The organism is Streptomyces sp. NPDC042259, from assembly GCF_055582085.1.
The window spans coordinates 403,199-495,538 of record NZ_JBVJDW010000005.1; the positions used below are offsets into that span (position 1 = coordinate 403,199).

The following is a 92,340-nucleotide window of genomic DNA, read 5'->3' on the forward strand; positions in this document are numbered from 1 at the left end:
TGCGCAGCAGCCGGGCGATCGAGCGCTCCAGGGTGCGCACGCCCGCCTCCCGGGTGTACTCGCCCGCGAGCTTGCGCAGGGCGTCGTCCGCCAGCACGACCTCGTCCGGCTCCAGGCCCGCGCGCTCCAGCTGCCGGGGCAGCAGGTGGTCGCGGGCGATGGTGACCTTCTCGTCCTCGGTGTAACCGTCCAGCCGCACCAGTTCCATGCGGTCGAGCAGCGCCTCCGGGATCGACTCCAGGACGTTGGCCGTGGCCAGGAAGACCACGTCCGACAGGTCGAGTTCGACCTCCAGGTAGTGGTCCCGGAAGGTGTGGTTCTGTGCCGGGTCCAGGACCTCCAGGAGGGCGGCGGCCGGGTCGCCCCGGTAGTCGGAGCCGACCTTGTCGATCTCGTCGAGCAGGACGACCGGGTTCATCGAACCGGCCTCCTTGACCGCCCGTACGATCCGGCCGGGCAGGGCGCCCACGTAGGTGCGGCGGTGGCCGCGGATCTCCGCCTCGTCCCGCACGCCGCCCAGGGCGACGCGCACGAACTTCCGGCCCATGGCGCGGGCGACCGATTCGCCCAACGACGTCTTTCCGACACCGGGCGGGCCGACGAGCGCCAGCACCGCGCCCCCGCGCCGCCCGCCGACCACGCCCAGCCCCCGGTCGGCGCGCCGCTTTCGCACCGCCAGGTATTCGGTGATCCGTTCCTTGACGTCCGCGAGGCCCGCGTGGTCGGCGTCGAGCACGGCCTTGGCGCCGGTGATGTCGTAGGCGTCCTCGGTGCGCTCGTTCCACGGCAGTTCCAGCACCGTGTCGAGCCAGGTGCGGATCCAGCCGCCCTCCGGGCTCTGGTCGGAGGCGCGCTCCAGCTTGTCGACCTCCTTCAGGGCCGCCTCGCGGACCTTGTCCGGCAGGTCGGCGGCCTCGACGCGGTCGCGGTAGTCGTCGGACTCGTTCTTCGGGTCGCCGTTGAGTTCGGCCAGTTCCTTGCGGACGGCGTCGAGCTGGCGGCGGAGCAGGAACTCGCGCTGCTGCTTGTCGACGCCCTCCTGGACGTCCTTGGCGATGGACTCGGCGACGTCCTGCTCGGCGAGGTGGTCGCTCAGCCGGACGACGGCGAGCTTGAGCCGGGCCACCGGGTCGGCGGTCTCCAGCAGCTCGACGCGCTGGGCGACGGTGAGGAAGGGGGAGTAGCCGGAGTTGTCGGCGAGCTGGGCGACGTCGTCGATCTGCTGGACCCGGTCCACGACCTGCCAGGCACCGCGCTTGCGGAGCCAGCTGGTGGCCAGCGCCTTGTACTCCTTCATCAGCTCGGTGACCGAGCCGGGCAGCGGGTCGGGGGTGATCTCCTCGATCAGAGTGCCCTCGACCCACAGCGCGGCCCCGGGCCCGGTGGTGCCGGCCCCGATGCGGACGCGGCGGACGCCGCGGATGAGTGCGCCGGGGTCGCCGTCGGAGAGCCGGCCGACCTGCTCGACGGTGCCGAGGGTGCCGACGCCCGCGTACGTCCCCTCGATCCGGGGCACAAGCAGCACCCTTGGCTTGTTGTCGCCGGTGGCGGCGGCCTGGGCGGCCTCCACCGCGGCCCGTACCTCGGTATCGGTCAGATCGAGCGGCACCACCATGCCGGGCAGCACCACCTCGTCGTCGAGCGGCAGCACGGGCAGGGTGAGCGGTGTGGACGTCGAAGCCATGATCTCCCCTTCGGCAGGCAAGTTGAGTTATACCGACTCAATGCTTCTGACGCCGAGGGTGTTCCCGGGAGCAGGGGCGAGGGTGTTCGCTCTGAGCGATCATGGCTGAGTGATCATGTCGGGGTCGCCGCCGGGAAGGCCCGTCGGTATTCCGTCGGCGTGACGCCGAAGTGCAGGGTGAAGTGGCGGCGCAGATTGGCCCCGGTGCCCAGCCCGCTCAGTTCGCTGATCTTCTCGACCGGCAGTGCGGTCGACTCCAGCAGCGACTGGGCCCGGGCGAGCCGCTGGGTGAGCAGCCACCGCAGCGGGGTGGTGCCGGTGGCCGCCTGGAGGCGGCGGAAGAAGGTACGAGGGCTCATCCCGGCGCGCCGGGCCAGGTCGTCGACGGTCAGCGGCCGGTCCAGGTGCCCGGTGGCCCACTGGAGTACCGGCCCGAGGCCCTCGTCGTCGGCGGCGGGTACGGACGCCTCGACGTACTGCGCCTGCCCGCCGGGCCGGTGCGCGGGGACGACCAGGCGGCGGGCCAGCTGGTTGGCGACGTGCGCGCCGAGGTCGCGGCGGACCAGGTGCAGACACAGGTCGAGCCCGGCGGTGACCCCGGCGCTGGTGAGGACGTCGCCGTCGTCCACGTAGAGGACCGAGTCGTCGACGTCGACCTTCGGGTACCGCCGCGCGAGTTCCTCGGTGTGCAGCCAGTGGGCGGTGGCGCGGCGGCCGTCGAGGATCCCGGCGGCGGCGAGCGCGAAGGCACCGGCGCACAGGGACACCATGCGGGCACCGCCGTCGGCGGCCCGGCGCAGCGCGGTGAGGAGTTCCGGGGGGAGTTCGCGGCCGCCGTCGACACAGGCTTCCGGCACCGAGGGGACGATCACGGTGTCCGCGCCGGCCAGCGCGTCCAGCCCGTGCGGGGTGCGCAGCGCGAAGCCGCCCGCACCGGCCGCGGCCTGCGCCGAGTCTCCTCCGGCGGAGCAGAGCCGCAGGTCGTACCAGGGGTCGGCCAGGTCGTGGTGCGGGATGCCGAAGACCGTGCAGACCACCCCCAGCTCGTACAGGTCCCAGAACGGGACATCGTCGTCGATCACGGCTACGGCCACGGAACCAGCGCTCATGCCCGGCAGCGTATGGCAGGAATTTTTCGACGGCCGTCAGTTCTGCCACTGTCCGGGTCCGGCGGGCGGTGCGAGCGTGGTCCTGCTTGATCGTCTTCCGCGGCACCTGCCGCGACACCTTCTGCGGCACATGGGGAGAAACATCATGAGTGTGACCGTTCTCGGCCTGGGTTCGATGGGCACGGCACTGGCCGACGCCTTCCTCAAGGCCGGTCATCCGACCACCGTCTGGAACCGCTCGGCCGCCCGGGCCGACGCGCTCGCCGGGCGGGGGGCCGTCCGCGCGGGCTCGGTGCGCGACGCGGTCACCGCGAGCGAGCTGGTCGTGATCTGCGTGACGACCTACGACGACGTCCACGCGGTCCTCGGCCCCGTCGGGGGCGACCTCGCGGGCCGCACCCTCGTCAACCTCACCTCCGGCACGCCCGAGCAGGCCAGGGCCGCCGCCGCGTGGGCCGCCGGGCACGGCGCCGGTTATCTCGACGGGGCGGTCATGACGACCCCGCCGGGCATCGGGAGCGCGGAGTTCATGCTGCTCTACAGCGGCTCCCCGGCCGCGTTCGCCGCGCACCGGACGACGCTGGCGAGCCTGGGCGACCCCGTGGACCTGGGCGCGGACCCGGGCCTCGCCGCGCTCTACGACACGGCCCTGCTCGGCCTGATGTGGTCGGCGCTCGGCGGCTGGCTGCACGGCGCCGCGCTGACCGGCTCCGAGGGGGTGCCGGCGGGGGACTTCACGCCGGTGGCGATCCGCTGGCTGACCACCGTCTCCGGGTTCATGGCCACGTACGCGCCCCAGGTCGACGCCGGTCACTACCCGGGGGACGACGCCACCTTGGACATCCACCTCGCGTCGATGGACCACCTCGTCCACGCGAGCGAGGCGGGCGGCCTGGACGTCGGGCTGCCGCTGCTGTTCAAGGCGTTCGTCGCCCGGGCCGTCGCCGCGGGCCACGGCGGCGACAGCTACGCGCGCCTGATCGAGGTCGTCCGCGCCGGGGGCCGGGCATGAGCGCACCACGGACCACCGCGGCGTGGGCCCGTCTCGTCGTCGAAGCGGCCGAGGAGTGCACCGCCGTCCTGGAGCGGGGCGCGGCGCAGGACTGGTCCGTGCCCGCCGGGGACCTCGACTGGACCTGTCACGCGACGCTCGACCACCTGGCGCTCGGCCTCGTCGGCTACGCGGGGCTGCTCACCGCGAAGCCGGCCGACCGCTACATCACGCTCTTCGCCTCACTGGACCCCAAGGCCCCGGTCTCAGCCCGGCTGGAGGGCATCCGCATCGCCGCGTCGCTGCTCGCGGGCACCGTCCGGGGTGCGGGGCCTCGGGACCGCGCCTGGCATCCGTGGGGCCACTCCGACGGGGCCGGCTTCGCCGCCATGAGCGTGGTGGAGACCGTCGTCCACACCCATGACGTGGCGCGGGGCCTCGGGCTCGGCTGGAGCCCGCCCGACGGGCTCTGCGCGCCCGCCCTCGAACGGCTCTTCCCCGGCGCCCCGCGGGGCCATGCCCCCGGGCGCACCCTCCTGTGGTGCACGGGCCGGGGCGTACTGCCGGGGCAGCCACGGCGGGAACAGTGGCAATGGGACGGCTCGGTCCGCTGAGAGGGCGTCCTTCCCGACGGCTCGGTCCGCTGAGAGCGCGGCCTCGCGGACGGCATCGGCGCTCCTTCGGCCGGCCGCGTCGCGGACCAGCGGCAGACAGGCCAGCCCGGTCAGCAGCGCGATGGGGTGGCCCCAGCTGGCGAGGGGGTCGGCGAACTCGATCAGGTCCTGGGCGCACATCGCGCCCGCCACGCCGAGCAGGGCCCACCGCCCGCCGGGCCGCAGCAGTCCGGACAGCGCGCCGACGCAGGCCATCAGCCCGAAGCTGATGCCGTAGTCGAGGCGGTGCAGCGAGGCCGCCGGCAGCCGGCCGGCGGCGACGGCGCCCGCCACCGGAAGCTCGGTCGCGAGCGTGGCCAGCACATGGCCGAGCAGGAAGACCCCGGCGGCGCGGCCCCCGCCGACGCGGCGCTCCAGCGCGGTGACGACGAGGAGGAAGGCCACGCCGTAGAGGGAGTAGAGCCCGCCCGCGATCCACAGGGCGCTGGCCACGAGGACGAACAGCGGACGCTCGGCGAGGTGTGCCGCGTCGGTGCTGGAGTCGCGCAGGAGCCGGCCGACGGTCGCCTGGTCGCCGAAGTCCGCGTAGAGGGCGGTGCCGAGCAGGACCAGGGCGTAGCAGAACGTGAACGGCGTGCCGGTGGGGGTGGGCAGCGCCCGGGCGAGGCGGCGGAGGCGGGACGGCGCACCGGGCGCGGTCGCGCCGCTTGCGGTCCGCGTGGCGGTGGCCGAAACGTCGGCGGCGTCCACCTCGGTCACTCGGCCGAGCCCCTTTCCAGCCCCTTTCCGCGGGGCCCTTCCGGGTATGCGCGGCGGCCGTGCGGCGGGCCCTCGGAAAAAGGCCGCGCACCGGTCGCCCCAAGAACACTAAGGTGCGCCGTGGCCTGCCGGATCCCGTCCGGCAGTGACCCCTGTCACCTCTGTCAACCGCACACCCGCCCCTTGCGTCCGCCGAGCATCATCACCCTCCCGGAGGCCCGCATGACCGCCCCGTACGTCCGCTACGACCACGACACCGAGGCCGCGCCCGTCATCGTCGAGCGCCGGGAGGGTCCGTACGGCGAGGTGGTGCTCAGACGGCGCGGGGCCGGGGCGCGCGCGGTGTACGAGATCATCGCCAACGGCTGTTTCCTGATGGACACCTCCGACGGCCGTTCCGAGCGGCTGCTGGTCGACGCCGCGCTCGCCGCGCTGCCCGCCGGGCGCCCCGGTCCCACCGTCCTGATCGGCGGGCTCGGGGTGGGCTTCTCGCTCGCGCACGCGGCCGCCGAGCCACGCTGGGGGCGCGTCACGGTCGTCGAGCGGGAGGCGGCGGTCATCGACTGGCACCGCACCGGGCCGCTGGCCGCGATCTCCGCCGAGGCGCTCGCCGACCCGCGTACGGAGATCCTCCACACCGATCTCGTCGCCCACGTCCGCACCCCGGGAACCGTCTACGACGCGCTGTGCCTCGACATCGACAACGGGCCCGGCTGGATGGTCACGGAGGACAACGGGGGGCTCTACTCCCCCACCGGTCTCGCGGCCTGCCGGGCCCGGCTGACGCCCGGCGGGGTGCTCGCCGTGTGGTCCGCGCAGCCCTCTGCGGAGTTCGAGGACGCCCTCCGTAATGCCGGGTTCGACGGGGTAAGGACCGAAGAGATCACCGTTGCCCGGGGCGTCCCGGACGTGGTCCACCTCGCGGTCAAGGCCGCGTAGCCGTCCCCCGCCACCTGCCCGTACCCTGCTTGCCACAGTCGCAGGACGAGGCACGGAAAGACGCTAGGGGCGGGGCGCATGGAGCACACACACATCGGCCCGAGCGGCACCACGGCCTCCACGGGGACACAGCGACGGGTGCTGGTCGTCGAGGACGACCGGACGATCGTCGACGCCATCGCCGCCCGGCTGCGGGCCGAGGGCTTCCAGGTGCGGACCGCCGGCGACGGCCCGGCGGCGGTCGACGCCGCCGAGGCCTGGCAGCCGGACCTGCTGGTGCTGGACGTGATGCTGCCGGGCTTCGACGGCCTGGAGGTCTGCCGCCGGGTGCAGGCCCAGAGGCCGGTGCCGGTGCTGATGCTCACGGCCCGTGACGACGAGACCGACATGCTGGTCGGGCTGGGCGTGGGCGCCGACGACTACATGACGAAGCCGTTCTCGATGCGGGAGCTGGCGGCGCGGGTGCACGTCCTGCTGCGGCGGGTGGAGCGGGCCACGCTCGCCGCGCACACACCGCGCAGCGGCATCCTGCGCCTGGGCGAGCTGGAGATCGACCACGCGCAGCGCCGGGTGCGGGTGCGGGGCACGGACGTGCATCTGACCCCCACGGAGTTCGATCTGCTGGTCTGTCTGGCGAACACCCCCCGCGCGGTCCTCTCCCGCGAGCAGCTGCTCGCCGAAGTGTGGGACTGGGCGGACGCCTCCGGCACCCGCACCGTGGACAGTCACATCAAGGCGCTGCGCCGGAAGATCGGCGCCGAGCGGATCCGTACCGTCCACGGCGTCGGATACGCGCTGGAGACCCCGGCGGCATGACCGGCGGCCCCCTCCCCGGCGACGGCCCCCGGCAGCCGGGCCCGTGGAGCCGGCTCTGGGCGGCGCTGCGCCCGCTGGACCCCTACCGGTCGGTGAAGGCGGCGCTGGGCGCCCTCGTCATCGGCTCGGTGGTCATCACGACCTTCCTGGTCTTCGTCGCGATCCACTCGGCCACCGAGCTGCGGGTCATCACGATCTTCTCGATCATCGCCTCGCTGCTGATCACCCAGTTCGTGGCGCACGGGCTGACCGCGCCGCTGGACGAGATGACCGACGTCACCCGGTCGATGGCGCACGGGGACTACACCCGGCGGGTCGGCGGCGGCCGGCGGGACGAGTTCGGGGACCTGGCCGAGGCCTTCAACCGGATGGCGGCGGACCTGGAGGCGGTCGACACCCACCGCAAGGAGCTGGTCGCCAACGTCTCGCACGAGCTGCGCACCCCCATCGCGGGGCTGCGGGCGGTGCTGGAGAACGTGGTGGACGGGGTCTCGGAGGCCGACCCGGAGACGATGCGCACCGCGCTGCGCCAGACGGAGCGGCTGGGGCGGCTGGTGGAACAGCTGCTGGATCTGTCCCGGCTGGACAACGGGGTGGTGCCGCTGCACGCGCGGCGCTTCGAGGTCTGGCCCTATCTGGCGGGGGTGCTCAAGGAGGCCAGCATGGCGGCCGGCTCCGGCTCCTCCCCGCGCGCCCGCAAGGACGTGCATCTGCACCTGGACGTCCAGCCGCCGGAGCTGACCGCGCACGCGGACGCCGAGCGGCTGCACCAGGTGGTGGCCAATCTGGTGGACAACGCCGTCAAGCACAGCCCCCGGCACGGCCGGGTCACGGTCCGCGCCCGCCGGGGCGAGGGGCCGCAGTCGCTGGACCTGGAGGTCGTGGACGAGGGTCCGGGCATCCCCGAATCCGAGCGGCACCGGGTCTTCGAGCGCTTCAACCGGGGCAGCTCGGGACAGCAGGGGCCGGACACCGACGGGGGCACCGGACTGGGCCTGGCCATCGCGCGCTGGGCGGTCGATCTGCACGGCGGCAGCATCGGTGTGGCCGAATCCCCACGCGGGTGCCGCATCCGGGTCACTCTTCCGGGCGGACCTTGAGAAGCGACTTGACGTAGGGTCGGTGGTGGAAGCACACATTCAGCGGGATGTGGGCAGGAGTCGACGAACCCGGAAGCCAACGGGAGAAGCGGAACCCCGTCTGCTTCCCGCCACGTCATGCCCCGAAACCCGTCGATGAATGTGACTTAGGCGACGACTGGCCGGGGTGGCCTGCATACAGTGCCTCGACAGGCGTAGCCTTTATTCCCGCTGTCCATCACCTTGTGAAGCGGAAGAGGGCGGTTGCCGCCGTGTCGCCACAGTCCCCCAACACCTCGAGCGTCTCGACCAACCAAGACGGGCAGGGCAAGAGCCCTGCCGACGTCTTCGGTTCCAATGAGTGGCTCGTCGACGAGATCTACCAGCAGTACCTCCAGGACCCGAACTCGGTCGACCGAGCCTGGTGGGACTTCTTCGCCGACTACAAGCCCGGGAAGGACACGGGGTCGGCCGCCGCCACCCCGCCCGCCCCCCCGGGCACCGCGCCGGCCTCCCCGCCGACCGCGCCGTCCGCGCCGTCTGCGCCGGCTCAGCCCGCCGCCGCTCCGGCCGCGCCCGCGCAGCCCGCCGCGGCCAAGCCCGCCCAGGCCCCCGCGGCCCCGGCGGCGCAGCCGGCCGCGGCGAAGCCCGCCGCGAAGGCTCCCGCCAAGGCCCCCGCGCAGCCGGCCCCCGCGGCCGAGGCTCCGCAGGGCCCCGAGTACGTGACGCTGCGCGGCCCGTCCGCCGCGGTCGCCAAGAACATGAACGCCTCGCTGGAGCTGCCGACGGCCACGTCCGTCCGCGCCGTCCCGGTGAAGCTGCTGTTCGACAACCGCATCGTCATCAACAACCACCTCAAGCGGGCCCGGGGCGGGAAGGTCTCCTTCACCCACCTCATCGGCTTCGCGATGGTGCAGGCCCTCAAGGCCATGCCGTCGATGAACCACTCCTTCGCGGAGAAGGACGGCAAGCCGACGCTGGTCAAGCCCGAGCACGTCAACCTCGGCCTGGCCATCGACCTGGTCAAGCCGAACGGTGACCGCCAGCTCGTCGTCGCGGCCATCAAGAAGGCCGAGACGCTGAACTTCTTCGAGTTCTGGCAGGCCTACGAGGACATCGTCCGCCGCGCCCGCGTCGGCAAGCTGACGATGGACGACTTCACCGGGGTCACCGCCTCGCTGACGAACCCCGGCGGCATCGGCACCGTGCACTCCGTGCCGCGTCTGATGCCCGGCCAGGGCCTCATCGTCGGCGTCGGCGCGATGGACTACCCGGCCGAGTTCCAGGGCACCTCCCAGGACGCCCTGAACAAGCTGGGCATCTCCAAGGTCATGACCCTGACCTCGACGTACGACCACCGTGTGATCCAGGGCGCCGCCTCCGGCGAGTTCCTGCGCGTCATGAGCCAGCTGCTGCTCGGCGAGGGTGACTTCTACGACCAGGTCTTCGAGGCCCTGCGGATCCCCTACGAGCCGATCCGCTGGCTGCGCGACATCGACGTCTCCCACGACGACGACGTCACCAAGGCCGCCCGGGTCTTCGAGCTGATCCACTCCTACCGGGTCCGCGGCCACGTCATGGCCGACACCGACCCGCTGGAGTACCGCCAGCGCAAGCACCCCGACCTCGACATCACCGAGCACGGGCTCACCCTGTGGGACCTGGAGCGCGAGTTCGCGGTCGGCGGCTTCGCCGGCAAGGCGATGATGAAGCTGCGCGACATCCTCGGCGTGCTGCGCGACTCGTACTGCCGCACCACCGGCATCGAGTTCATGCACATCCAGGACCCCAAGCAGCGCAAGTGGATCCAGGACCGGGTCGAGCGCGGCCACTCCAAGCCCGAGCGCGAGGAGCAGCTGCGCATCCTGCGCCGGCTGAACGCGGCGGAGGCCTTCGAGACCTTCCTGCAGACGAAGTACGTCGGCCAGAAGCGCTTCTCGCTGGAGGGCGGCGAGTCCGTCATCCCGCTGCTCGACGCCGTGCTGGACTCGGCCGCCGAGTCGCGTCTGGACGAGGTCGTCATCGGCATGGCCCACCGTGGCCGGCTGAACGTGCTGGCCAACATCGTCGGCAAGTCGTACGCGCAGATCTTCCGCGAGTTCGAGGGCAACCTGGACCCGAAGTCGATGCACGGCTCCGGCGACGTGAAGTACCACCTGGGCGCCGAGGGCACCTTCACGGGTCTCGACGGCGAGCAGATCCAGGTCTCGCTGGCCGCCAACCCGTCCCACCTGGAGACGGTCGACCCGGTCGTCGAGGGCATCGCCCGCGCCAAGCAGGACATCATCAACAAGGGCGGCACGGACTTCACCGTCCTGCCCGTCCAGCTGCACGGTGACGCGGCCTTCGCGGGCCAGGGCGTCGTGGCCGAGACGCTGAACATGTCCCAGCTGCGCGGCTACCGCACCGGCGGCACCGTGCACATCGTGATCAACAACCAGGTCGGCTTCACCGCCGCCCCGGAGTCCTCGCGCTCGTCGATGTACTGCACCGACGTCGCCCGGATGATCGAAGCGCCGATCTTCCACGTGAACGGTGACGACCCGGAGGCCGTGGTCCGCGTCGCGCGGCTCGCCTTCGAGTTCCGCCAGGCGTTCAACAAGGACGTCGTCATCGATCTGATCTGCTACCGCCGCCGGGGCCACAACGAGGCCGACAACCCCTCGTTCACCCAGCCGCTGATGTACGACCTGATCGACAAGAAGCGCTCGGTGCGCAAGCTCTACACCGAGTCCCTCATCGGTCGCGGCGACATCACGCTGGAAGAGGCCGAGCAGGCCCTGCAGGACTACCAGGGCCAGCTGGAGAAGGTTTTCACCGAGGTCCGCGAGGCGACGGCCGCGCCGACCGCGGCCGAGGTCCCGGCCCCGCAGGCCGAGTTCCCGGTCCCGGTGAACACCGCGATCTCCCAGGAGGTCGTCAAGCGGATCGCCGAGTCGCAGGTCAACCTGCCCGAGCACGTCACGGTGCACCCGCGGCTGCTGCCGCAGCTGCAGCGCCGCGCGGCCAGCGTCGAGGACGGCACGATCGACTGGGCGATGGGCGAGACCCTCGCCTTCGGCTCGCTGCTGATGGAGGGCACCCCGGTCCGGCTCGCCGGCCAGGACTCCCGCCGCGGCACGTTCGGCCAGCGCCACGCGGTGCTCGTCGACCGGGAGACCGGCGAGGACTACACCCCGCTGATGTACCTCTCCGAGGACCAGGCCCGTTACAACGTCTACGACTCGCTGCTCAGCGAGTACGCGGCGATGGGCTTCGAGTACGGCTACTCGCTGGCCCGCCCGGAGTCGCTGGTGCTGTGGGAGGCCCAGTTCGGTGACTTCGTCAACGGCGCCCAGAGCATCGTCGACGAGTTCATCTCCTCCTCCGAGCAGAAGTGGGGCCAGACCTCCGGCGTCACGCTGCTGCTGCCGCACGGCTACGAGGGCCAGGGCCCGGACCACTCCTCGGCCCGTGTCGAGCGTTTCCTCCAGCTCTGCGCGCAGAACAACATGACGGTCGCGATGCCGACCCTGCCGTCGAACTACTTCCACCTGCTGCGCTGGCAGGTCCACAACCCGCACCACAAGCCGCTGATCGTCTTCACCCCGAAGTCGATGCTGCGTCTGAAGGCCGCGGCGTCGTCGGCGGAGGAGTTCACCACCGGCAGCTTCCGCCCGGTCATCGGTGACGACACGGTCGCCACCGATGACGTCCGCAAGGTCGTCTTCTGCTCCGGCAAGGTCTACTACGACCTCGTCGCCGAGCGGACCAAGCGCGGTGCGAACGACACGGCCATCATCCGCATCGAGCGGCTGTACCCGCTGGCGGGTGCGGAGCTCCAGGCGGAGATCGCCAAGTACGCCGGCGCGGAGAAGTTCGTGTGGGCCCAGGAGGAGCCGGCGAACCAGGGTGCCTGGCCGTTCATCGCGCTCAACCTGATCGACCACCTGGACCTGGCCGTCGGCGCCGACATCCCGGCCCGGGAGCGGCTGCGGCGGGTCTCCCGCTCGCACTCCTCCTCCCCGGCGGTCGGCTCGGCCAAGCGCCACCAGGCGGAGCAGGCGGCACTGGTCGCCGAGGTCTTCGACATCTGACCTCGACCGGCCTTTCGGTAACGGACACGGGCCCCCACCGCTACGGCGGTGGGGGCCCGGTGTTTTTGGCCGCGTGGCCGGACCACGGGCGTGCCCTGACGCCCGTGCGTATCGTTGTACTGCGCGGCTGCTGAAAGGCCAGCGGCAGCGGGGAGGAGCGTCACGGTGACCATCGCAATGACCGACAGGACCGAGATGGCCGAGAACGACGAGCCGGGCTCGGAAGACATGTTCGAGCTGCTCTACGAGATCGTCCCCGAGGGGTACAAGGGCGAGATCGTCGGGGGAGCTATCTGCATGGCACCGCAGCGGGGTACGCACTGGGAAATCATCGGCGAGGTGTTCCTGCAGCTGAAGCAGCATTTCGGGCGCCGGAGCAGGGTCATGTCCGATGTCCGCCTCGACCTCCCGGGTGACCGCAACGCCTTCGCCCCCGACCTCTTCAAGCTGTCGGACGACGCCGAGCCGGACGCGAAGGGCCGTTGGCGCCATCAGGACGTCGAGTTCGTCCTTGAGGTGATCTCACAGGCGACCGCCGACAACGACTACGGCAAGAAGAAGGACGCCTACGCTGACGGAGGCATCCCGGTGTACGTCATCGTGGATCCCTACACCGGCCAGTGCCATGTGCACACGGAGCCGAAGGACGGTGAGTACCGCGCCAACCGCACCCTCGACTTCGGTGACCCGGTCGACCTGACGGACACGGTTCTGGGTTTGTCCCTGACGACCCGGTCGTTCCCCCGGGACTGACCCTGGGGTGGTCCCCACCGGGCGGCCGGACCCGCACGCGGGCGTGGAAATACGGAACGTACGGGCACTGTGAGGTCCTGGCCAGGACCTCACAGTGCGCGCCGCCTATCCTGGGCGGGACCGTTCGACCACCCTGACATTCCCCACGGAGAGCACGTTGTACTTCACCGACCGCGGTATCGAGGAGCTGGAGAACCGGCGGGGCGAGGAGGAGGTCTCCCTCGGGTGGGTGGCCGAGCGCCTGCGTGAGTTCGTCGACCTCAACCCGGACTTCGAGGTGCCGGTGGAGCGGCTGGCGACGTGGCTGGCCCGTCTGGACGACGAGGACGACGACGACCTGTAGGGAAATCAGCCCGTCCGGCGATTGAGGACGCGCCCGCAGGGCGCTCGCCGCCGCAGGCGGCAAAACCGGCCCGCAGCCGAAGACCGCCGGCCAGGCGGGCCGCGGGCCCCTACATCCGTCCCCGCCACCGGTCGTACGCCAGCGTCAGTACCCCGTCCGCCGCCAGCGCCCACCCCGCCGCCGCCCAGCCCCGGCGCCCGGCGCGGCGGGCACAGAAGGCCAGCGAGACACCCGCCGCTATTTCCGCCACGCCCCGGGCCTGCGCCCTCGGGCCGCGCGTCCATGCGCCCAGCGCACCCCGCTCGGACTCGTCGAGCCCGGTGCGCAGGGCCTCCCGCCAGCCCGGCCATTCGACGGTCTCGGTGGCCGGCAGCGCCGCGGCCGCCTCGCGCAGTTCGTCCGCGTCCGCGCCCGGCACGAGGCCCGTCCCGAGGTGCAGGCCCGCGCGGGCGAGCACCGCCACCAGGCCCAGCGCCCGGGCGGGCGCGTCGAGGTCCGCGTCCGGCGCGGTGAGCCGGTCGAGCGCCGCCCCGTCGAGCACGGGGTCGAGGCCGAGCCGGGCACGCAGGGCCGTCATGGCCTCCTCCGCACCGGGCTGCGGCGTGCCGTCCGCGCGCCACGTGTGCGAGACCGTGCGGCGGAAAGCCGCCGCCACCACGAAGCCCGCTTCGGCGCCGTCCCACCACAGGCCGACGACCGGCCACGACTCCCCGCCGGTCAGCACGTGCGCCCAGTCGGTCGTCAGGATGGACAACTCCTCGCCCTCGTCCCGCCAGGAGTCCGCGCCGGGGACGAGCACGCTCCATTCCTCGCCCGCCGGGGCGAGGAGCACAGGCATGCCGAGGAACCGGGCGGAGGAGCGGACGCGGTCGGGCTCGGCCCGGCAGAGCAGCAGGGCCCCTGCCGCCGGACGGTGATCGGTAGCTGGCATGCGTCAACGCTATGCCACCCGGGTGACACTTGACTTACCCCGACCGCGATATATCGTGTTTGACAAGAGACGCGATATGTTGCGAGGAGGCCCGGCATGTCCGACCGGTCAGAGCGAACGGATCAGCGCCACTGGTCACTGTCCGCGCCACGGACGCTCACCTTCGAGGAGCCGGTCACGGCCTTGAACGTGCGGCTCGTGGGCGGCACGGTCAACGTCGTGGGCGCGAGTGCCGGGCCCGCCCGGCTGGAGTTGTCCGAGATCGAGGGCCCGCCGCTCGTCGTCACGCTCCACGACGGCACGCTCGTCGTCGGGTACGAGGACCTGCCCTGGCAGAACTTCCTCAAGTGGTTCGGCCGCCGCGAGTGGAAGCGCGCGGCCACCGTCACCCTGACCGTCCCGGCCGCCACCCGGGTCGAGGTCGGCGTCGTCACCGCGAGCGCCGTTCTCTCCGGGATCTCCGGCCGTACGGACGTCCGTGGCGTGGGCGGGGAGATCACGCTCGTCGGGCTGACCGGGGCCGTGCGGGCCGAGACCGTCACCGGGCGGCTGGAGGCCCAGTCCCTCGGCGGCGATCTGCGCTTCCAGTCCGTCTCCGGCGACCTCACGCTCGTCGACGGCTCCGCCGGCACCGTCAGGGCCGAATCGGTCAGCGGCGACGTGGTGGTGGACCTCTCCCCCACCGCGACCTGCCCCGACCTCGACATCACGAGCGTCTCCGGCGAGGTCGCCGTCCGGCTGCCGCACCCCACCGACGCGGAGGTGGACGCGGGCACCGCGAGCGGCACGGTCTCCTGCGCCTTCGAGGACCTGCGCGTCAGCGGCCCGTGGGGCGGCCGGAAGATCACCGGCCGGCTCGGCGCCGGACACGGCAAACTCAAGGTCACCACCGTCTCGGGCGCGGTCACGCTGTTGCGCAGGCCCCCGGAGCCGGACCCGGGCGGCGGCCCGGCCGACGCCCCCGCGCAGGGAAAGGTCCTCTGATGCCCCCCGTCTTCGCCCACGGCCGACTGCGTCTGTACCTCCTCAAGCTGCTGGACGAGGCGCCCCGCCACGGTTACGAGGTCATCCGGCAGCTGGAGGAGCGCTTCCAGGGGCTGTACGCGCCGTCCGCCGGCACGGTCTATCCCCGGCTGGCCAAGCTGGAGGCCGAGGGCCTCGTCACCCACACCACCGAGGGCGGCCGGAAGGTCTACTCCCTCACCGACGCCGGCCGCGTCGAACTGGCCGGCCGCCGGGGCGAGCTGGCCGAGCTGGAGCTGGAGATCCGCGAGTCCGTCTCCGCGCTCGCCGCCGACATCCGCGAGGACGTCCGTGGTGCCGCCGGTGACCTGCGGCGCGAGATGCGCGAGGCCGCGCTCCGGGCCCGTACGGACGGCGCCGGGGCGGCCGGCGGGCAGCCCGGCGACGCCTTCCCCGGTGACTACTTCGCCGGGGCGAAGGAGGAGTTGCGGCGCGCCAAGGAGGAGTGGCGGGAGCAGGCCCGCCGGGCGAAGGAGGAGAGCCGCCGCGCCCGCGAGGACGCGCAGCGGGCCCGCCGCCAGGCCCGGCGGACCGAGGACCGCACCCGTGAGGAGGTGCGGCGCGTCAAGGAGCGCGTGGAGGAGCAGGTCCGCGAGCACCTGCGGCACGGCGACTGGCCGGCGGGCCTGGTCGAGGGCGTCAGCGCCCTCGCCAGGGAACTCGGCGCCCTCGCCGGCCAGGGCCGCGCCCACCGCGAGCCGGACGCCGCGCCCGACGACACGGTGGAGCGGGAGGACGGGCCCGGCCGACAGGAGCGGCCCGCGTGGGCCTCGGCCGACGACACGCTCTCCGAGGACCCGGCCCGCGACCTCGACCGGCTGCTCGACCGCTTCCGCGACGACGTCCGCGACACGGCCCGCGACCACGGGGTGACCCCCGGGCAGCTGGCCGCGGCCCGCCGCCACCTGGCGGCGGCGGCCGCCCGTATCGACGCGGTGCTGAGGCCGATGCCCTAGGCCGTGTCCGGCGGATCATGTGGGCGGGCGCTGCGGCCCGTGGAGTCCGCACCACCGCTGCGCGGCGCTTGAGGACGCGCCCGCCGGGCGCTCAGCCGCCGCAGGCAGCAAAGACGGCCGGTAGCCGAAGATCCACCGGACACGCCCTAGGCATGTCCGGCGGATCGTCGGCTGCGGGCCGGTTGTGCCGCCTACGGCGGCGGGCGCGCCTCGCCTGTCCGGCGAATCGTCGGACAGGCGAGAGGCCCTACTCGTCCCGCGGACAGGCGAACGCGCCGCCCGGCCCCCAGGTCGTCCGCTCGTCCTGGCTGGCCCGGAACCCGCACTCCAGTGCCACTTCCGGGCCCGACTCGGTGTCGTGCAGCATCAGCAGCCGTTTGTTCACCGGGACTTTGCCGTTGCGGTCGAAGGCCAGCACCCCCGTGGCACCGCGCTTGCCGTCCGGCCCGCCGACGCCCCGCACCAGGGACTGCTGCACCGTGCCCAGCCCGAACGGCGCCGCACCCGCGTCCTGCCGGGCGGTGTTGACGGCGGCGCCCAGCAGCCGCAGCGCGTCCCAGGCGAGCGGGGCGTGGCCGTCGTTGCCCCACAGGTCGTCCGCGCCGTAGGCCTTGCGGTACTGGTCACGGAAGCGGTCGCCCATGACGTTGGGCGAGTGGCTCCTGGGCAGCGCGTGCGCCGCGTAGTACAGCCGCACCCGGGGGTGCAGGGCGCTGGGGTGCTGCGCGTCGACGACCGCGTTGGTGATGTCGTTGCCGCCGACCACCGTCAACCGCCCGTCGCACCGGGTGCCACTGGCGAACTCCTCCAGGAACGCGCTGAATTCGACCGGCCGGGCCGCCCAGTACAGGACCGTGCGCGGATCCTCCCGGACGCGCTCGCAGACCCTGATGGCCACCTCGGCCAGGGTGCTCGCCGTCTCGACCCGGTCGCCCGACGCGGGCGGGACGGGCTCCCGGCCGGGCTCCGCGGTGTAGCGGATCGTCCGCGCGCCCTTGAACTCCGACGTGAACAGCTCGCTCAGGTCGGCGCTGTAGGTGTCCGTGGGGTCCGCGACCACGACCGCCGCGCGGGCCGGGGCGCACACCCCGGCCGCGGTCTCCACGATGTTGCCGCGCCGGGCGAAGTCGGCGGCGATCCGGGCCTCGCGCCGGTTGTCGGGCGCCACCTGCCGGTACATGCCGTGCCACTGCATCTCCAGCGCGGTCGCGGTGGTGCCGATGACGGGCAGCCCCGCGTCGCCGAGGATGTCCCGGGCGGCCAGGGAGTCGGCGCGGCTCTGTCCGAGGCCGACCACGCCCATGATCTGCTGCTCGCCCTTGTGTTCCGCCATTTCCCGTACGAGTTCCCCGGCCACTTCCGGGGCGTTGGAGAAGCGCGGGCCCCCGTCGAGGACCCGCACCCGCAGCCACACCTTGTGGTGCACGTCCTTGGCTGCCTCGCTGTTGAGTTCCTGCTGGGCGAGGGCGATGCCGCGCAGCTCGGGGACGGCGCCGCTGTACAGGCCGTCGTTCCAGTTGTCGACGGTCACCGGGACGCCGAGGTAGACGACCGTGCGGATGACCGTGTCGGCCCGCTTGGCGGCCGCTTCGGCCTGCTTGTTCTGCGTGTCGATGGCCGCCCGTGCCCGCGCGTACAGCTCCTTGGGGCTCTCCTGGGGGATCCGGCCCGGCACGGCCGGTTCCGTCATGGTCACCGTGGCGCCGAGGCACCGGTCGCTGCTGGGGTCGACGAGCCGCAGCACGCCCTGGTAGCCCAGCAGGGACAGCACCGTGACCCCCGCCACCGCCATCGCGAACGCCTCGGCCCGCGGGGCCAGGTCGGAGGAGACCCGGCCGGGCTGGATCTCCGGGTAGCCGCGCAGCCGGCTCTCCGCCTCCTCGTCGTGCCGCCCGGCCAGCGGCTCCACGCCGACGACGACCGAGCGGCCCCGCCCCCGGCCGGGGCTCCGCGCCCAGGAGTCGATCGTGGTCGTCGCCATGGCGAGGCTCTGCGGGGTGTCCGCGGCGGCCGGGTCCACCGCCAGCAGGACGACGGCGGTGCTGCCGGTCTGCTCGACCGCCTGCGGAAAGCCGCGCACCACGCTCTCGGTGACCGAGGCGGGGGCGCCGCCGCGCGGGAAGACGAGGACGAACCGGGCCCGGCGCCGCCGCACCCACGGGGAGAGGCGGCGGCCGCGCACCGCCGCCTCCAGGTCGCCGAGCAGCGCGCACAGCAGCGCGCCCTCCCGGTCGCGGGTGACCACCTCGTGCTGGCGGAAGAAGTCGCCACGGCCCGAGGGCACCCGCGCCCAGCTCCGGAACCAGCCGCCTTTGCCCATCATGCGGCGCCCCGCGCGGAGGCCGTACAGCCAGCGCGGCAGCACCTCGAACACGGGGTGGCGGAACCAGTGCCACATCCAGGCCGCCACGTTCGCGGGCGGTGTATCCGCACCGCTGATCGCGTGCAGTGCCTTCAGGGCGCGGGAGTCCTTGCGGCGCTCGGCGTAGCACTGGTCGCGCAGGTCCCGGGCGCGCACCGCGGGTTGGTCCTCCGTCGAGGAGGCGGCGGCGAAGGCGCGCAGGAGCCGGTAGCGGGGCAGCCGCAGCCGGCCGAAGCCGGCGGGGGTGTTCTCCCGCAGACCGTTCTCGATCTGTTCGAAGACGTCCGGCGTCCGCCGGCCGTCGCCGCGCGGCCGGGGTTCCTGGACCCGGGCGTACGGGACGAGCGCGCGGCCGCGCACCCGCAGCCGCAGGCACTCTCCCTCCGCGATCCGCTCGGCCTCGTCGCCCGGGCCCCGCTGGACGAGGACGATCCTGGCGGAGGGCCCGCGGCGCCCCGGTGGCACGAGCACGAGTTCTTCGAGCGCGGTGACGAAATCCCCTACGGCGGGGAGTGGTGGAATCGATGAGGACATGGCTTCACCCCCGAACGGCCCGTCGCCGGGCCGCCACAGTCCTTGCGCACCGATGTACTTCGACGTAGGCGATGACGTCGGTATGACTACGTCGATTGGCGGGGCGCTCGCCCCGAGCCCTCCATCATCCTCAGGCCCCGGGTGTGGCGCCACCGCACCGGCTCACTCCGTTTCGCGCCCTGGCGTGACCACCACGGAGACCGGCGCGGCGGCGTGCGGCGCGCCGTGCAGAAGGACCGTTCCGCGCTCCCCCGGCGGTATGTCCCGGGTCCTGGTCCGGGCGGGTCCGGTCACGGCGATGTGCCAGCCGCGCGGGGCGGGCGGCAGGGAGAGTTCGCTGGTGCCCGCCGGGTGCGGCCGGTAGGCCAGGCGGTAGGTGAGGGCGGCCGGTTCGTAGGACTCGGTCGTGACCGCGCCGGCGACGGCGGGGGCGTACGGGCGTGCCGTGCGCTCCTTGTTGGTCCGGAAGCGGCCCTCGGCGTCCAGGGCGCAGTAGCCGCCGCCGTAGCACCAGGTGTAGCCGGCCCAGCCGGAGGTGTAGCGGGCGAGGGAGGCGAGGGCGTCGTCGTAGAAACGGCCCATGTTCGGCAGGGAGCTGTTGAGCGGGCCCCATTCGCCGACGACGACGGGGACGTGCGTCTCACGGGGGTAGCGGGTGACGGCCGCCTCGTAGTTCTCGATCCACCGCGCGGCCGGGTCGTAGTCCCGTCCGGCCTCCATGGCGGCGTTGTAGAAGTGCGGGGCGTAGACCACCTTGGGGTCGGCCACGCGGCCGAGGCCGGTCGGCACGCCCTCGCCGACGATGGGGGTCGGTTCGACGAACAGCCAGTGCCGGCGGTCGACGCGCCGGATGGCGGCGGCGAGCCGGCGGTACATGGGGGTGATCTGCTCGGCCTCGATCCGGCGGGCGGCGGTGGGGAGGTCCTCGCCGGGGCGGAGCCGGCCCATCGGCTCGTTGATGAGGTCGTAGCCGAGCACGGCCGGGTGGTGGGCGAGCCGCCCGGCGAGCACCTGCCACATCCGGGCCTGGGCGCGCCGCAGGTCCGCGTCCTGGTAGAGGTGTTCGAAGGCGGCCTGTACGGCGGGTTCGTAGTACTCGGCGAACCAGTCGTCGGGGTGCGGGGTGTAGGGCAGGCCGTCGGTGCGGGTGGCCCACTCGGGGATGCCGCGGTGGCTGCCGAAGGCGGGGCCGTAGACGTCCTGGTGGGCGTCGATCACGACGCGGACGCGATGGGTGTGCGCCCAGTCGAGGATCCGCTCGATCCTGTCGAGGTAGCGCTCGCTGTAGTGGCCGCGCCGGGGTTCGAGGTCGTCCCAGAAGACCAGCAGCCGCGCGGTGTCGAAGCCCCGCGCGGCCAGGTCGCGGAAGTGCCGTTCGGTGATGTCGGACAGGGCGGAGGCGCCCCGGTGGTTCTTGTCCTCGACGTTCCAGCCGCGCAGCGTGAGGACCCGGCCGCGCTCGTCGGTCAGCCTCGGGATCCCGCCGGGGCGGTCCGGTGGGCGGGCGGCGGCGGTGCCGGGCGCGAGCAGCGCCGGCACCGCGGCGAGCACGGTGAGCAGTGCCGCGAGGAGCGCGGTGCGAGGTACCCCGGGCTTGCGCATGACCCTCCGGAGGACTCCGGACGGCCCGGCAGCAGCCCTAGACCGTCAGCACGATCTTTCCGAACACGTCTCCGTCGGCCATCTTCTCGAACCCTTCCCGGGCCCGGTCAAGGGGCAGGACGGAGTCGATGACGGGCCGTACGCCCGTCGCGGCGCAGAAGGCCAGCAGATCGGCCAGCTCGTCCTTGGAGCCCATCGTCGAGCCGACGACCTTCAGTTCCAGGAAGAAGATGCGGTTGAGTTCGGCGGCCTTGGGGTTGGGTCCGCTGGTCGCGCCGGAGATGACGAGGGTGCCGCCGGGCTTGAGGGACTTCACCGAGTGCGACCAGGTGGCGGCGCCGACGGTCTCGATGACGGCGTCGACGCGGTGCGGCAGCCGCGCCCCCGGCTCGAACGCGTCCTCGGCGCCCAGTTCCACCGCCCGCTCGCGCTTGGCCGCGTCACGGCTGGTGGCGAAGACGCGCAGCCCGGCCGCCGCGCCCAGCACGATCGCGGCGGTGGCCACGCCGCCCCCGGCGCCCTGCACCAGGACGCTCTGCCCGGGGCGCACGCCCGCGTTGGTGAACAGCATCCGGTACGCGGTCAGCCAGGCGGTGGGCAGGCAGGCGGCCTCCTCGAAGGACAGCTCCTTCGGCTTGCGCAGCACGTTCCACGTGGGCACGGCGACCCGCTCGGCGAAGGTGCCCTGGTAGCGCTCGGTGAGGATGGACCGCGGCTCGTCGGGCCCCACACCGTGGCCGCTCTGGCCGATGACGGAGTGGACGACGACCTCGTTGCCGTCCTCGTCGGTCCCGGCGGCGTCACAGCCGAGGATCATCGGCAGCGCCTCCTCACCGAGCCCCACCCCGCGCAGCGACCACAGATCGTGGTGGTTGAGCGAGGCGGCCTTGACGTTGACGGTCGTCCAGCCGGGCCGCGGCCCGGGCTCGGGGCGCTCCCCCAACTCCAGGCCGCTGAGCGGCTGGTCACGGTCGATGCGTGCGGCGTAGGCGGCGAACATGATCCGAACCTAGCCCCGGGGACGCCCGGGGCGGAACCACACGGCGGTGTGACGCGCGCCGCGTCCCGCGCGCACCGTCCACGGGTCCCTCACCCAACGACCGTATCCGCGGCGGAGTGCGGCCGTTCCGCGTTGACCCCGGGGCGGGTGGGGCGATTGGCTTCGCAGGTCCGTACATATGCCGTACGGGCTTTCCCGAGGGGGGATCATGCGTCATCTCAGACGTACCGCCGTACTGGCGGCGATATTAGGCATCTGCGCCACGGCTCTGCCCGTGGCGCACGCCGCGTCCGCCGGGGAGGGGCGGCGGGCTCCGGGCGTCGAGCGGGTGAACCTGACTACGGCCGGCGAGCAGGCGGACGGCGAGTCGAACCGGCCCGTGATCAGCGGCGACGGGCGCTCGGTCGCCTTCGAGTCCGTGGCGGCCAACCTGGCGCCCGGCGGCAGGGCCGAGCCCCAGATCTATGTGCGGAACCGGTCGACCGGCACGCTCCGGCAGGTCAGCGTGGCCACGGACGGCACCCCGGCGGACGCCGGATCGCTCGCCCCGTCGATCAGCGCCACCGGGCGGTACGTCGCCTTCGAGTCGTTCGCGAAGAACCTGGCCCCCGGCCGGAATCCGGACGGGTCCGATGTCTACGTCCGGGACCTGTGGACCGGCCGCACCGAGCTGGTGATCAACGACAAGCCGTCGACGCGGGGGTCGTCCGGCGCGCCGGCCATGAGCGCCGACGGCCGTTACGTCGCCTTCGTCTCCACCCGTGACGACCTCGTCCCCGGCGACACCAACCGGCGCACGGACGTCTTCGTCCGGGACCGCTGGAAGGGCACCACCCGGCGGGTCAGTGTCCGGGCCGACGGCACCCAGGTCGGCCGCCCCGCCGTCCAGCCGGTGATCAGCGCCGACGGCAGCAAGGTCGGCTTCCGCGGCTGGGACCTGACGGACGCCCCCGAGCCGCCGTCCGAGCCGGCGGGGGCGGGCATGCGGCCGCCGACGTCCAACCAGTTCTACGTCCACGACCTGCGCACCGGGCGGCTCGAACTGGCGGCCCACGAACGCGACGGCCGGCCCGCGCCGGTCGGCGGCGGCTACAGCCTCAGCCCCGACGGGCGGTACGCGCTCTTCACCAGCCGCTCGGCGGCGGTGGTGGAGGGCGACACCAACCACCGCGCCGATGCCTTCGTCAAGGATCTGCGCACCGGCGTCATCCGGCGCGTCAGCCTGGCCCACGACGGCGCGCAGCCCGACGGCCATGTCTACGACCCGGTCATGGGCGCCGACGGCCGACGGGTGTTCTTCGTCTCCAGTGCCACCAACCTGGTCCCCGGTGACGCGGGTGCCCAGATCGCCGACGTCTTCGTCCGCGATCTGCGCACCGGTGGCGTGGAGCGGCTCAACGTGGCGTCCGACGGCTCCCGGGACAACGGCGTCGCGGGCGGCGTCGCCGTCGACCTCCTGGGCCGGACGGCCGTCTTCGAGAGTTCCGGCGACAACCTCGTCCCCGGCGACACCAACAAGACGACCGACATCTTCCTGCGGCGCGTGCGGTGACGCCGTCCGCAGCGCCCCGGAAGGAAGCACCCCGGAAGGAGCGGACCATGACGACCCGTCTCAAACGCGCCACCGTGCTGGCGGCGGTCGTGGGGGCCTGGGCCACGGCCGTGCCCCTCGCCCCGGCGGCGGCCACCGGCTCGGCGCACCGGCCGCACACCGAGCGGGTGAGCGTCGCCGCCGACGGCACCCAGGCGGACGAGGAGTCGCTCACCGGTCACGTCAGCGCCGACGGCCGCTTCGCCGTCTTCGAGTCCCGGGCGAGCACCCTGGTACCGGGCACGACACCGGGCAGCCGCCATGTGTACGTCAAGGACCTGCGCCGGGGCGGGATCGAGCTGGTGGACGTCGCCACCGACGGCACCCCGGCCGCGGCCCCGTCCTACAACGCCTCGATCAGCGGGAACGGGCGGTACGTCGTCTTCTCGTCGGAGGCCGCGAACCTCGCCCCGGGCCAGAACCCCCCGGGCGGGCTCGACGTCTTCGTCCGTGACCGCGCGACCGGCCGCACCGAGGTCCTGATCAGGAACGACGCGCGGGCGCGCGCCACCACCTACGACCCGGCCGTGAGCGCCGACGGCCGCTACGTCGCCTTCGCCTCCAGCCGCGCCGACCTGGTCCCCGGCGACACCAACGAGGTGACGGACATCTTCGTCAAGGACCGCCGGAAGAACACCGTCAGGCGGGTCAGCGTCGCCACCGACGGCACCCAGGCGGACGCGTTCTCCACCCAGCCGGTGATCAGCGCGGACGGCAGCCGCGTCGGCTTCAAGAGCGCCGCCCACAACCTGTACCCCGCGCCGGAGCCTCCCGGGCTGCGCCGGCCGCATCCGCGGGCCCGCGCCTTCTACACGCACGACCTGCGGTCGGGGCGCACCCACCTGGCCGCCCACGCGGCGGACGGCGGGACCGTGGCGGTCATCGGTGGCATCGGGCTCAGTCCCGACGGGCGGTACGCGCTGTACTCGTCGGTCTCCTCCGCCATCGTCCCGGGCGACACCAACGGGGCCACGGACGCGTTCCTCAAGGACCTGCGGACGGGCGCCACACGGCGGATCAGTCTCGCCCCCGGCGGCGCCCAGGCCGACGGCGGCTCCCACGACGGCGCGGTCATGAGCGCCGACAACCGGCGGGTGTACTTCATCTCGGCGGCCGGCAATCTGGTCCCGGGGGACACGGGCGGCCAGGACGACCTGTTCGTCCGCGACCTGCTCACCGGCACCGTCGAACGCCTCAATGTGGCCCCCGACGGGGCCGAGGACACCGGGGGCGCGAGCGGCGTCTCGGTCGACCGCACCGGCCGGGCGGTGCTCTTCGGCAGCCGCGGCGACAATCTCGTCCCCGGCGACACGAATCGTCTCCACGACGTGTTCGTACGCCGGTTGAAGTGACCCACCCGCGGGCCGTCTGTACCGCCCGCGGCGGCGGGCGCCCTGCGGGCGCGTCCTCAATCGCCGGACAGGCTGCGTTTGCAGCCCGTCCGGCGATTGAGGACACCGCCGCGCAGCGGAGGTGCGTCCCCGCCAAGCCGCCGGACAGGCACTAGCGGCGGGCTACGCCCTCCGCGCGGGCGGCGGCCGCGACGGCGGCGGTCACGGCGGGGGCGACCCGCTCGTCGAACGGCGACGGGATGACGCAGTCGGCGCTCAGCTCGTCGGCGACCACCGCGGCCAGCGCCTCGGCGGCCGCGAGCTTCATGCCCTCAGTGATCCGCGAGGCGCGGACCTGGAGGGCGCCCGCGAAGATGCCGGGGAAGGCGAGCACGTTGTTGATCTGGTTCGGGTAGTCGCTGCGGCCGGTCGCGACGACGGCCGCGTACTTGTGCGCGACGTCCGGGTGGATCTCCGGGGTCGGGTTGGCCATGGCGAAGACCAGCGCGTTCGGCGCCATCTTCGCGACCGCCTCCTCCGGGACCGTGCCGCCGGAGACGCCGATGAAGACGTCCGCGCCGTCCAGTGCGGACGCGAGCGTCCCGGAGCGGCCCGCCTTGTTGGTGAAGCCCGCGAGTTCCCGCTTGACGTCGGTGAGGTCCGCGCGGTCCTGCGAGACGATGCCCTTGCGGTCGCAGACGGCGACGTCGCCGATGCCCGCCTCCACCAGGATCCTGGCGATGGCGACCCCGGCCGCGCCCGCGCCCGAGATGACGGCGCGCAGCTGGCCGAGCGTACGGTCGGTGACCCGCGCGGCGTTGCGCAGGGCGGCGAGCGTGACGACGGCGGTGCCGTGCTGGTCGTCGTGGAAGACCGGGATGTCCAGCCGCTCCTGGAGCTTGCGCTCGACCTCGAAGCAGCGCGGCGCGGAGATGTCCTCCAGGTTCACGCCGCCGAAGGAGGGCGCGAACCGGACGACGGTCTCGACGATCTCGTCCACCTCCCGGCAGTCGAGCGCGATCGGCACCGCGTCCACGCCGCCGAACTGCTTGAAGAGGATCGCCTTGCCCTCCATCACGGGCAGGGACGCCTCGGGCCCGATGTCACCGAGGCCGAGCACCGCGCTTCCGTCGGTCACGACGGCGACGACCTGGGACTTCCACGTGTAGTCGTGGACGAGTTCGGGACGCTCCGCGATGGCGCTGCACACCTTGGCGACGCCCGGTGTGTAGGCCAGGGACAGATCGTCCTTGTCCCGCACCGGGACGGTCGCCAGAACCGCCATCTTGCCGCCTCGGTGCAGCGCGAAGGCCGGATCGAAGAACTCGTCCTGAGTTCCGTCCGTGCTCTTGTCGCTGCGAGGATTCACGATCTCCGCTGCCACTTTCTTGACCCCTTTGTCGAATTGCAGTCGAGGGTAGCCGCCCCTGGTCGGAGGCGGGTCGGGCATCCCGTCCGTACCGGTCCGGCGGGTGGGCCGCACGGGAGGTCGCGCGGGGGGTGGCCGCGCGGGGGGATACGGACGCCGGGCGTACACACCGTGCACACGCCCTGAGCCCCGGGTGAGGGGTCTGGCTGGCCTTTCTATCAAATGAGCGCTACGGCCGACGAGTGAGATCGGCCGCTGTGTGCCACGGCACGCACATCTCTCGGCGAAAACCGTGTCAACTGGTGCCGGAAGTCCACGGAGTGAGACAAGCGGTGCGTGATGTCCGTCTCACACCGGTCTCCGATCAAAGGGGAACACGGTCATCCACTCGTACGAACGGCCCGGTACCGCACGTCGATCACCCGTTATCCGATTTTGACCTGGCTAGCCCCCCGAACGGTGCAGTCCAGATGGCAAGATGCCCCAACCGCACGAGGTCGCGACACCCGCTGTCGTGTGCTTGTCGATCTCGGCGTCGATCCCTTGTGACCAGCGAGAACATTCGGCTATCCCCTCACCCGCAGGAGGAACCAGCAATGACCGCAAGCTCCATCCATCGCCCGGCTGCCGCCAGGAGTCGTTTGGCCGCCGCCGGCGCGATCGCGGTCGCCGGCGCCCTCCTGCTGACCGGCTGCGGCGATCAGCGGAACAAGACGACCGCCGGTTCCGACCAGAGCGTCAAGGGCTCCGCCGCCCCCCTCTTCTCGAAGCTGCCGAAGAGCATCCAGGACGCCGGGGTCGTGAAGGTCGGCTCGGACATCGCCTATCCGCCGGTCGAATTCAAGAAGGACGGCAAGGTCGTGGGTCTCGACCCCGACATCGCCGCCGCCCTGGGCAAGGAACTCGGGGTGAAGTTCCAGTTCAACAACGGCACCTTCGACTCGCTGCTGATCGGTATGCGCTCCAAGCGCTACGACATCGCGATGTCCGCGATGACCGACTCCAAGGACCGGCAGAACGGTGTCGACTCCAAGACCGGCAAGAAGATCAGTGAGGGCGTCGACTTCGTCGACTACTTCACCGCCGGCGTCTCGATCTACACCAAGAAGGGCGACACCAAGGGCATCGGCTCCTGGGACGACCTCTGCGGCAAGAAGGTCGCGGTCCAGCGCGGCACCGTCTCGGACGACCTGGCCAAGTCCGAGTCCGAGAAGTGCGAGAAGGACGACAAGGACGCCATCAAGATCGAGGCGTTCGACACCGACCTGGAGGCCCAGACCCGGTTGAAGGCCGGTGGCGTCGACGCCGTCTCCAGCGACTTCCCCGTCGCGGCGTACGCGGTGAAGACCTCCGGCGGCGGCAAGGACTTCGAGACGGTCGGTGACCAGGTCGAGGCCGCCCCGTACGGCATCGCCATCTCCAAGGACAACGCGCAGCTGCGGGACGCCATCAAGGCGGCCCTCGAAGCGATCATCAAGAACGGTGCGTACGAGAAGGTCATCAAGACCTGGGGCGTCGAAGCCGGCGCCGTCAAGGAAGCCAAGATCAACGGCGGTTCCTGACCCCTTGCCCTCCCCTCGTACGGCACGTTGAAAGGCCATACCGTGACTGCTTCCTCCGATAAGCCAGAGCCCGACAAGCCGGCTCCGGACACCGCCGCCGCCGAGAGCGGTGCGGACCAGCCCGCCGACAAGGCGGCCGACACGACCGCCGAGAAGGCCGAGAAGGCCAAGGCCGACGGCAAGACGGCCGACAAGCCCGCCGTCGAGGAGCCCGCCGACAAGGCTCCCGAGGAGAAGGACGCCGAGAAGGCTTCCGCCTCCGAGAGCGAGGACGCCGCCGAGAAGCCGTCGCTCGACAAGAAGAGCGGCGACGGCGCGAAGGCCTCGTCCGGCAAGCGGACCGCCGCCGGCACCCCGCCACCCGGCAAGGGCACGGGCACGGCCAAGACGGCCGCCGCCGCGCAGCCGGAGGCCATCAAGGCCATCCCCGTCCGGCACTACGGCCGCTGGGTCTCCGCCGTCCTCGTGCTCGGCCTGCTGGGCCTGCTGATCAACGCCTTCGCCACGGCGAATGTGAACTACAGCGCGATCCCCGACTACCTCTTCGATTCGACGGTCGTCGAGGGCCTCGGCAAGACGGTTCTGATCTCGGTGCTCGCGATGGTGCTCGGCCTCGTGCTCGGCATCCTGCTGGCCGTGATGCGGCTGTCGAAGAACCCGGTGACCTCGTCGGTCTCCTGGGCCTACATCTGGTTCTTCCGGGGCACCCCGGTCTATGTCCAGCTGCTGCTGTGGTTCAACCTCGCGCTGATCTTCCCGTACATCAATCTCGGTTTCATCTACCGGGACGAGATGAGCGACTTCATGACGCCGTTCATGGCGGCGCTGCTCGGCCTGGGGCTCAATGAGGCCGCGTACATGTCGGAGATCGTCCGCGCCGGCATCCAGTCGGTCGACGAGGGCCAGACCGAGGCCTCGCACGCCCTGGGCATGAACCAGGGCAAGACGCTGCGCCGGATCGTGCTGCCGCAGGCGATGCGCGTGATCGTGCCGCCGACCGGCAACGAGTTCATCAACATGCTCAAGACCTCGTCGCTGGCGGCGAGCGCGGCCCAGTACCTGGAACTGCTGCGGTCCACCTCGGACATCGGCCAGACCACCGGTGCCACCGTGGAGATGCTGTTCCTCGCGGCCACCTGGTACCTGATCCTGACCAGCGTCTTCAGCGTCGGCCAGTACTACCTGGAGCGGCATTACGCCCGAGGCTCGCTGCGCACCCTGCCGCTCACCCCGTGGCAGAAGGTCAAGAAGAACCTGTCCACCCTCAGCCACCGCTCCAAGGGAGGCGTCACCGCATGAACGCGATGGTGAAGGCCGAGGGCGTCCACAAGTCCTTCGGCGCCGCGCACATCCTCAAGGGCATCGACCTCGAGGTCGCCCCGCGCGAGGTGTTCTGTCTGATCGGCCCGTCCGGTTCCGGCAAGTCCACCTTCCTGCGGTGCATCAATCACCTGGAGAAGATCAACGCCGGTCGGCTGTCCGTCGACGGCGAGCTGGTCGGCTACCGCCAGAAGGGCGACAAGCTCTACGAGCTCAAGGACAGCGAGGTCGCCCTGAAGCGACGGGACATCGGCATGGTGTTCCAGCGCTTCAACCTCTTCCCCCACATGACCGCGCTGGCCAACGTCATGGAAGCGCCCATGCAGGTCAAGGGCGTGAGCAAGTCGGTGGCCCGCGAGCGGGCGCTGAAGCTGCTGGACCGAGTGGGTCTCGCCGACAAGGCGGGCAACTACCCCTCCCAGCTCTCCGGCGGTCAGCAGCAGCGGGTGGCGATCGCCCGCGCGCTGGCCATGGAGCCGAAGCTGATGCTCTTCGACGAGCCGACCTCCGCGCTCGACCCGGAGCTGGTCGGTGACGTCCTGGACGTCATGCGGGGCCTGGCCGAGGACGGCATGACGATGATCGTCGTGACGCACGAGATGGGCTTCGCCCGCGAGGTCGGCGACGCGCTGGTCTTCATGGACGACGGCGTGGTGGTCGAATCGGGCCACCCGCGTGACGTCCTGACCAATCCGCAGCACGACCGGACGAAGTCGTTCCTGTCGAAGGTCCTCTGACGGGTCCCGGCAGCACACACCAGCGCGGGGGTACGGTCCGGAAAGGCCCGTACCCCCGCGCTGTTCTGCGTCGGGGCCGGAACTCAGTCGGTGTGGATGTGCACCACGGTCTTGCCCACGCCGAAGGACTTCCCCTTGGCGAAGGTGACCTTGGTGCCGTCCTCGAGGATCAGATAACCGGAGTGGTCACCGGCCCAGCCGAATATTGTCGAGGTCACGTCGACGTCCAGATCTCCCGAACCCTTGAAACAGGCCCGCGGCCACAACCCCCCGAATCCCTGGAACTGCAGCTGGCCGGCGCCCGAGGCACACTCGACCGCCGTGAGGGGCGTGGTGGCGGCGTTCGCCGGAGCGGATGCGAGCGCTGCACCCGAAGCTGCGGCGAGCGCCACGGCGGCGAGCTTGGCCGACCTGACGAAACGCATGGGGCCTCCTTCTCTCAATGGTTGGCCGGGCTCAGTCGGTGTGAATGTGCACCGCGTTCTTCGAGCCCGCTTCGGTGGGCCGGAAGTAGGTCCCCTTGGTGAACGACACCTTGCTGCCGTCCGCGAAGACCACGTAGCCGGAGTGGTCACCGGCCCGCATGTAGAACACGTAGTTGATGTTGATGTCCAGGTCTCCGGAGCCCTTGTAACAGCCATAGGGCCACGGCTGGATGAAGCCTTCGAACTGCAGCTGTGTGGTGTTCTCGCGGTCACACGTGACCGACGCCAGCGGCGTCGTGGCGGCGTTCGCGGGAGCGGATGCGAGGACCGCGCCCGAAGCCGCGGCCAGCGCCACGGCGGCGAGCTTGGCCGACCTGACGAAACGCATGGGGCCTCCTTCTCTCAATGGTTGGCCGGGCTCAGTTGGTGTGGATGTGCACGACGGTCTTCCAGTCCCCCGGCGGGGTGATGTGGCCGCCCTTGACGAACGGCACCTTGGTGCCGTCCTCGAGGACCACGTAACCGGAGTGATCGCCGGCTCGGCCGTACATCACATTGCTCACGTTGACGTCCAGGTCACCGGAGCCCTTATAACAACCCAGGGGCCAGGGCATGATGAAGGCTTCGAACTGCAGCTGGGTGGTGTCGGCACGGTTGCACGTGACGGCCTTCAGCGGCGTGGTGGCCGCGTTCGCCGGAGCGGACGCGAGGGCCGCGCCCGAGAGCGCGGCGAGCGCCACGGCGGCGCACTTGGCCGACTTGACGAGACGCACGGAATCTCCTTTTCGCAAAGGTCCCATTTCGCAAAGGCGAAGAACGCGTTCATCGTCTGCGGCCGTTCGCTCGCGCCACCACCCCGCTTGCAGCTAACTGCCATGCACGCGAAGGGGGTTGGCCTCTTCGGTCAGCGGCCTGCTTGAGCGCGAGCACCATCGCGTCGGACGGCGAGCACCACACGGCGCGGGCCTCCGCGACCCCGGCTTCACGCAGGGCCGTCGCGTGCCAGTCGGCGGAGGGCGTCTCGCCGTCGGGGTGCTCGCCATCGCCCGCGGCACCCTCGCCGACGAGCCGCGGCGTTCCAGTCGGTCTCGGGGGCTCAAGGGCTCAGCCATGGTGGTGCCGCCCACGCGCGCGGTCCTGTAATACCCTCGGGGGTCCTCGGGGTCCCGTAATACCCTCGATGGCAAACCGGCCATTACTGATCGACAGCAGCGACCTCAGATCGCCTCCGTAAGGACCACAAGTGGAACTGGCCTATTACTCGGACTACGCCGTGCGGCTGGTCAACAGCGAGGAGCCCACGCGCGGCACCGACGCGCTCACCTCCGTCGAGGCCGTGCGGGAGCTGTTCGGGGCGGGTGCCCAGGGCGCGCGGCGCGCGACCGACAGCGATGTGACCCGGCTGCGGTCGGTACGGGCCCGGCTGCGCGCGGTCTTCGAGGCCGCGTCCGAGGGCGACGAGGTACGGGCGGTGGACCTGCTCAACGCCCTGCTGATGGAGTTCCCGGTCAGTCCACAGGTCTCGGGCCACGAATACCGCGACGAGGACGGCCGCCCCAAGTGGCACATGCACATCGCCGAGCACGCGGTGAACGCCGGCGCGTCGTACACCGCGACCGCCTGCATGGGCCTCGCCGTGCACCTGACGGAATACGGGGTCGATCGTCTCGGCATCTGCCAGGCGAGCCCCTGCCGCAACGCCTACCTCGACACCTCCACCAACCGCTCGCGGCGCTACTGCTCCGACCGCTGCGCCACCCGCGCCAACGTCGCCGCCTACCGCGCCCGCAAGCGCCGTGAGAGCCAGGAGGCCGCGCGCCCGGAGGACGGCTCGGGCGCCAGCGGCCGCACGGCCGAGGCGGCCCAGGACAGCAGCGCGACCGCCGACCGCTGACCCGCCCCGGGCGGCCGCCGCAGCCGCAGCCGGGCCCGGGCCACCACGAAGTCGTCCGGCACGGTGCCGAACTCCCGGCTGTCGTTCTCCACCAGCGGGTTGTCCCCCACCACCCACCACCCGCCGGCCCGCCGCTCCACGGCGCGCTTGACGATCAGCAGGTCCTGCCGGAAGGGGTGCCGCAGCACCACCACGTCACCCGGCCGGACGGGCGCCCCGTACTGGACGAGGATCTGGTCGCCGGGGTTCAGCGTCGGCACCATCGACGGGTTGTAGACCTCGGCCAGCCCCATCCGCAGCAGTCCACGACGCTCGCGCTCCAGCTCCTGACCGCGCTCGTCCACCTGCTCCTGCACCACGGCACCTCCCGGTCCGTTCCGCCACCGGTCCCAGACTGTCACCGGTCTTTTGTCCTAAGCCCCCCGGGGCACCCGAGAAAAGCCTTCCCACACCGAGTAATCTCGCACCTGAGAAGACGATCACGAGGAAGGACAGCACATGCTTTCCCGCCTGTTCGCCCCCAAGGTGAAGGTCAGCGCCCACTGCGACCTCCCCTGCGGCGTGTACGACCCCGCCCAGGCCCGTATCGAGGCCGAGTCGGTCAAGGCAGTCCAGGAGAAGTACCTGGCCAACGAGGACGCGCACTTCCGTGCCCGTGCCACGGTCATCAAGGAGCAGCGCGCGGAGCTGGCCAAGCACCACGTCTCGGTGCTCTGGAGCGACTACTTCAAGCCCCCGCACTTCGAGAAGTACCCCCAGCTCCACCAGCTGGTCAACGACACCCTCAAGGCCCTGAGCACCGCCAAGGCCTCGACGGACCCGAAGACCGGTGAGAAGGCGCTGGAGCTCATCGCGGAGATCGACAGGATCTTCTGGGAGACCAAGAAGGCCTGACGCGGGCCCAGCCCCACCGCTCCGCCCGCACCCGGCCCGTAGGGCTCCCGCCAGGGGGTTCCTACGGGCCGGGTCGGTCGTTTTCAGGCGCGGCCCGACCGTCACGTGAGGGGGATCAGCGTGGCGAATCGGGCGTTGCTCGAGCGGGCGGCCGCAGGCCCGATCACCCGATGCCCTACCCCGGGGGGAAGCGGCTCGCTTGCGCCGCGTCCGCAGCCAGAAGGTTCAGCCGTTCGACCGAATTGGCGACCCGGATGGCACATGTCTTCCAGGTGTGTCCGTTCGGGTGCTCGACGCTGATCATTCCGTTGGGGGCCACGGTCCTCACCCTGCCCATGCCTCCCGTGACGGTGTCCACCACGATGGTTCCGAGCGCGATGTCGAACGTCTCGACTCCCGTGGCGGGCCGCACGGCGTCCGCACCGGCTTCCCGGTCCTTGCCGATTGGTTCGTCCACGGCGAAGGTGACCCTTCCGACTACCGTTCGGGGCGCAATGGGGGTACAGCGACAGCCTTCCGGGCGTTCGTCGTTCGTTTCCGCACCGGGAGCCTGGCGGAGGCGGATATCGATGCCGTGGGCCGTCACCCACGCGGTGGCTGTGCTACTGCCGCCGAGCGGCATATCGAGGCGATGCGAACCTGCCGCATCGAGGTTCCTCTCCGGCGGAACCGGTGCTGTGCGGCCGTGTCGGGGATCCACTTTCGGGGGCCTGGGTTTGAGGATCGCCCTCATCCGGCCGAACCAGCGGAAGATAGGGTCTCGCATGTCGACGCTCCTGTAAGCGTTGGCCACGCCCCGGGGCCGTTAGCGCGGTCGCCGGGGTCTGTCGTTGATTGCGGGAGGACTGGCGCCGGTGCCACGGACGAGCACCCCCGCCCACCTCCTGCCTCAGTCAACTGCGGTGAGCCCGAGTGAACTTGCACGCGGTTTGCACACGACTCCTGCGGAAACGCGAGCAGCCTGCAACCATGGACAGAAGCTGACCTTCACGGGGAAGACGGATCTCATGGGCAATACACAACTGGCCCCCGGTGCGAACGTCGCGGCTCTACGGAAGTCCCGGGGCTGGTCTCAGGCTTATCTGGCTCGAAAAGCCGCCGTTTCGGTCTCGCTGCTCAGCAAGGTCGAGGTGGGGGACCGAGCCCTGACACCCGCAGTGGCAGCGGCCCTGGGCAGGGCGCTGGGGCTGTCCATGGACGAAGTCCTCGGCCGGGCATCTGTGGCACAAGGAGATGAAGCCCGTCTGGCTGCCCTCCGGTCCGCTATCCGGGACTTTGACCTACCGGGTAAACAGCGGGTGGAAGCAGAAGCGATCACCGTGGGCCTCGCGGCAGTCGGCCAGTTCCGGAACGCGGTAGACGTCACACAACTGCTGAAGGTATTGCCCGGCCTGCTCCGGTCTGCCACGACACACGCCTACACGGCGAACACGCCGGAGAGCTGGACGGCGCTGGCTGAGGCGTACAGTGCCGTCTACTGGCTCGCGGCCCGCCATCGATGGATGGACTTGGCCGAGCTGGCCGTGGCGCGACAGCAGTGGGCCGCTGAGCAGAAGCCCAATCCACTCGCCGAGGCGATCGCCGTACGGGACCGGGCGGGAACCTACCTGAACTTCGGCGACTGCGAGACCGGGCTCGTCCTGATCGAAAGGGCGATCGCCAAGGCCCAAGCGTCACTGAGTGGGCAGGAACGGGACGTCGCGGTGGGCATTCTGAACCTCCGGGGCATGACCTTGGCAGGCAGGCTCGACGACAAGCGAGAGGCTGTCAAAGAAGCCGAACGGCATATCCATTCAGCCCAAGCCGCGTCGGAGTACTTCGACCGTGACCTTGGCGTGCACGGCCTCGTGTTCGGGCCCCAGAACACTTTGACGCACCAGCTCGCCACGACCGTCGACTTGGGCAAACCCCAAGAAGCCCTGGCTTTGACGGATAACCTGTCCGCCGCGTTGGACGGGCTTCCCCCGACGCGGGTGGCGCCGACATACATCAACACTGCCAGGGCACAGCTCGACGTGGGGGACAGGGACGGCGCACTGGAAAACCTGGGCATCGCCTGGGAAGCAGCGCCGCAGATGGCCCGTATCCACCCCATGGGGCAGGAAGTGTTCCGGGTACTGGTGTCCCTCCACAGGCGGAGCAACCCGCAGCTTCTCAGGCTGTCGAAGCTGTCAGGGATCACCCTCTAGACCGCGATGTCGTCTGAACGCCCACCCACTCCACGCGCTTACTTCGATCGCGACGATCGGGCCCTGGGGTGGGTGATCGACGTACTGGGCGTACTTCTCCTGAAGCCGCTTGATCGGTGCGCTGCGTTGCGCGGGGTCCGTCCAGATCTCGGCGCGGCCGTCGGCACGGGCCCACCACAGGGCGTCCCAGTCATCGGAGTAGTGGTCGACCAGGACGGAGACCTGGGGGTTCTGCCGGATGTTGCGCAGGCGGCGCAGGTTCTGCGTGCTCTTCGGCTTGTGATCGACGGCGAAGTACAGAACGCTCTGGCCCAACGCGAAGGTGATGGGTACGAGATGAGGCTTGCCCGCCTCGTCGGCGGTGGCCAAGCGGGCGACCTCCGATGTCTCGAAGCGTGCCCGAGCTTGAGCAGGTCCCAGCTTCATGGCCGCACCGTACCCGAGGCCCGGGTGCCGCAGCGGAACGCCGAAGCGGCCCCGGGGCACTCACGTTCGCGGCCCTGCTGCCGCTGGGAGTCGGGGCGGTGGTCACCGCCGTATCGGCACGCGTTTATCTGCTCCAGCAGGCCCATGCGTACGCGGGTAACCGCGATCCACGTCGTGACCTCGGTCAGGGCCAGGTCGGTCGCTCCCGGCGCGGTCCGACCGGCCGCGAGCAGGGGCGGATCTACCGATGAAGGCTTCGCCGTGCCGTTCGGCTCTGGCGACTGCCTCCGGTATCGAGCGTGTGCGGCAGCCCGCGCAGCCACCGGTCACGGTCCTGGACCTTCAGATCCGCGAATTCCGGTGCTTCATAGCCTCGGAAGGTCGGGACCGGCTGCTGGTCGAGGGCGCCCGCCGCGCCCAGCAGAGCGGTGGCGGCGCGCCGCGCGGCCTCGTTCGCGGTCTCCATCGAGGTGTTGTCGACATTGCTGTATGTGCGGACGTAATCGGCGGCGAGGAAGAGGTTGTCGACGGCGGTGGTGACCTCCGGGCGGTGGTCCCAGGAGCCGCTGGAGTTGACGAAGTACGCGTTGCCGTGGCGTGCTCCGTCGCGTGGCTCGCCGGCCATGACCCATGAGTGCACCATGTCGTCGTCCAGGTTTCGTTCGTCGCCCGCGTTCAGGTGGGCCTGCATCTGGGCCCATACCTCACGCTTCACCTCCTCCCGGCTGCAGTCGCGGGCGGGCTTGGCGAAGAGGAGGCCGGGGGTGTCCCATTCGGAGATCACCACGGACAGCGCCTCTTGTGCCCGGCCGTCGCCCCAGGTTCGGGCGAAGGGGGCGCGCCAGAGTTTGGACGGGCTGATGGAGAGCAGCCTCCAGGGGGAGTCGAGGTGCGCGATATGACCGGGGATGAGGGGGGCGGGGCGGCGCAGGTAGAACTGAACCCCGTTGATCCAGGTCTGCTGGAGACGGTCCATGGCGGCCAGGCGCGGATCGAGGGAGCGCAGCGTGGGGTTCCACAGCCGCACCGCGTCCGCGGCGGGGAGTGCGGTGACGAACCAGTCGGCGTCGATACGGACCGTGCTGCCGTCCCGGGCGCGGGCTTTGGCCGCCGTGATCCTCCGGTCGCGTACCTCCAGCTCTTCCACAGTCTGGTGGAAGTGGAAGCGGACGCCGAGGGAGCGCAGATGGGCGGCCCAGGGCTCGAGCCAGACTTCGCTGGTCGGGCCGTCGAAGATGCGGTTGGCGGGGCCGGCGCCGCCGCGGCCCATGACGCGGTAGAAGATCGCTTCGGTGCCCTGGCCGACGGTGCGGGCGCTGACGGTCGCGGGTTTGAACGCGGTGAGGAGCTGGCCTCCGCTGCCGAAGAGCCGCTGGTAGTCAGGGGACATCCGGCCGGCCTGGATGTAGTCCCACCAGTCCATGTGCTCCCACTGGCCGAATCGGCGTTCGGCGCAGCTGGTGAACATCATCGCCAGTCGTGTGGTGATGAAGCGTGCTTCCGCGCGGGGGAAGTGGCCGTGCTGTTCGAGGGCTCCAGCGACGGTGTCGATGAGCCGGGGGATGTCGGCGAGGCTGGTGCCCTGGCCGAGGGGCCCGGATTGGAAGGGCATGTCGGAGCGGTCGCCGGAGCGGGCGAGTTCCGACCAGGAGACGGGGACGAGGCTGTCGAAGACGGTTCCGCCGCCGGGCCGGGGGATGCGGCGCAGGGTGTCGGGCAGGTTGTGGTAAAAGCCGAAGACGCCCCGAGGCGCGTAGTCACAGGGGAGATCGCGACGGCCGTCGGTGCCACTGTGCGGGACGTGGAGGGAGCGGGCATTGCCTCCGGGTTCGGCGCGGCGCTCGTACACGGCCACCTCGAAGCCTCGCTCGGCGAGTTCGTGGGCGGCGGTCAGGCCGCCGACACCCGCGCCGAACACGGCGACCCGGCGGCCGGCCACGCGCGGCGCGCGGGTGGCCGGCCTCGTGGCACCGGCGATCGCGGCTGCGTAGCGAAGTACCCGCCGCCGCGGGATCGGCCGGGCTTCCGACTCTTCGGCCATGTGTACGTCCACTCTCACACCCCTTCCCACCCCGTCGTCTGCCTCAATGAGGAGTCGGCCTCACTGGGGAAAGCGTCATGACGTGTCGAGGCGGCTTCTGTCTCCTCAGGGGGCGGTGAACACCAGCACGGTGTTCTGGCCGCCGAAGCCGAAGGAGTCGGACACGGCCACGTCGAGGGCGGCAGCGCGTGGCCGCCCGGTGACGAGGTTGATTTCTTTGCCCGGCTCCTGCTGGCGGCAGTTGGCCGTCGGGGGAATGGACTGATTTTGCAGGGTGAGGACCGTCAGCGCGGCCTCGATCGCGGCGGAAGCCGCCAGTGCGTGGCCCAGGACGCCTTTCGGCGCGGTGACCGGCGGAAGGTGGTCACCGAACACCTTCAGCAGTGCGAGCGCTTCGGCGGCATCGCCTGCCGGTGTCGACGTGCCGTGGGCGTTGACGTGGCCCACGTCGCCCGGTGCGCAGCCGGCGTCGGCCAGAGCTGCCCGGATGGCGCGTTCGGCTCCGTCGCCCTCGGGATGCGGGGCCAGCGGATGGTGCGCGTCGCTGGTGGACGCACACCCGCGCAGCACGGCCCGGACTTCGGCGCCGCGCCGGAGCGCGTGATCGCGACGCTCCAGGACCAGGACGGCGGCACCCTCCGAAAGAACGAAACCGTCACGGTCACGGTCGAAGGGCCGCGAGGCGGAGCCCGGATCGTCCACCCGGTCGGAGAGGGCCCGGATCTGGGAGAAGCACGTCGCCGTCATCCGGCACCGCCCGCTCTCCGCGCTGCCCGCCAGGACGATGTCGCAAGCCCCTGACAGCAAGAGGTCGCGGGCCACACCGATCGAGGTGGCTCCGCCCGCGCAGGCGCTCGACACGGTGAAGCTCGGCCCGCGGGCCTGTAGATCGAGGGCGATCTCGGCGGCGATCATGTTCGGCAGGCTGCGGGGCATGGCCAGCGGCGAGACCGCTTCGGGCCGGCCCTGTTCCAGCAGAGTGAATTCCCTGCCGTAGGTCAAGAGGCTGTTCGATCCGGCGCCGAGCACGACACCGACCCGGTCCGACGGCCATGCGCCGGTGTCCAGCTTGGCGTCGGTGACGGCCTGACGGGCCGCGACCAGGGCCAAGTGGGCGTTTCTGTCCAGGCGTCGGGCGAGGGGACGGCCCAAGTGGGCGAACGGGTCGAACGCGTCGACGCGGCACGAGATGTCGATCGGCAGACCGGCCAGGCCCGGGTCCTTCTCGGCGAGGCTCTGCCCCGCGCACATGCTCTTCCAGGTGGACGCGTCGTCCGGACCGCCCGGGGTGATGAGGGCCAGCCCCGTGACGGCGACCTCACGCATGTCCCGCCCCGCTGTTCGCTTTGCTCCCGTGCCGGTGTCCCCACGTGCGCGCGTCTCCTCGCGTACGGGGGATGGCCGGGGGCGATGGGGTGCGCGAGACGAACGCGTCCGCCAGCTCCGCGAGGGTCCCCGTCGTGCTGACGGCCTGCAAGGAGGAACCGGTCCTCGTGGCGATGATCACGCCGAGCTCGGCGAGGACCAGCGAATCCAGCTCCAGATCCTGCAAGGTGGCGTCCGGGGAAACCTTGTCGGCGTCCAATCCGAATTCGCCGACCAACACATCGGCAAGCATCTCGTACACCATGCGCTCCTTAGCGAGGCGATCTTCGAAGTCGCCCTCCCGCGGTCGTCGGGAGGGCTGTGGGCCACAGCGAGGCCGGCTGGGAACTCGACGGGGGCGCTCAGTCGAGTACGGAGTTGGTGTCGGGCGTCAGCGCCTTGTCCGACACCACCAGGCTGGAGCCCACCACTTCGGCGGCGGAAAGCGGGGAGGCGGCGGAGCAGGTCCTGTGGGACGGCACGGCGCCCATGGAGACTCTGGCCCCTGCGAACAGGGAACTCTCCGGTGCGAAGGGGGAGCGTCTGACCCACTCACTGGGACCGGCGGTGAACGTGTCGTTCATGAGGGAACGTCCGAGTTCGCGCCCGTTCTGCTCGCTGCCGGAGTACCACGTATAGATCATGGTGCCCTTACCGCCCCCGCTGTTGCACGAGCCCCACCCGTGGCCCTCGATCGTGAGGCGACCCGACTTGATGTCTTTCTGCGACCCGTCCGGGGACGTGCAGTGATGGAGGGTGCCGGCGCCCTTGATACGGATGGCACGCGCCGTGGGGGTGAGGGCCGGGTCGGTGGTGACCTCGCCCTGCCCGCTGCAGACGAGGTGAATTTTCGGCGCGGCCTCCGCAGGGCGCGGACGCGACTTGTCCTGCTGGACCTCTTCCTGCCGCGAACCTTCCGCGGAGTGGGTTCTCGGAGCCGCTTCCCGCGCATCCCCAGGGGTGGTCCCGGTGACGGCCAGGGCGGTCAGAGCGCTGACGGCGATGACCGCACCGGTTCCCAGCGCGTATTTCATGACGAGCTTCCCCGACATGCCCTGCCTCCTCTTGCCGACCTGCGAATGGGCGTATTCCCATGCAGTCGGGGACGATTGGTGCACACAAGATCCCGGGAGGGAAGAGCGGTGCCAGCGTGTTCCGGCAGGAACACCCTATTGCGGGCGTTTAGGGATTATTGGTGCTATATATCGGTGGGCTCAGACCGCCGGACGTGTCCGCCGTCCGCTCGGCACGGAGGGCAGCCACCAGTTGGCTGGGCCGGCCATTGTCATCACCGCCGGGACGAGAATGCCGCGCACCACGGTCGCGTCCACCAGCACGGCCACCGCCAGGCCGATGCCGAACTGCTGCAACAACGCCACTCCGGAAGTGGCCATGGCCAGCATGGGCACCGCGATCGCGCACGCCGCGGCGCTGATCAGCCGGCCGGTGCGGGCGACGCCGGTCACGATCGCCTCCTGATTGGCCGCTCCGGCCAGGTGTTCCTCACGGATGCGGGAGATCAGGAATACCTCGTAGTCGACGCTGAGCGCGAACGCGATGCAGAACGTGACCAGGGGAATGGCGGGGTCCAGTGTTCCCGTGGCCGCGGCTCGCAGCACTCCGGAGAGATGGCCGTTCTGGAAACCGAGGATGAGCAGGCCGCAGGCGGCCCCCAGACTGAGCGCTCCCATCACGACGGCCTTCGCCGGCACCAGGAGGCTGCGGGTGCCGGCGGCGAGCGTCACCAGCGTGACGACGAGCAGCAACAGGCCCGCCGTCGGCAGACGCGCGGCAAGCGCGCCGGTCGTCTGCCGGAAGCGCACGGAATCCCCGGCGAGCCGGGCCGGGCCGTCACCCGGTACCGGGACCCGCTCGACGGCCGTGAGCAGCGCCTGTGCGGCGGCGCTCTCGGGAGCCGCTTCGCCCGTCACGACGACTACGGCGCCCTGGGACCGCTGCGGGGTGCCCGCCGCGCGGAAGGTGTCCGGCACGCCGGACACCTCGATGAGCATCTGATCCAGGTAGACGGAGGCCGGGCTGCGGACCATGACGGTGTTCGGCAACCGGGACAGCTTTCGCGCGTAGGCGTCGAGTGCTCTGGCGTCGCGCTCGCGGTTCAGCCGAGGCAGGACGATCTGGATGTCGCGCTCGGGGTGGAGGGGGAAGTCGCTTCTGACCCGGTCGGCGGTGACGTGGGTGACCGCGTCCGAGGGCAGCGCCCGGTCGTCGAACAGGGCGAAGCGAATACCGAGACACGGCAGGATCATCGCGGCCAGGACCACGCAGCTGGCCCCGCCGATCACCAGCGGATGCCGGGTGACCGCCTGGGCCACCCGTTTCCAGAACGCACTGTGCACACGGCGCCGGCGCCGTGCCGGATTCTCCCGCCCCAGCCGGGGCCCGATCACCGTCAGGAACGCGGGCACCAGCACATGCGCACAGCCCGCGGAGAGCACGGTGACCAGCATCCCGGCCACCGCCATGGACCGCAGGAAATCGAGAGGGAAGACGAACAGCACGCTCAGCGCCGCTGTCGTGGTCGCCGCCGACAGCCACATGGCCCGCCCCGCGGTGTCCAGCATGGTCGTACGCGCCTGGGCGGCGCCGACCCCGCGGCTCACCTGCTCGCGGTAGCGGGTCGTCAGGAAGAGGGCGTAGTCCACGGCGAGTCCGGTTCCCAAAGCGGCGGTGAGGTTGACCGCGAAGACCGACAGCGGCATGAGGTGGGCCAGGCCGTTGAGGACGGCCACGGTGGCCGTGATCGCGCCCGCCGCCACCGCCAGCGGGACGAGCGCGGCGAGTACGGAACCGAAGGCGAATACCAGGAGGGCGAAGACGGCCGGTGCGGCGAGGGCCTCCGCGCGGAAGATGTCGCGCCGTGCCAGCAGCGTTCCCTCGGCGTCGGCCATCGCCGGACCGGTCGCCGTGATCCGCAGCTCCCGCGGCGGCTGCTTCGCGTACCGCTCGACCAGCGCCGTCGCCTCCTTCGAGCGGATGGCGGCATCACCGGCCAGCGCCACGCTGATCAGAGCCGTCCGGCCGTCGCGTGCCCGCAGGAGCGGATTGGCCGCCGTGTCCCAGTAGCTGTGCACCGCCAGCACGGTGGGTTCGGCGCGCAGCCGGGCGGTCAGGGCGATCCCCGCCTCGGCCACGCCGGGCGCGTCGGCGCCACCGCGCCCGGCGACGAGGAAGGTCAGGTGCTGGGTCCCGCCGCCCAGTTCGACCGCCGCTCGGTCCACCTGCTCCGCCACCGAGCCCCGTACCTCGAAACCGCCTTGGATCAGCCGGTCCCACACCCCGGTGCAGGCCACCCCGAGAGCGAGAACGGTGACGGCCGACAAGAGCAGGACCCGGATCGCCCGGCGCCCGATGTCGTCAGCGTGCACGGTGACTGCGGTGATCCTCACGGACACGTAACCTAGCCGCGCCAGTTGACGGCCAGTCGGGTCGCGCTCGCCCGGAATGCGCCACCCGGGTGGTCCTGGGGGCGGGCGTCACCCGACGGCACCAAGCGAGTGCCGGGCCCACGACGCCGGCTGCCATAGTCCCGTGCCATGATCTTCGCCGAACGCCCGACAGCCCGTCCTCCCGGTCCGTCCCGTCGTGCCGCGACGCCGAAACACGTTGCCCGCCGATGATCGTGATGACGGGCGCGACGGGTTTCGTCGGCGCCCACCTGATGGCCGAACTTCTGCGCCACAGCGACGAGCCCGTCACCGTCCTCGTCGGCCACGACCCCGCCACCACCGCCGACCGGCTGGCCACCGCCGTCACCGCCACCGGCACTCAGGTGACCCCGCAGGAGATCGCCGCCCGTGTGCGGCCGGTCCTCATCCAGTTGGACGCCCCGCGCCTCGGCCTCGAACCCACGCTCTTCCAGGAGATCGCCGCGCGGGCCGACCAGATCTGGCACTGCGCGGCGAGCCTCGACGCATACGGTGATCGCACGCGTCTGCACGACATCAACGTCACCGGCACCGCACGCGTTCTCGAACTCGCCGCGCGGACACGGCCGCACACCACCGTCTGCCACATGAGCACCGCCTTCGTGGCCGGCTGCCGCAAGGAAGGCACCGTACGCGAGAACGAACTGAGCGACGCTGCCGGGTTCATGACACCGTACGAGGAGTCCAAGTACCTCGCCGAACGGCTCGTGCACGACTGGTCGGCGCGACAGGGGCGGGCCGTGACGGTCTTCCGGCCCAGCTTGCTCGTGACGGACCGGCCCCACCTGCGGGGCGCACCGGAGCACTGGCAGGCCGTGCTCGCCAAACGGGTGGCACTGCTCTCCCGGCTGGGCCCCCAGGCCATGCGGAGCATGGGGCTCACCTGGCCGGACCACACGACCCGCACCCTGGTCCTGCCCGGGGCGCCCGGGGTCCGCGTCAATGTCCTGCAGGCGGCGTGGGCGGCCCGCGCCATGTGGACCGCGTCATCCTCGCCGCACCGGGCAGGAGCGGTGCGCACCTTGCACGTGACCCACCCCGACGAGATCCCCGTGCGAGACCTGGCACAAGCGGCGGCGCGCGGTCTCGACTGGCTCGACGTGCGCATCGGCACCGAGGCCGGCGATGACGAAGTCATGGCGCCCGCCCAGTTCCTCACCACATTCCTCGGCTATCTGCTACCGCACCTGAACACCACCCGGTCCTATGACACCACCGGTCTGAGGCAGGCCATCGAATCCCTCGGGCCGCCCACCCCCGTGACCGCGGACTACCTGCACCGCGGCATCGGCCCCCTCACCGTGGGAGCCCGCTCATGACACCAGGCACACTGCCCGGTCACAGTGAGGTCGTCGTCATCGGCAGCGGATACTCCGGTATCGGCGCCGCCATCCAGCTGCTGCGCGCCGGCTTCGACGACCTTCTCATCCTCGAAAGTTCCGACCGGCCGGGCGGCGTCTGGCGGGACAACACCTACCCCGGCGCCGCCTGCGACGTACCCAGCCACCTGTACACCTTCTCCTTCGCGCCCAACCCGGAGTGGCGCACCAGCCCGCCGGCCCAGCACGAAGTGCTCGACTACCTCGAGGACTGCACCGACCGCTTCCGGCTCCGGCCGCGCATGCGCCTGGGCTGTGAGGTCACCGCCGCCACCTGGGATCCAGCACACGGCCGTTGGGAAATCGAGACCCGGCGGGGCCGCTGCACCGCGTCCTTTCTCGTGGTCGCCACCGGGTTGCTCGGCGCTCCCCGCGTCCCGGATCTCCCGGGCCTGGACCGGTTTGAAGGCACTGCCTTTCACACCGCCCGCTGGAACCACGAAGTCACCCTGACGGGCAAGCGGGTCGCGGTGATCGGCACCGGCGCGTCGGCGTCCCAGTGCGTTCCCCACCTCCAGCGCCGGGCCGCACACGTGGACATCTACCAGCGCACACCCCCGTGGGTTCTGCCGCGCCTGCAACGCCGAACCACCACCATCGAACGCAGCGTCCTGCGGCGGCTGCCGTTTCTTCAACGCCTGATGCGCTTCGGTCTGTTCTGGACCAGGGAGGCATGGGGCATCGGATTCCGCCCCGAGTTGCGGCGGATGACGGTCCTGCCGCGGAGCGTCGCCCGTCTCCACCGGCGGTTCCAGGTGAAGAACGCGGCGCTGCGCGACCGTACCCGTCCTCACTACGACATCGGCTGCAAGCGGATCGTGCTCGCGAACGACTACTATCCCGCCCTCGCGCAGCCGAACGTCGACGTCGTCACCCAGCCCATCCGGGAGATCACGGCCCATGGCATCACGACGTCGGACGGCACGGAGCACCCGGCCGACGTCATCGTCTTCGGAACCGGTTTCCGCGTCACCGATCCCCCCGTCTCGCACCTCGTCACCGGTGCGGACACGACCACCCTCGCCACGGCCTGGAGCGGCGGCATGGCGGCCTACAACAACGTCACCGTGCCGGGATTCCCCAACCTGTTCCTGCTGCTCGGACCCAACAGCGGCCTCGGGCACACCTCGCAGATCCCCCTCCTGGAGGCGCAGTTGGACTACGTGCTGGCTTGCCTGCGGCACACCAGGGACCACGCCGCGCGGGCCATCGAGGCCTCCCCCGCCGCGCTCGCCCGCTACCGGGACCACGTGCGCACCCACACCGAAGGGACGGTCTGGACCGCGGGATGCGGCAACTGGTACCTCGACGAGCGCACCGGCGAGAACACGGCCGTGTGGCCCCGGTCCGTCCACGCCTACCAGCGGCTGGTGCGCGACTTCCATCCCCGGGACCACGTACTGACGCCCGTCGCACCTCTTGCCCCCGTCCACCGACCCAGCACATCCCCCGTGAACGCCTGAGGACGGACCGAACCGATGCCCCGCCGCACCGTACTGATCACGGGGGCCAGCGGTGCCGTAGGCGCGGCCCTGCTGCCCCTCCTGCGCCGACACCACAACGTCATCGCTCTCACCCATCACACCCGGACCGCGGGCCCCACCGTCGACGGCGATGTCACCCGGCCGCACCTGGGCCTCGACCCGCACACCTACCGGGAACTCGCCGGCCGGGTCGATGCCGTGGTGCACAGTGCCGCCGCCACGGACTTCCGGTCCGACCCCGTCCGCACCAGCCGGGTCAACATCGCCGGCACCGCACACGTCGCCCGCTTCGCGGACCGGGCCCACGCCCGGCTGATCCACCTCTCCAGCGCCTTCACCGCCTGCGCGGCGGCCGCCCGCGACAACATCCGCGCCTATGCCGGTGAACAGGCACAGCCGGTCGCCCACTACATCGAGACCAAGATCGCCGCCGAGCGGTATCTCGCCGACAGCGGTCTCGATGCCGTCGTACTCAGGGCTTCACTCGTCATCGGCGACTCCCGCACCGGTGCGCTCCCCAAAGTGCAGGGACTCTGCGCGGGCTTTCTCTACACCCTCACCGGGCAGGTGCCTTTCGTCCCGCTGGCGGACGACACGGTCTTCGACGTCGTCGCCTCGGACCATGTGGCCGAGGCGGTGCTCGCCTCCATGGACCGTTCCACAACGCCCGGCACCTACTGGCTCACCAGCGGCACCGCGTCGATCACTTGCGGTGAGACCACCCGTCTCATCAACAGGCTGCGGCCCGCGCTCGGCATCACGGGGCTGCCCGCCGCACAGTGCCTCGACCCCGTCGAAGCCGTACGCCGGATCCGGCAGCTGGAAGCCCTGCCCGGCACGGCGAACACGCGCTTTCGACTGAACCACATGCTCCTGAGCGCCACCGCGATCCACGGCGCACCCGGATTCCCCGACGCCGACGTGCCGAACCTGCCCGCGCCCAGCCCGGCCCGGACCGAAGCGGTGCTGCGCGCGACACTCACCCACCTGGCCGCCAGAGCCACCCCCCGGCTCCCCCCAGCCCGCAACCGCCCTGCCCGCACGCTCACGGCCCAGGGGTGAGTCCGGCCGGTCCCGCCCGATCTCGGCGTAGGTCCCAGGGGTGCCCGTGCTTGTCGGACGCGCACTGCGGGCGACAGCGCCTAATAATTCGCACTGAAACGCGCCTCCCGGTTGGATGTGGCCATACATCCATACAACTGGGGGACTCATGTTCGATGTCTTCGCCCTGGCGCTGCCCAGTCTGCTGGCCGTCGGCGGTATCGCGGCGATGATCTGGGCAGTCGTCCGGTTAAGGCGGCTCAGATCCGCCTGGCGCAGCGGGCTCACCGCCGATGCCGTCTGTCTGCGTTCCTACGCGACCACGCGGACCCGGCGCAGCGGCCCGCACCGCAGCAGCTCGACCACGCTGACGCACCTCTACGAGTTCACGACCCCCGAAGGGCGGACGCTGCGCTTCGAGGAGTCGGGCGGGCCGTCGTCGGTCATTCCCGGGGACACCGTCCCCGTGCGCTACCCGGCGGGGCGACCCGACCGGGCGACCGCGATTCCGCCCGGTGACAGGAAGACCCTGGTGGGCACCGGAGTGCTGCTCGCCTCTCTCACCGTCTTCGTCACCGCCTGCGTGGGGTTCGGTGTCTTCTATCTGACCGTCTTCAGCGGTCTCATGGGCAAGGCGGAAGAGGTCATCGAACGTTCCAGGGACGGAGTGAACGCTCCCGCCGAGCCGTCCGGCACTCCCACGGGGCCCGGCGCTCCCTCCCGTCCCGCACCGCCGACCGTGCCCACCGGCCCGCCGGACGACTTCCCCACCGGTCCGCCGAAGGGCTTCCCGACGGGTCCTCCCGACGGCTTCCCCACCGACCTGCCGACCGGGTTCCCGAGCGGGTTCCCCGGCGGGCGGTAGCCGGCGGGAACCGGCCCGTTGTGGCCGGGCGGCCTGCCGGCCTCGGCGGGGTGGCGCGGCCGGTGCGGGCGTGACGTGCGACCGGCTTTCCCGCCCGCGCCCCCTCGCTCGACGGCTCGCGCCGGTGCGCGGTAATGAGCCGCTGATCGCTGGGTAAGCGTCGGAGTGGACCGAGAAGGAGCCGCCAGATGGTTGTCATCGAATCCCCGGAGGGGGACGCCGCAGGAGCCCGCCACGCGACGGCGGAGTTCCTGGCCCGGCACTGCCCGTGGGTCGACATCGACGCCGTCGTGCTCGTCGTCTCCGAGCTGGTCGCCAATGCGATCCGGCACACCGACGGCTGGTGGCGGCTGTGCGTGCGCGCTGCCAGGGGACTGCTCGTGGTGGAGATCGCCGACGCCAGCCCCCGGCCGCCGCAGCCGCGCGCGCCGAGCCTCGCCGGCGACGGCGGGTTCGGCTGGCACATGGTGGAGCGGCTGGCCACCCGGGTGGAGGTGGACGAGCACGCGGAGGGCAAGACGGTGCGGGCCACATGGCTGCGACCCGCACCGTCCATGCCGACGCCGACAGCTCCGTCGGCCACGGCGCTGTCGGCGGGCTCGGTCGGCTGAGCGTCGCGCCTGCCTCTGCCTGAGGGTGTCTGAGTGCTGAGGGCGTCTGTGGGCTTTGAGTCCGCTCCGAGTCCGAGGGTGCCGACCGGACTCCGGCCAGCACTCCGGTCGGCGTCGGCCCCACGTGGCGACACGGAGTGGGCCGGTGCCTGGGCCGGTCGCTCGGCGACCGGCCCGGGCCCTGCCCCGTCGGATCCCATCAACGTCCTCGGTGTTACACCCGCCCCATCAGGCCCGTCCGCAGCTTGGTCAGGATGCGGGCCAGCAGTCGCGATACGTGCATCTGCGAGATGCCCAGCGCGGCACCGATCTCCGACTGCGTCATCTCGCCGCCGAAGCGCATGCGCAGGATCTCCCGGTCGCGCTCGCTCAGTTCGGCGATCAGCGGCTTGAGGGCGTGGACGTTCTCGACGCCCTCCAGGGCGGGGTCCAGCTCGCCGAGCCGGTCGGCGTAGGTGGCGCCGGCCTGTTCGGACCCTTCGTCGACGGGCGCGTCGATCGAGCCGGCGGTGTAGCCGTTGCTGGCGACTATGCCCTCGATGACCTCTTCCTGGGTCAGCCCGAGGTACTCGGCCAGCTCGGCGGCGGTCGGCGCGTGGTCGAGGGTCTGCGAAAGCTCACCGGTGGCCTTGGCCAGGTCGACGCGCAGTTCCTGAAGGCGGCGCGGCACGTGCACGGACCAGCTCGTGTCCCGGAAGTGCCGCTTGATCTCGCCCACGATGTAGGGGACGGCGAAGGTGGTGAACTCCACCTCGCGCGAGAGGTCGAACCGGTCGATGGCCTTGATCAGCCCGATGGTGCCGACCTGGACGATGTCTTCCATCTGGTCGCCACGGCTGCGGAAGCGCGAGGCCGCGAAGCGCACGAGGGAAAGATTGATCTCGATCAGGGTGTTCCGCGCGTACTGGTATTCGTGCGTTCCCTCTTCGAGTTCCTGAAGCCGGTCGAAGAAGACCTTGGAAAGATCGCGGGCGTCGCGCGGGGCCACGGCGGTCGCGTCCTCGATGTACGGCAGCCCCCCGACCGCTTCGTCGGACCGCTGCGTGGCAGCCGTCGAAAGCTCTGTCGCAGATGCCGTGATGGTCACGTCGTCCTCCCCAGGTCCGTGTATTGACGAAGGTCCGCCTACCCGGGCACAACGCGACCATGCCTACTTGTTTCGCCGGAGGCAGAATTAGCGGAATGTGGTGATACCGGACGGAATTGAGGGGCCATCGGGGAGGGATGAGAGAGCGCCCAACTGTTACCCGTCGGTAAGTTCACCTTTCCCTTCCGGTCATCGCCGAACGTGAACATGCCACCCATGACCGCATCGATCCGGGCCCGCCGCGCCGCCGTCACCACCGCACTCGCCCTGGGCGCGACCCTCGCCCCCGCTCAGGCCGCCGTCGCGGCCGACGCCCCGCACGCGCGGACGTCCGGCACCGCCGGGCTCAAGGGCGTCGACTACGACACCTGGCAGCGCGACGTGCGGGCCGTCGTCGATGAGGCGCGCCCCTACCTCGCCGACCGCACGCGCGAGGTGCGCGGCCGGAAGCAGGCCATCGTCCTCGACATCGACAACAGTTCGCTGGAGACCGACTTCCACTGGACGACGTTCCCGACCCCCGCCATCACGTCTGTCCTGGAACTGACCCGCTACGCCCACGAACGTGGCGCGGCCGTCTTCTTCGTCACCGCGCGGCCCGGCATCCTCGAGTCCGCCACCGCCCACAACCTCCGTGCGGTGGGTTACCCGGTCAGTGGTGTGTACGTACGCCATCTTCCGGACCTCTTCCAGGGCGTGAGCACCTACAAGACCGCCAAGCGGGCGGAGATCGAGGCGAAGGGCTACACGATCATCGCCAACATCGGGAACAACACCACCGATCTGGTGGGCGGTCACGCGGAGCGGACCTTCAAGCTGCCGGACTACGACGGCAAACTGTCCTGAGCCCCGCCGGCGCCGGGCCCGGCGGGCGGGTGCGGCGGGCGGGGCCCAGGACGGCACGGGAAGCGCGCCGATCAGTCGGGGCCGGTCAGCGGGGGTCAGCCACGGCCCTTCGAACGGTCCAGGGCGTAGACACCCAGCGCGGCCAGGGCGATCTGGATGAGCCACTTGATCCAGTCCACGCCCTTGGTGTCGCCGACGCCCAGCAGATGGGCGAGGTAGGCGCCGATGAAGGCGGCGACGATACCGACGGCGATCGTCCACAGCACACCGATGTGCTGCCGTCCCGGGACCACCAGGCGGCCCAGGACACCGATGATGACGCCGATGACAATGGCACTGATAACGCCTGAGATTTCCACGACTTCCCCTTTACAACTGGTTTCCTCGTGTTAGGTCTGCCCAGCCTCGACGGACGCATGTCAGCCCGTTGTGCCCGTTCCGGGTGCCTAGACTGGTCCTTCCCGGGCGTAGGGATGCCCGAGAGGGACGGGAGATCAGACAGTGGCCGCAGGCGCCGGGAGCTTCGAGAGCTTCGAAGGGGGCTTCGACGATCCGTCGCCGGAGGTGCTGGCCGAGGCCGCCGCCGCGTTCGGGCTGCTCGCCTCGTCCGCCCGGCTGCACCTGGTCTGGGCGCTGGCCCAGGGCGAGAGCGATGTGAGCGGCCTCGCCGAGCGGGTGGGCGGCGCGCTGCCGGCGATCAGCCAGCATCTGGCGAAGCTGAAGCTGGCGGGGCTGGTGCGGTCGCGGCGCGAGGGGCGCCGCGTGGTGTATCTCGTGGACGACCCGGATGTGGTGACGATCGTCCGGCTCATGGTCGGCCAGCTCGCCGACCGCAGGGCCGAGGGCGCCGGTACGCACACCGGTGCCCGGGCCGGGCGCCTTCGTGGCCTGGGCGCCTGAGGCCCGTACGGCGGTCGTGCGCGGCGCGGACGGCACGACGCTCGAAGTGCTGCGCGCGCTGGAGAGCGGGCCGCGCGGGCTGGTCGAGGAACAGGCCGGGCAACGGCTCGTCCGCCACGGTGAGAACACGTTTCCCGGGCGCCGCCCGGACTCCTGGCCGCGTCGCTTCGCCCGCAGTCCGCGTGATCCCTTCACCGCCGTTCTCCTCGCGCTCGGGCTGATTTCGGCCGCCGTGGCCGCGTGGGGCACGGCGTGCGTCATCGCCGTCCTGGTCACGGTCAGCTGTGTCCTGCGCACCACGGGCGAACACCGCGCCGACCGCAGCGCGGCCGCGCTCCGCGACCTCCTCGCCACCACGGCGACGGTCCGCCGCCGCGCCACGGCCGGCTCGCCGCCGCTGACCCGCGAACTGCCCGTCGACCAGCTCGTACCGGGCGACGTCGTCCTCCTCGCCCCGGGCGACGTGGTCCCTGCCGACCTGCGCCTGTTGCGCACCACGGCCCTCACCGTGCACGAGGCGGCCCTGACGGGCGAGTCGACGCCGGTCCCCAAGCACGCCGACCGGCCCGTGGGGCCGATGGCACGCGACGGCGGACCCACCGCCCCGCCCGCCCCGGCGGCGGCACCCGCCGGGGCGGGCCGCCCCGCAGGGCCGACGGCGGCACCCGGCAGCCATCCCCACCTCTGTTATCAAGGCAGCAGCGTCGTCTCCGGCAGTGGCAGCGGTGTCGTCGTGGCCACCGGGGGTGACACCGTGCTGTCCGGTGCCCTGCCCCGTGCCGGCGGACGGCGGGCGGTGAGTCCGTTCGACCGGTCGGTGAACGGGATCGCCTGGACGCTCATCCGGTTCACGCTGCTCATCGCCCCACTCGTGCTGCTCGTGAGCGCTCTGTCGCGCGGGCGGGGGCTGGAGACGCTGCCGTTCGCCGTGGCGGTGGCGGTGGGGCTGACGCCCGAGATGCTGCCGGTCGTCGTGACGACCGCGCTGGCGCGCGGCGCCGCGCTGCTCGCGCGTGACGGGGAGGTGATCGTCAGACGGCTGCCCGCGTTGCACGACCTCGGCGCCGTCGACGTGCTGTGTGTCGACAAGACCGGCACCCTCACCGAGGACCGGCCCGTCCTCGCGCTCTGCGCGGGCCCGGACGGCCGCGAGGACCCCGACGTGCTGCGCTGGGCCGCCGTCAACGCCCTGTGGACGTTGCACCTGTCCGAGCTGCCCGTTCCCGACGCCTTGGACGAGGCGCTCCTCGACGCGGTCGAGGCGTGCCCCTCCGGCGCCGGTCTCTTCGAGGAGTTCGAAGGGATCGAGGCCCTGCCCTGCGGGCCCGGCCGGCGGCTGTCGACCGCCGTCGTGCGACGGCCCGGTGATCCCCGGTTCGCCCTGGCGGGCCGCCACACCCTCGTCGTCAAGGGCGCCCCCGAGGACGTCCTGAGCCGCTGCGCCCGGGCGGACGACGCGGAACTCGACGCCCCCGGCCGGGAGCGGCTCGTCCGCCGTGCCGGGGAGCTGGCCGCCGAGGGCCTGCGTGTGCTCGCCGTCGCCCGCGCCACGCGACCGGCGCGTCCCGGCCCGTACACCCCGGCCGACGAAGGCGATCTGGACTTCGTCGGTTTCGTGGCACTGAGCGACGCGCCCGCGCCCACCGCCGCCGAGGCGCTCGCCGTCCTCGCCCGCCACGGCGTGGGCGTGAAGGTCCTCACCGGTGATCACCCGGGCACCGCCGCCCGGGTCTGCCGTGAGCTGGGCCTCGCCCCGGGCGGGCCGGGCGAGGTGCTCACCGGCGACCGGATCGACGCCCTGTCCGACGCGGAACTCGCCCGCCTCGCCACGCGCACCACCGTCTTCGCGCGGTGCGCGCCCGAGCACAAGGCCCGGGTCGTCCGGGCGTTGCGGGCCGCCGGTCACACCACCGGTTTCCTCGGTGACGGGGTCAACGACCTGGCCGCCATGGACTGTGCCGATGTGGGGATCTGTCCGCGCGACGGGGTGGACGTGGTGCGGGAGGCCGCCGATGTGGTGCTGGCGTCGAAGGACCTCACCGCTTTGGACCGGGCGATCGTCGCCGGGCGGCGCAGCACCGGCAACATCGCCTCCTATCTGCGGATCGCCCTGTCGTCCAACGTCGGCAACGTCATCGCGATGCTGGTGGCGGGGCTGCTGCTGCCGTTCCTGCCGATGCTCCCGGCGCAGGTGCTGGTGCAGAACCTGTGTTTCGACGCCGCGCAGCTGGCGCTGGCCTTCGACCGCCCCGGGGCGGGTGTCCTGCGGCGGCCGGCGCTGCTGCGGCCGCGCGCGCTGCTGCGCTTCGTGACGGGCTTCGGGCTGCTCAACGCCGTCGCGGACCTGGCCACGTTCGGGGTGCTGGCGCTGGCCGTACGGTCGGTGGGCGAGGGTGAGGGGCAGTCGGCGTTCCACGCGGGCTGGTTCACGGAGAACCTGCTGACGCAGGCCCTGGTGATGGTGCTGCTGCGGTCGGGCCGGCACACGGCCGAGGGCCGGGTGCCCGGTCCGATCCGGCTGGCGACGTCGGCGCTGGCGGTGGTCGGCCTGCTCCTGCCGTTGTCCCCGCTGGGCCCCCCGCTGTCCATGTCACCGCTGCCGCCGGTCTATTACGGACTGCTGGCGCTCGTCCTGGTTCTGTACGGGCTGCTGTGCTGTGTCCTCAAGCGCCGGGCTGAGCGGCTGGGCTCAGCCGAAACCAGCCCGTCCGGCGATTGAGGACGCGCCCACAGGGCGCCCGCCGCCGCAGGCGGCAAAGACGGCCCGCAGCCGAAGAACGGCCGGACTTGGCCACGGTGCTCGACCAAAGGCGAAGCCAGAGGTCAGAAGTCTCCGCCGCCGCCCCCGAAGCCTCCCCCGTCGCCGAAGCCGCCCCCGTCACCGAAGCCGCCGCCGAAGTCGTCCGGGTTGTAGTCGGAGCCGGTGTAGTCGCCGCCTTCCGGCCCCCCGCCGCCGTCCGCCGGGGAGGCGTACGCGGGGCCGCTCATCATGCTGCCGAGCATCGTGCCCATGAGCAGGCCCGGCAGCAGTCCGCCGCCGAAGTACCCGCCCGCCCAGGGGGCGTAGGCGGGGCCCGCGTTCCAGTACGGCTGGGGGCCGTTCGCGGTCCGGACCGTGCGGGACACCGGTTCCTCGCCGTCGGCGAGCCGGGCCGCGTCGGCGGCGCAGGCCGGTACGGTCCGGGGCGCGCCGCCCGGGGGCGCCCACTCGACGTCGGAGACGGAGGGGCCGTGGCGGGGGTCGAAGAAGCAGGGCATGCGGCGCTCGGGCAGCGGGGCCCCGGTGCGGCGCGCGGCGAGGGTGGCCAGCGCGAAGCGGCCGTTGTCCAGCGACTCGGTCACGCCCTGGACGTCCTGCGGTTTGCCCGCCGCCGCCATCTTCGACTTGGCGTCCTCGTAGGCGTCGAGGGCCCGCTCGTAGTCGGCACGCATCGCGTCGTCCGCGCCGGCCTCGGCGGGTGAGAAGTCGAGCCGGTCCAGTTCCTCGCCGAAGGCGGTGATGTCCTCGTCGACCACGACGCGCAGGGCGTCGAGTTCCGCCCGCTCGCGGGCCTCCCGCCGCTTCTTGTTCCGCCGGTAGAGGGCGTAGGCGCCCGCGCCACCGGCGACGACGACCGCGCCGCCCGTGATCAGGCCGCCCGCGCCGACGCCGTCGGATCCGCCGCCCCAGGCATCGGGCGCGTGCCCCCGGGCCACCCGGTCGGCCTGGTCGACGAAGCTGTTCAGCATGGTCGCGGTGTCACCGCCGGACCGCCGGACGGATCCGACGAGATTGGTGATGGCGTTGCCGGACATCACCGAACGGTCGGCCTTGGCGCTGAACGCCCGGTCGCCGAGGTGGACGGCGTAGACGCCGGCGATGCCGACCTTGGTCCGCAGGTCCCGGATGACGGTGGCCCGGGGGAAGTCCGCGGTGTCCGGCAGGACCGCGACGAAGACCGGCTTGCCCGCGTCCTCGATCTTCTTCGCGAGTGCGTCGGCGTCGGACGCCGGTAGTTGCGCGGACACCCGGGGGTCGACGTAGACCGGGTTCTTCTTCAGCGCTTCCGCCACGGTGTCCACTCCCGTGGCGGCGTGCGCCGTCGGGGCGAAGAGCCCCGCACCGGCCAGCGCGAAGAGGGCGACGAGCAGGGCCAGCAGCGGCCTGGGCAGCGCCCGTGGGATGGCGGACATGGTGGTTCTCCTCGGCTCACGGCTCACGGCTCACGGGTACTCATCGGTGCTCGTCGGTTTCCCAGCGGTTTCTCTTCGGCTCGTCTCGCGCTCGTCGGCGCACTCTGCGTCTACCACCAAAACGGATCATTCAGGCACTCTGTTCCCCCGTCCCGGCCCCCGCCGTCAGCCGTCAGCCGTCAGCCGTCAGCCGTACGAGAGGTTGGCGCACGGATCGTCGTCGGCCGAGCGCGCGGTACCGGCGACCTGGGAGGGCACCGGGGCGGGCGTCGCCCGGGCGGGGGCCGGGGCGTCGGCGGGCGGCCGGGTGGGCGCCGCGGCGTAGTCGTGGCCGACGGTGACCGCGAGGCCCTTGACGGCCGTGCCCCGGACGAACGCGCCGGGGAACAGCCGGGCCAGGTCGCGGGCCCGCCCGGCCTCGCCGGGGCCGAACTCGATCACGGTGACGCGCTGGTCGCGGGCGTCGGCGTTGGTGGTGTCGGCGACGGTGAACCCGTGGTCCTTGAGCGAGGCGGCCGCGCGGGCGGCGAGTCCGGTGACGGTGGTGCCGTTGGCGACGGAGACGCTGACGCCCCCGCCCGAGACCGGCGCCGAGGGCGACGGGCCGGGTCGCGCGGCCTTCTCCCCCGCCTGCTTCTTCTCCGCGTTCCGGCCGTCGAGTGTGCGGTCGGCCCGCAGGGAGGCCCACAGCGCGTCGGCGTCGGGCTGGACGAGGGCGACGCGGTCGCCCTCGTAGCGCCAGGGCACGGTGATGAACTTGGTGTCGTGCAGGTCGATCTTCTTGAGCGACATCGCGAAGGAGAGCAGCTTGTCGGCCGAGCCGAGCCCGGGGTCCACGGTCATCGACTTGGTGGCGGCGTCCGCCAGCGGCAGCAGCGTGCCGGGGCTGAACCCCTGCGACCGCACCTTTTTGATCATGGCGGCGACGAACGCCTGCTGCCGCTGGATGCGCCCGATGTCGGAGCCGTCGCCGATGCCGTGCCGCACGCGCACGTAGTCCAGCGCCTTCTGCCCGGAGACGCTCTGCGAGCCCTTGTGGAAGAGCAGCTCGCCGCGGGAGCCGCGGTGCGGGTTGAGGTCGCCCTCGTAGACGTCCTTCGGCACACACACCTGGACGCCGCCCACCGCGGAGGTCATCGCGGAGAAGCCCTCGAAGTCGACGACGACCGTGTGGTCCACGCGCAGCCCGGTCAGCTTCTCGACGGTGTTCTGGGTGCAGGCGGGATTACCCTTGGCCGACTCCCCCACCGAGAAGGCGGAGTTGAACATCGACCGGCCGCGCGGTGCCGTCCAACTGCCGTCGGGCAGTTTGCACGGCGGGATGTCCACCAGGGTGTCGCGGGGGATGGAGACGGCGACGGCATGCTCGCGGTCGCCGTACACGTGCAGCAGGAACGCCGTGTCCGAGCGGCCCACGTCGCCCTCCCCGCCGCCGAGCCCGCTGTTGCCGCCGGAGCGCGAGTCCGAGCCGATGACGAGGACGTTCTGCCCGGACGCGCCGGCGCCGGGCCGGTCGCGCGAGAGGCCGTCGGCGTCGAACACGTCGATGTTGCCGTTCAGCCGGAGATACAGCCAGCCGGCGCCCGCCGCCAGCAGCACGAGGAACACCATCCCCATGGACGTGGCCTTCCGCGTCCGCGGTGCCGGCTTGCCTCGGGTGCCCGTCATGTCCGTGCCCTCATCCACTCCCCCGCTCCGTACCGGTACACCGACCTAGACGGCCGACCAGCCCGTTTGGTTGTCCAGTTGCGCAATCTAGCAAGTATGGTGAGGCGCAATCGTCACACCGACAACACGCATAAGGAAGGCGGGCGGCCAATGCTGCGCAACGCTCTGGAGCCCTGGCACATACTCGTCGTCGTCCTCGCGGTGGTGGTGCTGTTCGGCTCCAAGAAGCTGCCGGACACCGCCCGCGCGCTCGGCAAATCCCTGCGCATCCTCAAGAGCGAGGCCCGGGCGATGAAGACCGACGGCGCCGGTGAGACGGCCGCGACCCCGGGTTCCGCCGTTCCGGGGAGCCCCGCCGACAGCCGCCGGTGATCTCCACTTCACCTGGACGTCCCCCGCGGTACACCCACCCCTGGTGAGCTTCCTTCCGCCGGGCGGTCCCGCCCGGCGCAGCTAGGAGGAAAAAACCATGGGTTCTCGTCCGTACCGGCGCCGTCTCGCCTGGAGCGCCGCCGCACTGCTCGTCGCCGGTGTCGCGGTGCCGGCCACCGCCGCCGCGTCAGGGCCGGACGACACGTCGGACGCCCCGTCGCTGAGTGCCGCCCACGCCGGCCGGCAGAAGGCCAAGAACGTCATCCTGCTGATCGGTGACGGCATGGGCGATTCGGAGATCACCCTGGCCCGGGACTACACCGTGGGCGCGGCCGGCCGGCTGAACATGGACAAGTTCCCCATGACCGGCTCGTACACCACGTACTCCGTCGACAAGGACGGCAAGCCGGACTACGTCACCGACTCGGCGGCCAGCGGCACCGGCTGGGCGACCGGGCACAAGACCGTCAACGGGCGGATATCGAAGACGCCCGGCACGGACAAGCCCATGACGACGATCCTGGAGCTGGCCCAGCGCAACGGCCTTGCCACCGGCAGCGTCACCACCGCCGAGCTGACCGACGCCACCCCCGCGGTCCTCGCCTCGCACGCCACCGACCGCAGCTGCGCGGGCCCGGCCGACATGAAGGCGTGCCCGAACGACACGATCGCCAAGGGCGGCCCCGGCTCGATCGCCGAGCAGAGCGTGAACCACAAGGTGGACGTGCTGCTGGGCGGCGGCAAGGCCCGCTTCGACCAGAAGGTCACCGAGGGCCGGTACAAGGGCCTGACCGTCACCGAACAGGCCCGCAAGCTCGGCTACCAGGTCGTCACCGACGGCAAGGCCCTGCACGACGCCCGCGCCGGCAAGCCCGTCCTCGGTCTCTTCGCGCCGGGCAACGTCCCCGTCGAGTGGACCGGCAAGGCCGCCGCCCAGGGCGGCACCGAGGCGCAGCGCTGTGTGACGTCCAACCCGGAGCGCGCGGCCGGTACCCCGGCCCTGGAGGAGCAGACCCGCAAGGCGCTCCAGCTGCTGGAGGCCAAGCAGAGCGGCAAGGGCAAGAAGCCGGGCTTCTTCCTCCAGGTCGAGGGCGCCTCGATCGACAAGCGTGACCACGCCGCCGACCCGTGCGGCCAGATCGGCGAGACCGCCGCCCTCGACCGCGCGGTGAAGGTCGCCCGCGCGTACGCGGCGAAGCACCCCGACACCCTGGTCGTCACCACCGCCGACCACGGCCACACCAGCCAGATCGTGCCGCTGGAGGCCACCCCGCCCGGGCTGTCCTCCACCCTCGTCACCAACGAGGGCCGGCAGCTCAAGGTGAACTACTCCACCAACACCCCGGGCCAGGCGCAGGAGCACACCGGCACCCAGGTCCGCATCGCGGCCCAGGGCCCGCAGGCCCACCGCGTCCTCGGTGTCACCGACCAGACCCAGCTGTTCGGCACCATCCGCACGGCGCTCTCGCTGCGCTGACACCGCCCGGTAACGGTTCGCACCACACCTTCACCCCACACCGGGGCCCGGCCGCTTACCCGGCCGGGCCCTGCCGGTTGTGCCAGTTATCTCGCCCGAACATTGGCGGATCACACACCCGGGAGCAACGCTCCAGCGTCGAGACTGTGTCATCCGTACTACAGCCGCTCGCGCAGGAGGACCGATGACCGGGTCACGCGTACTCGCCCTCGGCCACTACCAGCCCGCCAGGGTGCTGACCAACGACGACCTGGCCGCCATGGTCGACACCAGCGACGAATGGATCCGCTCCCGCGTCGGCATCCGCACCCGCCGGATCGCCGGGCCGGAGGAGACGGTCGACTCGATGGCCGCCGAGGCCGCGGCCAAGGCCCTCGCGAACAGCGGTCTCGAAGCCTCGGACATCGACCTCGTGCTCGTCGCCACCTGCACCGCCGTGGACCGCAGCCCGAACACGGCCGCCCGCGTCGCCGCCCGGCTGGGGCTCACCTCGCCCGCCGTCATGGACATCAACGTCGTCTGCGCCGGCTTCCCGCACGCCCTGGCCACCGCCGATCACGCCATCCGTGCCGGGTCCTCGGTCAACGCCCTGGTCGTCGGCGTCGAGAAGTTCACCGATGTGGCGGACTGGACCGACCGCACCACGTGCGTCCTGGTCGGCGACGGCGCGGGCGCGGCCGTGGTGACCGCCGCCGCGGAGCCGGCCATCGGCCCGGTCGTCTGGGGCTCGGTGCCCGAGATGGGCCACGCCGTACGGATCGAGGGCACGCCCTCCCGGTTCGCCCAGGAGGGCCAGGCCGTCTACCGCTGGGCCACGACGCAGCTGCCGCCGATCGCCCGCCGGGTGTGCGAGCGCGCCGGGGTCGCGCCGGAGGAACTCGCGGCGGTCGTCCTGCACCAGGCCAATCTGCGGATCATCGAGCCGGTCGCACGGAAGATCGGCGCGGTCAACGCGGTGATCGCCACGGATGTGACGGAGTCCGGCAACACGTCGGCCGCGAGCATCCCGCTCGCCCTGTCCAAGCTCGTGGAACGCGGCGAGATCCCCAGCGGCGCGCCGGTGCTGCTGTTCGGCTTCGGCGGCAACCTGTCGTATGCGGGTCAGGTCATCCACTGCCCTTGACGGCTTCGCCGTCGGTTCTTGGCTACGTGCCGCCTGCGGCGGCCTCTCGCCTGGCCGGCGGATCCTCGGCTGCGGGCCCGTTTTGCCGCCTGCGGCGGCGAGCGCCTCTCGCCTGGCCGGCGGTCTCCTCGGCTGCGGGCCGTCTGTGCCGCCTGCGGCGGCGAGCGCCCTTCGGGCGCGTCCTCAATCGCCGGACGGGCTTGATTTCAAGCCCGTCCGGCGATTGAGGACACAGCACAGCAGCCCGTCCGGCGATTGAGGACACAGCACAGCAGCCCGCCCGGCTCGGTCTAAGGCGATTCCCGGAGATACAGCGCCCCACACGAATGGCACAGCGGCAGTGCCCCCGAGCCCCAGTCGTCGATCGTGCGGGTGGCCGCGCCGGGGGCGAGCTCGCGGCCGCACATCGCGGCCGTGCCGTCCTCCCGCACCACGTGCCAGACCTTGACCTCGGCATCCGGGTCCAGCGGCGTACCGCCGTCCCCGTATTCCGCACGCAGCTCGTGCTCCATGAGCACACCACCTCCGGGGACCAACGATGCGGTACCGGCCGGTACCGCGCCAGCCCGCCGGGCCGGGCCGCCGGTCAGAACACCGACCACCCGGTGAGCGTCGTGAAGTGGTCCAGCGCCGCCACGCCCGCGACCGAGTTGCCCCGGGTGTCGAGGCCGGGGCTCCAGACACACAGCGTGCAGCGTCCCGGTATCACCGCGATGATGCCGCCGCCGACGCCGCTCTTGCCGGGCAGGCCCACCCGGTAGGCGAAGTCGCCGGCGGCGTCGTACGTGCCGCAGGTGAGCATGACGGCGTTGACCTGCTTGGCCTCCCGGCGGGGCAGCAGCCGGCTGCCGTCGGCGCGCAGGCCGTGGCGGGCCAGGAAGCCGCCCGCGAGGGCGAGATCGCGGCAGCTCATCTCGATGGAGCACTGCCAGAAGTAGTGCTCCAGTACGGCCGGCACGGGGTTGTCGAGGTTGCCGTAGCTGGCCATGAAGTGCGCGAGGGCCGCGTTGCGGTCGCCGTGCTCGGATTCGGAGGAGGCGACGGCCGGGTCGAAGGAGACGGACGGGTTGCCGCTCTCCGCGCGCAGGAATTCCAGCAGGGTCGTACTGGCGTCGCCGGTCAGCGTCTGGAGCCGGTCGGTGACGACCAGCGCACCCGCGTTGATGAACGGATTACGCGGAATACCGTTCTCGTATTCGAGTTGCACCAAGGAGTTGAACGGGTTTCCGGACGGTTCCGTACCGACCCGCTCCCAGATCTTCTCGCCGCCCTCGGCCAGCACGAGCGCCAGGCCGAACGCCTTGGAGATGGACTGCACCGAGAACGGCCGCTCCCAGTCCCCCACCCCGTAGACACCGCCGTCGACGTCGGCGACCGCCATCCCGAAGTGGCCGGTGTCCACCCCGGCCAGGGCCGGAATGTAATCGGCCACCTGCCCACGGCCGACCAGCGGCCGCGCGAAGGCGGCGACCTCTTCGAGTACGGCCTGGTAGTCCACTGCTGCGCGCCTTCTGTTCCGGTCGTCCCCGGGCGGGCCTCTTTCCGTCCCGCTCCGTACCGACAACACGCTTTTCAGCCTGAGGCCGGATCGGCTCGCACGATATCCGAACGCCCGCCCCAGCTGCGAACTTTTGGGTACAAGGGGGTCATTCGTCGTGCGCGATCGGCGTACGTCACTCGAATGGCAAGGAGGCGGCCATGGCCTCACCCATGTCCGCGGGAACGTTTCTCGGCACCCTCAGGGCGGAAGGCGTGCACACCGTCGAGGTGGACGGCTGGCGCACCCACAACCGCGCGGGACACGGCCCCTGGGGCCCCGTCCACGGGGTGATGATCCACCACACGGCCACCACCGGCACCGCCAAGAGCGTACGCATGTGCTGGAACGGCTACGCGGAACTGCCCGGCCCGCTCTGCCACGGCGTCATCGCCGACGACGGCACGGTCCACCTCGTCGGCTACGGACGCACCAACCACGCCGGGCGGGGTGACGGCGACGTGTTGCGGTCCGTGATCGCCGAGAAGCGGCTGCCGCCGGTCCGCGTGGCCGACACCGACGGCAATGTCCACTTCTACGGCTTCGAGTGCGTGAACCTCGGTGACGGCCAGGACACCTGGCCCGAGGAGCAGCTGGACGCCATCGGGCGGGCGGCGGCCGCGATCTGCCGCCACCACGGGTGGACCGAGCGGTCCGTCATCGGCCACAAGGAGTGGCGGCTCGGCAAGATCGACCCCAGGGGCTTCACGATGGACTCGATGCGGGCCCGGATCCGCGACCGGCTCAAATAGCCCCCCGAGGTGACAATGGGGGGTGTGACCAGCGATCTCCCTTCCGGCCCCGCCGCGCTCGCCGCCCTGGAACCGCGGCTGCCGTCCCCCCTCGAAGAGCTGCGGGACGAGCGCTTCACCCGGCGGGGGCTGCGGCTGCTGCTCAAACGCGACGACCTGATACACCCCGAGCTGCCGGGCAACAAATGGCGGAAGCTGGAGCCGAACCTGGGTGCCGCCGCCGCGTCGGGGCGGCACACGCTGTGCACGTTCGGCGGCGCCTACTCCAATCATCTGCGGGCGACCGCCGCCGCCGGCCGCCTCCTGGGCCTGGCCACCGTCGGCGTCGTGCGCGGCGAGGAGCTGGCGGACCGCCCGCTGAACCCGTCCCTCGCCCGCTGCGCGGCGGACGGCATGCGCCTGCTGTTCGTCGACCGCGCCACCTACCGCCGCAAGACGGAGCCCGAGGTGCTGGCCCGGGTGACGGCGCTGGCGGGGCTGACCGCCGACGACTGCCTCGTCGTCCCCGAGGGCGGCAGCAACGCCGCGGCCGCGCGTGGCTGCGCCGGGCTCGGCCACGAGCTGCGGGGCGTCGCGGACGTCGTCGGGGTGGCCTGCGGCACGGGCGGCACCCTCGCCGGTCTCGCCGCCGGGCTGGCCGGGGGTCAGCGGGCCATCGGCTTCCCCGTGCTCAAGGGCGGTTTCCTCGAAGCGGAGGTCCGGCGCCTGCAGACCGAGGCCTTCGGCGGCCGGCGCGGCGACTGGCACCTGGACGACCGCTTCCACGGCGGCGGCTACGCGAGGACGCCCCCGGAGCTGACCGCCTTCGCCGACGACTTCACCACCCGCCACGGCCTGCCACTGGAACGGCTGTACGTGGCGAAGGCGCTGTACGGACTGACGACCCTGGCGGAGGAGGGAGCCTTCGCCCCGGGGACGACGGTGGCGGCGGTGGTGACGGGTCGGTAGGCACCCCGGCCCGTGGCGGCGGGGCGGAGCCCACCGGGCCGTCATTCCTCCTCCCGGTACGCCGCCGCCTCCTCCAGGTCCAACCGCCGCAACAACGTACGCAGCATCTCGTCGTCGATGCGCCGCTCGTCCCGCAACGTCACGAACACCTCCCGCTCCGCGTCGATCAGCTCCCGCGCCAGCCGGCGGTAGGTGTCGTCCGCCGACTCCCCCGTGGCCTCGTCGACCGCGCCGAGCCGTTCCCACACCGCGTTGCGGCGGCGTTCCATGACCGCGCGCAGACGGTCGGCGAGCGGGGACGGAAGCGCGTTGCCGCCCTCGGCGAGGAGTTCGTCGAGGCGGCGCTCGGCGGCCTGGGACGCCTCGCTCTGCGCCTGGGCCTCGGCGAGGGTCTCGGCGCTCGTGTCCCGGGCGGGCAGCCGCAGGCGGCGGATGAGCGGCGGCAGGGTGAGGCCCTGGACGACGAGGGTGCCGATGACGGTGGTGAAGGTGAGGAAGAGGACCAGGTTACGGGCCGGGAAGGGCTCCCCGCTGTACGTGGTCACCGGGATCGAGAAGGCGATGGCGAGGGAGACGACGCCGCGCATCCCCGCCCAGCCGACGACGACCACGCTCTTCCACGTGGTGTCGGTCTCCCGCTCGCGGATCCGCGCGGACACGGCGCGCGGCAGGAACGTGGCGGGGTAGACCCAGACGAAGCGGGCGGCCACGACCGTGGCGAAGACGACGGAGGCGTACCAGACGGCGGCCTCCTTGAAGCTGTACTCCCCGAGCCCGCGCAGCACCACGGGCAGCTGCAGTCCGATCAGCGCGAAGACCGCGGACTCCAGGACGAAGGCGACCATCCGCCACACGGCGGCCTCCTGGAGCCGGGTGGCGAAATCGACCTGCCAGGAGTGGTGCCCGAGATAGAGGGCGACGACCACGACGGCGAGCACCCCGGAGGCCTCGACCTCCTCGGCGGCGGCATAGGCGGCGAAGGGGATGAGCAGCGACAGGGTGTTCTGCAGGAGCGGCTCGCGCAACCGTCTGCGCAGCCAGTGCAGCGGCACCATGAGGACCAGTCCGACGCCGATCCCGCCGAGGGAGGCGACGGCGAACTCCCGGATGCCCTCGCCCCAGGTGGCGCCGGCGCCCACGGCGGCGGCGAGCGCCACCTTGTAGGCGGTGATGGCGGTGGCGTCGTTCACCAGCGACTCGCCCTGGAGGATCGTGGTGATCCGCGAGGGCAGCCCCAGCCGGCGGGCGATGGCGGTGGCGGCGACCGCGTCGGGCGGGGCGACGATCGCGCCGAGCACCAGGGCCGCGGGCAAGGGCAGGCCGGGCACCACCAGATACGCCACATAGCCGACGACGAGGGTCGCGAAGAGGACATAGCCGACGGAGAGCAGGGCGACGGGCCGCAGATTGGCGCGGAGGTCGAGATAGGAGCTTTCGAGCGCGGCCGTGTGCAGCAGGGGTGGCAGCAGCAGCGGCAGCACGATCTCCGGGTCGAGGGTGTAGTCCGGCACCCCGGGGACGTAGGAGGCGACGAGCCCGGCGGCGACCAGCAGCAGGGGCGCCGGCACGGGCGTGCGGCGGGCCGCGCCGGCGATGGCGGCCCCGCCCGCGACCAGCATCAGCAGCGGCATTACGTCCATCGGTCCCCGCCCGTCTCCATACGTGCCTCCCGCGCCGTGCGTCGCGTCGCCATCATCTGTCACCGTCCGTCAACAGCGGCCACGCTCCGACGACCGTTCGATGATCATCGGCAGGGCGCTCTAATCTGGCAATCATGAGCGAATGCCCGCACGTTCCCGAGCTGCCGCGCCCCGAGCCGGAGCCGCTGAACGCCACCTGCCCGGAGTGCGAGACGGCCGGCAGCCACCCCGTGCAGCTGCGGTTGTGCCTGGAGTGCGGGCACGTGGGCTGCTGCGACTCCTCGCCGTACCGGCACGCCACCGGGCACTTCACGGAGACCGGGCACGCGGTGATGCGGAGCTTCGAGCCCGGTCAGAGCTGGCGCTGGTGCTATGTGGACCTGCGGATCGTCTGATGACGGCCGTCAGTTGCACGCGACGCCGGGCTGTCACCGGGGCCCGCTAGCATGCACACATGATCCGACCCGCGACACCCGCCGACGTTCCCCTCATCCATGCGATGATCCGCGAACTCGCCGAGTACGAACGGGCGCTGGAGGACGCCAAGGCGACCGAGGAGCAGTTGCGCGAAGCCCTGTTCGGGGCGGACGCGGCGGTCTACGCCCTGATAGCGGAGAGTGACGAATCCTCGGCCGACGGCACGACGGCCGCCGGGGAGCCGGTCGGCTTCGCCCTCTGGTTCCGTAACTTCTCCACCTGGACGGGTACGCACGGTATCTATCTGGAAGACCTCTACGTCCGCCCGCGGGCGCGTGGCGGCGGGCACGGCAAGGCGCTTCTCGCGGCCCTCGCGCGGATCTGCGTCGACCGCGGCTACCAGCGTTTCGAATGGTCAGTGCTGGACTGGAACGAACCCTCGATCGCGTTCTACAAGTCGATCGGCGCGGAGCCGATGGACGAGTGGACGGTACGGCGCTTGTCGGGAGAACCGCTCCGCACCCTTGCGGGGTTCGCGCAGAGTGACGAAAATCCCAACAAGGCGACTTCTCTTTCGATTTGAGACCGCACGCCCCTACCCACTGTCCGTACTCATGGGCTTACCATGAGTGACAGTCGTGGGGCTGCGGCACGGATCCTCGGATCGCGATAGCGTCGCATCCGAACCATGTGCAGCGCCGGACCGCTCCCGCCCCTCGCCCGAGGGGCGCGCGCCCGGCGCTCGTAACAGCTCAAGAAGCTTGTGCCACCTTGGAGGTGAGGGTGTCCCCAATCGCAGGCGAGCCCGGGACCCAGGACTTCGTGGAAGTCCGGCTGCCCGCTGCGGGTGCCTACCTGTCGGTGCTGCGGACGGCGACAGCCGGCCTCGCAGCCCGCTTGGACTTCACCCTCGACGAGATCGAGGACTTGCGTATCGCGGTGGACGAGGCGTGCGCGATCCTTCTGCAACAGGCCGTTCCCGGCTCTGTTCTCAGCTGCGTCTTCCGCCTGGTCGGCGACGCGCTCCGGGTGACCGTCTCGGCACCCACCACCGACGGCCGTGCGCCCGAGCGCGACACCTTCGCCTGGACGGTGCTCTCCGCGCTGGCCGGCGAGGTCGACTCGACCGTCGCCGACGACCGAACGGTCAGCATCAGCCTGCACAAGAAGCGCGGCGCCGGCCCCGGACAGCCGTGACGGAAGAGGGGGCTCCGTGAGTACTGCATCGTCGCGGGGAGTGCGTACCCCGGCCATCCCGCAGCAACCCGCCCGGCCGCATCCCTCGGATGTGGAGCCGGAGCGGGCGAGCGACCCACCAGAGCGGGCGGACCACATGGACCAGCACCAGCAGTGGCACCAGCACCCCCATGCGCAGGATCGCAGCGGTGCCCGTGCCCTGTTCATCGAGTTGCGGGCGCTCCCGGACGGCTCACCCGAGCGGGCCGAGCTGCGCAATCACCTCGTGCGGATGCATCTGCCGCTGGTGGAGCACCTGGCGCGGCGGTTCCGCAACCGTGGTGAGCCGCTCGACGACCTGACCCAGGTCGCCACGATCGGTCTGATCAAGTCGGTGGACCGGTTCGACCCGGACCGTGGGGTGGAGTTCTCGACCTACGCGACCCCCACGGTCGTCGGGGAGATCAAGCGGCACTTCCGGGACAAGGGCTGGGCGGTCCGGGTGCCGCGCCGGCTCCAGGAACTGCGGCTGGCCCTGACCACCGCCACGGCCGAGCTGTCCCAGCGGCACGGCCGCGCGCCCACGGTCCACGAACTGGCCGAGCACCTGGGGATCTCCGAGGAGGAGGTGTTGGAGGGGCTGGAGTCCGCGAACGCCTACAGCACGCTCTCCCTGGACGTGCCCGACACGGACGACGAATCGCCGGCCGTGGCGGACACCCTGGGCGCCGAGGACGAGGCCCTGGAGGGCGTCGAGTACCGCGAGTCCCTCAAGCCGCTGCTGGAGGACCTGCCCCCGCGCGAGAAGAAGATCCTGCTGCTGCGCTTCTTCGGGAACATGACCCAGTCGCAGATCGCCCAGGAGGTCGGCATCTCCCAGATGCACGTCTCCCGGCTGCTGGCCCGTACGCTCGCGCAGCTCCGCGACCGGCTCCTCATCGAGGAGTAGCCGACGAGGGGCCGCGCCGGGCGGGGTCAGGCCGGGAAGCGGTCACCACGGCGGAGCAGCCGGCATCGGTTCACGTCTCGCGCGGGCCGATGCCGAGCGCCTCGGTCGCCGTCGGGTTCACCACCAGGCCCAGCGTGGCCACGGCGACGAGCGCCAGCAGCACGGCGCCCGCGATCAGCATGCCGCCGCCGTTGAACAGCGTCCACGCGACGGGCATCGCCATGATCTGCGTGATCATCGCGGGCCCGCGGCTCCAGCGCCGTCGCAGCCACAGGCCGCGTGCCGCCGCCAGCGGCAGTGCGGCCAGCGCGAGCACGGTCAGCCCGCCCGTCACCGCTTGCCGCATGCTGTCGGGCTTGTCCGTCAGCACCAGGACGAGCAGTGTCACCCCGCAGACGACCATCGCCGCCCCCTCCAGGGCCGTGAGCACCGCCGCGGCCGTCAGCCGGCGGGGCCGGGGCCCGGTGGGCTCGGGAGCCGCCTGGGACGGGCGGGACGACCGCCCGGCGGTCTGTGCCGTCGGCCGGCTCTCGCGGGTGCTCTTGCGGGCGCCCTTGGGCGCGGACTGCTTGCTGCTCACCCCTGCAGGGTAGCCCCGCCGTCCGGGAACGGGCGGCGGGCCGGGACCGTCCGGGACGGGGGCCGGGAGCGGGCCCGGGGCCGGGGCGGAGACCGGGGCTGGGACGGGGGTTGTACCGACAGGTAGGTAGGCTGGCGGTCATGCGTGCGCTTCTCGTGGTCAATCCGTCGGCCACCACCACCAGTGCCCGTACCCGTGATGTCCTGGTGCACGCCCTCGCCAGCGATCTCAAGCTGGAGGTCGCCACCACCGAGTACCGCGGGCACGCCCGCGATCTGGCGCGCCGGGCGGCCGAGGACGGCAACACCGGGCTGGTGGTGGCGCTCGGCGGCGACGGCACGGTCAACGAAGTGGTCAACGGTCTGCTGCACGCGGGCCCCGACCCGGAGCACCTGCCCAAGCTGGCCGTCGTCCCCGGCGGCTCCACCAATGTCTTCGCCCGCGCCCTGGGCCTGCCCAACGATGTCGTCGAGGCGACCGGGGCCCTGCTGGACGCGCTGCGGGAGGGGACGGAGCGGACGGTCGGGCTGGGCCTGGCGGCTGGTACGCCCGGTACCGAGGACGAATCCGTGCCGGCCCGCTGGTTCACCTTCTGCGCGGGCTTCGGTTTCGACGCGGGGGTCGTCGGCCGGGTGGAGCAACAGCGGGAACGCGGCAAGCGTTCGACGCACGCGTTGTATGTACGCCAAGTGATGAGGCAATTTCTCGGCGAATCGCACCGCAGACGGGGCACGATCACCCTCGAACGGCCGGGCGAGGAGCCACTCGCGAATCTCGTCATGTCGATAATCTGCAACACCGCGCCGTGGACCTATCTGGGCAACCGGCCGGTCTACGCGTCGCCGCAGGCATCCTTCGACACCGCCCTTGACGTGCTGGGATTCACCAAGCTGTCGACGGCGACGGCCGGCCGGTACGTCACTCAGCTGCTGACCTCGACTCCGGAGCGTGGCCCTCAGGGCAAACACGCTGTGTCATTGCATGACCAGACCGCGTTCACCTTGCATTCGCAGGCCCCACTGCCCTTCCAGATGGACGGTGACCACCTCGGGCTGCGTACAAGCGTGACGTTCACAGGCGTACGCCGTGCACTGCGTGTGATTGTGTGAGTGGTAGGGCCAAAAGTCCTTCCACTCGAACGTTTAGACTGGGTTCCACCCCCTGGAAGTACGGCTGTGACCTAGCCGACACCGAGGAATCAAAAAAAACTTTCCAGAAGGGGTTGTATCCGCAGCCGAGGTTTGCGAGTCTCTTCATGGCGATCGGGACGGCCGCTCATTCGGCCTCCTTCGAAAGCCCGAACCCCCTCCTCATTTACTTGGACCGCACCAGTCTTGCGACTGGAGGTCGGCCCTTCCCTTGCGGGGGGATTCGTGAAAGCGTTCACATTCACAAGCAACGTAGCCGCAATTACGAGGAGATGGAGCAGCCATGGACTGGCGTCACAACGCCGTTTGCCGCGAGGAAGACCCGGAGCTCTTCTTCCCCATCGGCAACACCGGTCCTGCGCTGCTGCAGATCGAGGAAGCCAAGGCCGTCTGCCGCCGCTGCCCCGTCATGGAGCAGTGCCTGCAGTGGGCGCTCGAGTCCGGCCAGGACTCCGGCGTCTGGGGTGGCCTCAGCGAGGATGAGCGCCGGGCGATGAAGCGCCGCGCCGCTCGCAACCGGGCGCGTAACGCTACCGCCTGACGATGCCCCTCGGCTCCCGAGCCGCAGCGCGCAGAAGCTTTGAGCCCCGGACCTGGTATCAGGTCCGGGGCTCAGTGCGTTTCGGCTCCGCCGGGGGTTGGTGGGCGCACCACCGCTGCGTGGCGGTGTCCTCAAGCGCCGGACGGGCTTGATGTGGCTGAGGCCGGCCACAGACGGCCCGCCGCCGCAGACGCTCGCGTTACTTCTCCGCGCGGACCGGGATGTCGAGGACTACGCGCGTGCCCTGCCCGGAAGCGGGCACCATGTCGAACGTTCCGCCCAACTCCCCCTCGACCAGGGTGCGTACGATCTGCAGGCCCAGGTTGCCCGCGCGTTGGGGGTCGAAGCCCTCGGGCAGACCCCGGCCGTCGTCCTGTACGGAGATCAACAGGCGGGCGTCGGTGCGGCCGCCGCCGCGCACGGCGGTGATCTCCACGGTGCCCTGCTCCCCCGGCCCGAAGCCGTGCTCCAGGGCGTTCTGCAGCAGCTCGGTCAGGACCATGGACAGCGGCGTGGCGACCTCGGCGTCGAGTATCCCGAAGCGGCCCGTGCGGCGGGCGGCGACCCGGCCCGGGGAGATCTCGGCGACCATCGCCAGCACCCGGTCCGCGATCTCGTCGAATTCGACCCGTTCGTCCAGATTCTGGGAGAGCGTCTCGTGCACGATCGCGATCGAGCCGACCCGCCGGACCGCCTCCTCCAGCGCCTCGCGCCCCTCGGCCGAGCCGATCCGGCGGGCCTGGAGGCGCAGCAGGGCGGCGACGGTCTGAAGGTTGTTCTTCACCCGGTGGTGGATCTCCCGGATGGTCGCGTCCTTCGTGATCAACTCGCGTTCGCGGCGACGCAGTTCCGTGACATCGCGCAGCAGCACGAGCGAACCGATGTGATTTCCCTTGGGTTTGAGGGGAATGGCCCGCAAGTGGATCACTCCGTCGTCGCCCTCGACCTCGAACTCGCGCGGCGCCCAGCCGCTGGCGAGCTTGGCCAGGCCCTCGTCGACCGGGCCGCGCGAGGGCGCCAACTGAGCGGTGGTGTCGCCCAGATGATGCCCCACGAGATCGGCGGCGAGGCCGAGGCGGTGGTAGGCGGAGAGGGCGTTGGGGCTGGCGTACTGAACGACTCCGTCGGCATCGAGCCTGATCAGGCCGTCGCCGGCGCGCGGTGAGGCATCCATGTCGACTTGTTGCCCCGGGAAGGGGAAGGCCCCGTTGGCAATCATCTGGGCGAGGTCGGAGGCGCTCTGGAGGTAGGTGAGCTCCAGCCGGCTCGGGGTCCGTACGGTCAGCAGGTTGGTGTTGCGGGCGATGACGCCGAGGACCCGGCCGTCCCGGCGGACGGGGATGGACTCGACGCGGACCGGGACCTCCTCCCGCCACTCGGGGTCGCCCTCGCGCACGATCCGGCCCTCGTCGAGAGCGGCGTCGAGCATGGGGCGGCGGCCGCGCGGCACGAGGTGGCCGACCATGTCGTCCTGGTAGGAGGTGGGGCCGGTGTTCGGCCGCATCTGGGCGACGGACACATAGCGGGTGCCGTCGAGGGTGGGGACCCACAGGACGAGGTCGGCGAAGGAGAGGTCGGAGAGCAGCTGCCACTCCGAGACCAGCAGATGCAGCCACTCGAGGTCGGAGTCGTCGAGGGCGGTGTGCTGGCGTACGAGGTCGTTCATGGAGGGCACGGTGTGAGCCTACCGGCGGCGACGTCCGGCCTCGCCGGCCGTGCGGATCCCTGCGCGGGCGCGTCCTCAATCGCCGGACGGGCTCATTCCAGCCCGTCCGGTGATTGAGGACGCGCCCGACCCTAGCCCTCCACCACCACGCCGAACGTCCGCCGCAACCCCTCGGCACCCGCATCCGTCGGATGCACCACACGCGGGCTCACGCCATACCGCAGCCAGCCCAGGGCGAACAGGCGGGCGGTGATCGCCGCGCCGAGCGCGCCCGCGAGATGGTGCCGGTGCTCGCTCCAGTCCACGCAGTAGCGGATGGCCGGCCGCCGCTTGGGCAGCCGGTCGGGGTCGACGCCGAAGGCGACGAGGTCGCCGCGCCCGGTGTCGGTCAGCCGGTAGTCGATGTCGCGCCCGTACGCCGAGGGCCGGTCGCGTACCGCCGCCTCGGGGCGGTGGGTGCCGTCGTGCCCGGTGATCACCTCACGGTCGAGCAGGGACCGCAGCAGGGCGACGCCGAGCCGGCCCGCGAGATGGTCGTAGCAGGTCCGGGAGCGGTACAGCGCGTTGGCGACGCCGCTCTCGCGCAGCGAGGTCACCGGCTGTGGCGGGGCGATGAGGGCGAGCGCCTCCAGTGCGGTGGCGATCTCGGGTCCCGCCAGCCGGTAGTAGCGGTGCCGGCCCTCGCGGACGGCGGTGATCAGACCGCCCGCCACGAGTCTGGCCAGGTGGGCGCTGACCGTCGGGGCGCCGACGCCGGCCTCGGCGGCCAGCGCGCCGGCGGGCAGCGCGCGCCCGTCGCAGAGGGCCTTGAGGATCCGCGCCCGGGAGGGGTCCGCGATCAGGGCGGCGGTACGGGCGATGTCCGGCTGACGGTTCAGCCGGCCGGCGGTCCGCTCGGCGCGCCGCCCGGCCGGCGGGGTGGTCTCGTCGCTCATGACCTCACCGTATGCCGACGACACTTCGCCGACCGGCGAAGTGTCCGGACCCGAGACTGGGCCCATGACCGTCAACTCCACAGCCGATCGGCGGCGCCCGGGACCTGTCCGGCGGATCTTCGCGCGCTCCCGACGCCCGGCACCCGCGCTCGCCGCGTGGCGGGAGTCGCCCGAGTACGCCCGGTACGAGGGCGATCCCCCGCCTTCCGCTCACACGCTCCACCCGCTACCGCCGGGAGGCGCCCCCAAGCCGCTCGCCGATCCACGAAGATCCGCCGGACAGGCCCTCGCCGATTCCGACGCGGCGCCCGCGCGCCCGGCCCTCGCCCCTTTGATCGCACTGAGCCTCGGCTACTTCCTGGTGATGCTGGACGTCACCGTCGTGACCGTGGCGGTGCCGGACATCCGGGGTTCCCTGCACGCCGGTCCGTCCGCCGTGCAGTGGATCGTCGACGGTTACAGCACCCTCTTCGCCGGACTGCTGCTGCTCGGCGGCGGTCTCGCCGACCGGCTCGGCCACCGCCGGATGTTCCTCACCGGGCTCACCGTCTTCACCGTCGCCTCGCTCGTCTGCGGTCTCGCCGGCACCACGGCCGTCCTGGTGGGCGGCCGGCTGGCGCAGGGCGCCGGAGCCGCCTTCCTCGTCCCGGCCTCGCTGGCCCTGCTCCAGGCCACCTACCCCGACCGGGCCGTGCGTGCCCGGGCGATCGCCGTGTGGGGGGCCGTCGCCTCGATCGCCTTCGGTGCCGGTCCCGTGGTCGGCGGTCTTCTGATCGCCGGGCTGGACTGGCGGGCGGTGTTCTGGCTGAACCTGCCCGTGGGCGCGCTCGCGGTCGTCCTGACCGTGCGTCACCTGCCCGCCGCGACCGGCGCGCCCGCGACCCACCGGATGGACCCGGCGGGCCAGGTCCTCGGCGTGGTGGGGCTGATCGCCCTGGCAGGCGCCATCAACGAGGCCGGTGCGAAGGGGTGGGCCTCTCCCCTGGTCCTCGGGCTCTTCGCCGTGGGCTTGGCGGCCCTGGCCCTGTTCCTCGCGGTCGAACGCCGTCTGGAGGCATCGGCGCGGACCCGGCCGAACGGCCGGGCCCCGCTGCTGCGCCTGTCTCTGTTCCGCACCGGCGCCTTCTCTGCCACCGCCGTGATCGGCCTGCTGATCAGCCTCGGCTACTACGGCATGCTGTTCCTCTCCACCCTCTACTTCCGGCAGGAACTCGGCTACGACGCGCTGACCACCGGCCTGGCGTTGCTGCCCTCGGTCTGCATGGGCCTGATCGCGGCCCCCGTCTTCAGCCGCATCGCCGCCCGCACCGGGCCGTACGTCCCCATGACCCTCGGGCTCTTCCTCGGCGCCGGCGGCTTCCTCGGCTGGCTGCTCGCCGGGCCCGGCACGGCCTATCCGGTGCTGCTGTTCGCCCTGATCGCCACGGGCCTCGGCCAGACCATGACGGCCCTGGCCTCCATGGCCGCGATCATCGAGTCGGCCCCGGCGGACGGTGCGGGGGTGGCCTCGGCGGTCTTCAACGTCTCCCGCCAGGTGGGCAGTGCGGTGGGGGTGGGCCTCTTCGGCACGGTGGCCTCCGGCGGTCTCACGGGTGGCCTCCACGTTTGCGCCGCATTGGCTTCCGGCGCGTTTCTGGCCGGGGGACTGCTGACGGTCGGCGTGCTGCGCCGGCCGGCTGCCGGGTAGCCGTGTCCGGCGGATCTTCGGCTGCGGGCCGTCTTGGCCGCCTGCGGCGGCGAGCGCCTCTCGCCTTGCCGGCGGATCTTCGGCTGCGGGCCGTCTTGGCCGCCTGCGGCGGCGAGCGCCCTGCGGGCGCGTCCTCAATCGCCGGACGGGCTTGAAATGGCTGGGCTCAGCCGCCATCCCGGGCAAATGGCGTGACCAGCATCAGCCAAAACCAGCCCGTCCGGCGTTTGAGGACACCGCCGCGCAGCGGCGAGGGGCGGCCCCCCGAACCGCCGGACTGGCCGCCGCACGGCGAACCCGCTAGATTGGTCTATACCACCAGCCCATTCTCCAGATCGGCAGGCCCAGCGTGGAAGTTGTCATCGTCCAGAACGCCAAGGCAGGCGGCGAACTCATCGCGGAGGCCATGGCCTCGCTGCTGAGCCGCAAGCCCGACGCTCTGCTCGGCGTGGCCACCGGCTCGACCCCGCTGCCCATCTACGAGGCGCTGGCCGCCAAGGTCCGTGCCGGGGCCGTGGACGCCTCGCGGGCCCGGATCTGCCAGCTCGACGAGTACGTCGGGCTGCCCGCCGACCACCCCGAGTCCTACCGGTCGGTCGTGCTGCGCCAGGTCGTGGAGCCGCTCGGGCTGACCGAGGCGTCGTTCATGGGTCCCGACGGCACCGCCGAGGACGTCCAGGCGGCCTGCGAGGCGTACGACCGCGCGCTGCCGGAGGCCGGCGGTGTGGATCTCCAGCTGCTCGGCATCGGCACCGACGGGCACATCGGCTTCAACGAGCCGTGCTCCTCGCTGGCCTCCCGCACCCGGATCAAGACGCTGACGGAGCAGACCCGCGTCGACAACGCGCGCTTCTTCGATGGCGACATCGACCAGGTGCCGCACCACGTCATCACCCAGGGCATCGGCACCATCCTGGAGGCCCGCCACCTGGTGCTGCTCGCCACGGGCGAGGGCAAGGCGGACGCCGTGGCCCAGACGGTCGAGGGCCCGGTCTCCGCACTGGTGCCCGCGTCGGCGCTCCAGCTGCACCCGCACGCCACGGTCGTCGTCGACGAGGCGGCCGCGTCCAAGCTGAAGCTGGCCGACTACTTCCGCCACACCTACGCGAACAAGCCGGTCTGGCAGGGGCTGTAAACGGGGCTCCGCCCCGGACCCCGGTCCTCAAACGCCGGACGGGCTGCTTTCGCAGCCCGTCCGGCGTTCGGCGTAAGCAGAGTCCTAAATTCCCGCGATGACCTCCGCGGCCGCCAGACCGCACACCCGTGCGGCTCCGTGCGTCGCGACGTGGAGCGCGCCCACCGGCGGTGCCTGGTTCAGGCCCATCTCCACCACGATCGTCTCCGGCCGCGCGGCGACCAGGCCGGTCAGGGCCTCGGCCATCCACGGGTGCCGGTGCGCGTCCCGCACCACGGCGACGATCCTGCGGTCACCCGCGGCCCGCAGTACCTCCTCGGTGCCGGCCGTGTCCCGCCCGTACGTGCCCGTCCGGGTGCCCGGAAGCAACCGGGTGAGTTCGGCGCCGATCCCCCAGGGGGTCTCGTCGCCGACGGCGAAGTTCGCCAGCGGGGTGAACGCCGCGACGTACACCGGCCCGGCGAGCGGGGCGTACCCCTCGGCCCCCTCGGACGAGGTCACGCGCAGGGCACGGCGGGCCGCGGTCAGTCCCACCCCGGGGGCGGGTCCGGTCCCCTCCTGCTCCGCACCCGCCCCCGAGGTCCAGCGCGCCAGGGCGCGCACCCGAGCGGCGGCGTCGGCGAGCCGCTCCTCGGGCAGTTCACCGGAACGGACGGCAGCCACCAGCGCGTCGCGCAGCCGCAGCACGGTGTCCTCGTCGGCCAGTCCGCCGCCGACGCAGATCGCGTCGGCGCCGGCCGTGACGGCCATGACGCTGCCGCGTTCGATGCCGTACGTACCGGAGATGGCCCGCATCTCCATGCCGTCGGTGACGATGAGCCCGTCGAAGCCGAGACCGCCCTCGGTGACCGGTCCCCGCAGCAGGCCGTGCAGGGCGGCCGGGCTGAGCGTGGCGGGCAGGGCGGCGTCGAGCGCGGGCAGCAGGATGTGCGCGCTCATCACGGCCTTGGTGCCGGCGGCGACCGCCGCCCGGAAGGGCACCAGTTCGCGGGCGTACAGCGTGGTGAGGTCCGCGTTGATGCGGGGCAGGTCGTGGTGGGAGTCGACGGCGGTGTCGCCGTGGCCGGGGAAGTGTTTGGCGCAGGCGGCGACCCCGGCCGCCTGCATGCCCTCGATGTAGGCGGCGGTGTGCCGGGCGACCAGGGCGGGGTCGGCGCCGAAGGACCGTACGCCGATGACGGGGTTGTCCGGGTCGGAGTTGACGTCCGCGGAGGGCGCCCAGTTGAGGTTGACCCCGCAGGCGGCGAGCCGGCGGCCCAGCTCGTGGGCGACGGCCCGGGTCAGGCCCGTGTCGTCGACGGTGCCGAGCGCGAGGTTGCCGGGGAAGGAGGAACCGGTGCGGACCTCCAGGCGGGTGACGTCGCCGCCCTCCTCGTCGATGGCGACGAGCACGTCCGCCCGCTCGGCGCGCAGGCGCGCGGTGAGTGCGGCGAGCTGCTCGGGCGAGGCGATGTTGCGGCCGAAGAGGCCGACGGAGGCGAGCCCTTCGCCGAGGCGGCGCAGCAGCCAGTCGGGGGCGGTGGTGCCGGTGAAGCCGGGCTGCAGGACCGTGAGGGCGTCACGGGTGAGCGTGTCCATGGAAGTAGTGCTAGCCCTTCACTGCGCCGGACGTGAGGCCGCCGACCGCCTTGCGCTGGAGGATGACGAAGAGGATCAGGATGGGGACGGCGAAGAGCGAGGAGGCGGCCATCGTGGCGCCCCAGTCGTCGCCGAAGGTGGTGCGGAAGCCGGTGAGCCAGACGGGCAGCGTCTGCGCTCCCGCGTCCTTGTTGAGGATCAGGACCATCGGGAACTCGTTCCAGACGGTGATGAAGCCGAACAGGGAGGTGGCCATCAGACCGGGTGCCAGCAGCGGGAAGATGATGCGCACGAAGGCCTGGGCGCGGGTGCACCCGTCGACCATCGCGGACTCCTCCAGCTCCTTGGGCACGGCGGCGACGTAGCCGCGCAGCGTCAGGACGGTGAAGGGCAGCACCATGACCGTGTAGATGGCGGTGAGCGGTACGAGGCTGTTCAGCATCTCCGCGTCGCGCACGATCATGTAGTAGGCGATGACCATGACCTCCCAGGGGGCCATCTGGGCCATCATCATCACCAGGATGAAGCTCTTGCGGCCCTTGAAGCGCATCCGGGCGACGGCGAACGACGCGAGCAGCGCGATCACCAGCGACAGTCCGACGGCGATCAGGGTGACGGCGAGGGAGTTGCCGACGAAGGTCCAGAAGCCGTCGGCGTGCACGGCCGTCTCGAAGTGTTCGAACGTGGGGCTGGTCGGGAACCAGACCGGGGTGTCGGCGACGATGTCCTTGTTGGCCTTGAAGGCCGTCGCGAACATCCAGTAGACGGGGAACACGAAGCCGATGAAGAGGACGACGGCCGTCGCCCCCGGCCAGACGCGGCCGAGCAGCGAGCCCGTGCCCGTCCGGCGGTCGAGGTCGGAACGCCTCACGCTTCCTCCTCCTCTTGCTTCAGGACCAGGCGCAGGTAGTACGCGGTGAGGCCCAGCAGGATCACGACGGTCAGGATGGAGATCGCGGCGCCCATCCCGAAGTGCTGGTTGCCCATGCCTTCGACGAAGGCGTAGACGGGCAGCGTCTCGGTCAGCCGGTCGGGGCCGCCCTCGTTCATCGCGAAGACCTGGGTGAAGGTCTTGAAGACCCAGATGACTTCGAGGAACGTCGTGGCGAGGAAGAACGGCTTGAGGAAGGGGAAGGTCACCGAGGTGAACCGCTTCCAGGGGCCGGCGCCGTCGAGCGAGGCCGCCTCGTACAGCTCCTTGGGGATGGTGGTCGTCGCCGCGTAGAGGTTGATCGCCACGAAGGGTATGGACTGCCAGACGATCAGCACGGTGATGACGAAGAAGGTGGAGAACTGGCCGCTGGTCCAGTTGAAGTCGGCCATGGCGTGCCAGCCCAGTGCGTCCAGGACGTGGTTGACGACGCCGAAGCGCTGGTCGAAGAGCCACTGGAAGACGGTGGTGGCGGCGACGACGGGCATCGCCCAGGCGAGGACGAGGCCGAGCAGGAGCAGCAGCCGCAGCTTGGAGCCCAGCCGGGCGAGCAGCAGCCCGGTCAGACAGCCCAGCGTCATGATCAGGACGACGTTGGCGCCGGTGAAGACGACCGAGCGGCCGGTGACCCGCCAGAACTCGGCGTTGCCGAGCGCCTCCTGGTAGTTCTCGACGCCGTTCCACTCGGTGACGTGCTGGATGAGCTGGCGCGGGTTGAGGTTCTGGAACGACAGCATGCCGTTCTTCACCAGGGTCCACCCGAGCAGCAGCACCGTGAGGGCGGCGGCGGGGAGGATCAGGAGGTACGGCACGCTCTTCGCGGCCCGCTCCCGGCCGCGGCGGGGCGGCGGGGCGCCGCCCTTGCCGATCCGGGGCGCGGGCTCGGCCGCCGCCTCTGTGATCTGCGCTGACATCGTCGTCCGCCTTCTCCCCTGTCGAACGGTCTTACCTAGGTGCGGTGGTGCGGTATTGCGTGGGTGCGCGCTCTCGGGTGAATGCGCGGGGGTGGCCGGGTGCGCGGCGGTACGGGGGCGCGGCGTCGGCGCCGCGGCCCCCGTCATCGCACGGACCGGTCGGGTCGGCCCGGGCCCGGTCGGACCGGATCCGGCCGGACCAGGTCCGGTCAGGTCACTGCTTCTGGCTGAGGCGCTTGTTCATGTCGGCCTCGACCTGCTTCGCGGCGTCCTCCGGCGACTTTCCGTTCAGGACGGCCGTCATATAGGCCTTGATCGGGTTCGGCGCGTTCTCCACCTGGGCCCACTCGGGGATCAGCGGGGTGGTGCCGCCGCCCTTGGCCGCGGGGGCGGCGGCCTCGGCGGCCGCGTTGCCCTTCACGTTCGAGAGCAGGGATTCCTTGTTGGGGATCGAGCCGACCTCCTTGGCCAGCGCGCCCTCGTTCTTGTCGGACAGCGCGATCTTGAGGAATTCCTTGGCGAGTTCCTGCTTCTTGCTGCCCGTGGCGATCGCGAGGTTGGAGCCGCCGAGGAAGACGCCCTCGGGCTTGTCGGCCTTCTCACCGGGGATGGTGAAGTAGCCGATCTCCTTCTCGATGGCCGGATTCGCCTTGACGGCGGTGGCGGCCTCCCAGCCCATTCCGATGAACGCGCCGGTCTTGCCCTTGGCGAAGACGTCGGCCTGCTGCGGAGTGGCCTCGTCCTTGTCCTTGGGGGCCTTGCTGAAGGCCTGGTACTGCTTGTAGATCTCCATGGCCTTGGCGACCTTGGGGTCGGCGAGGTTGGAGACGTACTTCTTGCCGTCCTTCTTCACCAGGTCCGCACCCGTACCGATGGTGAGGCCGTCGAAGAAGTACCAGTTCTGGCCGGGCAGGTAGAGCGGTTCGGCGTCGCCCTTCTTCTGGATGGCCTCCAGGGCCTTGAAGAAGTCGGCGCGCGTCTTGGGTACGTCCTTGATGCCCGCGTCGGCCCAGATCTTCTTGTTGTAGATCACGACACGGCTGGCGGCGTACCAGGGTGCCGCGTACTGCTTGCCCTCGAAGACGGACGGCTTGTTGAGGGAATCGGTCCAGTCCGCGCCGATCTCCTTCTTGAGATCGGCGAGGTCCTGCAGACCGCCGGTCTGTGCGTAGGAGGGGGTCTGGGTGTTGCCGATCTCCACGACGTCCGGGGGGCTGGACTCGGAGAGGGCCGTGGTCAGCTTCTGCTGGATGCCGTCCCACTTCTGGATCTTGACGTTGAGCTTGGCGCCGGTCTTCTGTTCGAACTCGGCCTGGACCGACTTCGTCCACGCAGGCGGATTCGAGCCATCCATGAACCAGACGGTCAGGCTCTTGCCCTGGGAACCGCCCGAGTCCTTGTCACCGTCGCTGGACCCACAGGCCGCAACACTCACCAACATGGCCGCGACACCCGTCGCCGCTATGAGCCCACGCTTCACAGCACTCTCCTCAAGGACCGAATGTGGTCTTTAATGGTTTAGACCAGTGCCCGCAGCTTGGCCTAGACCTTTTGGGGTGTCAAGGGTGTATAAGAGTCGCTGTCGGCTCCGTTACCGGACCGACACCTCGAGGTCGACCTGGGCGTCTCCGGGCTCCTCGGGCTCTGCCCGTGCCACGATGTGACCGCGATTTACGGAGGAGCCGGTGACGGCAGCAGGATCGGAGTCGGGAAGGCGCACCATGGTGACCGAGGGCGGTACGGCGGAGAGCGGCAACGCCGCGGGGAGCGGGCGGACGGCGCGCGTTCCCAAGTACTACCGCCTTAAACGGCATTTGCTGGAAATGACCGAAACCATGCCTCCCGGCACGCCGGTACCCCCGGAGCGGACGCTGGCGGCGGAGTTCGACACCTCGCGCACGACGGTGCGCCAGGCGCTCCAGGAGCTGGTCGTCGAGGGCCGGTTGGAGCGCATCCAGGGCAAGGGCACGTTCGTCGCGAAGCCCAAGGTCTCCCAGGCGCTGCAACTGACCTCCTACACGGAGGACATGCGCGCCCAGGGCCTGGAGCCCACCTCGCAGCTCCTCGACGTCGGTTACGTGACCGCCGACGACCGGCTCGCCGCCCTGCTCGACATCGCGGCGGGCGGCCGCGTCCTGCGCATCGAGCGGCTGCGGCTGGCCAGCGGTGAGCCGATGGCGATCGAGACGACGCATCTGTCGGCGAAGCGCTTCCCGGCGCTGCGCCGGAGCCTGGTGAAGTACACCTCCCTCTACACGGCTCTGGCCGAGGTCTACGACGTCCGCCTCGCCGAGGCGGAGGAGACCATCGAGACGTCCCTGGCCACCCCGCGCGAGGCGGGTCTGCTCGGGACGGACGTGGGCCTGCCGATGCTGATGCTCTCCCGGCACTCGCTGGACGCCCAGGGCGCGCCGGTGGAATGGGTCAGGTCGGTGTACCGGGGGGACCGCTACAAGTTCGTGGCGCGGCTGCGGCGGCCGACGGAGTAGAACGCCGGGGCGTGACGCGGCCGGGGCCCTCCCGGCGGCCTGATCAGACGAGCTGCCGCAGCCATGAGTCGAGAGCCGTGTAGTCGCCCTCGGTCAGGCCCTGACGAGGGTCGACGCGGTGGAGCAGGGCGTCCCCCGGGTGGTGGGCGGCGACCCAGGCCCGATCGGTGTCGGTGATCTCGTCGTCGACCCAGACGAACGGGCGCCCCGCAGCCCATGCGACGAGGGCACGGGTCTTCCAGTGCAGCCCGTTCCGCTCGTCCTGGTCGTCGGTGTCGGACGGCTCCGGCCAGGCCACCACCGCCAGCCGCGGCAGACCGATGCGGGGAGCGACGCACTCGTTCGCGTCGTCCATCCACGTCGTCGCCCAGACCACCTCGCACGGGAGGGCCGCCAGCCGGGGCCCGTGCTCGGGGTTGACCCTGGCCAGCAGCGGATTCGCGTCGCTGTCGAGCGGTTGCGAAGCGATCGCGTAGGTCGGATACGGGTGGGATGAGACGCCGAACGGGATGAGGGGGCCGTCGACGTCGAGGAAGAGCAGGGAACGCTGCGTGGAGCCGGTCACTGGAGAACGGTACGCCAGCGCGTGGGGGGCCTCTCGCCTGGCCGGCGGACCTTCGACTGACGGCCTGCCTTGCCGCCTGCGGCGGCGGGCCTCTCGCCTGGCCGGCGGACCTTCGGCTGACGGCCGTCCGTGCCGCCTGCGGCGGCGGGCGCCCTGCGGGCGCGTCCTCAATCGCCGGACGGGCTCGCTGCGCGGTAGAGGACGTTCGCGCGCAGCGGCCCTTCGGGGAAGTCCGGGTCGTCGAAGTCCCCGGCGGGGTCCCGGGTCATGCCGATCCGGGTCATCACCGCCTGGGAACGGACGTTGGTGGCGGTCGTCAGCGCGAGGATCTCTGAGAGCCCGAGGGTCTCGAAACCGAAGACCAGCACGGCCCGGCCGGCCTCGGTGGCATAGCCGTGCCCCCAGGCCGAACGGGCGAGCCGCCAGCCGATCTCCACGCCCGTGAAGGGCAGGCCGTCCTCCACGTCGTCCAGGCCCGCGAACCCGATGAACTCCCCGGTCTCGATCACCTCGACGGCCCACCACCCGTAGCCCCGCGCCGCGAAATCGGCCCGGAAGGCCGCGACGGAGGCATCGGCCTGCTGCCGCGTGAGCGGAGCCCCCAGGTGCTCCCGCACCTCGGGATCGGCGTTCATCTCCGCCCAGGGGGCGAGGTCGGCTTCCCGCCACCGGCGAAGCATGAGGCGATCGGTACGTAGCTCATACATACGGCCCAGTTAACGCGAACCGCCGTGGCGGGAGCGATCGGTTTTCCCCATGGCGGGCCGGGCCGGTCCCGGGACGGTGCGGGCGATAGCACGACCCACGGCTACGCGGGGCGCGGGACAAGCCACGAGGAGCCGTCACGGTGCCCGGCCCACAGGCGTTCCTCGGCGGCCCGGACGGTCAGGCCCAGGTCGGTCAGATCCGGCTCGTCGGCCTCGCGCCACGCGGTCACCGCGGCCTCCGCTTCGTCGAGGAGGCGGCGCGGCCCCCATTGCCGGCCGCGCCCGTCCGGCTTCCACGCGGCCCAGGAGGAGCCGTCACGGCTCTGGAACCACCAGGTCTCGCCGAACCGGATGTGCGCTCCGGGCACGAGGACGTGGAAGAGCAACTCGGCTCCGGACGCGGTCTCGAGAACCGACAGGTCCGTGGTGGTGCGGACTCGCTCGGCGCGGGGCATCGTGGCGTCGATGGCCGGGCGGACGTCCGCCACATCACGTTCGCGTTGTCCGCGCAGGGGCATGAACGCCATGGCGTCGGCGATCGCCCCGGACGCCGACTCGCCGTCGTCGGCGACGACCAGACGCACCAAGGCGAGCCCCCGGTAGGGGGTGACGACCACGCCACCGGGGGACGTCTGCTCGATCCAGGCCCACGGCACGCGCATGGCCGAGGCGGTGCTGAGGACCCAGGCGTACGGGGCGCCGTCGGGCCAGCCGGTTTCGCCGTCGCCGACGACCGTCCGCACCTCGTGGTACCCGGCCGTGTCGAGAGCGCGTCGGGCACCGGCGGCGAGCCGGTGGTCCACCTCGACCGTGACGACGTTGCGGGCGCCGACGCGCTCGGCGAGCAGAGCCGAGTCGTAGCCGCTTCCGGTGCCGATGTGCAGCCCCCGCCGGCCGGGCCGCGGATCGAGGTGGGAGAGCTGGCGCATGACGACCCGAGGTGAGGACAGAGACGAGGACAGGCGCCCTGTCGCGGCCCCGCCGGGTGTGTCGTCGTCATTGAGCTGTGTGATCAGCGCGCGGTCGTGGGCATAGACCGCGCGCGCCCAGCCGTCCGGATCCGTGGCCCGGCTGATGAACGGGTACGCACCGTCCTCGCCTCGGGCGGAGATCCATACCCGGGCAGGTGCGAACACCTCCCTGGGGACCGCTTCGAAGGCGTCCCGGACCCAGGGGGCACCGAATTGACGCTCCGCCGCGAGGGCCTCGGCGCAGTCGCGGCGCAGCGTCGCGTAGTCGCGGGTGGTGGTCATCGGCGGTGGGGAGCGTCGCCGTCGTCGATGGAGGGGTCGGTGGGGTCGCTGGGGCGGCCGAAGTCGTCGTCGGGGTTCCAGGCGCGGTCGTCGTCGTCCGGTTCCTGCTGCTGGTCGTGCTTGCGTCCCATGACGATCGTCTCCTTGGTGTTGGAGTGGGGTTCAGGTTTCCGTGGGACCACGGCCGGGCCTCCCTCAACAGCTCAACTGCGCCGTACATGCTCGACCCAGTCCCGGGTGACCTTCGCGCCCGGCGCTCTGGCGTGCAGTGCGGTGGTGAACGTTTTGAGTAGGTGAGGGACAACCCCAGTACCGGTCATGCCGCTCGGGCAGTTCACCTTGGCGGCCGTAGCGCACGCCTGGGGCAGGTCGCCTTGCCTGAGTTGAGCCAAGGCCAGGTGAATGTTGTAGAGGGCGCGATTGCGGTGCTGCTCAGGGCGCAGGCCCGTGAGACAACGGTGCAGGTGGTACTCGGCGGGAGCCAGATCACCCAAGCCGAGCAAGGCAATGCCCGTCACGCCGTCCAGCTCCGCCCGCGTGAAGAAGGCCATGGAAGCGGGCCGGAACCGGGTCGGGTCAGCGCGCTCGAAAGCGCTGGCGGCTCGACCCAGTGCACGGCGCGCACGAGCGTGATCTCTCGTATCGGCGGCGCACAGGGCCAGCCGGGCGTGGCCGAGCGAGGCATACAGCGGATCACTACGGTGGACGGGGGTGGCCATGGCGGCCTCGGCTGCGGAGCAAGCGTCGGTCCAACGGCCGCGTTGCCTGGTGAGTGCCGTGACGTACCGCCACACCTCGTGTTGAACCTGGCCGTCACCAGAGAGTCCGGCCAAGACGACAGCCGATTGCATGTGCTGTTGCGCGCGATCGAGATGCCGGGCGACCACAGCCGCCCACATCGCGGTCGCAGTAGACGCGGCCGCCAAACCGTACAGGCGACCGCGCACGCGCTGAGTCGCACTGCCGCCCTGCTGGAGGCTCATTACTCTTTGGCTGAGGGCCAAGGCGCGGTGTTCGAGCACGGGCCCGCCGCCCTCCCGATCGTCCAGAAGCCACAGAGCAGCCAGCTCACCGCGTAACCGTCGCACGTCGGCCGTCCCGACTGTCGAGCGGGCAGCGCCCGTCAGCGGACTGGTGGACAGAACAGCCCCGGTGGTCACCATGACGAAGGTGCGGCGGCGCACTGGCTTCATCTGCGGGTCCTGCGTGCATGGCGCAAGAGTTGATCCGCCCGGGGTCTTACTCGCCGGGGGCGTAAACCCCAACTCCACCGCCGTGGTCTCGAACACCGCCTCCAGGGCCACCCTTTGGCGGCCCTGCGGCCAGCGGGTTTCCCCGCTCAGATAGCGGCGGACGGTTCGATCCGAGACGTTCCCGCGTCGGCTCGTCAGGCCTTCCACAACATCGTTGATCTGTTCGGCCAGCTCGGCGTGAGACATCCCGCGCGCCTGCATCCGAGCCGCCAACCGGACGTTCGCTGGCATGCACTCACCGTAGAGGGATACTCCGGGGCAGTAACAGCGGCCGTGTAAAGCGCGGGCAATTTCGCCCGGTGCTCTGCAGGCTGCCCGGGGGGCATTTGCCCTACTGACCTGCCGCGAAGCTCGGTTATCTGGTCGTACGCGGGCGCCACGGTGCCCGGCTCTCGCAACGACTCCGAAGAGGACTCACGGATGAACCCCCACCGCGACCGGCAGCCCTTTCGACTCACGACCATGCTGACCGGCGAGATCCCGCCCCTCGATCTCGTCACCATCCGTGCCACGATCCGCCGCGCGCTACAGGAGCGCCCGGCACGGGCGCCACGCGCGGAGATCGAGGAGCTGACCGGAACGCTGCGCGAGCAACTGGGGCTGATGCTCATCCACGTGCAAGCGCGTGCCGACGAGCTGAACCGGGGCACCCTGGCGTGGGACCGCTGGCAGGCCCTCATCGACCAGGTCCGGGCCGATCTGCTCCACAGCGATACCTCGCCCGGCGTCGCCTACCTGGAGGTGCTCGGCCGAGGCGCCCGATTCCTCGCGGACTGCCTCGACGAGTAGGCCATTACCAGAGTGGGGGCAATCGCCCATACTTCGAGCCGGTACCTGCCGGTGCGGGCCCCGGCACGGGCCTCGGCGTCGAGCCGGCCGATGCCCTGGCCCGCGTCGCCCGGCTACGCCGGAGCCCCGGCCCCCGCGCTGGGGGCGAACCCGCTCCCCCGCTCGGCGAACACCTTGATCGCGGCGCCCAGGAACTCCACCAGCCCGGGGTGGTAGGAATCGTGGAACGCCCTCATGGCCTCGTCCTCGGCGTAGAAGAGCGACATGCCGACGTATGCCTCCCGGGAGGGGGTGTAGAACCGGCAGACGATGTCGAAGTGCCTGCGGACGAGTTCCTGGATCTGCTGGTCCCCGGGCAGGGAGCCGCCGTCCAGGAAAGGCGTGATCTCCCGAAACAGGATGTCCCAGTCCTGGTGGACCCGCTCCCTGTCCACATGTTCCCAGTTGTTGGTCTGGGCAAGGCTCTTCGCCTGCTCCTCGGCCAGCGAGCGGCGGCACTCGTCCTCGTAACTGTTCCCCACGGCACCGGTTCCCATCGTTTCGTCATCTCTCCGGTGGATCCCCGAGAGGCCGCCGGCATGTCGGCATCGACCGGCTGCGGATAATCAACTGCCGGTCCAGGCCGAACGGTGACACACAGGCACCGGGTCGGCAAACCATTTCCTGGACCCTCCGGCGCTCCGTCCCGGTCAGCCGACGGCGGAAAGGCGCGGCGCCGGACGGGCCGAGGTGGCCGGGCCAAAGGCCACGCGTCTCATCCGGTCGCGTTCGCGATCACTCGTACAGGCCCTGGCGCGCCGCCAACCGTTCCATCAGGGCCGCGCTGCGCGCGAGCAACTCCCGCTCTTCATCGGTGAGTTCGGTCTCGATGGCCAGGGCCAACCACCCGGCCCGGCGGCCGCGTTCCGCTTCCAGTGCGACCCGGCCGGCGTCCGACAGTTCGACCAGGGACTTGCGGCCGTCCGTGGGGTGGGCCCGGCGGGTGACCAGGCCCTGTTCGAGGAGGAGGCCGACCGCGCGGGCCATCGACTGCGGGCGTACGCGCTGATCGGTCGCGAGATCGCTGGTCGTCATGGCGCCGTCGCGGTCCAGCACGCCGAGCACGGCCACCTGCCCGTGCGGGATCCGGTCCTCGCGCTTCACGCGCCGGGTGAGCTTGCCCATCGCGATGCGCAGTTCGGCGGCGACGTGGGCGGCTTCCGGGTTGGGCATAGGGCACTTTACCCCGGAAACGCCGTTGTGCAGCAGACTGAACAGCCAAACTGATCAGCTGAACTGAACAGCGGAACTGTGCAGCTGTGCTGTACAGTTTCTTCGCACCCGGCCGAGCGCCAGCGTCGTCGCAGCCGCGGCCCGGGAGGCGACAACGGGAAGGAACTCCCATGCCCGCACACACCACCGAACCCACCGCCGTTCGCGACGTCACCGCCCGCGCCGTCCTCGACAGTCGCGGCAACCCCACCGTCGAGGTCGACGTCGTCCTCGCCGACGGATCCCTGGGCCGCGCCGCCGTCCCCTCCGGCGCCTCCACCGGCGCCCGCGAAGCGGTCGAACTGCGCGACGGCGAACCCCGGCGCTGGCACGGCAAGGGCGTCGACCGGGCCGTGGCCCATGTGAAAGGCGAGATCGCGGCCGCCGTCACCGGGCGCGACGCCGACGACCAGGCCGGCCTCGACGCCGCGCTGATCGCGCTCGACGGCACTCCCACCAAGGCGCGGCTCGGCGCCAACGCCCTGCTCGGGGTCTCCCTCGCCACCGCGAAGGCCGCCGCCGCCTCGCACCGGCAGCCGCTGTACCGCTACCTCGGCGGCGCCGACGCCCGCGTGCTTCCGGTGCCGATGATGAACATCGTCAACGGCGGCGCTCACGCCGACAATCCGCTGGACTTCCAGGAGTTCATGATCGCGCCGGTGGGTGCGGACACCTTCGCCGAAGCCGTCCGGATGGGCAGCGAGGTCTTCCACACCCTGCGCCGCGACCTGCTGGCCGCCGGGCACTCCACGGGCGTCGGCGACGAGGGCGGCTTCGCCCCCGCCCTGCGCACCGCCGAGGAGGCACTCGACTTCGTCATGGCCGCGATCGAGCGGACGGGGTACCGGCCCGGCGCGGACATCGGCCTGGTCATGGACCCCGCGTCGTCGGAGTTCTACCGGGACGGCGTGTACGCGTACGCGGGTGAGGGCGTCCGGCGCACGTCCGCCGAACAGGTCGACTACTTCGCCCGGTTGATCGACGCCTACCCGATCGTCTCGGTGGAGGACCCGATGGCCGAGGACGACCTCGACGGGTGGCGTGAGCTGACCGCGCGGGTCGGGGACAGGTGCCAGCTGACCGGGGACGACGTGTTCTGCACCAGCGAGGCACTGGTACGGGAAGGCATCCGTACGGGGGTGGGGAACGCGGTCCTGGTCAAGGTCAACCAGATCGGGACGCTCACCGAGGCGCTCGGCACGGTGGGCGCCGCGCGGCGGGCCGGATGGGCGGCGGTCATCTCGCACCGTTCCGGCGAGACGGAGGACACCACCATCGCGGATCTGGCCGTCGCCACGGGATGCGGGCAGATCAAGACCGGGTCCCTGTCCCGGTCGGACCGCACGGCCAAGTACAACCAACTCATCCGCATCGAGGAGGAGTTGGGGGCGTCCGCGCGGTACGGATACGCTGCCGCGCCCGCCGTGTAGGCCTCTCCGGCGGTGGGCCGGTCCGGCGGATCACTCCGGGCGGCCCACCCTCGCCGATTCGCCGCCGCGACACGCTCAACGCGACGCCGGCCGGGGGCGGATCGCGTACGTTGATAAATGCCTCGACACCGGTCGTGGTGATCGGGGACGCTTCGCGCGATGACCACAATCGACGACACCCCGCCCGCGTGGGACGAGCGCACCCAGCTCACCACGTTTCTCGACTACGCACGTGACACCGCCCGCGCCAAGTGCGAGGGCGTCTCCGCGGAGAACGCGCGCAAGGCGCCCCTGCCGAGTTCACCGCTGATGACCCTGAGCGGAGTGATCAACCACCTCCGCTGGGTCGAGTACTACTGGCTTCACGTGGTCTTCCTCGGGGAGGAGGACCGGGCCCCCTGGACCGAGGAGGACCCCGACCGCGAGATGCGTATCGCCGTCGACTTCCCGCTCGCGCAGCTGCTCGACGAGTACGCCGAACAGAGCGCGCGTCACCGCGAGTTGATCGCCGGGCACGGCCTGGACGAGCGGGCCCGGCGGGCCGTCCGCGACGGCCTCCACGTCGATCTGCGCTGGATCCTCCTCCACCTCACCGAGGAGACGGCCCGCCACAACGGCCACCTGGACATCCTGCGGGAACTGCTCGACGGCACGACCGGCGACTAGTTCCTGTCCGGCGGATCTTTGCCTGCCGGCCGTCTTCGCCGACCGCGGCGGCAGGGGCTCCCCGCGGACGCGTCCTCAAGCACCGGGCGGGCTCGCTATGGCTGGTCTCAGCCGCTAGGCCGTGTCCGGAAAGTAGCGCCGTACGCCCGCAGGGCGTGGCCCGGGGCGTCTGGTGCACATCGGTGATCTCCCCGAGTCGCTTGGCCCCCAACGGTAGGCCGGCCACGTCCCGGGCTTCAGCCCAGTGCCGGGGGCTGCCGGCGGAGACGAGGAGGACATCGAGGCTCGGGGTTGACGCGGCGACCAGCGGCTGCTGGAGGGCGACGAGGCGATGCCGGTCGCAGCCAGCGGCCTGCCCGGCGAGCCGCACCAGCACCGGGACGGTGCGCACATCGTGCTTGAGGCCGTCCCAGGTGGCGACGCCGTACCCGCCGACGTGGCCCGTGTCGGTCGGCTGGTCCGGTCTCACTTCCGCCAGAACAGGTGGTGCGTCACGCCGCTCGGGCTGGGCACGACGTCCTGGTGGAACCGGTCGAGCAGCTCGTCGGGGGACTCCCACAGCCGGGCCCCGGAGCCGAGCTTCGTCGGCGCGACCGCCACATGCAAGGTGTCGAGGAGGTCGGCCTCGAGGAACTGCCGGATGACCGCGGCCCCACCGCCAAGCCGGACGTCCCGCCCCCGAGCTGCCTCCTTCGCCTGGGCGAGCACCGCGGCCGGGTCGCCGCCGACGAAGTGGAACGTGGTGTCGGAGAGCGTGAACGACGGGCGCCTGTGGTGCGTCATGACGAACACCGGCGTGTGGAACGGGGGTTGGTCACCCCACCATCCCTGCCACTCGTGGTCCTGCCAGGGCCCGCGCTGCGGCCCGAACTTGTTGCGGCCCATGATCTCGGCGCCGATGTTACGGGCGTAGTCCCGCGTGAAGTAGTCGTCCAGACCTCGGCTGCCGGGTTCGGAGCGGCTGATGGGCGGGTGGTCGGTAGCAAAGGCCCAGGCGAGCAAGCTCCCCGGATCGGCATGGCCGAACGGCTTCTCGAGGCTCTGGCCCTCCCCCGCGCCGAACCCGTCGCTCGAGACGGTGAAGTTCTGGACCCGCAGCAATTGGCTCATATCGCTCCTCTTTGCTTCGCGCTTTCTGATCACCTGACGAACCCCGTAGACCGGCCGGGCCGGGAAAACTCATCGTCGCATCGTGCAGTTCCCATCGAACTCCCGCAACCGCGCACAGGGCGACGTCTCCCCCTGTGCCGGACACTGCCCGACCACGGTCTCCAGCCGAATCAGCGACCCGCGAAATACGGGACCAGTCGCCAGGCCGGACGCGCGCCTCAGCCGGGCGGCGCCGCTCCGGGCAGTTCTCTTGTGAAGTCGAGCCACTGCTCGATGGTCCCCGCAGCAGTCCAACGGCGCGTTGACCACCGTCACGCTCTCGCAGGAAGACGGGGTTGTACGCAATGCGCTCACTCAGCGCCACCTGGATGTGAAGAAGGAGTTCTACGACCAGGTCCGCTCCCGCGGGCTAATGCCGGGCAGCGAGAAGCGGATGCGGCAGCAGATCGTCAAGCTCAAGGAATTGCGGGCCGAGGATGCGAGGAACTGGCCTAACTCAGGGCTGACATCGGGGGGCTGGTCAGGGTGGTCCATCAGCTGACGGTGGAGAACAGGCAGCTGCGGACCGAGCTGACCGCACCGGACACCCGGGTCCGGGTCCTGCCGACTCAGCTCCGGCCCCGGAGAGTGGCTGGGAGCTGTCCGGCCGATCATGTGCGAAGCCGGATACGGTGTCCTGGTCGAGCGTCACGGGCGGCAGCGTGACGGGGCTGCTCACGCCGGGTCCGGCAGGTTCATCTGCGCGAGCTTGGCCGGGTCGACCACGGCCGTGATGGCGGTGATCCGGCCGTCGGTGACGGTGAACGCGAGGACCGAGAGCGGGGTGCCGTCCTGGCGCCAGGAGATGACTCCGGGAAGGCCGCCCACGAACGCTGCCCGGCCCAGGGTGGCCGCGCTGGCCGCCAGCTGCGCGCCGGCGGCGACCTTGGTGGCGCCGAGGGTGACGACCACGCCGCCGGGGGTGTCAACGGTGAGCCGCACCTCGGGGTCGAGCACGCGAAGCAGACCTTCGAAGTCGCCACCGCGAGCTGCTGCCAGGAAAGCAGAGACCACCTGGCGCTGTTTCCGGCCTGCGCCGGTCGGCCGCTCGGTTGCCTGGACCTTTCTACGGGCGCGGCTGGCGAGCATCTTGGTGGCGTCGGCAGACTTGCCGAGGATGTGGCCGATCTCGTCGAAGGGCACCGCGAACAGGTCGTGCAGTACGAACGCCAGCCGCTCGCTGGGCCGGAGCGAATCGAGGACGACGAGGAGCGCGAGCCCGACCGAGTCGGCGAGCACCGCGTCGTCGTCCGGGGCGGGAGCGTCATCGAGCGTCACCACGAGTTCGGGCAGACGGGCATCCAGGGATGCCTCGGGGCGGGCCTGGCGTGACCGCAGGACGTCGAGGCTGATCCGGCCGACCACGGTGGTGAGCCAGCCGGCAAGGTTCTCGATGACCGTCGCGTCCTGGCGGGAAAGCCGCAGCCAGGCTTCCTGGACCACGTCTTCGGCGTCGGCGTGCGATCCGAGCACGCGGTGGGCGACCGCACGCAGCCGGTCGCGCTGGGACTCGAACGCCTGGGCCACCGGGTCCGCTGAGCCGGTCTCGAGCATGTTGTTACCTTCCCTGAATCCGCTCCGTCATGAGTGATGACGTGCCCGGACGGGCTCAGGTAACCGCTGAAGGAGCACCATGCTGACAAACATCATGTACGTGACGCTCTATGTCACTGATCAGGAGCGCGCGCTGAGGTTCTACACGGAACAGCTCGGCTTGGAGAAGCGCGTCGACTACCCGGGTCCTGACGGACGCTTCCTCACTGTGGGCGTCCCCGGCAGCCCGCTCGAAATCATCCTCTGGCCGCACGCTGCGGCCTCGGGGAGGCCAGCCGAGCTGCAGCCGGGCACCACGCCCGGTCCGGTCTTCCTCGAATCGGACGACCTGCGCGCAGACTTCAAGCTGCTTCGTGACCGCGGTGTGACATTCGACCAGCCCGAACCGGAGGACTACGGTTACGGGGTTCGCATCGAGGCAGTGGATCCAGACGGCAACCGGATCTCGCTGCGCCAGCGCGCAGCCTGGCAGAGCCGCGGCGATGGCTGACCGTTCGCAGAGTCGGCGTGGCCGGCGCCGGACGGCGCCGGCCACGCCAGGCTCGGGACGATGACTGCGATAGGCACGACGGTGTTGAACACAGACCCTGACCCTGACGGACGAGGTGCTCCAGTATGCCAATGAAGATCAACTCGGTGATCGCACGACAGCGCGTTGACAACCTGGAAGCGGCCATCCCTTTCTACGAGCGGCTGACCGGCCAGGCGGCCGGCCGCTTCGACTTCGCCGGTGTGCATCTGGCGCATGTCGGGCCCTTCCTTCTGTTCTGCGGTCCGGACGAGGCAGTGCAGAGGGTCGCCGGAGTGAGTGCCACTCTGGCGGTCGCAGATCTGGCCGCTGCCGTCGAGGAAGGGATCGCAGCTGGTGCCACTGTGGTGATGCCGGCGCAACCCACCCCCAACGGCCACCGAGCGGTGCTGCGGCACCCTCACGGGGGCGTGTACGAATACGTCGGCCCCTGAGCTGAGAGTTGCTCGTCGGTCATGTGACAGCGTCGCGGCCGACATGGTTTACACCAACGGTCCCTGCCGCCGGTGCCTGTGAGGGCGGGGCGTCCGGCACACAATCTCTCCCCGGCCCGTCCACTGCCCTCGGACACCACGCCGGCGTGGGCCCACGAAGTTACTCAGCACCGAGGATCGGAAACACGTACAACCCGGGTCGGTTCGAACCGGTGCCCATTCACGCTATGAGCAGGCGGAGGCCGAGGTCTGCCGCGTCGAGGCCGGTGAGGTCGCTGTTGCGCTCGGCCCACCGGCCGGAGGCGAGGTCGTCGCGCAGGCTTCGCACCGCCCGCTGCTCGGCGTCCGGCCCGACCCTCGTCCACACCGACATCGCACGGCGCACGTGATCCTCCAGATACGCTTCCGGCCGGCGCCAGTACGCCTCGAACAGGCCGTCAGTACAGTCCCACGGGATGGGCACCGGCTCAGCGCGGGCGCCGATCGCGTCGGCCATCCCCGCAAGTGAGGGAAATTCCGCGAGGACGGAGGCGAACTCGGGCAGGTAGTC

At 71.3% G+C, this 92,340-nt stretch carries 87 protein-coding genes and 2 pseudogenes (1 of these 89 running past the window's edge); 45 read left to right on the forward strand and 44 right to left on the reverse strand.

Features of this window, described 5'->3' with window-relative positions:
• Together lon and ACZ6MA_RS17330 are read right to left on the reverse strand one after the other, a co-directional pair.
• Positions 1–1,684, reverse strand: the 5' portion of a protein-coding gene (gene lon / locus ACZ6MA_RS17325) for an endopeptidase La (protein ID WP_469434576.1). Its footprint begins 731 nt before the window's first position; the window shows 1,684 of its 2,415 coding nt (coding positions 1–1,684); the start codon lies at positions 1,682–1,684; the stop codon falls past the left edge of the window.
• A gap of 113 nt (positions 1,685–1,797) precedes the next feature.
• Positions 1,798–2,793 carry a helix-turn-helix domain-containing protein gene (locus ACZ6MA_RS17330; RefSeq protein WP_469434579.1) on the reverse strand — a complete coding sequence of 332 codons (996 nt, stop codon included), beginning with the start codon at positions 2,791–2,793 and terminating at the stop codon, positions 1,798–1,800.
• A 130-nt stretch (positions 2,794–2,923) separates the two neighbouring features.
• Here ACZ6MA_RS17330 and ACZ6MA_RS17335 point away from each other — a divergent pair, with 130 nt between their 5' ends.
• Positions 2,924–3,805: an NAD(P)-dependent oxidoreductase gene (locus tag ACZ6MA_RS17335; protein WP_469434580.1), complete on the forward strand. Its 882-nt coding sequence runs from the start codon at positions 2,924–2,926 to the stop codon at positions 3,803–3,805.
• Between the two features lie 245 nt (positions 3,806–4,050).
• Here ACZ6MA_RS17335 and ACZ6MA_RS17340 read toward each other — a convergent pair whose 3' ends face one another.
• Complete coding sequence (locus ACZ6MA_RS17340) at positions 4,051–5,157, reverse strand: rhomboid-like protein (RefSeq protein ID WP_469434581.1); 1,107 nt, start codon at positions 5,155–5,157, stop codon at positions 4,051–4,053.
• A 222-nt stretch (positions 5,158–5,379) separates the two neighbouring features.
• Between ACZ6MA_RS17340 and ACZ6MA_RS17345 the strand changes: the two genes are divergently transcribed.
• The 6 genes from ACZ6MA_RS17345 (at position 5,380) to ACZ6MA_RS17370 (ending at position 13,163) form a co-directional block, all read left to right on the forward strand.
• On the forward strand, positions 5,380–6,096 hold the full coding sequence (locus tag ACZ6MA_RS17345) for a spermidine synthase family protein (protein WP_469434583.1): 717 nt from the start codon (positions 5,380–5,382) through the stop codon (positions 6,094–6,096).
• Between the two features lie 78 nt (positions 6,097–6,174).
• Positions 6,175–6,912 carry a response regulator transcription factor gene (locus ACZ6MA_RS17350; RefSeq protein WP_469434585.1) on the forward strand — a complete coding sequence of 246 codons (738 nt, stop codon included), beginning with the start codon at positions 6,175–6,177 and terminating at the stop codon, positions 6,910–6,912.
• Positions 6,909–8,012: a sensor histidine kinase gene (locus tag ACZ6MA_RS17355; protein WP_469434586.1), complete on the forward strand. Its 1,104-nt coding sequence runs from the start codon at positions 6,909–6,911 to the stop codon at positions 8,010–8,012. The genes ACZ6MA_RS17350 and ACZ6MA_RS17355 overlap by 4 nt, the downstream gene beginning before the upstream one ends.
• Positions 8,013–8,263: 251 nt before the next feature.
• Positions 8,264–12,067, forward strand: a complete 3,804-nt coding sequence (locus ACZ6MA_RS17360; protein WP_469434587.1) for a multifunctional oxoglutarate decarboxylase/oxoglutarate dehydrogenase thiamine pyrophosphate-binding subunit/dihydrolipoyllysine-residue succinyltransferase subunit — start codon at positions 8,264–8,266, stop codon at positions 12,065–12,067.
• A 165-nt stretch (positions 12,068–12,232) separates the two neighbouring features.
• Positions 12,233–12,820 carry a Uma2 family endonuclease gene (locus tag ACZ6MA_RS17365; protein WP_469434589.1) on the forward strand — a complete coding sequence of 196 codons (588 nt, stop codon included), beginning with the start codon at positions 12,233–12,235 and terminating at the stop codon, positions 12,818–12,820.
• 157 nt (positions 12,821–12,977) lie between these two features.
• Positions 12,978–13,163 carry a DUF6104 family protein gene (locus tag ACZ6MA_RS17370; protein WP_301892376.1) on the forward strand — a complete coding sequence of 62 codons (186 nt, stop codon included), beginning with the start codon at positions 12,978–12,980 and terminating at the stop codon, positions 13,161–13,163.
• Between the two features lie 109 nt (positions 13,164–13,272).
• On the opposite strand, the gene ACZ6MA_RS17375 is transcribed toward ACZ6MA_RS17370, so the two are convergent.
• On the reverse strand, positions 13,273–14,094 hold the full coding sequence (locus ACZ6MA_RS17375; RefSeq protein WP_469434590.1) for a hypothetical protein: 822 nt from the start codon (positions 14,092–14,094) through the stop codon (positions 13,273–13,275).
• Positions 14,095–14,190: 96 nt separating this feature from the next.
• Between ACZ6MA_RS17375 and ACZ6MA_RS17380 the strand changes: the two genes are divergently transcribed.
• The gene (locus tag ACZ6MA_RS17380) at positions 14,191–15,078 is read left to right on the forward strand and encodes a DUF4097 family beta strand repeat-containing protein (RefSeq protein WP_469434592.1); all 888 of its coding nucleotides are present in this window, start codon (positions 14,191–14,193) and stop codon (positions 15,076–15,078) included.
• A complete protein-coding gene (locus ACZ6MA_RS17385) occupies positions 15,078–16,073 on the forward strand; it encodes a PadR family transcriptional regulator (RefSeq protein WP_469434593.1) in 996 nt (331 codons plus the stop codon). The genes ACZ6MA_RS17380 and ACZ6MA_RS17385 overlap by 1 nt, the downstream gene beginning before the upstream one ends.
• A gap of 247 nt (positions 16,074–16,320) precedes the next feature.
• Here the strand turns inward: ACZ6MA_RS17385 and ACZ6MA_RS17390 are convergent, their stop codons facing one another.
• The 3 genes from ACZ6MA_RS17390 to ACZ6MA_RS17400 all read right to left on the reverse strand — a co-directional run bounded on the left by ACZ6MA_RS17390 (position 16,321) and on the right by ACZ6MA_RS17400 (position 21,571).
• Positions 16,321–18,969 carry a type 1 periplasmic-binding domain-containing protein gene (locus tag ACZ6MA_RS17390; protein ID WP_469434595.1) on the reverse strand — a complete coding sequence of 883 codons (2,649 nt, stop codon included), beginning with the start codon at positions 18,967–18,969 and terminating at the stop codon, positions 16,321–16,323.
• A gap of 162 nt (positions 18,970–19,131) precedes the next feature.
• Entirely contained in the window at positions 19,132–20,571 is a 1,440-nt protein-coding gene (locus ACZ6MA_RS17395; protein ID WP_469434597.1) for a cellulase family glycosylhydrolase, read from the reverse strand.
• A 37-nt stretch (positions 20,572–20,608) separates the two neighbouring features.
• Positions 20,609–21,571 (reverse strand): zinc-binding dehydrogenase, encoded by a 963-nt coding sequence (locus ACZ6MA_RS17400; protein ID WP_469434599.1) that lies wholly within the window; start codon positions 21,569–21,571, stop codon positions 20,609–20,611.
• A 208-nt stretch (positions 21,572–21,779) separates the two neighbouring features.
• On the opposite strand from ACZ6MA_RS17400, the gene ACZ6MA_RS17405 reads away from it, so the two are divergent.
• Both ACZ6MA_RS17405 and ACZ6MA_RS17410 read left to right on the forward strand, forming a co-directional pair.
• Complete coding sequence (locus ACZ6MA_RS17405; RefSeq protein WP_469434601.1) at positions 21,780–23,123, forward strand: hypothetical protein; 1,344 nt, start codon at positions 21,780–21,782, stop codon at positions 23,121–23,123.
• 47 nt (positions 23,124–23,170) lie between these two features.
• The gene (locus tag ACZ6MA_RS17410) at positions 23,171–24,514 is read left to right on the forward strand and encodes a TolB family protein (protein ID WP_469434603.1); all 1,344 of its coding nucleotides are present in this window, start codon (positions 23,171–23,173) and stop codon (positions 24,512–24,514) included.
• A gap of 151 nt (positions 24,515–24,665) precedes the next feature.
• Here ACZ6MA_RS17410 and ACZ6MA_RS17415 read toward each other — a convergent pair whose 3' ends face one another.
• Positions 24,666–25,877 carry an NAD(P)-dependent malic enzyme gene (locus ACZ6MA_RS17415; RefSeq protein WP_469434604.1) on the reverse strand — a complete coding sequence of 404 codons (1,212 nt, stop codon included), beginning with the start codon at positions 25,875–25,877 and terminating at the stop codon, positions 24,666–24,668.
• A gap of 581 nt (positions 25,878–26,458) precedes the next feature.
• On the opposite strand from ACZ6MA_RS17415, the gene ACZ6MA_RS17420 reads away from it, so the two are divergent.
• The 3 genes from ACZ6MA_RS17420 to ACZ6MA_RS17430 all read left to right on the forward strand — a co-directional run bounded on the left by ACZ6MA_RS17420 (position 26,459) and on the right by ACZ6MA_RS17430 (position 29,481).
• Entirely contained in the window at positions 26,459–27,424 is a 966-nt protein-coding gene (locus tag ACZ6MA_RS17420; protein WP_469434606.1) for an ABC transporter substrate-binding protein, read from the forward strand.
• Between the two features lie 414 nt (positions 27,425–27,838).
• Positions 27,839–28,723 (forward strand): amino acid ABC transporter permease, encoded by an 885-nt coding sequence (locus ACZ6MA_RS17425; protein ID WP_469434711.1) that lies wholly within the window; start codon positions 27,839–27,841, stop codon positions 28,721–28,723.
• On the forward strand, positions 28,720–29,481 hold the full coding sequence (locus tag ACZ6MA_RS17430; RefSeq protein ID WP_362218095.1) for an amino acid ABC transporter ATP-binding protein: 762 nt from the start codon (positions 28,720–28,722) through the stop codon (positions 29,479–29,481). The genes ACZ6MA_RS17425 and ACZ6MA_RS17430 overlap by 4 nt, the downstream gene beginning before the upstream one ends.
• 83 nt (positions 29,482–29,564) lie before the next feature.
• Here ACZ6MA_RS17430 and ACZ6MA_RS17435 read toward each other — a convergent pair whose 3' ends face one another.
• The 4 genes and pseudogenes from ACZ6MA_RS17435 to ACZ6MA_RS17450 form a co-directional block, all read right to left on the reverse strand.
• Positions 29,565–29,906, reverse strand: a complete 342-nt coding sequence (locus tag ACZ6MA_RS17435; RefSeq protein WP_469434608.1) for a hypothetical protein — start codon at positions 29,904–29,906, stop codon at positions 29,565–29,567.
• 31 nt (positions 29,907–29,937) lie between these two features.
• Complete coding sequence (locus tag ACZ6MA_RS17440; protein ID WP_469434609.1) at positions 29,938–30,294, reverse strand: hypothetical protein; 357 nt, start codon at positions 30,292–30,294, stop codon at positions 29,938–29,940.
• Between the two features lie 31 nt (positions 30,295–30,325).
• The gene (locus tag ACZ6MA_RS17445) at positions 30,326–30,679 is read right to left on the reverse strand and encodes a hypothetical protein (RefSeq protein ID WP_469434610.1); all 354 of its coding nucleotides are present in this window, start codon (positions 30,677–30,679) and stop codon (positions 30,326–30,328) included.
• A gap of 142 nt (positions 30,680–30,821) precedes the next feature.
• A pseudogene (locus ACZ6MA_RS17450) lies at positions 30,822–30,947 on the reverse strand (SAM-dependent methyltransferase); the annotation flags it as partial.
• Between the two features lie 202 nt (positions 30,948–31,149).
• Here ACZ6MA_RS17450 and ACZ6MA_RS17455 point away from each other — a divergent pair.
• The gene (locus tag ACZ6MA_RS17455; protein ID WP_469434611.1) at positions 31,150–31,800 is read left to right on the forward strand and encodes a CGNR zinc finger domain-containing protein; all 651 of its coding nucleotides are present in this window, start codon (positions 31,150–31,152) and stop codon (positions 31,798–31,800) included.
• On the opposite strand, the gene sodX is transcribed toward ACZ6MA_RS17455, so the two are convergent.
• A complete protein-coding gene (sodX, locus tag ACZ6MA_RS17460) occupies positions 31,683–32,156 on the reverse strand; it encodes a nickel-type superoxide dismutase maturation protease (RefSeq protein WP_469434713.1) in 474 nt (157 codons plus the stop codon). The two genes, ACZ6MA_RS17455 and sodX, sit on opposite strands and share 118 nt — an antisense overlap.
• A gap of 142 nt (positions 32,157–32,298) precedes the next feature.
• Here sodX and sodN point away from each other — a divergent pair, with 142 nt between their 5' ends.
• Positions 32,299–32,694: a superoxide dismutase, Ni gene (gene sodN, locus ACZ6MA_RS17465; protein ID WP_469434613.1), complete on the forward strand. Its 396-nt coding sequence runs from the start codon at positions 32,299–32,301 to the stop codon at positions 32,692–32,694.
• Positions 32,695–32,869: 175 nt separating this feature from the next.
• On the opposite strand, the gene ACZ6MA_RS17470 is transcribed toward sodN, so the two are convergent.
• Positions 32,870–33,460 (reverse strand): hypothetical protein, encoded by a 591-nt coding sequence (locus ACZ6MA_RS17470; protein ID WP_469434614.1) that lies wholly within the window; start codon positions 33,458–33,460, stop codon positions 32,870–32,872.
• Between the two features lie 241 nt (positions 33,461–33,701).
• Here ACZ6MA_RS17470 and ACZ6MA_RS17475 point away from each other — a divergent pair, with 241 nt between their 5' ends.
• Entirely contained in the window at positions 33,702–34,883 is a 1,182-nt protein-coding gene (locus ACZ6MA_RS17475; protein WP_469434615.1) for a helix-turn-helix domain-containing protein, read from the forward strand.
• Here ACZ6MA_RS17475 and ACZ6MA_RS17480 read toward each other — a convergent pair.
• From ACZ6MA_RS17480 to ACZ6MA_RS17505, 6 genes are all read right to left on the reverse strand, one after another.
• On the reverse strand, positions 34,866–35,309 hold the full coding sequence (locus ACZ6MA_RS17480) for a TIGR03668 family PPOX class F420-dependent oxidoreductase (RefSeq protein ID WP_469434616.1): 444 nt from the start codon (positions 35,307–35,309) through the stop codon (positions 34,866–34,868). The two genes, ACZ6MA_RS17475 and ACZ6MA_RS17480, sit on opposite strands and share 18 nt — an antisense overlap.
• Positions 35,310–35,550: 241 nt before the next feature.
• Entirely contained in the window at positions 35,551–37,350 is a 1,800-nt protein-coding gene (locus ACZ6MA_RS17485) for a hydroxysqualene dehydroxylase (RefSeq protein ID WP_469434618.1), read from the reverse strand.
• A gap of 105 nt (positions 37,351–37,455) precedes the next feature.
• Complete coding sequence (locus ACZ6MA_RS17490) at positions 37,456–38,676, reverse strand: beta-ketoacyl-[acyl-carrier-protein] synthase family protein (protein ID WP_469434619.1); 1,221 nt, start codon at positions 38,674–38,676, stop codon at positions 37,456–37,458.
• Positions 38,669–38,980 (reverse strand): phosphopantetheine-binding protein, encoded by a 312-nt coding sequence (locus tag ACZ6MA_RS17495; protein ID WP_469434620.1) that lies wholly within the window; start codon positions 38,978–38,980, stop codon positions 38,669–38,671. Before ACZ6MA_RS17495 ends, ACZ6MA_RS17490 begins: the two co-directional genes overlap by 8 nt.
• Before the next feature lie 97 nt (positions 38,981–39,077).
• Positions 39,078–39,767 (reverse strand): hypothetical protein, encoded by a 690-nt coding sequence (locus tag ACZ6MA_RS17500; protein WP_469434622.1) that lies wholly within the window; start codon positions 39,765–39,767, stop codon positions 39,078–39,080.
• A 162-nt stretch (positions 39,768–39,929) separates the two neighbouring features.
• Positions 39,930–42,122, reverse strand: a complete 2,193-nt coding sequence (locus ACZ6MA_RS17505) for an MMPL family transporter (protein WP_469434624.1) — start codon at positions 42,120–42,122, stop codon at positions 39,930–39,932.
• Positions 42,123–42,349: 227 nt separating this feature from the next.
• On the opposite strand from ACZ6MA_RS17505, the gene ACZ6MA_RS17510 reads away from it, so the two are divergent.
• The 5 genes from ACZ6MA_RS17510 to ACZ6MA_RS17530 all read left to right on the forward strand — a co-directional run bounded on the left by ACZ6MA_RS17510 (position 42,350) and on the right by ACZ6MA_RS17530 (position 47,541).
• Complete coding sequence (locus ACZ6MA_RS17510; protein ID WP_469434625.1) at positions 42,350–43,480, forward strand: SDR family oxidoreductase; 1,131 nt, start codon at positions 42,350–42,352, stop codon at positions 43,478–43,480.
• Complete coding sequence (locus ACZ6MA_RS17515; RefSeq protein WP_469434627.1) at positions 43,477–45,003, forward strand: flavin-containing monooxygenase; 1,527 nt, start codon at positions 43,477–43,479, stop codon at positions 45,001–45,003. Before ACZ6MA_RS17510 ends, ACZ6MA_RS17515 begins: the two co-directional genes overlap by 4 nt.
• Before the next feature lie 15 nt (positions 45,004–45,018).
• On the forward strand, positions 45,019–46,086 hold the full coding sequence (locus tag ACZ6MA_RS17520) for an SDR family oxidoreductase (RefSeq protein ID WP_469434628.1): 1,068 nt from the start codon (positions 45,019–45,021) through the stop codon (positions 46,084–46,086).
• Positions 46,087–46,234: 148 nt separating this feature from the next.
• Positions 46,235–46,930: a DUF3592 domain-containing protein gene (locus tag ACZ6MA_RS17525; RefSeq protein WP_469434630.1), complete on the forward strand. Its 696-nt coding sequence runs from the start codon at positions 46,235–46,237 to the stop codon at positions 46,928–46,930.
• Positions 46,931–47,118: 188 nt separating this feature from the next.
• Complete coding sequence (locus ACZ6MA_RS17530; protein WP_469434631.1) at positions 47,119–47,541, forward strand: ATP-binding protein; 423 nt, start codon at positions 47,119–47,121, stop codon at positions 47,539–47,541.
• 214 nt (positions 47,542–47,755) lie between these two features.
• Here the strand turns inward: ACZ6MA_RS17530 and ACZ6MA_RS17535 are convergent, their stop codons facing one another.
• The gene (locus ACZ6MA_RS17535) at positions 47,756–48,628 is read right to left on the reverse strand and encodes an RNA polymerase sigma factor SigF (protein WP_469434632.1); all 873 of its coding nucleotides are present in this window, start codon (positions 48,626–48,628) and stop codon (positions 47,756–47,758) included.
• Positions 48,629–48,844: 216 nt separating this feature from the next.
• On the opposite strand from ACZ6MA_RS17535, the gene ACZ6MA_RS17540 reads away from it, so the two are divergent.
• On the forward strand, positions 48,845–49,474 hold the full coding sequence (locus tag ACZ6MA_RS17540) for an HAD family acid phosphatase (RefSeq protein WP_469434634.1): 630 nt from the start codon (positions 48,845–48,847) through the stop codon (positions 49,472–49,474).
• A 95-nt stretch (positions 49,475–49,569) separates the two neighbouring features.
• On the opposite strand, the gene ACZ6MA_RS17545 is transcribed toward ACZ6MA_RS17540, so the two are convergent.
• On the reverse strand, positions 49,570–49,833 hold the full coding sequence (locus ACZ6MA_RS17545) for a GlsB/YeaQ/YmgE family stress response membrane protein (RefSeq protein WP_469434636.1): 264 nt from the start codon (positions 49,831–49,833) through the stop codon (positions 49,570–49,572).
• Between the two features lie 142 nt (positions 49,834–49,975).
• Between ACZ6MA_RS17545 and ACZ6MA_RS17550 the strand changes: the two genes are divergently transcribed.
• Positions 49,976–50,374 carry an ArsR/SmtB family transcription factor gene (locus ACZ6MA_RS17550; RefSeq protein WP_469434637.1) on the forward strand — a complete coding sequence of 133 codons (399 nt, stop codon included), beginning with the start codon at positions 49,976–49,978 and terminating at the stop codon, positions 50,372–50,374.
• Complete coding sequence (gene mgtA, locus ACZ6MA_RS17555; protein ID WP_469434639.1) at positions 50,358–53,093, forward strand: magnesium-translocating P-type ATPase; 2,736 nt, start codon at positions 50,358–50,360, stop codon at positions 53,091–53,093. Before ACZ6MA_RS17550 ends, mgtA begins: the two co-directional genes overlap by 17 nt.
• A 104-nt stretch (positions 53,094–53,197) precedes the next feature.
• Here the strand turns inward: mgtA and ACZ6MA_RS17560 are convergent, their stop codons facing one another.
• Positions 53,198–54,547 carry a hypothetical protein gene (locus tag ACZ6MA_RS17560; protein ID WP_469434641.1) on the reverse strand — a complete coding sequence of 450 codons (1,350 nt, stop codon included), beginning with the start codon at positions 54,545–54,547 and terminating at the stop codon, positions 53,198–53,200.
• 186 nt (positions 54,548–54,733) lie between these two features.
• The gene (locus ACZ6MA_RS17565) at positions 54,734–56,215 is read right to left on the reverse strand and encodes an LCP family protein (RefSeq protein ID WP_469434643.1); all 1,482 of its coding nucleotides are present in this window, start codon (positions 56,213–56,215) and stop codon (positions 54,734–54,736) included.
• Positions 56,216–56,365: 150 nt separating this feature from the next.
• Here ACZ6MA_RS17565 and tatA point away from each other — a divergent pair, with 150 nt between their 5' ends.
• From tatA to ACZ6MA_RS17580, 3 genes are all read left to right on the forward strand, one after another.
• Positions 56,366–56,587, forward strand: a complete 222-nt coding sequence (tatA, locus tag ACZ6MA_RS17570) for a Sec-independent protein translocase subunit TatA (protein ID WP_469434644.1) — start codon at positions 56,366–56,368, stop codon at positions 56,585–56,587.
• Between the two features lie 97 nt (positions 56,588–56,684).
• On the forward strand, positions 56,685–58,064 hold the full coding sequence (locus ACZ6MA_RS17575; RefSeq protein ID WP_469434646.1) for an alkaline phosphatase: 1,380 nt from the start codon (positions 56,685–56,687) through the stop codon (positions 58,062–58,064).
• A gap of 184 nt (positions 58,065–58,248) precedes the next feature.
• Positions 58,249–59,187, forward strand: a complete 939-nt coding sequence (locus tag ACZ6MA_RS17580) for a beta-ketoacyl-ACP synthase III (RefSeq protein WP_469434647.1) — start codon at positions 58,249–58,251, stop codon at positions 59,185–59,187.
• A 290-nt stretch (positions 59,188–59,477) separates the two neighbouring features.
• On the opposite strand, the gene ACZ6MA_RS17585 is transcribed toward ACZ6MA_RS17580, so the two are convergent.
• Both ACZ6MA_RS17585 and ACZ6MA_RS17590 read right to left on the reverse strand, forming a co-directional pair.
• A complete protein-coding gene (locus ACZ6MA_RS17585) occupies positions 59,478–59,699 on the reverse strand; it encodes a hypothetical protein (protein ID WP_469434649.1) in 222 nt (73 codons plus the stop codon).
• A 74-nt stretch (positions 59,700–59,773) separates the two neighbouring features.
• On the reverse strand, positions 59,774–60,685 hold the full coding sequence (locus ACZ6MA_RS17590) for a glutaminase (RefSeq protein ID WP_469434650.1): 912 nt from the start codon (positions 60,683–60,685) through the stop codon (positions 59,774–59,776).
• Between the two features lie 200 nt (positions 60,686–60,885).
• On the opposite strand from ACZ6MA_RS17590, the gene ACZ6MA_RS17595 reads away from it, so the two are divergent.
• Positions 60,886–61,476 (forward strand): peptidoglycan recognition protein family protein, encoded by a 591-nt coding sequence (locus ACZ6MA_RS17595; RefSeq protein ID WP_469434651.1) that lies wholly within the window; start codon positions 60,886–60,888, stop codon positions 61,474–61,476.
• Between the two features lie 15 nt (positions 61,477–61,491).
• Positions 61,492–62,424, forward strand: a complete 933-nt coding sequence (locus ACZ6MA_RS17600) for a 1-aminocyclopropane-1-carboxylate deaminase/D-cysteine desulfhydrase (RefSeq protein ID WP_469434653.1) — start codon at positions 61,492–61,494, stop codon at positions 62,422–62,424.
• A 41-nt stretch (positions 62,425–62,465) separates the two neighbouring features.
• Here the strand turns inward: ACZ6MA_RS17600 and ACZ6MA_RS17605 are convergent, their stop codons facing one another.
• Positions 62,466–64,064, reverse strand: a complete 1,599-nt coding sequence (locus ACZ6MA_RS17605) for a Na+/H+ antiporter (protein WP_469434655.1) — start codon at positions 64,062–64,064, stop codon at positions 62,466–62,468.
• A gap of 134 nt (positions 64,065–64,198) precedes the next feature.
• Here ACZ6MA_RS17605 and ACZ6MA_RS17610 point away from each other — a divergent pair, with 134 nt between their 5' ends.
• The 4 genes from ACZ6MA_RS17610 to ACZ6MA_RS17625 all read left to right on the forward strand — a co-directional run bounded on the left by ACZ6MA_RS17610 (position 64,199) and on the right by ACZ6MA_RS17625 (position 66,606).
• Complete coding sequence (locus ACZ6MA_RS17610) at positions 64,199–64,459, forward strand: UBP-type zinc finger domain-containing protein (protein WP_469434656.1); 261 nt, start codon at positions 64,199–64,201, stop codon at positions 64,457–64,459.
• 59 nt (positions 64,460–64,518) lie between these two features.
• Positions 64,519–65,064 (forward strand): GNAT family N-acetyltransferase, encoded by a 546-nt coding sequence (locus ACZ6MA_RS17615; protein ID WP_469434657.1) that lies wholly within the window; start codon positions 64,519–64,521, stop codon positions 65,062–65,064.
• A gap of 200 nt (positions 65,065–65,264) precedes the next feature.
• On the forward strand, positions 65,265–65,678 hold the full coding sequence (locus ACZ6MA_RS17620; protein WP_030366270.1) for an ATP-binding protein: 414 nt from the start codon (positions 65,265–65,267) through the stop codon (positions 65,676–65,678).
• A gap of 16 nt (positions 65,679–65,694) precedes the next feature.
• On the forward strand, positions 65,695–66,606 hold the full coding sequence (locus ACZ6MA_RS17625; RefSeq protein WP_469139349.1) for an RNA polymerase sigma factor SigF: 912 nt from the start codon (positions 65,695–65,697) through the stop codon (positions 66,604–66,606).
• Between the two features lie 70 nt (positions 66,607–66,676).
• Here ACZ6MA_RS17625 and ACZ6MA_RS17630 read toward each other — a convergent pair whose 3' ends face one another.
• On the reverse strand, positions 66,677–67,186 hold the full coding sequence (locus ACZ6MA_RS17630) for a hypothetical protein (RefSeq protein ID WP_469434659.1): 510 nt from the start codon (positions 67,184–67,186) through the stop codon (positions 66,677–66,679).
• A 140-nt stretch (positions 67,187–67,326) separates the two neighbouring features.
• Here ACZ6MA_RS17630 and ACZ6MA_RS17635 point away from each other — a divergent pair, with 140 nt between their 5' ends.
• Complete coding sequence (locus ACZ6MA_RS17635; protein WP_469434660.1) at positions 67,327–68,295, forward strand: diacylglycerol/lipid kinase family protein; 969 nt, start codon at positions 67,327–67,329, stop codon at positions 68,293–68,295.
• A 322-nt stretch (positions 68,296–68,617) separates the two neighbouring features.
• Positions 68,618–68,875: a WhiB family transcriptional regulator gene (locus tag ACZ6MA_RS17640; protein WP_004937597.1), complete on the forward strand. Its 258-nt coding sequence runs from the start codon at positions 68,618–68,620 to the stop codon at positions 68,873–68,875.
• A 199-nt stretch (positions 68,876–69,074) separates the two neighbouring features.
• On the opposite strand, the gene ACZ6MA_RS17645 is transcribed toward ACZ6MA_RS17640, so the two are convergent.
• Together ACZ6MA_RS17645 and ACZ6MA_RS17650 are read right to left on the reverse strand one after the other, a co-directional pair.
• On the reverse strand, positions 69,075–70,541 hold the full coding sequence (locus tag ACZ6MA_RS17645; RefSeq protein WP_469434661.1) for a sensor histidine kinase: 1,467 nt from the start codon (positions 70,539–70,541) through the stop codon (positions 69,075–69,077).
• Positions 70,542–70,672: 131 nt separating this feature from the next.
• Positions 70,673–71,476: an ArsR/SmtB family transcription factor gene (locus ACZ6MA_RS17650; RefSeq protein ID WP_469434662.1), complete on the reverse strand. Its 804-nt coding sequence runs from the start codon at positions 71,474–71,476 to the stop codon at positions 70,673–70,675.
• A 64-nt stretch (positions 71,477–71,540) separates the two neighbouring features.
• Here ACZ6MA_RS17650 and ACZ6MA_RS17655 point away from each other — a divergent pair, with 64 nt between their 5' ends.
• Both ACZ6MA_RS17655 and nagB read left to right on the forward strand, forming a co-directional pair.
• Positions 71,541–73,163 (forward strand): MFS transporter, encoded by a 1,623-nt coding sequence (locus ACZ6MA_RS17655; protein ID WP_469434664.1) that lies wholly within the window; start codon positions 71,541–71,543, stop codon positions 73,161–73,163.
• A 349-nt stretch (positions 73,164–73,512) separates the two neighbouring features.
• The gene (gene nagB, locus ACZ6MA_RS17660) at positions 73,513–74,298 is read left to right on the forward strand and encodes a glucosamine-6-phosphate deaminase (protein ID WP_469434665.1); all 786 of its coding nucleotides are present in this window, start codon (positions 73,513–73,515) and stop codon (positions 74,296–74,298) included.
• 84 nt (positions 74,299–74,382) lie between these two features.
• Here nagB and ACZ6MA_RS17665 read toward each other — a convergent pair whose 3' ends face one another.
• From ACZ6MA_RS17665 to ACZ6MA_RS17680, 4 genes are all read right to left on the reverse strand, one after another.
• Positions 74,383–75,876 carry a glycoside hydrolase family 3 protein gene (locus ACZ6MA_RS17665; protein ID WP_469434666.1) on the reverse strand — a complete coding sequence of 498 codons (1,494 nt, stop codon included), beginning with the start codon at positions 75,874–75,876 and terminating at the stop codon, positions 74,383–74,385.
• Positions 75,877–75,886: 10 nt separating this feature from the next.
• Entirely contained in the window at positions 75,887–76,747 is an 861-nt protein-coding gene (locus ACZ6MA_RS17670; protein ID WP_469434668.1) for a carbohydrate ABC transporter permease, read from the reverse strand.
• Complete coding sequence (locus tag ACZ6MA_RS17675) at positions 76,744–77,721, reverse strand: carbohydrate ABC transporter permease (protein WP_469434669.1); 978 nt, start codon at positions 77,719–77,721, stop codon at positions 76,744–76,746. Before ACZ6MA_RS17675 ends, ACZ6MA_RS17670 begins: the two co-directional genes overlap by 4 nt.
• A 214-nt stretch (positions 77,722–77,935) precedes the next feature.
• Entirely contained in the window at positions 77,936–79,201 is a 1,266-nt protein-coding gene (locus tag ACZ6MA_RS17680) for an extracellular solute-binding protein (RefSeq protein WP_469434671.1), read from the reverse strand.
• A gap of 241 nt (positions 79,202–79,442) precedes the next feature.
• Between ACZ6MA_RS17680 and ACZ6MA_RS17685 the strand changes: the two genes are divergently transcribed.
• Positions 79,443–80,210, forward strand: a complete 768-nt coding sequence (locus tag ACZ6MA_RS17685; protein WP_469434714.1) for a GntR family transcriptional regulator — start codon at positions 79,443–79,445, stop codon at positions 80,208–80,210.
• A 43-nt stretch (positions 80,211–80,253) separates the two neighbouring features.
• Here ACZ6MA_RS17685 and ACZ6MA_RS17690 read toward each other — a convergent pair whose 3' ends face one another.
• From ACZ6MA_RS17690 to ACZ6MA_RS17710, 5 genes are all read right to left on the reverse strand, one after another.
• Positions 80,254–80,775 carry an HAD domain-containing protein gene (locus ACZ6MA_RS17690; RefSeq protein WP_469434672.1) on the reverse strand — a complete coding sequence of 174 codons (522 nt, stop codon included), beginning with the start codon at positions 80,773–80,775 and terminating at the stop codon, positions 80,254–80,256.
• A 167-nt stretch (positions 80,776–80,942) separates the two neighbouring features.
• Positions 80,943–81,482 carry a GNAT family N-acetyltransferase gene (locus tag ACZ6MA_RS17695; RefSeq protein ID WP_469434674.1) on the reverse strand — a complete coding sequence of 180 codons (540 nt, stop codon included), beginning with the start codon at positions 81,480–81,482 and terminating at the stop codon, positions 80,943–80,945.
• Positions 81,483–81,583: 101 nt separating this feature from the next.
• Entirely contained in the window at positions 81,584–82,735 is a 1,152-nt protein-coding gene (locus tag ACZ6MA_RS17700; protein ID WP_469434676.1) for a methyltransferase domain-containing protein, read from the reverse strand.
• Complete coding sequence (locus tag ACZ6MA_RS17705; RefSeq protein ID WP_469434677.1) at positions 82,732–82,866, reverse strand: hypothetical protein; 135 nt, start codon at positions 82,864–82,866, stop codon at positions 82,732–82,734. The genes ACZ6MA_RS17700 and ACZ6MA_RS17705 overlap by 4 nt, the downstream gene beginning before the upstream one ends.
• A 72-nt stretch (positions 82,867–82,938) precedes the next feature.
• A complete protein-coding gene (locus ACZ6MA_RS17710; protein WP_469434678.1) occupies positions 82,939–84,219 on the reverse strand; it encodes a helix-turn-helix domain-containing protein in 1,281 nt (426 codons plus the stop codon).
• A 189-nt stretch (positions 84,220–84,408) separates the two neighbouring features.
• On the opposite strand from ACZ6MA_RS17710, the gene ACZ6MA_RS17715 reads away from it, so the two are divergent.
• Positions 84,409–84,777: a DUF6415 family natural product biosynthesis protein gene (locus tag ACZ6MA_RS17715; protein WP_469434679.1), complete on the forward strand. Its 369-nt coding sequence runs from the start codon at positions 84,409–84,411 to the stop codon at positions 84,775–84,777.
• Positions 84,778–84,890: 113 nt separating this feature from the next.
• Here ACZ6MA_RS17715 and ACZ6MA_RS17720 read toward each other — a convergent pair whose 3' ends face one another.
• Together ACZ6MA_RS17720 and ACZ6MA_RS17725 are read right to left on the reverse strand one after the other, a co-directional pair.
• Positions 84,891–85,298, reverse strand: a complete 408-nt coding sequence (locus ACZ6MA_RS17720) for a TipAS antibiotic-recognition domain-containing protein (protein WP_469434680.1) — start codon at positions 85,296–85,298, stop codon at positions 84,891–84,893.
• Between the two features lie 253 nt (positions 85,299–85,551).
• Complete coding sequence (locus ACZ6MA_RS17725; RefSeq protein ID WP_469434682.1) at positions 85,552–85,989, reverse strand: MarR family winged helix-turn-helix transcriptional regulator; 438 nt, start codon at positions 85,987–85,989, stop codon at positions 85,552–85,554.
• 170 nt (positions 85,990–86,159) lie between these two features.
• Here ACZ6MA_RS17725 and eno point away from each other — a divergent pair, with 170 nt between their 5' ends.
• Complete coding sequence (gene eno, locus ACZ6MA_RS17730) at positions 86,160–87,458, forward strand: phosphopyruvate hydratase (RefSeq protein ID WP_469434683.1); 1,299 nt, start codon at positions 86,160–86,162, stop codon at positions 87,456–87,458.
• A 159-nt stretch (positions 87,459–87,617) separates the two neighbouring features.
• Positions 87,618–88,124, forward strand: a complete 507-nt coding sequence (locus ACZ6MA_RS17735) for a DinB family protein (RefSeq protein ID WP_469434684.1) — start codon at positions 87,618–87,620, stop codon at positions 88,122–88,124.
• A gap of 465 nt (positions 88,125–88,589) precedes the next feature.
• Here the strand turns inward: ACZ6MA_RS17735 and ACZ6MA_RS17740 are convergent, their stop codons facing one another.
• Positions 88,590–89,234, reverse strand: coding sequence for a dihydrofolate reductase family protein (locus ACZ6MA_RS17740; protein WP_469434686.1), 645 nt, complete (start codon positions 89,232–89,234; stop codon positions 88,590–88,592).
• A 301-nt stretch (positions 89,235–89,535) separates the two neighbouring features.
• Here ACZ6MA_RS17740 and ACZ6MA_RS17745 point away from each other — a divergent pair, with 301 nt between their 5' ends.
• Entirely contained in the window at positions 89,536–89,775 is a 240-nt protein-coding gene (locus ACZ6MA_RS17745; RefSeq protein ID WP_469434687.1) for a hypothetical protein, read from the forward strand.
• 173 nt (positions 89,776–89,948) lie between these two features.
• On the opposite strand, the gene ACZ6MA_RS17750 is transcribed toward ACZ6MA_RS17745, so the two are convergent.
• Positions 89,949–90,827, reverse strand: coding sequence for a sigma-70 family RNA polymerase sigma factor (locus ACZ6MA_RS17750; protein ID WP_469434688.1), 879 nt, complete (start codon positions 90,825–90,827; stop codon positions 89,949–89,951).
• A gap of 79 nt (positions 90,828–90,906) precedes the next feature.
• Between ACZ6MA_RS17750 and ACZ6MA_RS17755 the strand changes: the two genes are divergently transcribed.
• The gene (locus tag ACZ6MA_RS17755; RefSeq protein WP_469434689.1) at positions 90,907–91,317 is read left to right on the forward strand and encodes a VOC family protein; all 411 of its coding nucleotides are present in this window, start codon (positions 90,907–90,909) and stop codon (positions 91,315–91,317) included.
• Positions 91,318–91,448: 131 nt separating this feature from the next.
• Positions 91,449–91,790 carry a VOC family protein gene (locus ACZ6MA_RS17760; RefSeq protein WP_469434691.1) on the forward strand — a complete coding sequence of 114 codons (342 nt, stop codon included), beginning with the start codon at positions 91,449–91,451 and terminating at the stop codon, positions 91,788–91,790.
• 220 nt (positions 91,791–92,010) lie between these two features.
• Here the strand turns inward: ACZ6MA_RS17760 and ACZ6MA_RS17765 are convergent.
• Positions 92,011–92,340 (reverse strand): annotated as a pseudogene (locus tag ACZ6MA_RS17765) (MerR family transcriptional regulator); the annotation flags it as partial.

What these genes read in the sequence shown, in the direction of transcription:
- ACZ6MA_RS17330 (WP_469434579.1), bottom strand. Translation starts at nt 2,793, where the DNA reads ATGAGCGCTGGTTCCGTGGCCGTAGCCGTGATCGACGACGATGTCCCG.
- ACZ6MA_RS17335 (WP_469434580.1), top strand. Translation starts at nt 2,924, where the DNA reads ATGGGGAGAAACATCATGAGTGTGACCGTTCTCGGCCTGGGTTCGATG.
- ACZ6MA_RS17345 (WP_469434583.1), top strand. Translation starts at nt 5,380, where the DNA reads ATGACCGCCCCGTACGTCCGCTACGACCACGACACCGAGGCCGCGCCC.
- ACZ6MA_RS17350 (WP_469434585.1), top strand. Translation starts at nt 6,175, where the DNA reads ATGGAGCACACACACATCGGCCCGAGCGGCACCACGGCCTCCACGGGG.
- ACZ6MA_RS17355 (WP_469434586.1), top strand. Translation starts at nt 6,909, where the DNA reads ATGACCGGCGGCCCCCTCCCCGGCGACGGCCCCCGGCAGCCGGGCCCG.
- ACZ6MA_RS17375 (WP_469434590.1), bottom strand. Translation starts at nt 14,094, where the DNA reads ATGCCAGCTACCGATCACCGTCCGGCGGCAGGGGCCCTGCTGCTCTGC.
- ACZ6MA_RS17380 (WP_469434592.1), top strand. Translation starts at nt 14,191, where the DNA reads ATGTCCGACCGGTCAGAGCGAACGGATCAGCGCCACTGGTCACTGTCC.
- ACZ6MA_RS17385 (WP_469434593.1), top strand. Translation starts at nt 15,078, where the DNA reads ATGCCCCCCGTCTTCGCCCACGGCCGACTGCGTCTGTACCTCCTCAAG.
- ACZ6MA_RS17390 (WP_469434595.1), bottom strand. Translation starts at nt 18,969, where the DNA reads ATGTCCTCATCGATTCCACCACTCCCCGCCGTAGGGGATTTCGTCACC.
- ACZ6MA_RS17395 (WP_469434597.1), bottom strand. Translation starts at nt 20,571, where the DNA reads ATGCGCAAGCCCGGGGTACCTCGCACCGCGCTCCTCGCGGCACTGCTC.
- ACZ6MA_RS17400 (WP_469434599.1), bottom strand. Translation starts at nt 21,571, where the DNA reads ATGTTCGCCGCCTACGCCGCACGCATCGACCGTGACCAGCCGCTCAGC.
- ACZ6MA_RS17405 (WP_469434601.1), top strand. Translation starts at nt 21,780, where the DNA reads ATGCGTCATCTCAGACGTACCGCCGTACTGGCGGCGATATTAGGCATC.
- ACZ6MA_RS17410 (WP_469434603.1), top strand. Translation starts at nt 23,171, where the DNA reads ATGACGACCCGTCTCAAACGCGCCACCGTGCTGGCGGCGGTCGTGGGG.
- ACZ6MA_RS17420 (WP_469434606.1), top strand. Translation starts at nt 26,459, where the DNA reads ATGACCGCAAGCTCCATCCATCGCCCGGCTGCCGCCAGGAGTCGTTTG.
- ACZ6MA_RS17430 (WP_362218095.1), top strand. Translation starts at nt 28,720, where the DNA reads ATGAACGCGATGGTGAAGGCCGAGGGCGTCCACAAGTCCTTCGGCGCC.
- ACZ6MA_RS17435 (WP_469434608.1), bottom strand. Translation starts at nt 29,906, where the DNA reads ATGCGTTTCGTCAGGTCGGCCAAGCTCGCCGCCGTGGCGCTCGCCGCA.
- ACZ6MA_RS17440 (WP_469434609.1), bottom strand. Translation starts at nt 30,294, where the DNA reads ATGCGTTTCGTCAGGTCGGCCAAGCTCGCCGCCGTGGCGCTGGCCGCG.
- sodN (WP_469434613.1), top strand. Translation starts at nt 32,299, where the DNA reads ATGCTTTCCCGCCTGTTCGCCCCCAAGGTGAAGGTCAGCGCCCACTGC.
- ACZ6MA_RS17470 (WP_469434614.1), bottom strand. Translation starts at nt 33,460, where the DNA reads ATGCGAGACCCTATCTTCCGCTGGTTCGGCCGGATGAGGGCGATCCTC.
- ACZ6MA_RS17475 (WP_469434615.1), top strand. Translation starts at nt 33,702, where the DNA reads ATGGGCAATACACAACTGGCCCCCGGTGCGAACGTCGCGGCTCTACGG.
- ACZ6MA_RS17480 (WP_469434616.1), bottom strand. Translation starts at nt 35,309, where the DNA reads ATGAAGCTGGGACCTGCTCAAGCTCGGGCACGCTTCGAGACATCGGAG.
- ACZ6MA_RS17485 (WP_469434618.1), bottom strand. Translation starts at nt 37,350, where the DNA reads ATGGCCGAAGAGTCGGAAGCCCGGCCGATCCCGCGGCGGCGGGTACTT.
- ACZ6MA_RS17490 (WP_469434619.1), bottom strand. Translation starts at nt 38,676, where the DNA reads ATGCGTGAGGTCGCCGTCACGGGGCTGGCCCTCATCACCCCGGGCGGT.
- ACZ6MA_RS17495 (WP_469434620.1), bottom strand. Translation starts at nt 38,980, where the DNA reads ATGGTGTACGAGATGCTTGCCGATGTGTTGGTCGGCGAATTCGGATTG.
- ACZ6MA_RS17500 (WP_469434622.1), bottom strand. Translation starts at nt 39,767, where the DNA reads ATGTCGGGGAAGCTCGTCATGAAATACGCGCTGGGAACCGGTGCGGTC.
- ACZ6MA_RS17510 (WP_469434625.1), top strand. Translation starts at nt 42,350, where the DNA reads ATGATCGTGATGACGGGCGCGACGGGTTTCGTCGGCGCCCACCTGATG.
- ACZ6MA_RS17515 (WP_469434627.1), top strand. Translation starts at nt 43,477, where the DNA reads ATGACACCAGGCACACTGCCCGGTCACAGTGAGGTCGTCGTCATCGGC.
- ACZ6MA_RS17520 (WP_469434628.1), top strand. Translation starts at nt 45,019, where the DNA reads ATGCCCCGCCGCACCGTACTGATCACGGGGGCCAGCGGTGCCGTAGGC.
- ACZ6MA_RS17525 (WP_469434630.1), top strand. Translation starts at nt 46,235, where the DNA reads ATGTTCGATGTCTTCGCCCTGGCGCTGCCCAGTCTGCTGGCCGTCGGC.
- ACZ6MA_RS17530 (WP_469434631.1), top strand. Translation starts at nt 47,119, where the DNA reads ATGGTTGTCATCGAATCCCCGGAGGGGGACGCCGCAGGAGCCCGCCAC.
- ACZ6MA_RS17540 (WP_469434634.1), top strand. Translation starts at nt 48,845, where the DNA reads ATGACCGCATCGATCCGGGCCCGCCGCGCCGCCGTCACCACCGCACTC.
- ACZ6MA_RS17560 (WP_469434641.1), bottom strand. Translation starts at nt 54,547, where the DNA reads ATGTCCGCCATCCCACGGGCGCTGCCCAGGCCGCTGCTGGCCCTGCTC.
- ACZ6MA_RS17565 (WP_469434643.1), bottom strand. Translation starts at nt 56,215, where the DNA reads ATGACGGGCACCCGAGGCAAGCCGGCACCGCGGACGCGGAAGGCCACG.
- tatA (WP_469434644.1), top strand. Translation starts at nt 56,366, where the DNA reads ATGCTGCGCAACGCTCTGGAGCCCTGGCACATACTCGTCGTCGTCCTC.
- ACZ6MA_RS17575 (WP_469434646.1), top strand. Translation starts at nt 56,685, where the DNA reads ATGGGTTCTCGTCCGTACCGGCGCCGTCTCGCCTGGAGCGCCGCCGCA.
- ACZ6MA_RS17580 (WP_469434647.1), top strand. Translation starts at nt 58,249, where the DNA reads ATGACCGGGTCACGCGTACTCGCCCTCGGCCACTACCAGCCCGCCAGG.
- ACZ6MA_RS17585 (WP_469434649.1), bottom strand. Translation starts at nt 59,699, where the DNA reads ATGGAGCACGAGCTGCGTGCGGAATACGGGGACGGCGGTACGCCGCTG.
- ACZ6MA_RS17595 (WP_469434651.1), top strand. Translation starts at nt 60,886, where the DNA reads ATGGCCTCACCCATGTCCGCGGGAACGTTTCTCGGCACCCTCAGGGCG.
- ACZ6MA_RS17600 (WP_469434653.1), top strand. Translation starts at nt 61,492, where the DNA reads ATGGGGGGTGTGACCAGCGATCTCCCTTCCGGCCCCGCCGCGCTCGCC.
- ACZ6MA_RS17605 (WP_469434655.1), bottom strand. Translation starts at nt 64,064, where the DNA reads ATGGACGTAATGCCGCTGCTGATGCTGGTCGCGGGCGGGGCCGCCATC.
- ACZ6MA_RS17610 (WP_469434656.1), top strand. Translation starts at nt 64,199, where the DNA reads ATGAGCGAATGCCCGCACGTTCCCGAGCTGCCGCGCCCCGAGCCGGAG.
- ACZ6MA_RS17615 (WP_469434657.1), top strand. Translation starts at nt 64,519, where the DNA reads ATGATCCGACCCGCGACACCCGCCGACGTTCCCCTCATCCATGCGATG.
- ACZ6MA_RS17635 (WP_469434660.1), top strand. Translation starts at nt 67,327, where the DNA reads ATGCGTGCGCTTCTCGTGGTCAATCCGTCGGCCACCACCACCAGTGCC.
- ACZ6MA_RS17640 (WP_004937597.1), top strand. Translation starts at nt 68,618, where the DNA reads ATGGACTGGCGTCACAACGCCGTTTGCCGCGAGGAAGACCCGGAGCTC.
- ACZ6MA_RS17645 (WP_469434661.1), bottom strand. Translation starts at nt 70,541, where the DNA reads ATGAACGACCTCGTACGCCAGCACACCGCCCTCGACGACTCCGACCTC.
- ACZ6MA_RS17650 (WP_469434662.1), bottom strand. Translation starts at nt 71,476, where the DNA reads ATGAGCGACGAGACCACCCCGCCGGCCGGGCGGCGCGCCGAGCGGACC.
- ACZ6MA_RS17655 (WP_469434664.1), top strand. Translation starts at nt 71,541, where the DNA reads ATGACCGTCAACTCCACAGCCGATCGGCGGCGCCCGGGACCTGTCCGG.
- ACZ6MA_RS17665 (WP_469434666.1), bottom strand. Translation starts at nt 75,876, where the DNA reads ATGGACACGCTCACCCGTGACGCCCTCACGGTCCTGCAGCCCGGCTTC.
- ACZ6MA_RS17675 (WP_469434669.1), bottom strand. Translation starts at nt 77,721, where the DNA reads ATGTCAGCGCAGATCACAGAGGCGGCGGCCGAGCCCGCGCCCCGGATC.
- ACZ6MA_RS17685 (WP_469434714.1), top strand. Translation starts at nt 79,443, where the DNA reads ATGGTGACCGAGGGCGGTACGGCGGAGAGCGGCAACGCCGCGGGGAGC.
- ACZ6MA_RS17695 (WP_469434674.1), bottom strand. Translation starts at nt 81,482, where the DNA reads ATGTATGAGCTACGTACCGATCGCCTCATGCTTCGCCGGTGGCGGGAA.
- ACZ6MA_RS17700 (WP_469434676.1), bottom strand. Translation starts at nt 82,735, where the DNA reads ATGACCACCACCCGCGACTACGCGACGCTGCGCCGCGACTGCGCCGAG.
- ACZ6MA_RS17705 (WP_469434677.1), bottom strand. Translation starts at nt 82,866, where the DNA reads ATGGGACGCAAGCACGACCAGCAGCAGGAACCGGACGACGACGACCGC.
- ACZ6MA_RS17710 (WP_469434678.1), bottom strand. Translation starts at nt 84,219, where the DNA reads ATGCCAGCGAACGTCCGGTTGGCGGCTCGGATGCAGGCGCGCGGGATG.
- ACZ6MA_RS17715 (WP_469434679.1), top strand. Translation starts at nt 84,409, where the DNA reads ATGAACCCCCACCGCGACCGGCAGCCCTTTCGACTCACGACCATGCTG.
- ACZ6MA_RS17725 (WP_469434682.1), bottom strand. Translation starts at nt 85,989, where the DNA reads ATGCCCAACCCGGAAGCCGCCCACGTCGCCGCCGAACTGCGCATCGCG.
- eno (WP_469434683.1), top strand. Translation starts at nt 86,160, where the DNA reads ATGCCCGCACACACCACCGAACCCACCGCCGTTCGCGACGTCACCGCC.
- ACZ6MA_RS17735 (WP_469434684.1), top strand. Translation starts at nt 87,618, where the DNA reads ATGACCACAATCGACGACACCCCGCCCGCGTGGGACGAGCGCACCCAG.
- ACZ6MA_RS17740 (WP_469434686.1), bottom strand. Translation starts at nt 89,234, where the DNA reads ATGAGCCAATTGCTGCGGGTCCAGAACTTCACCGTCTCGAGCGACGGG.
- ACZ6MA_RS17750 (WP_469434688.1), bottom strand. Translation starts at nt 90,827, where the DNA reads ATGCTCGAGACCGGCTCAGCGGACCCGGTGGCCCAGGCGTTCGAGTCC.
- ACZ6MA_RS17755 (WP_469434689.1), top strand. Translation starts at nt 90,907, where the DNA reads ATGCTGACAAACATCATGTACGTGACGCTCTATGTCACTGATCAGGAG.
- ACZ6MA_RS17760 (WP_469434691.1), top strand. Translation starts at nt 91,449, where the DNA reads ATGAAGATCAACTCGGTGATCGCACGACAGCGCGTTGACAACCTGGAA.